Below are 115,343 nucleotides of genomic sequence, written 5' to 3' on the forward strand. Positions count from 1 at the left end.
GAAGTGGAAATCCTTTTGCTTTTTTCTTTAAAAAGCAAAAGATTGGAACGGATAGCGGGATTAGCTCCTGATTAAAATCTAAAACCTAAATTTTAAACAATACCTTATCTAAATATTATAATAGAATTTCCTTCCTTAATATATATGTATAAAAAAACCCGATAGGTTTGGAAAACTGTCGGGTTGATGTTATAATAAGGAATACTATTTGTCTTTTGCCTCCTCAGTTTTAGCTTGTTTTGCTTTTGCTTCCCACTGATTCATTAAATCTCCATAATTTATTGGTTTAGCAGGTTTCTGATTTACCAATCGGCCGGATTCGAATGCTCGTTGAAGAATGGTTTCTATTAAATAGTCTTCATTGACTTCGTATGGATTGTATTCTTTCTTTAAACTAATATCAAATAAATTGGCAGTAGTATTAGAGACGAAAGCTTTGAAACCGCTTTTTAAGGTTCTGATTAATTCATAGGTTGTAATTCCGGTTTGCCTATGAACTAGCTTAACTAGAATTTGACCTTGTTTACGCGAAAGCTTTTTTAACCTTGCTTCGAATTCATTATTAAGGTAGTCTTCTACAATTTTAAAATACTTCTTTTTTTCACGATTGGTTTTTAGACGTGCCATTCCCTGATTTAAAGCTGTCAATCTATCAGCAGCTAATTTTGCATACGGATATACTTTATAAACTCTATTCTGAAGAATCATAAATTGCTTTTGTGCTTCGGGATCGAGCTTCTCTTTTGTAATGATAATCTCTGGCAATTCAATTGTATCGCCCAAAATAGAATCTTTTTCAGTCAATACATAACCCATTTGCTGGTTTTCTTTTGGTATAACCTGAGCCTGAGTTGCAAACGAAATCAATATAAAGAATAAAAGAATGTAGGTAAATTTCATTGAGTCATAATTTAAATGTAAAATTATATATTTATATACAACTCTAATACCAAATTTATAAATTAGCAAAAAAATATTTTTATGAGTACAGAATCTATCTTAAAAGATACCTCAATTGCTTTCCTGGAAAGCTACCTAAATAACGCCTCGCCTACCGGATATGAAAGTGAAGGACAAAAACTTTGGATGAATTATTTGAAACCATACGTTGATACATTTATTACGGATACTTATGGAACAGCCGTTGGAATTATTAATCCTGATGCGCCTTTTAAAGTTGTAATTGAAGGTCATGCCGATGAAATTTCGTGGTATGTAAACTATATTACAGATGATGGTCTATTATATGTAATACGTAACGGTGGTTCTGATCATCAGATTGCGCCATCAAAAAGAGTTCATATTCATACTAAAAAGGGAATTGTAAAAGGTGTTTTTGGATGGCCAGCGATTCATACTCGTTTGCGTGATAAAGAAGAGATTCCGAAATTAAGCAATATCTTTATTGATTTGGGCTGTGAAACCAAAGAACAAGTCCTGGAAATGGGTGTTCATGTAGGATGCGTTATTACTTATCCTGATGAATTCATGATTTTGAACGAAAATAAATTCGTTTGTCGTGCTATCGACAACAGAATGGGCGGTTTTATGATTGCCGAAGTAGCTCGTTTATTGCACGAAAATAAAAAAACACTTCCGTTTGGATTGTACATTGTAAATTCGGTTCAGGAAGAAATTGGTTTACGTGGTGCTGAAATGATCGCACAAACTATTAAACCAAATGTTGCCATTATCACTGATGTTTGCCACGATACCACTACTCCAATGATTGATAAAAAAGTAGAAGGTGATCTTAAAATGGGTAAAGGTCCCGTAATTGCATATGCTCCGGCAGTTCAAAACAAATTGCGTGATTTAATTGTAGATACAGCTGAAGAAAATAAAATTCCGTTTCAACGTAGTGCAATTTCAAGAGCTACAGGAACAGATACTGATGCTTTTGCTTATAGCAACGGCGGAGTAGCATCAGCGTTGATTTCATTACCTTTACGTTATATGCATACCACTGTAGAAATGGTTCACAGAGAAGATGTTGAAAATGTGATTCAGTTAATTTATGAATCATTATTGAAAATTGAAAATAATGAGACTTTCTCTTATTTTAAATAAGAAGAAAATTTAAAACGTCAATTCGGTTAGTAATAACCGAATTGACTAATATAAAATAACATGAAAATACTACTACTCGAAGACGATTTTACTTTATCTAAAGAAATCTCAGCATTCTTTACTTCAAAAGAATTCGAGTGTGTACCTTATTATGATGGTTCTTTATTACTGAAGAAATACTTTCCGCAGGAATATGATTTGATCGTTCTTGATATTAATGTTCCGGGAACGAACGGAATCGACGTTTGTAAAGGCATTCGGGAAATTGATAAAAAAACACCTATCATTATGCTCACTGCTTTTAGTGAAATTGAAGATAAATTAGCTTCGTTTGATAATGGTGCCGATGATTATTTAGTTAAACCTTTTCATTTTGAGGAATTGTATGCGCGTATTTCATCACTTTTAAGACGAAAAGATATTCCGCAGCAAAGTGAAAATAAAATTATTATTGAAGATTTAGAAATTTTGGAAGATGATATGAAAGTATTTCGTTCAGGCGAAGAAATCAAATTAACTCCTAAAGAATTTAAGTTGATTCTTATTTTGGCTCATGCTAAAGGAAAAGTCCTATCTAAACAATTTATTGCCGAGAAACTTTGGGATTATCATATTGAAACCAATCAAAATACAATTGAAGTTTATATCAATTTTTTAAGAAAGAAAATCGATAAAGATCACGAAACAAAACTGATTCGTACCAAAATTGGTTACGGATATTATTTAAGCAATCAGGAATGACATTAAAAAACCGGATATCGCTTTTAGTAAGTTTGCTTTTTACAATCCTGTTTGGGTTGGCATCTACTGTGATATTTGTTTTGTATTCTAATTTCAGAAAAGAAGAATTTCGCGATCGACTTGAAATAAAAGCGCTTTCAAACATCAAGCTTTTAGTGAATGTTAAGGAAGTTGACGATCAGCTTCTGAAAATGATTGATCAAAATTCAATCAATAAATTGTATGACGAAAAAACATTGGTATTTGATTCTCATTATAAATTAATCTACAGTAGTATTGACGATGCCAAAATAAACTGGTCTATTGAAGATTTAAAATACCTTAAAAAACATAAAACTTTTTTTAAACAGCAAGGCGATTATGAAGTTTACGGTGTTTTTTATGATACAAAAGACAAGGATTTTTATGCTTTAATATCAGCAACTGATGATTATGGTAAACGAAAACTGCTTTTTCTTAGATACACTTTAATTGTTTCTTATATATTCTTTACTTGTATTTGCTGGGTTCTGACTTCATTTATGGTAAAAAAAGCTATGAGTCCGTTGAGTATTTTTCATCAAAAAATAAAAAATATAAACGAAAACAATCTTGACACTCGTATAGCATCAAAAAGTAATAAAAATGAAATCGATTTGATTGCCAATGAATTTAATTTCATGATGGATCGAATTGAGATTTCTTATCAAAAACAAAAAGAATTTACGGCGCACGCCTCACATGAGCTCAGAACTCCGTTGTCACGAATAACTTCGCAAATTGAAAATACCATTACCAATTCTGCAACTTCTGATAAAGGAAAATCTTTCTTAAAAACTATTTTATCTGATGTCAATCAATTAACCGAACTGATTAATTCATTATTGATTCTTTCTAAAATAGACAATAAGAATCAGGAGAATTATGAAGAACATCGAATGGATGAAATTCTGTTTTCAGCAATTGAAAATTTAAACAAGAGCTATCCTGATTTTGTTATTCTTTTTGAAATGGAAGAAGATGACAATTTAGGCACCGCTTTAGAAATTAAAGGAAACAAAAACTTACTCGAAATAGCTTTAGGCAATGTTTTGAAAAATGCTTGTGTTTACTCCGATAATAAACAAGCCAAAGTAAAAATTAGTACTCAAAACCATCATCTTGTTATTTCGATTTCAAATAGTGGAAATACATTAAGTGAAAACGAACAAAAGAATCTTTTTCAACCTTTTATGCGTGGCGAAAACTCTAAAGGCACTACTGGGTTTGGACTCGGATTGCGTATTGTCAATCGTATTTTAACGCTTCATAGAGCTACAATCAAGTACAGTATTCCTGAAAAAAATACCAATCTTTTTCAATTGATTTTTCATTAAAATCTTTTTCACTTCAATCTAAATCATTTTTAAGGTCTTTTTAAGGTTCTTATTAAGGTCTCTTAAAGTCTCGTGATAGCATCTTTGTATCAAATAAAACCGATACAATGAAAAAGTTAATTGCATTCCTGTTTTTGATTTTAGCAAGTCAGGCAGGCTTGGCTCAAAAAACAGTCACTCTGGAAGATTGTGAAAGCCAATTTTTAAAAAACAATCTTTTTTTACTGGCATCTCAATACAATATTGATGCTTCGAAGGCGCTGACTATTCAAGCACGAATTTGGGATAATCCAACAATTACGGCAGAACTAAATGCCTATAATCCTGAAAAAAATCAATATTTCGATATTGGAAAAGAAGGCCAGAAAGCATTTGGAATTGAACAGCTTATTTATTTAGGTGGAAAAAAACGCAACGAAGTAAAACTGGCGCAAACTAATGAGCAATTGGCCGAATTACAATTTAATGATTTACTAAGAACCTTAAAATTGCAATTACGTAAGAGTTTTTATACTGTTTACTACAATACAAAAAGTCTTGAAACTACTGATAAACAGCTTGCTCACATTGAAGATTTAATTAACTCCTACTCTGTTCAGGCACAAAAAGGAAATATTCCTTTGAAAGATGTTGTTCGTTTGCAGTCGCTTTACCTGAACTTCAAAAATGAAAGAATGGAAGTTGTAAATAATAACATTGAAGAACAAGCCAATTTGAAATTGTTGTTAAACTCAACTGAAACTTTAGTTCCGATTGTTTCTGATTCAGAATTCAATAAATATCTAAAAACTATCAATTTTGATTTAAAATCTTTTGAAGATCAGGCTATCGCTAATCGTCCTGATTATTTAGCCAAACAAAAAGAAATTGATGCCAACGAAATTAATGTAAAATGGCAAAAATCACTTTCAGTTCCTGATATTACGGTCGGTGCGAACTACGATCAACGAAGCGGTGCTTTTAATAAGGAAGCTAATTTAACGCTTGGTATTCCTCTTCCTCTTTGGAATAAAAATAAAGGAAACATAAAATATGCTCAAACCATTTTAGATCAGTCTAAAGTTGAAAAACAGAATTTCGATTTGCAATTGCAAACCGAAATCACATCAGCCTGGAATAAATGGGATGAATCACGCAAAAACTACGCAGTTATAAAACCAACTGTTAATGCCGATTTTGATGCCGTTTACAACGGTATGTTAACCAATTTTCAAAAACGAAACGTGAGCTTATTAGAATTTACAGATTTTATGGAAAGTTACAATCAGGCCACCGTTCAGGTTAATGAATTAAAGAAAAAACTAGCACTTTCAGGAGAAGAATTGAACAGCACAATTAATAAAGACTTATTTTAAAACTAATTAAAGATGAAACATAAACTAATAATAGGAATTGCAATTGTGAGTCTGGCATTCACAAGCTGTAAAAAAGAAGTTGAAAATCCGCAGACCAATACTTCTTTTGCATTAAGTGATTCAATGCTAAAAACAACTACAACAGCTATCGCACAAACGCAACCTGTAAAAAATGAATTAAGTTTTTACGGAAAAATTACAGCTGACAATAATAAAATGATTGATGTTTATCCGCTTGTTGGTGGAAATGTGATCAAAGTAAATGTTGAACTTGGAGATTATGTACATAAAGGACAAGTTTTGGCAACCATAAAAAGTACTGATATTGCTGATTTTGAAAAACAATCTCTTGATGCAAAAAGTGATTTATTGGTAGCGAAAAACAATTTGAAAGTAGCTCAGGAATTATTTGACGGAAAATTAAATTCAGAAAGTGATGTGCTACAAGCAAAATCTGAAGTAACTAAAGCACAATCTCAATTAGGAAAAATTCAGGAAACTTATAAAATTTATAATATCAAAGCGGGGTCTATCTATGAAGTAACGGCTCCAATTAGTGGTTTTATTATTCAGAAAAGCATTAATCAGGATATGCTTTTAAGAAGTGATCGTTCTGAAAACATTTTTGATATTGCCGAAATCAGTGAAGTGTGGGCAATGGCAAACATTAATGAGACTGATATCGATAAAGTAAAACTTGGAATTGATGCTGATGTAACCACTTTAAGTTATCCTGATAAAGTTTTTAAAGGAAAAGTTGATAAAATTTTCAACGTAATTGATCCCGAAACCAAAGCAATGCAGGCACGTATAAAACTGCAAAATCCAGGTTATTTGTTGAAACCTGATATGAATGCCAATATCAAATTATCTTTTAAGGAAGATAAATCTTTGATTGCGATTCCGAGCAATGCGATTGTTTTTGATAAAAGTAAAAATTTCGTCATGGTTTTTAAAGATCGTCACAATATTGAAACCAGACAAGTTGAAGTTTATAGCGTTGTTGGTGACACAACCTACATTTCAAGTGGCTTAAAAGAAAACGAAAAAGTCATTACAAACAATCAGTTATTTATTTACCGCGCCTTAAACGAATAAGTCATGAACAAATTCATCAGAAATATTATTGCTTTTTCGCTTAAGAATAAAGCATTCACCTTTTTTTGGGTGGGATTATTGGCGGTTGCCGGATTTATTTCCTTCAAAAATATGCCAATTGATGCCTTTCCGGATGTAACGAATACGCAAATTATCATCATTACACAGTGGAATGGAAAAAGTGCTGAGGAAGTAGAACGTTTTGTAACTTCTCCTATTGAAATCTCCATGAACTCTGTTCAGAAAAAGACCAGCGTTCGTAGTATTACCATGTTTGGATTATCTGTAATCAAAATTATTTTTGATGACGGAGTCGACGATACTTTTGCGCGTCAGCAAGTCAATAATTTATTAAAAAATGTTTCCCTTCCCGAAGATGTTGAACCTGATGTTCAGCCTCCGTACGGACCAACTGGAGAAATATTTAGATATATTGTAAAAAGCAACAGCAGAGACAGTAGAGAATTATTGACCTACCAAAACTGGGTTATTGACAAACAACTTCGTTCCGTTCCTGGTGTTGCCGATTTAAATGTTTTTGGAGGACAAACTAAAACTTATGAAGTTGGTGTTGATCCTATCAAATTAGCGAAATACAACATTACACCATTACAAGTCTACAATGCTGTAAATGCAGGAAACCTAAATGTTGGTGGAGATATTATAGAAAAAAATGGGCAGGCATTTGTAGTTCGTGGTGTTGGGCTCTTAAAATCGATTCCGGATATTGAAAATATTATTGTTGATGATGCCGGAGGGAATCCCATTTTGGTAAAAAATGTGGCTTCGGTTTATGAAAGCTCCATGCCTAGAGTTGGGCAAACCGGAATTGGCAAAAACGATGATGCAGTTGAAGGAATTGTCGTGATGCGAAAAGGTGAAAATGCTCAGGAAACTTTAGCATTAATCAAAGATAAAATTAAAGATTTAAATGATAATGTTCTTCCAAAAGACATAAAAATAGAAACCTTTTACGATCGCGATAATTTGATGAATTTCACGACCGAAACCGTAATGCACAATTTATTTGAAGGGATCATTCTGGTTACGTGTGTAGTATTCCTTTTCATGGCCGACTGGAGAACTACTTTTACGGTTTCAATTGTTATTCCGTTATCCTTATTGTTTGCTTTTTTATGTCTTAAAATGATGGGAATGAGCGCAAACTTACTGAGTTTAGGTGCAGTCGACTTCGGAATTATTATTGATGGCGCGGTGGTGATGGTCGAGGGATTGTTTGTGGTATTGGACCACCGAGCGCATCAATTGGGAATGACGGCTTACAATAAAATAGCCAAAGGAAGCCTGATTAAAAAAACAGGAACTGAAATGGGTAAAGCTATTTTCTTTTCTAAATTAATCATCATTACTGCTTTATTGCCAATATTCTCCTTCCAAAAAGTAGAAGGGAAAATGTTCTCGCCCCTAGCCTACACTTTAGGTTTCGCGTTAATGGGAGCTTTACTTTTTACACTGACATTAGTTCCGGTTTTATCTCATATTCTTTTAAATAAAAATGTAAAAGAGAAAAATAATCCGTTTGTGAATTTTTGGGATAGAATTGTCGGGAAAGGTTTTGCCTGGACATTTAAACACAAAGTAAAAACGTTGATCGCATCAATAACTATTTTGGTTGCTGTCTTTTTCTCTGCTACTTTTTTAGGAACTGAATTCCTGCCACAATTAAATGAAGGAGCTTTGTGGGTAACAGCAGAATTGCCAATGAGTACTTCTCTTCCTGAAAGCGTGCAAACTGCTTCAATGATTCGAAAAGATCTTGAAAGTTTTCCGGAAGTAAAAAAGGTTTTGTCCCAAACGGGTCGAAGCAACGACGGAACAGATCCAAACGGATTTGGATTTATTCAGCTTCAGGTTGATTTGAAACCAAAATCAGAATGGAAAAGAAACATCAATATGGATGAACTGATTAATGAAATGGACAATAAACTGAAAGTTCATCAGGGAATTACCTATAATTATTCTCAACCCGTTATTGACAATGTAGCCGAATCTGTAGCTGGTTTCAAAGCTTCAAATGCAGTAAAAATTTATGGCGATGATTTAGATAAATTAGATGAATTATCAAATGAAGTTCTGGCAAAAATAAAAGATATTCCGGGTATAAAAGATGCCGGAATTCTGAGAAACGTTGGCCAGCCAGAAATCAGTGTAATTCTGGACAGAGAAAAAATGGCCGCTTACGGAGTAACATTAAATGATGCTCAGGCGGTTTTAGAGTTGGCTTTTGGAGGAAAAACCGCCACTCAAAAATATGAAGATGAGAAAAAATTTGATGTGAGAGTTCGTTTTTCTAAAGAATATCGTAAAGATGAAGAAGATCTGGCCGAACTAAAAGTTCCGACCATTAGCGGAGTTAAAATTCCGCTGAAAGAAATCTGCGATATTAAAACGGTAACAGGTCCGGCTTTCATTTACAGAGATAATACAAAACGTTTTATTGGAGTAAAATTCTCTGTTCGTGATCGCGATTTAGGAAGTACCATTGCAGAAGCACAGAAAAAAGTAGCCGAATTGAAAATGCCTTCCGGTTATACAACAGGCTGGACAGGAGAATTTGAAAATCAGGTCCGTGCTAGTGCGCGTTTGGCACAAGTTGTACCAATCAGTTTAATTGGAATATTTGTCTTGCTGTTTATTTTATTCGGAAATATAAAAGATTCATTGCTTGTTTTAGCGAATGTTCCGTTTGCCATTATTGGTGGAATTATGGCCTTACATATTACCGGAATGAATTTCGGAATCTCGGCCGGTGTTGGTTTTATTGCTTTACTTGGAATTTGTATTCAAAATGGTGTTATTCTGATATCTGAATTTCATCATAATCTGAAGGCTAAATTTACACTCGAAGAATCTATTTTTATGGGAGTAAAAGCCAGAACCAGAGCAGTAGTTATGACAGCATTAATGGCATCAATAGGTTTAATGCCTGCCGCGATTTCAACGGGAATTGGTTCTGAATCCCAAAAACCATTGGCTATTGTAATTATTGGAGGTTTAATAACGGCGACAATTTTAACGCTATTGGTTTTCCCAATTATATTTTGGGTCTTCAACCGCAAAAAACATGTTCCTATTGAATAATAAATTAACTAAACGGTTAAATTAATTTGATTCGGTTAAAAGAAAAAGCATCATTATTTTAATGATGCTTTTTTGATTCCGTTACATTTTAGTTTAATATCTTGCGTTACATCAATTAAACTATTTATGAAATATATTTACTTTTTAATCACGCTGTTTTCAATTTCATTATTAGCCTCAATTATAAATCCAAAAGAGGGATTTACTTGTTTTCTTGAAGTTATTCCGGCGATTATTGGCTTTCTGATTTTAGCTTTCACTTTTAAAAAATTTCGTTTTACAAATTTCACTTATACCTTGATATTAATACATTGTATTATTCTATTCATCGGCGGCCATTATACCTATGCCGAAGTTCCTTTTTTTGATTATATAAAAGAAATTTTTCATCAAAGCAGAAATAATTATGATAAAGTGGGACATTTTGCCCAGGGATTTGTTCCGGCGATGATTATCAGAGAATTGTTTATCCGAAAAGAAGTAATTAACAATAAAAGCTTTTTTAACTTTATTATCGTTAGTATTTGTTTAGCAATTAGTGCCGCTTACGAATTTATTGAATGGTTTGTATCTCTTGCAACGGGCGAAGGCGGAGATTCATTTTTAGGAACTCAGGGGTATATTTGGGATACCCAGTCTGATATGTTATATGCAACTATTGGAGCAATTATAGCTTTGATTTTATTTTCAAAAATTCAGGACAAACAAATTCAAAAAATAGATTTTTAATTTGTGCCTAGCAATTACATATATAATAAAAAATGGTCTCCCGCTCAAAGAAGACCATTTCTATACTAACTCAAACTAGCTTTAAACTGTTATTTTAAATCTTTCAAAATTGCAATAGCTTCTGTTGCATTTGACAATTGTGCATATTTTAATGCAGTGAAACCTTGTTCGTTTTTATCATAAGCGCGCGCACCATTTTCTAATAAAACTTTAATTATTTCAACTTTGTTATAACGTGCTGCGATCATTAAAGGTGTCATGTCTTCTGATTTTTCATTTACATCGGCACCATAAGCGATAAATTTTTTCACTACTTCTACATCTCCTTTACTAACTGCTACGTGTAATGGTGCTGAGAAATTGTGTGAAATTTCAATTTTTGGATTCACTACTGATGATGTGTGATTCGCTGCCATTGAAACATTGGCAAAAGCTACTAAAGCTACTCCTAAAATAATTACTGAATTTTTCATGTTGATTGATTGTTAAATTGATTGATTATTGATGATTTTTAAATTCTATGTAAATGTAATTCTTTTTTTGTATTATGTATTACCAAGTACCTTGTTTTAACTAATTCTTAACATTCATTTAATAAAAACCTAATAAACTCTTTTGAATGTTAAATTACCGTTTCATATATAGACGCTCATTTATTCAATATGTTACAGTTTAAATCAAAAAAATATAAAAAATCTTATATTTTTTTTAGAATGCCGTAAAATCATTATTTAACTTTTTTAACTTTACTATAATGAATACCAACAAAATAAACTAATACTAACTTAAAACCATAAACTATGCTCATCCTTAAAAGAATTTTATTGATTCTGATCTTAATTGTATCAGTAGTTTTAATTGCAGCTTATTTTATGCCTAAAGATTATGCTGTACAAAGAGAAATCACCATCAATAAACCTGTAGACAGTGTATTTAATTATGTACGATATTTAAAGAATCAAAATGAATTTAGCGTTTGGGCTAATATAGATCCTAAAATGAAATCGACTTATAAAGGAACAGACGGAACTGTTGGCGCTATTTCGGCTTGGGAAAGTGATGTAAAAGATGTTGGAGTTGGAGAACAGGAAATTACCAAAATAACCGAAGGGAAACGTATTGACTTTGCATTACGTTTTAAAGAACCAATGAATGATACCGCAGTTGGTTTTATGTCTACCGAAGCTATTTCTGGAAATCAGACAAAAGTCAAATGGGGAATCAACGGTGTTTTTCCATATCCAATGAATGTTATGATGCCAATGATGAAAATGGATCAGATGATTGGCAAAGATTTACAAAAAGGACTTGAAAATTTAAAAGCCAAAATGGAGGAATAAAAAAATAGCCCAGATTAAATACCTTATTTAATCTGGGCTAAAATAAATTTAAATGTAGAATTATGCTTTAGAAGCAAGATATTCTAATACATTTTTCTCAATACGTTGGTCAATATTAGCAATATCAGCTTTAACGAATTTTTCTCCTAAAATATTCTCGTATAATTCAATATATCTTTCAGATACAGATTCTATATAAGCATCAGTCATATCCGGGATTTGTTGTCCTTCCTGCCCTTGAAATCCATTCTCGATCAACCAGCGACGCACAAACTCTTTTGATAATTGTTTTTGCTCCTCGCCTTTTTCTTGTCTTTCATAATATCCATCAGCATAAAAATAACGTGAAGAGTCCGGAGTATGAATTTCATCAATCAAAACAATAACACCTTCTTTTGTTTTTCCGAATTCGTATTTTGTATCTACTAAAATCAAACCACGACTTGCAGCGATTTCAGTTCCTCTTTGAAATAAATCTCGGGTATATTTTTCTAAAACAATATAATCTTCTTCTGTAACAATTCCTTTTGCTAATATATCTTCTCGAGAAATATCTTCATCATGAGAACCGTTATCAGCTTTTGTAGTTGGGGTAATAATAGGTTCCGGAAATTTATCGTTTTCTTTCAAACCTTCCACCATTGTTACACCGCAAATTTGTCTTTTTCCTGCAGCATATTCACGAGCAGCATGTCCTGAAACATAACCACGAATTACCATTTCTACTTTAAATGGCTCACATAAATGTCCAACAGCAACGTTTGGATCTGGTGTAGCAATCAACCAATTTGGAACAATATCTTCTGTTAATTCCATAAATCTGGTTGCAATCTGATTTAGAATTTGACCTTTATATGGAATCCCTTTTGGTAAAACTACATCAAAAGCAGAAAGTCTGTCAGTTGCTACCATTACTAAAAGTTCATCATTGATATTGTAAACCTCTCTAACTTTTCCGCGGTAAACTGATTTCTGATTCGGGAAATTAAAATTTGTTGTTGTAATTGTATTGCTCATTATATGTAGTTGTGTTTTTGTTTTCTTTGAATGCAAATTTAAAACTAATTAAAAGAGCAAGCAAATGTTTATGGTTGATAGTTTGGATTGCAATACAGTTCATCTAAAAACTATCAACCATAAACTATCAACTAAAAACTTATTTTTTCAAAAGTGTTGAATTAAATAAGTTTAAAATTCTGCCGTATTCATCAATCCATGAATACGTTTCTTTGAAACCATGAGATTCAACAGGAAAAGAAGCTAAACTCCAATTCTTTTTCTCCAATTCTATAAAACGTTGAGACAAACGTACAATATCTTTATATTCTACATTATCATCAACCATTCCGTGAAGCATAACTAAATTTCCTTTTAAGTTATCTGCAAAATAAATCGGAGAACTTTTTTTGTAAGCTTCCGGATCAGTTTCCGGAAAATTTAGAATGTTTCCTGTGTATCCGTGATTGTAGTGTGCCCAATCTGTAACAGAACGCAAAGCCGCTCCCGAAGTAAATTCACCCGGAGTTGTCAACATCCCCATTAAAGTGATAAAACCACCATAAGAACCTCCATAAATACCTACTCTGTTGGCGTCAATACCATATTTTTGAACTAATAATTTCTTTCCGTCCAAATGGTCAGACAAATCTTTTCCTCCCATAAAACGATAAATTCCGGTTCTAAAGTCTCTACCATAACCGTCACTTCCTCTGTAGTCAATGTCCAAAACAGTATAACCTAAATCAGTCAACAAATTATGAAACATATATTCTCTGTAATAATTACTCCAAAAATTATGAGCATTTTGAAGATACCCTGCGCCATGAACAAAAATTACAGCCGCTTTGTTGGCCGCTTCTGCTTTAGGCGTATAAATTCTTGCGTTAACCGGAGTTCCATCTTGCGCTTTGAATGTGATTACTTCAGGAGTTCTCCATTGATATTTTTTGAAAGCTTCTGTTCTTGAAGAAGAAATTTGCTGCAAAGTTGAATTCTTTTTATTGTCTGCAACATAAAAATCCCAAGGAATGTTTTTATACGAATAACGAACTAAAAGCGATTTTTCGTCTGGTGAAAGTACAACTTCATGTGCCCCGTCTTTGGTTAAAATCGGTTGTAAAACACCATCAGCAACAGCTAATTTATAGAAATTTCTATTTCCAGGATGTGTTGTGTTTGTGGTTAAATAAAACACTTTTTTATCTTTAGATAAAGTAACATCACGAACTTCCCAATTCCCTTGTGTTACTTGTGTTTTCTTTTTTGTCTTTACATTATAAGTGTACAAATGAGAGTATCCTGTAACTTCAGATTGAAAATAAATCGTTTCGTTATCAGCAAGGAAATCTAAATTTCCAGAAGAAAATGAATATCCCGGAATTCCAGGTCCGCCAATCCAGGCTTCATCGTGTTGGTATTCAATTTCTTCAAAAGTTCCTTTATCTAAATTTAAATTTATCAGCCATCTGTCTTTGTTATCCTGACTTCTGATTTCAACAATTGCCAACGATCCGTCTTCATTGTAAATTGGTGCCTGAGGAACAATAAGTTTATCTTCTTTTGCCTTATTTTTCAAGTTATCATACTGTTCATAATACTTTGGTGTATCCTGAATATGACTTAAAGTCGAAAAATTCACATAATAAACAGAGTCTTTTGCTACAGAGTAAATTCCGAATTTTGTTTTTACAAAATTAGCTGTAGAAACTTTTTCCTTTGTATCCGGAGTTTGGTTATACCCGTCAGCAGTTATAAAAACTTCCATCTTTTCTTTTTTGATTTCTGTATCTTCTATTAATCTAAAAGTGGCAAAATTTCCGTTTGGATTTACTTTTAAATTATTGAAATCATCTTTACCATAAAAATATTCTTTCGCAAAATCAGATTTAACCTCTTTGCTTTTCGCAAGATTCCATTTTTTTCTGGCTTCCTTATCTTTTATAAACTGAAATAATTCCTTTTGTTGGGTATTTAGAAAAGTTTCTTTTTCAGGTTTTGTTTCTTTTTTAACTCCTTTGCTAAAATTAGTAATCTGTAAAATTGTACCTTCTTTGGTATTGTATTTAAAGATATTATCGTTTTGTGCAAAAAATAAAACTCCGGCTTGAGATCCTAATTGTAAATTAGAAATTGGAGTTGATTCCTGAATCAGTTTTTTTGAAACTTTAGATTGAATTGAATACGAATACAAACTTCCTTTATCCAGATAATAAACAACGTCAGATCCGGGCTTTGCTTTAAAATCCATTTGAGAAAAAACGGCTTCTTTTGGCAATACAATTTCTGGTTTTGTCATTCCTTTTTGCCAAAAATAAGTGCTTGCCCCTACTTCATCTTTCGGATTCCATTCAAAATAAACTTTTTTTCCGTCTAAAGACCAGCGTCCGTTTGTGGGTTGATTTCCAATAAAAGATTCGCCCTTCATTATTTCTTCTAACTTCAAATTTTGGCTATTTCCAGTAACACAGAAAAATAAAAAGGCAAGGATAAAAATGTTTTTTGTCATTGTGGTAGTTTTTGAGAAAACAAAAATACACTTTGAAAATTATTAAAAAAATCTTTTTGTCAATTGCCTGCGAAATCCTTTATGAATTGTTCATTTAAAATAAAAAATCCCTGAAGAATTACCTTCAGGGATTGTATTTTTATTAAAAATTTAAAAAATCTAATTAACCTACTGCAAATTCTTTATTTAGAATTTTAGAAGAAATATATTTGGCTACACCATCTTCTGCATTGGTTTTAATCACTTCTAAATCAGGTAAGGTTTCCTTCAATAAAGCTGGTGCATTTCCCATAATCAGGCCTTTTCCAGATGCAGATAACATTTGAACATCATTGAATCCATCTCCAAAAGAAACTGATTCTTCTAAAGTAAATCCTTCTTTTTCTAAAACTCTCTCGATTGCAACTGCTTTATCTATAGCTTTATCCATAAACTCTAAACATGTTGGCAAACTAAAAGCATGATGCAAATGTTCTGAAGAATTAGCTAAAATAGCATCTTTTAGTTTCACTAATTTTTCATGATCATCACAGGAGAAGAAAATTTTGATTGCTCCAAAATCTTCCAAAGTTTTATAATCTACCAGTTCCGGGCGATATTTTAATTCAGATTGAAAAGCATTTAATTTTTCATTAATTCTGTTAGTCGTCCAAACATTTTCTTTGAATAAAACTACTGTGATTTCAGGGTCAATATCAACATTCAAAGCATTTTTCACAACTTCACTGTCTAAATTGAATGAAAAAAGTTCTTCTTTATTAGGGGAATGAATTCTCGCTCCGTTTGAACTCACTAAATAAACAGGAACTTCAAGTGTCTCAATAATAGCCATAGCATCAAGATGATGACGACCTGTAGCTACAACGATAAGATAATTTTGATTGTGGAGTTCCTGAAAAATTGATTTGGTATAATCTGAAATTTTGTGTTGAGGATTAAGTAAAGTTCCGTCAAGGTCGCTTACTACAACTTTTATATTTTTAAGTTTAGTCATATTAAAGATCAAGTATTTATAAAATGCAAATTTACTGCTTTACACTCAGAAGAACAAAGATTATAAGTCTTAAAACCCCGAAATGAGAGAAGTTTATTATTTATTTAACTATTTCGTTAAATATTGAATTTTAGATAATTTAAATTTTTATAATTCCGGATTTGTATAAATTTATTGCTTTTTGAATAACCTTTTCAATTTGTTCCAAAGGTAAATCTTCATCAGCATCAAACAACATAATCTTCATTCTGGAACGCGCTTCCTGCAGTAAAAAAGGTTCGTCAAAATGTTTTCCTTCCACAATTCCGATATAAGGTTGTTTGTGTTTTTTATGAATCCATAAATAGCAAAACATTTTTCCTTTGTAGCAAAAAAAGGGCATTCCGTATTTCAAAACATGCGCAATGTCTTTGTCTTGTTTTAGAATAATTTCTTTTAAAGCAAGAAATACACCTTTTACAGGTTCTTCTTGTTTTAAATAGAAATCATCTAGTTGTTTCATTTTCTGAAATGCTTGTTGTTTTGTTTTTTGCCGCAGATTAAACTGATTTATTAATCCTCTATTTTTTTGCCACGAATTTCACAAATTTCCGCGAATTAATTTGTGCTAATTTATGTGATTAGTCGCAAAAAAATATTCGTTTTCCACATTCTAAAAAGATGATGTAGAAAACGAATATTAATAAATGTCAAAACACATTTCACGATTTACATTTGACATTTTATAAAATTAATCGTGATTTTCTATTTGTTTATAAGCGTCAATTACCTTTTTCACTAATCTGTGACGCACGATATCTTTATCATCCAGATAAATAATTCCGATTCCGTCAACGTCTTTCAGAACCAAAATGGCTTCTTTCAGACCTGAAATAGTTCTGCGTGGTAAATCGACCTGTCCAGGATCTCCCGTAATCATAAACTTGGCGTTTTTTCCCATACGCGTCAAAAACATTTTCATCTGTGAGTGGGTTGTATTCTGTGCTTCATCGAGAATTACAAAGGCGTTATCAAGTGTGCGCCCACGCATAAATGCCAGTGGCGCAATCTGAATAATACCTTTTAAAATATAATCTTCGAGTTTTTCGTTTGGGAGCATGTCGCGCAAAGCGTCATAAAGAGGCTGCATATACGGATCTAGTTTTTCTTTCATATCGCCGGGTAAAAAACCAAGATTTTCTCCTGCTTCAACCGCTGGTCGCGTTAGTATGATCCTTTTAACTTCTTTGTCTTTAAGCGCTTTAACCGCCATTGCTACACCGGTATAAGTTTTACCGGTTCCGGCAGGGCCAACAGCAAATACCATATCATTTTTTTTGATGGTATCTACCAGTAATTGCTGGTTAGGCGTCATGGCCTTAATTATTTTACCGCCAACACCATGAACTAATATTTTGTCATGATCGTATGATTTTCTTTCATCCTGACCATCACTCATAATTACGCGTTCAATTACATTATCATCAATGTTGTTGTATCGGGTAAAATGGAGCATCAACCTTTGAAATCTTTTTTCGAATTCATCTAAAACTTCTTTTTCGCCAAATGCTTTTAAAGTCGTCCCTCTTGCTACTATTTTAAGCTTTGGGTAGTACTTTTTAATTATTTCAAGATGAGTGTCTTGAGCGCCCCAAAAGTCTTTTGGAGCGATGTCTATTAGCTCGATAATTCTTTCGTTCAAATGAGGTAGTTTTAAATTAAAAATAAATTTGTTTTGTAAATCTATTGTTGTCGGGTATGTTCATATCTTTAAATGCAAATTGTCTTTTCTTCTTTCAATTTGTATTTAGTATTATTAGATTTGCATTTCTCAAATTTAATGAAAATTAGATTTAAATACTACCAATAGTTATAAACAAAATTATGTCAATAATTACCCTTACTACTGATTACGGCTTAAAAGACCACTTTGTGGGCTCGCTGAAGGGTAAAATTATTTCTGAATATCCAGAGGTTCAAATCATTGACATTTCGCACGATATTGATCCGTTTAATACAGCCGAAGCAAGTTATGTTATTGGCGCCTCTTATTTGAGTTTTCCTAAAGGCACGGTGCATCTTATTGGTGTTGATATTGAACGTAATAAAGAAAATCAGCATATTGCAATGCAATGGAATGATCATTATTTTATTTGTGCTGATAATGGAATTCTTAGCATGCTTACGCAGAAAATCGTTCCGCAGAAAATTGTCGAAATCAACATTCACGATCGTTTTCCGATTGAATTCAGCGATTTGGATATTTTTATACAAGTGGCCTGTCATATTGCAAAAGGTGGCTTATTGAATGTTATTGGTAAAGAAATTCAGGAAATTAAACAAATAACTGAATTACAAGCGGTGGTTGCCAACGATGGAAATTCACTAAAAGGTTATGTAATTTACATTGATCATTTTGGAAATATTGTAACTAATATTTCTAAAAAACAATTTGTAGAAGTTGCCAAAGGTCGCCCGTACGAAATCGTAATGAAACCGAAAAGCATCAAAACAATTCTACCGAATTATTCTGCAATTGCAACTTCTGAGAAGTATCCAATTAAAACTTACGAAGGCGAAAAATTAGCCATTTTTAATGAGGCCGGTTTTCTCGAAATTGCCATTTTTAGAAGTAATCCTTCAAAAGTAGGTTCTGCCAACAGCTTGTTGGGATTGAATTATCGGGATGTGATTACGATTCAGTTCCTTTAACAATTTTAGATTTCTGAGTTTAGATTTTAGATTTGAAAACACTGGAAATGTGGAATTTAAAATTACAGAATTGGAATTTAAAAATTTTATATAAAAGAACAATCTATTTTGGTATTTTTGCCCGCATATTGGAGCTTTAGTCATTCAAAATCTAAAATCAACAATCTAAAATCTAAAATTGCAAATATGTTTGTCAGAATAGTAAAAATGAGTTTTCATGAAGAAAAAATCCCGGATTTTCTGGATAATTTCGAAACTGTGAAAGACAAAATACGAAATGCAGAAGGAAACCGTTTTTTAGAATTGTATCAGGATAAAAATGACAAATGTATCTTTTTTACTTACAGTTATTGGGAAACCGAAGCTGATTTAGAAAATTACAGACAATCAGAACTTTTTAATACCGTTTGGGATTTTACAAAGAAGTTATTCAATGCTAAGCCTGAAGCCTGGAGCGTTGATAAATTAGTAAGCTTAAATTAGTTTCAAAATTCAGGTTAACTTAACCGCAAAGTCCGCAAAGATTTACGCAAAGTTGGCAACCTGAAACCTGAAACTTGAAACAAATAAAAAAAAAAACAAGAATGAAATCAATCATTTTACGAGAAATAAAATCTTTTTTTGGATCTCCTATTGGCTATTTGGTCATTGCTATTTTCTTAATTAGTAACGGACTATTTTTATGGGTTTTTGAAGGAGATTACAATATCTTAAATACTGGTTACGCCGATTTGACTCCGTTTTTCACTTTAGCACCTTGGATTCTGATTTTCCTGATTCCGGCTGTAACGATGAGAAGTTTCTCTGACGAAAAAAAACAAGGCACATTAGAACTGCTTTTAACTAAACCATTATCGATTTGGGAAATTGTAAACGGAAAATTTTTAGGTTCTTTATTCCTAATTGTTTTAGCAATTATTCCAACATTTATTTATGTAAAAGTGATTTCAAATTTGGGTTTACCTGAAGGAAATATCGATATGGGAAGCACAATTGGTTCCTATTTCGGACTGTTGTTTTTGATTGCTTCATATTCTGCTATCGGAATTTTTACTTCTACTCTATCAGAAAATCAAATCGTCGCTTTTATCATTGCGGTTTTTCTATGTTTTTTCTTCTATTTTGGTTTTCAGGGTTTAGCTACGTTAATTCCGGGAGATTCTAATATTGTTTCGGCATTTGGTATGCAGGATCACTTTAAAAGTATGAGTCGCGGCGTTATCGATACACGTGATGTTATTTATTTTTTAAGCATTACAGTATTGTTTCTGTCTTTTACAGTTTATCAATTAAAATCTTTTAAAGCGTAATGAAAGCATCTACTCAACAAAATATCAAAACGTTAGGTATTACTATTTTCGTTTTAATCGTTTTAAATGTATTGGGAACTTTGTTTTTCCAGCGATTTGATTTAACCAAAGACAAACGTTATACCTTATCTGAAACTTCTTTACAAATTGTAAAACAAGTTAAAAATCCGCTTTCGATTAAAATTTATATGCATGGCGATCTTCCTGCAGATTTCAGACGTTTGCAACAGGAAACCAAACAATTATTAGAAGAATTTCAGGCTTATAACAGCAATATTGTTTTCGAATTTGTAAATCCGATGGAAAACGAAGACGAAAGCATGGAAATGGTAAAATCACTTTACCAAAAAGGATTAACGCCAATAAATATAACTGTTGACGATAAAGGAAAACAATCTCAGGCAATGGTTTTTCCGTGGGCCATTGCAGTTTATGATAACAAAGAAGTTAATATTCCATTGTTGAAAAACATTATGGGTGCTTCGACCACGCAGAAAGTAATTGGATCGATTCAGCATTTAGAATATTCGATTGCTGATGCTATTAATAAAATTACCAAAGCCAAACAAAAGAAAGTTGCTTTTATAAAAGGAAATGGCGAAATGAACGAGGTTCATGTTGCTAAAATGTTGAGACAAATTAAGGAAAGTTATTATATAGGCCCTTTCACGCTGGATTCTGTTAGTAAAAATCCAACCGGAACTTTAGATGCACTTAAAAAATATGATTTAGCCATTATATCAAAACCAACTGAAACTTTCTCTGATGAAGAAAAACAGGTTTTAGATCAGTTTATTATGAATGGCGGAAAAACATTGTGGTTAATTGATCAGGTTTCTGCTGATATGGACAGTTTGTACAATCAATCTGGCGCTACTCTGGCCTATCCGAGAGATTTGAATTTGAACGATATGTTCTTTAAATACGGATTCCGAATTAATCCTGATTTAATAAAAGACGAATACGGAAGCCCAATAAAACTAGCAACCGGAGAACAAGGAAGTGCAACTCAATATCAGGAATTTAAATGGAAATACGCTCCTGTTGTAATTCCTTCAAGCAAACATCCAATCGTTAAAAATTTAGGCGAAATAAAATTTGATTTTGCAAGTCCGATCGATACTTTAAAAAATGGAATAAAGAAAACGGTTTTATTGCAATCGTCTCAATATTCTAAGAAAATTGGAACTCCAACCGAAATCAATTTGAATATTGTAACTGAACAAACAACTCCACAGGAATATTTAAATAAAGGAAACTCAGCCTTAGCTGTTTTATTAGAAGGAGAATTTCATTCGGCTTTTGAAAATCGCGTTTTACCTTTCAAAGAAAGTGCATTTCAGGCAAAAGGAAAACCAAACAAAATGATTGTTATTGCCGATGGAGATTTGGCCCGAAATCAATTAGATAAAAACTTGATGCCGGTAGAATTAGGTTATGACCAACGTACCGGAAATTTATACGACAACAAAGATTTTATGATGAATTGCATCAATTATCTTTTAGACGATACCGGACTTATTAACATTAGAAGCAAAGATGTCGATTTGCCATTATTAGATAAGGATAAAGTTTATGAAAACTACACGATGACGCAATTCATAACTATCGGACTTCCAATTCTAATTTTATTGGTTTTCGGACTTGCATTTACTTACATGAGAAAAAGAAAATACAGCAAATAGATGTTAATAAAAAAATTGCGAAAGTAAGATTGTTTACGATATATTTGTAATCCGTATATTTAGCCTCCAAATTGCTAAAAAACACATCAAAAAATAAAACAAAACAGATGAAATTTATAGTATCGAGTTCGTACTTACTAAAACAATTACAAGTTTTAGGTAGTGTAATTAACAGTAACAACACGTTGCCTATTTTAGACAACTTTTTATTTGAACTAGACAATGATGCGTTGACAGTTTCGGCTTCAGATCTTGAAACTACAATGTCAGCTACATTATCAATCGATTCTAAAAGTAAAGGAAGTGTAGCTGTGCCTGCAAAACTTTTGCTTGAAATTTTAAAAACATTTCCAGAACAACCTTTAACTTTTACAGTTGAAGATAACAATACAGTAGAGATCAGCTCTAATTCAGGAAAATATGCATTGGCATATGCTGCAGGAGAAGAATTTCCAAAATCAGTAAGTCTTGAAGATCCATCTGTAACTTTGGTTCCTGCTGATGTTTTGGCAACTGCTGTTAGTAAAACTATTTTTGCTGCTGGAAATGATGATTTACGTCCGGTAATGTCTGGAGTTTTCTTCCAGTTTTCACCAGAAGGTTTGACTTTTGTTGCTACTGACGCTCATAAATTGGTAAAATATGCACGTACAGATGTGAAAGCGTCTCAGGTAGCTGATTTTATTATGCCTAAGAAACCTTTGAATATCTTAAAAAGTATTTTAGGAAGTTCTGATGCTGAAGTTAAAATTGAATACAACGATTCAAATGCGACTTTCTCATTTGACAATTATATCTTGATGTGTCGTTTGATTGATGGTAAATACCCAAATTACGAAGCGGTAATTCCAAAAGAAAATCCAAACAAATTAATGATTGACCGTTCTTTATTTTTAAGTTCAGTTAAGCGTGTGGCCATTTTCTCAAACAAAACAACACACCAAATTCGTCTAAAAATTGCCGGAGCTGAATTAAATGTTTCTGCAGAAGATATTGATTACTCAAACAAAGCAGAAGAAAGATTGACTTGTGATTATCAAGGAGATGATCTTCAAATTGGTTTCAATTCTCGTTTTTTAACTGAAATGTTGACAAACTTACAATCAGACATGATCATGTTAGAAATGTCATTGCCTAACAGAGCCGGGATCCTTACACCAGTTGATGGTTTAGAAGAAGGAGAAACTGTTACTATGTTGGTAATGCCTGTAATGTTAAATAGTTAACATCAAAACTTCTTTTTGTTACAGGGATTTTTTTTAGTTTCGAATTAAAGACATATCATTGTAAAAAAAAATATCGCTATTAACCAACCATTTTTTATACCTAGAAACCGCAATTCTTTCAAACGAATTGCGGTTTTTTATTTTGGTGAGTTTTTGTTTCAGGTTTCAGGTTTCAGGTTTCAAGTTTCAGGTTTCAAGTTCACTTTGAAATTTAACCACAGAGCACGCAAAGTTTTTTTGGAGATAGATTGAGTTCAAAAACACAGAGTCCACAAAGCTTTGTGAACTCTGTGTTTTTAAAAATCCTGATAATAGAAAAAACTTTGCGTGCTCTGTGGTTAAACTCTACTCAAGCCATTCAACTTGAAACCTGAAACTTGAAACCTGAAACTTGAAACCTGAAACAATTTTTCTTTAACTTTGTACTTATGAAAATAGAAATTTGGTCGGACATCATGTGTCCGTTTTGTTATATCGGAAAAAGACAATTGGAAACCGCTCTGGAAGCGTTTCCTGAAAATGATTTTGAAATTGAGTGGAAAAGCTTTCAACTTGACCCGACAATCACACCTCAATCTGGAAAAGACGTTTATACGTTCTTAGCCGAACGAAAAGGTATTTCAGTTGAACAATCTATAGAAATGCATAAAGGTGTGACAGAACGCGCAAAAAGCGTTGGTTTGGATTATCATTTTGATAAAGCGATTATTTCCAATTCCTTAACATCTCATCGTATTATTCATTTAGCAAAAACTAAAAAGCTAGGCGATGAAATGGAAGAGATTTTCTTTAAAGCTTATTTTACAGAAGGAAAAGATTTAAATGATGCTCAAACTTTAATCGAATTAGGAATCCAGGCTGGATTAGATGCTTCTGAAGTAAAAGAAGTTGTAGAAAATGAAAGCCTTTATTTAAACGATGTAAAGCACGATATTACCGAAGCTCATGAAATTGGAGTACAAGGAGTTCCGTTTTTTGTTTTTGATCGAAAATATGCAGTTTCTGGTGCTCAACCGGTAGAAGCTTTTGTGAATACGATTAAGGAAATGCAGAAGTAATTTTAGATTTTAGATGAACCGCAAAGTCCGCAAAGATTTACGCAGAGTTCGCAAAGTTTAGATAAAGCTTTGCGAACTTTTCGGTTTTATTAAAACGTGTTAATCAGAATCTTTGCGTGCTTTGCGGTTAATTCCATATTGTAGATCAAAATCTGAATTCTAAAATTCCTAAATAACCCCCATTTTCTGCATCAAAAATGTAGCGCTTTTATTTTTACAGATTCCGTTGCGGAGTTTGTAATCGAAATGAAGTTCGTTATTTTTGATTTCGACTTCAAAACATTGATTCGTTAAAGTATCCGGATAATCATTTGTTGTGAGGCAAACTTCTATATCGTGAGTGGCTATTGCTCCTATTGCATTTTTGGCTATGATCTTTTTTACTACTTCAATTGTCCCATTTCGTTTATCGTCAGAATTAGTTCCTCTTAAAATTTCATCTAATAAAACAAAGGCAGGCTTCTGTTCTAAAGCATCCATAATTTGTTTCAAACGCTTGATTTATGCAAAGAAATACGATTCACTATCCGCTAAAGAATCGGATAATCGCATTGAAACTAAAACTGGAAGTGGATGAATATTAGCTTCTGAAGCACAAACAACTGATCCTATTCCAGCTAACACCATATTCACACCCAAACTTCTTAAAAAAGTACTTTTACCGGACATATTAGAGCCCGTTAAAATCATAAAAGTTTCGGGATAAAAATGAGTATCATTCCCTACTCTGCTTGTCGGATTCAATAATGGATGACTTAAATTTTTAAATCCGATTTTATATTCTGAATTGATTTCAGGAAAAACAAAATCAGGATTATTATAGGCCAAATTTGCCAAACTATTTAAAGCTTCAAATTCTCCAATAATAGCAATCCATTTCTCAAATTCTGCAGAATAATTTTCTTTCCATTTCAATAACGCTTTTAAAACGTGAAGGTTAAATAAAAATGTTCCGTTAAAAACCGTTGCTGTTACAAAATTATTAATAGTATCCATTCTCGAAAACAACTCTGACAATTGTTTTAGATGAACACTTGCAGTTGCCTTCTTAAAAATGAGCTGTTGTTGTAAATCAAGCAGCTTTTTGGATTTAAAACTTTCTGATTCAATTTTCTGAAGCAGCAAACTATATTGTTTTATAATTTTATCAACGTTATCTGCTTTTGCTATCTCCGATTGAATTCGTTTAACTGACTTACCTAAAATCATCAAATTAGCAATAAAAATATACGTCAGATAAGATAATAAAATGGTTTTCGAAGTAATAAAATAAGTTATTAAAACTCCAAAAAACAAAATTGGACCTGCAAAAGAAAGTGCAACTAAAACTTTAGGTAAAGTATTATTTTTAAATGAATTCCAATGCAATAAAGAATCAAAAGAGGCTTTTGAATCATTACTGATTGTTGCCAATGCCAGGAAATCGTGTCTCCAATCCATTTTCGTTTTCAGTTCCTTTACTGCTTCCTGATTTTCAAGAATTACTTCATTTGGAAGTTGGGTCAATAATTGATTCGCCAATGTTTTTTTTCCAATATAAGTAGCAGTTCTGTTTAGATTTTGAAACAAAGAATGTTCACCAAAAATATCTAAATCGTAAGCATAAGGGTGATGGAAATCGTTGAATTCAATTCCATTTTCAAAAGGAATCTTTTCTCTTTTTAGATAGGAGATCTCATTTTGATTGATTCGTAGAAGAGCTGTTGTCAGCTGTTTTTGAAAAGATAATTTGGAGTGGATTCGCATTAAAAAAATAAAACCAACAAAAGACAGAAAAGCAAGTATTACGTAAAGAGTTTCATTGGTCTTGACGTAATAAAACGACAAAAACAAACACAGAAAAACACTTAATAAACGTAGTAAACTTATGCTATTATATCTTTTATTGATTTTATTAAAAAGCTCTGAATAATGTGTGACCTTATTTTGATATGAATTCATTTTATTGATTTGAGGAAATACAAATATAAGTTTTGCATCATAAAATCAATCTTAAAAAAACGATTTTTAAGTTTCATGCATTACTAAAACCGGAACCGAAACTTCTTTGGCAATTTTTTTAGTAAAACTGGATTCAAAGATACTTTCAAAGAAAGATCTTTTATGTGTTATAGTGGTCAGAATATCAATGTCTTTATAAAGAATAAAATCAAGAATAGTTTCTTTAACTTCATCGCTTGGCAATACTAAAAACTCCACATTATCATTGGCAAATTCTTTTTCCCATTCTTTTACAGTGGTTTCCGGCACATCTGAATTCGATGTTTTAACATAAAGACTTTTTACCTTTGCATTGGTTTTTCTGGCAATTTCAAGCACTTTACGAAGTTCTGTTTTGTCTTTTTCACGATAACGGGTAGTAAAGCCAATAATTTTGATTTTATGAAATTTGGCTGTAACAGGAATACATAAAACCGGTACATTAACTTCAGAAATTACGGAGCTTGTATTTGATCCTGTAAAAAATTTAGTCCAATCTGAGACACCTGAAGTTCCCATAATAACAAAATCAATATTATCCTCTTTAACAGCATTTTTCAAATTATAAATTAAATCACCATCCATCAGACGATGTTTTATCACTATATCCTCTAAGTTTCGTTCGATAGCAATCGTTCTAAGTTTCGGAATTTCATCTTTAAACATCTCAAATTTAGCCAACTCGATTGAGCTGTAAATCGAAGCGTAATTTTCCGGAAAAAACTGACTGTCATAAACCGGAATTTCAAAAGTATGCAACAAAACCAGTTCGGCATTGACAATTTTTGCAAATTCTAAAGCATGAACAAATGCGTTAGTAGCTGCTTCAGAAAAATCGGTGGGAAATAATATCTTTTTCATTTTGCTTAAGATTAGAGTATTGTTTTCTCAAATTTAATCATTCTAAAAACAAAACAACCTGATAATTATCAGTAATTTAACATTTAATAAATTCTTAAAATATTACTTTTAAAAAGTAAAAACAAGATATACTCCCTGACTTCCTCTTCGGAACTTTATGCCTTTTTTTTATACCTTTGCACCATGATAAATCAAGATTCTATAGTTGCATTGGCTACTCCGTCCGGAGCAGGTGCTATTGCTATCATTCGTATTTCAGGTTCCGAGGCAATCACTATCGGAAATTCGGTTTTTAAATCCATCAAAAACAAAGATTTGACCAAGCAAAAAACGCATACTTTGCACTTGGGGCATATTATAGATGATTCAAAAACACTGGATGAAGTACTAGTTTCTGTTTTCAAAGGACCAAACTCTTATACAGGTGAAGATACAATTGAAATTTCATGCCACGGATCAACCTATATTCAACAGCAAATTATTCAGTTATTATTGAGAAAAGGCTGTAGAATGGCTGATGCAGGAGAATTTACATTGAGAGCTTTCCTGAATGGCAAACTAGATTTATCGCAAGCAGAAGCAGTTGCCGATTTAATTTCGTCAGATAATGAAGCTTCGCACCAAATTGCAATGCAGCAAATGCGTGGTGGTTTTAGTAATGAAATTGCCAAACTACGAGAAGAGCTTTTGAATTTTGCTTCACTAATTGAACTAGAACTAGACTTTGCTGAAGAAGATGTTGAGTTTGCAGACAGAACGCAATTTCATGAATTATTAAATCGAATTGAATTTGTTTTAAAACGTTTAATTGATTCATTTGCTGTTGGAAACGTAATTAAAAACGGAATTCCGGTTGCGATTGTTGGAGAGCCAAACGTTGGTAAATCGACTTTGTTAAACGCTTTATTAAACGAAGAACGTGCAATTGTTTCAGACATTGCAGGAACAACCCGAGATACAATTGAAGATGAATTGGTCATTGGCGGAATCGGTTTTAGATTTATTGATACTGCAGGAATCCGTGAAACGAAAGATGTTGTGGAAAGCATCGGAATTAAAAAAACTTTCGAAAAAATAGAACAGGCACAAGTTGTAATTTATTTGTTTGATGGTTTAAAATTTCAGGTTTCAAGTTCTGAGTTTGTTTCTGAGATTGAACAAATAAAAAATAAATATCCGCTAAAACCTTTATTAATTGTAGTAAATAAAAAAGATATATTGTCAGCTGATGAAGTTTCAAACATCACATCAAAGCTTGAAAACCTCAATGCAAAGCTTTTATTAATTTCTGCCAAAGAAAAAATTGGTGTTGATGATTTAAAGAATGAATTACTTTCTTTTGTCAATACAGGAGCTTTAAGAAATAACGAAACAATTGTAACTAATACAAGACATTACGATTCATTATTAAAAGCTTTAGATGAAATACAAAAAGTAAAATTTGGATTAGAAACGAATCTTTCAAGTGACTTGATTGCACTTGATATTCGTGAAGCTTTATATCAATTCGGACTTATTACTGGTCAAGTCTCAAATGACGAATTGTTAGGGAATATTTTTGCTAATTTCTGCATCGGAAAATAGCAAGACAAAATAACACAAAACAACTACAAACAAACGGGTTAAAGTATTGATAAATAATATTTTAACTCGTTTTTTTTCAATTCCTTTTTCGCTAGGATAGTAAGTGATGTTTTGCTTAAATTTGTACCGCCATCGATGGATACTTATAATGATTAAACAAATTGAATGAGATAAAGTTTATTTTGTTCCATTAGCGTTAAGCAAAGGTATTATATTAGATATATGAGTTTATTTGTTGTAATTTTCAATGTTTTCTAAAATAATATATACTGAATTATAACATAAAACCTCTTAAAAAATGAAAATTATAAATGTAAAAAATCACCTGTCTATTTTATTAATTGTACTTCTTTTCATTTTCTCACCTTCATATTCTCAAACCAATAATGATTTTAACGGAAGCACAGCAGATCGTGATTCTTTGATAAACACTGGTAATGCTATAAGATTAGCATTTGCAAGTGGAGATGTTGACAGAATACTTTTATATCATCATCCTGATGTAATTAAAACCCTAAATTACAATAGTATAGAAAAAGGAAGAGAATCACTGAAACCTGGATTAAAAGGAACACTTGATAGTTTTCATTTAGAATTTATTGAAAATAAAATTGAAAATATTTTCATCAATGGCGGAACTGCTGTTGAGCAAACCCTCTTTACTATTAAAGGAACACCCAAAAAAGGAAATGGAAACCCTTTTATATTTAAAGGCCGTTCTATGATTGTTTATGTCAGATATAAACAAAGCCCAACTGGTTGGGCTACAATTCGTGAAATAATTCAACCAGCAACAGATAAATAATTCATAAGTATATTATTTGAATGCCACAAATGGCAAGATAACATGTCTGAATCTATTTTAACTTTCTAAAAAAGCAATCTGCCAACAACATTAAATTTTATTTAAGTCCAATTACTTCGAATTTGATAAAGTGAAGTTCATACGTAAAGTAAACACAGGACAAAAGTTTTAGCCCAAAATGGAAAAGAAAGGCAATCTTTTAAAATATTTTACTAATTACATCTCCAGAAAATAATTTTGCATTATTTAGTAATACTAAATGAATGTGAGGTACAAATAAGATACAATTCATAACTGTTCACTGAAATCAAATAACTACTTTGAGCTTTGTGGCAGAATCGTGGCACATGGTGTTTTTGAAAACAAGAAATGTAGCAAAATCAAGGTCTAAGAAGTTTAGTCTCGAATATATTATATTAATTCTTATGAGAAATATTTTTTTCAGAAACAAAAAATATATTTTTAACCGGATTAATTAAAGCTTTTGTCCAATGGAGAATGAATACTTTTTTAAGGATGAGAATAAAGCCGGTAAAAGAGCTTGGTTTTTGTACATAGAGGTTAGCTCCTTTATTAAAAGTCTCTTCAATATCTTTTGGGTGATTGGAAGTGGAAAGCATAACCGCAGGAATCTCCTTAAGTTCTTTATCGCTTTTTATTTCTTCTAGTGCTTCCTTACCTCCTTTAATAGGCATATTTATATCAATAAAAACAATATCAGGCTTTGGTTCAGCCGGATCTTTCATGGTATTAACTAATTCTTCACCATTTTCTACCGTAATAACTTCAGAAGGTACTTTTGTTGCACTCAGAGCTTCCATAAATAATTCCTGATCATCTTTATCATCCTCAGCCAATATAATTTTTAGTGGCTCTTTTTCTTCTAAATCATTAGAAGTTACGGTTGAATTTTTAGGACTTGTCATATTGGAGGGGATTTACAATTTACAAAAGTACTATATAAATGCTTAATAAATTTCGACAAGGCAATAATCTTAAAATATATGGTATTTTTAAAGATTACCGACCATAATCCATTATGGCTGAGTTAAATTGGAGTTGTGCAATCATTAGTATAAATTCTATAACATAACTTTTTAGGTAGTACACTACTTTAGCATAAACCATAAAGCTAACAAATGTGCAGAATAATTTAATTTTTCTACAAGATATAATACTACAAACGCCTGTGCCCACTGCAGTTTATTGTACTGATGATTTAGTAATTTCATTTGCTAATCCCGCCATGCGCAATTTATGGAATAAAGGCGAGCAGGTTATAGGAAAAAAATTCGCTGATATCACTGCTGAGTTTGAGAAAGATTCGATTAGCGAAGAAATTCTAAGAGTAATGAAAACAGGAATGCCTTTTCAGGCCTACGATCAAAAACTTAATATCCTGCCAAAGGGAATAGTGACGCCTCTTTTTTTTAATTATAATTTTACACCTCTTCTCAATGAAACAGGAGTTGTCTATGGCGTGTTACATACCTGTACAGAAGTAACTAAATTACATGAAGCAAAAAGTCAAATAGTAAACTCCGATGAAATGCTGACTATGGCAATCGAGGCCTGTGGCATGGGAACATATGAAATAGACGTTACAACAAATAGGATCAAAACATCCGATAATTTTAAAAAGCTTTGGTCTATCGACTCTGAAATTACTGTAGAGGCATTGATAGAGAAACTCCATCCAGATGATCGCCACCTTCGGGAAAAAGCTCATAAAGATGCAATACTCAACGGAGTAGTTTGTTACGAAGCCAGAATTTTACAGAAAAATAAGTCCCAGAAGTGGATTAAAGTTTTTGGAAAAATCATAAAAAATGAAAAAGGTGCCCCCTTAACAATCTTAGGAGTTGTACAGGATATACATAAGCAAAAGGAATTTGAAGTAGAACTGAAAAGAAAGATCGAAGAAAGTACACTGGAACTCCGTCGTTCTAATGATGATCTGCTGCATTTTGCCAATGTGGTGAGCCATGACCTTCAGGAACCGGTCAGGAAAATTAAGATTTTCAATGCTTTCTTAAAAAATGAGATTGCAAAGCAACTGCCGGACCGTTCGATTATGCACCTAAACAAAATTGCCCATTCTGCAAACCGCATGCAAGGCATAATTGAAGGGCTCCTTGCCTATTCCACTATGGACAAAAGCACTCAGCCAGTTGAAGAGATTTCCCTAAACGAACTCTTGGAAAACATCAAAACAGACCTGGAGCTTATAATAAAAGAAAAAGGTGCCATTCTAATCATAGAGGATCTTCCTGAAATCCAGGGAGCCCCTATTCTTATTCATCAGCTATTCTATAATCTTATCCAAAATGCACTAAAATTCACAAAAGCCAACCAGCCTCCGAGAATTATTATTACATCCGCTATAAAGAATATCAACTCGATTGAATCAATTGAAATTTCTTTCAAAGATAATGGTATTGGCCTGGATCCTCTTTATGCAAAAAAAATATTTGCTGCTTTTGAAAGGCTTCATTCAAAAAATGAATACGAAGGAAACGGGATTGGACTGGCACTTTGCCAAAAAATAATTAACAGGCACAATGGAACTATTATAGCTCATGGAGAAAAAGAAAATGGCGCTGAATTTATAGTTACCCTTCCACTTAAACAAATTAAAAAAAATATCTAGAAACTAGTGTTATAAAAGTGCACCTGTAGGTACACTTTATTAGAGAATTACAATAGTACATCGATTGATCTTAAAACAAGGTTTCCGGATCATACTTCACATGAAATACGTCCAAAGTATTTTTCGAATTTACATGAATACCAAATCAATGCTTAATGATTATAAAAATATTTTTTTATTAAACTTGTAACCTTTGCATTTGCTTTTTGGATCGCAAGTTCAATTGCTTCCGGACCATATCCTTCTCCATCAACAGTAATTTCATGAATATCTGTTATTCCAATAATTTTGAAGACCATTTTTAGATAGGGAGTTTGAAAATTCATATGCTCATTATACTCACCTTTTTCATACCCTTGAGCTCCTCTTGAGGTTAACAGAAATAAAGTTTTATTTTTTAATAGACCGATGTAAGGATTCAAAAGATCTTCGGTATTAAGTTTCCATGTCTCGTTTACTCTTAAAACCTGGTCAATATAAGCCTTAAGAGAGCTGGTAATTGTCCAATTATGCATTGGGGCTGCAAGAACAATTACATCAGCCTCTTTCAATTCAATAATAAGTTCTTTACTTAATTTTAATGCTTCAGTTTCAGCTGCTGTTCTATCGGCCTCAGGCTTAAATGCTGCAGCAATCCACGTTTCACTCACATGTGGAACATTGGTTGATGCTAAATCTCGAAAGGTTATTGGTGCAGCGGGTACTTGTTCTTTCCAGGATTTAATAAATGTGTTAGCAAGTCTTCTGCTGCGTGATCTGTCATCACGAGGACTTGAATTAATTACTAATATTTTTTTCATGTGTTTAATTTTCTGCAAAGCTAACCTGCGCCATACATCTAAAAGTTAATGTAGTTCAAGAAATCAGCAAGTGCTTCTTTTTTTTATATGTACCATTATGCTTCAATAAATTTTGTGAAATGATGACAGGCCAGAAAATAAACCTTGTGATAAATATAATCTGTGAGCTGGGTGTAAAGAAAATCCACTATCTAAGTGAATTGATTTTATGATCTGCTCTTTTACCTTTTTCACTACAAATTTGAATAATCTCCCTGCATAACCCCGACGTTTATATCCGGGCAACTTAAAAAGATCATCTATATAGATTATTTGTCCGGTTCTGAGAATGTGCATTCGTTGGAATTCATACCTAAAAATGGACAAAAAATCTACATTCTTTTTAAAAAGCTAACAGTGTTAATCATGCAACTCTTAGTGAGAATTGTATAATGTTTAAGCATCATTCGACATCACCTTTACCAGTGGAAATAATCCAATTCTTAAAAGAAAATAAAATGAAAATTAAAAATTTACTATTCACTTTTGCTATAATATGTATCGCATTAATTACCGGATGCGAAAACGATGATTTTGAAGAAGTCGATGGAGTTTGTCCTATTGTGGAGTCGACGACCCCATTAAGTAATGCCTTAAATATACCTGTGAGTCAAGTCATTACTGCTACATTCAATGAAGAGATGGATCCAGGTTCTATCACGTCGTCTACCTTTATTGTAGCGGGGACAACTCCTATTGCAGGAACAGTGAGTTACTCGGGAAAAACAGCGTCATTTACACCAGGAGGTTTGCTTGCAGAGAACACTACTTATACGGCAAGAATCACTACAAAGGCCAAAGATGTAATGGGAAACTTTTTACAGCTAGAATATGTATGGGTATTTTCAACAGGTACACTTTTAAGGCCTGTAGTCATTACTGCAGATCCTATTAATAATGCACTTGCCGTGCCGTTAAACAAAACAATTTCGGCAACATTCAATATGGTGATGAATGCGTCTACATTAAACAACACAACTTTCAAAGTAAATCAGGGACTTACTGCCGTTGCGGGAACAATTTCGTATACAGGATCAACAGTCTATTTTGTTCCTGTAACTCCTTTACTGGCCAATAAAATCTATACTGTCACGATAACAACCGGAGCAAAAAACTCGCTTGATACTGCAATGGCAGCGCCTTATACATGGAATTTCACTACAGATAATGTGCCCGTAGTAACTGCAACTGACCCGCTTAACAATGCTTTGAATGTGGCTTTAAATCAAACTGTAACGGCTGATTTTAGTAGTATTATGGATGTGGCTTCAATCAATACAACAACATTTACGCTGAAACAGGGAACAACAACGATTCCGGGTACAGTTTCTTATTCCGGAACTACAGCTTCGTTTAAACCAACAAACCTGCTGACAATAGGAACTGTTTATACAGCAACTATTACAAATGGGGCAAAAAGTGCTTCGGGAACTGCCTTGGCAAATGATTATGTTTGGAAATTTACCACTATGCTCGTACCTCCCGTACAAGTAAATATAGACCTAGGTACTGCTTCTATATTTGGTGCTTTTGGTGGAAACGCCGGAGTAACAAATCAGGGATTAAATACAGTAATAAACAACGGAAGCATTGGAACAACTGCCGCTTCGACACTGATTACAGGATTTCATGACGGTCTTATCGTGTATACCGAAACTCCACTAAATGTTGGAAATGTAACAGGTGATATCTTTACGGCACCACCGGCTCCGGGAACAGCAACATCATTGCTAATTGCACAAAAAGCATTATTGGATGCAAATGCAGCTTATTTAAGTATTTCACCGGCTGCTAAACCAGGAGGATCAGATCCAAATGCAGGAGAATTAGGTGGGTTAACATTAGCACCGGGCGTTTATAAATCAGCAAGCGGTACTTTCAAAATCAGCAATGGCAATCTAACTCTTGATGCGCAGGGAGATCCAAATGCAACCTGGATTTTTCAAACTGCTTCGGGACTTACTGTTGGAATTGCAGGACCTACAGGTGCAAAAAGTGTTATAATGATCAACGGAGGATTACCTAAAAATGTTTTTTGGTATGTAGGAAGCGCCGCTACAATCAACAGTGCCGGAGGCGGTACGATGGTAGGAACTATAATTGCCAGTTCAGGCGTTACGTTTTCTACTGCCGGAAATGCCAATCAAACCGTACTTAATGGAAGGGCAATCTCTTTAGTTGCTTCTGTAACCATGGTCAATACAACCATAAATGTTCCTTAAATAACAGTATTACATAATCAATCCCGTTTTCGGACGGGATTTTTCTCCATAAAAAAATAACAACTAAATAAACGTAAATGAAAACTAAAATTAGTTTTAAAACAAAATTACATACAAGGTTGGTTTCAGACAGAACACTCTTAAACAAGTTTTTACTGTTGACTTTGTTATACATAGGTGCCCAGACTACACTTCAGGCACAAGAAGTGTATTACTCAAAACCTTCCTGGTATTTTGGTGTTGCAGGTGCCACCAACTATAGTTTCTATCGTGGTTCAACACATCAGCTGAATGCAAGTCTGACTCCTCCGGTTACTTTTCATAATGGCGAAGGTGCAGGTTTATATTTAGCGCCGCTCGTCGAATTTTACAAACCGGATACCAGATTAGGATTTATGTTTCAGGCAGGTTACGACAGTAGAAAAGGTTCTTTTGACCAGAAAATTACACCTTGTAACTGTCCTGCAGATTTATCTGTAAACTTAAGTTACATTACTATAGAGCCAAGCATTCGTTTTGCACCTTTCAAATCTAATTTTTATCTGTATGGAGGGCCTCGTTTGGCTTTCAATGTTGATAAATCATTTAAATATTCAATAGGAACTAATCCTAATGTTCCCAACCAAGAGGCACAGCCAGCGGTAAGAGGAGATTTTGATGCAGTAAGCAAGACACTTATTTCAATGCAGATTGGTGCTGGTTATGATATTCCGCTATCGTCGCAAAATCATAAAACACAATTTATTCTATCTCCTTTTGTGAATTTTCAGCCGTATTTCGGACAGCATCCACGCACAACCGAAACCTGGAACATAACAGCTCTTCGAGTAGGAATGGCGCTTAAATTTGGACAAGGAACTGCAGTTTCGACTCCAGAAGCACCGGAATCACAAGTACAGTTTTCTGTAAATGCACCTAAAAATATTCCGGGAGAACGTAATGTTCGTGAAGTTTTTCCTTTGCGTAATTATGTTTTTTTCGATTTGGGATCAGATAAAATTCCAAGCCGCTACAAATTATTGAAAAAAGAAAATGTAAAAGATTTCAATGAAGAGCAAATCGGAATTACGGCAAGTGTAAATCCATCAGGTCGTTCTGCCAGACAAATGGCAGTTTATTACAATATAATTAATATTCTTGGAAACAGAATGGTTAAAAATCCTTCAACAAATATTACACTTACCGGTTCTTCAGAAAAAGGAACTGACGATGGAATGGCAATGGCTATGGCTGTCAAAACCTATTTAGTTGATGTTTTTGAAATAAATGTGGCCCGAATCACAACAAAGGGACAGTTAAAACCTAATATTCCATCTGAACAGCCTGGAGCAACAAAAGAATTAATGCTGCTTCGCGAGGGAGATCGAAGAGTTTCTATCGAAAGTAATTCACCTGAATTATTGATGGAATTTCAAGCGGGTCCTGATGCACCATTAAAACCATTAGAGTTTGTTACCGTACAGGAAGCTCCTATCGATAGTTATGTTACTGTTGATGCATCCGGTGCACGTGAGGCATATTCTTCATGGTCTCTTGAAACTACTGATCCGGATGGAAAAGTAAAAGTTTTTGGCCCTTACACACAAGAAAAAGTAAGTATTTCTGGTAAAGATATAATGGGAACCCGTTCTGAAGGCGATTATAAAATAAAAATGATCGGAAAAACCAAAAACGGTTCAATCGTACAAAAGGCAACTACTACACATATGGTGCTTTGGACACCATCTAAAACAGATGAAGGACTTAGATACAGCATCATTTTTGAATTTAACCAATCAAAAGCAATTGCCATGTATGAGAAATACCTAATCGAAGTTGTAGCACCCAAAATACCTAAAAATGGTGTTGTAATTATTCATGGTCATACCGATATCATTGGCGAAGAATCTCATAATTTGACTTTATCACTGGATAGAGCCAATGAAGTGAAAGGGATTATCGAAAAAGCATTATCCGCTTCAGGCAGAAAAGATGTGAAATTCGAAGTACAGGGTTTTGGAGAAGATGAAAGTATGGCTGTTTTTGAAAACAAACTTCCTGAAGAACGTTTTTACAACCGTACCGTAATAATTGATATTATTCCGACCGGAAAGTAAAAAAGAATATATTTATTTTTTTTCCTTTATAGGAAGATAAACATTAATACTTACCTAATATCCTTAATGCATTTTTAATTTGGAATGTACTTTCATCTGTTCCTGTTTTTATAGTAGTATGCAAATTACATAATCACCAGGATTAAAAATAAAGTTTGGAGCATTTTTCCTTCTAAAAGCACCTCAATGAGGTGCTTTTTACATTTACTTCTTTACCCAATTTTCAAACTAGTTTTTGCTTTTAAGTTATTGCTTCAAAACCTTAAAAACTATTAAAGTATTTTAGTATATCTCACCTATTTCAAAAACACCTTTCTTTTAGTATTATCTTTTTCATATTTTTACAAATACTGTTCCTGAAAATGTTCTTCCATCTGAAGGCCAAACACCTGGTCCTGGATAAAATTGTGGACGTTTCGTAAAATAATGTTCGTCTAAAACATTGCTGACATTAAATTGAAATTTTATGTTTTCTGTCAATCGGATTGCAAAATTTAAATCAAGTAACTGATAAGCGGGAACCAAACCTACCGCACCGCTAGCAGAAGGAGTTACAGTATTTAGTGCATCGGCAAAACTCTCAGAATTATAACTATAAAGTACAGAGCAGCTGGCGATTGAATACTTAAATGTAATTCCGTTTCTGGAAATCCATGCCGGAACACTTTCAACCTTATTACCACTAACATTTACATTACTGTTACTTGACCTGATCACGGCATCCTGATAACGCGCATCCATATATGAGGTAGACGTAAACAAAGATAAACCAGCTTTTTTACTCAAAGAAAAATCTCCCTGCAAAAAGAATTCAAGCCCTGCCGTATGTGAGTCGCCAATATTGGTTCTGAAAATAATCAGATTGTTTGCTATGTCTGTTTGTGCCAGCGTACCCAAACGGTTGTTGTATTGCAGATAAAAACCAGTTGCATCCCATTTTAGAAATTTCCATTTGCCTCTAAAACCAATTTCTGCATTATATCCGTAAGCATCTTTCAGATTTTTATCGCTTACTTCGTAAACAGATTGAGGAATAATGTCTTTAAAAATAACAGGTCGATAAGCTTGCGACCATCCTCCATAAATATTGATATCTTTTGTTACATCATATTGCGTGCTTACACCAAACAACGGAAAATTGTGTTTTATTTTGTTAGGCAATTCCGCGTCAGAATAATAAGTTGTAACACCCGTCATATTAGTTTCACCAATTTCCATTCTAACTCCTGTATTTACTGAAAATCGATTTGTAAACATCCATCGGTTCTCTGCAAATAATGCTATGTTGTTTGTTTTATAATGAAGATCTCTGCCCCAGCTTGGTGTTACAAGCGATAAATCATAATCGGTTCCTGTTGTACCTTTTCCTTGCTGTTGGCGGTGCAGATCGTTATTCATATACTGAATACCTGCTGCAAGTGAATTTGTTTGTTTGAGAAATTTATACGATTGAAGCATTCGCAACTCTGTTGTATAACTATTAAAATGATCAATATCGACCTGACGATTGTTATACTGAAGTGTCGCAGGCACAATCGTGTCGGCAATATTGGCGGGTCTGTCAAACATAACACTATTTCTCGCCCCAATAAGAGCTGAAGTTGTCAATCGCAATTTTGTTGAAGAAGTGACATTCCAATCTGCTGTTAAGGATGGAATGTGAATATTTGGCTGATAATAATTTCGCGATCGTGTTGACATTTTAGGGTCTTCATGAAACATACTATCCGTTAAAGGTCCGGGTATATGGGTAATATAATTAGAATGTGTCCATTCCAGTTTAAAATTTAAATTTTTTGAAGCATCATAATAAAAAGAAACTCCTTCAGCATCAAAACTTGAGTCACTGTTTTCCCGATAACCGGTTATCCATTTTCCATTTACCCAGGCAGAGTAGCGGAATTTGCCTATTTTGCCGGACAAACTGTTATAAGTACTCACCAAACCGTATGACCCAAGCGTATTAATGGTTTCAAAAGTAACTGGCTTAATCGTATCGGGTTGTTTAGCAATATAATTTAACATACCGCCAAACTGTGCACCATATTGCAGAGAACCTGTTCCCCTAACTAACTCGATTCGTTCAACGGCTTCCATAGGAATATTATAGTGACTGGCAGGATAACCGTACATATCAGAGTTGGTTATAATACCGTCTTTCCGCATATTAAATTCCCAGCCACGATGCGGGTCAAGTCCGCGGGTAGAAATGTTTACCTGATTGCCAGTGCCATCCATATCATAAACAAATACACCAGGTATTTTTGCAAAAATTTGTCTGCCGTATTTCTCTGTAATAGCAGCATTCTTTTGTGTCATCTCAATAACTTCTGTCTTTTTACCCGAAAAAATATAGGTTCCCTGTATGGGTTCAAGACGCTGAATATCTAGTGAAATACGACTTCCTTCAACTGTTACAGGAGAAAGCTTGTGCGTTTTTATACTGTCAGTTGCTGTTTGTGCAAAAACATTATTTATGTTGATTAGAACAACTACAATAAATAAAAATCTGTTCATATTAAATTGATTATTCTCTTTTTCGTTAAGTTATTATTTTTCTTTTGCCAGCTCGTTTACAGCATTCACCAGAAAAACATACCATGCGCCGCCATCTATAATACATTCATTTTCTCCCCAAAAAAATGGCCAGTCATCTTTATTCTCTAAATAATCTGGTTTAAGAAAAATAAGTCCCGGAACTACTCCTCCCGCGATTGTGGTAAAGTCTGCACGATTGCCACCATAGGCTACTTTTTTAGATCTGTTTCCGACCGCATTTACAAAAGATAAATTAGAATAAGGATGACAGCCCAAGATATAATTCAGTCCCTGATAAACACTTTCTTTGTCCATGATATCAGGATAAATTTTATGGATATAATAATTTGTACTTGCCCAGTTAATAACCTGTGAACTACCACCCCATCCTCTCTTTGCAACAGGTACACCATATGGATTTTCAGCATTTTCTTTGTCCATTTTTTCTTTATACTTAATCACATAGACACGTAATTTTTGCTTATAATTATCATCCATAGAAGGCACTGCTAATAGTGCTGAGTTAATATTAAATTCTACATTTTCATCCAGTAATTTCCATATTTTATCTTCAAAACTTTTTTTATACTGCTCGTCTTTTGTGCTTAAGTAAAGTTGCAAGATCGCAATCATATCACTTCCTTTACCCCATCTCGACATTGGGTTATTATCTGGTTTTGCTTTTTTATCCAATTCAGTTGCTTCGTTGTTCAACTTTATAGCAAGTGACAAACATTTAGCAGAAAGCTCGTCATTATATCCTTTTAAAGCTCTGCTTGCTGATGCTAAAGCACCTGCTGTTCTGAAATCAAGAAATGAAGTTCGGTTTGTAAAGGCCCATCTGTCATCAAGTGTACCGCTGGAAACTCCATTCGATTCATAAGGTTTAAGGGATGGATTATAAGGTAGATTATCTGTTTCTGTCGAAGCATCTCCCAAATGATGGTATTGATGAAGATTAGGAACCACGATCCCTCTTACAGGATGCCCAATATTTTCAACTTGTGCAACAAGATTCAATACTCCGTGCTCAATTTGCTGTAATAAATCAGGCTGACCATCAGGACGGTGAATGTCTACAAACTGTGTTTTTTGATCAATATACGTTTCATCTCTATTGACTTTGAATGCTTCCCATGATTCAACAAAACTGTTGATTACGCTAACATGCGAAAAAGTCTGGATATCAAAATCACCGGCATCAAACCATCCGCCTACTGACATTCCGGGGATACGTTCTAAAGGTTTGTATTTTGTCTCTGTAGTTGGGCCTTGCTTATAACCATCAAAATGTTCGTGATTAACGGGCGCCTGAAGACAATCATCTAAAAACGGTTTTCCGTGCCAGACTCTGTACGCCTCGTTTACTTCCATATGATCCATCTGAACAGGAAACCAAACGTCCATTGTTGGATGCCAAATGTTTTTATAAATATCATCTTCTATCTGAAAAGTATTTGTTTTCTGATCTCCGTATTGAATATAATAAAGTCCTTTTTCCTGAACAGCACTAAAATCAAATTGGGCATAATTATATCTAAGATAATTTCCCCAAACCTTGACGTCGGTTTTTAGTTTCTCCACAAATTTTCCGTCGTCACCAAGTTTAAAAACCGATGCGGTATTTAATGCCTGATCGTTTTTGTCAAGTTCGATAACAGCTACTTTCTTTTGGCCTGGCATGTAACCAACCTGAGAAAATCCTATTACAGGTTCTCTTTTCCAATTCGGTATCGCATTGGGTTCTACATACCAGCTCAGTACTTTTCCTTTTTTATTTATGGGAAGAATACTTCGCGCGATAAACCAACCGTTTTGCCCCAGATTTCTTCCATCAAAAAGCATGATTTGCTGATCTTCGGATTGAATTTTTACCGTGCGTTCCGGATTTTCGGGCGCAAGAATTAAAGTCTTACCCGATTCTAAAGGAAGAGTTGCTATAAATTCATTTCTTCCACGATCATCAAATGTGGTATGTCCGGCAAATTGTGGGATTTTTTGAGATAACGGTCGAATTTCAGTATTACTTGCAGGATATCTGGGAAAAGTTCCCGCTTTTCCGTCTACTAAATAATTGCTTTCAAAATAGGAAGTGGGTATAAATTCCAGGTTAAATCCTGCTCTTCCTTCTAAAGCTTTCGGAACTGGTTTATCCAATACAACATTAATGACAAAACCTTTTCCTTTTGGTGTAACTATGATTTTAGAATCAAAATCAAACTCCTCATATCTTAGTGTAACTTCAATGGTATTACTTGCCTTGTCGACTTTTCGACTGATCATTTTCGGAATTAAATCCCATTGTTCCGGTGTGTTTTGAAGTCTGATTGCTCCGCCTGTTACTGTTCTTACACCATGATGGATAAACTCTATTCCGGCCGTTTTTTCATCAAAAAACATTCCGTTGTATTCGTTATTAAAAACCCAGACATTCAAGCCTGGAGTTTCGAAATATTCTTTTTCGTTTAGTACCAAATTCTGTGAAAAGGAACTATGTGACAGAATAAACAATAAAATACCAACTGTATATTGTTTCATAATTTTATTTTTTAAGTTTAAAATTTATTTAACTGCCAGATTTATAATTTGATAATTACCACTTAAATGCATTAAACTAAAGAGATACATTAACCCATCATAATACGGATCAAAATAACCGTCGTCATACGGTTCAAGCTTCGCTTTCCAAACTGCATGAACAAAATCCATACTTGCTTTATCGGGATTGACTAAAGATGCAGTAGCCGAAGTGGCCACTAATCCAATAGAGTGTCTGAGTTTTTTGACTGTACCAGCCTGCAGAATAAAATCAGGAGTAGAACCATCCAGATTAAATTGATCTTCGAAAGTGTCTAAACCTTTAGATCTAAGAAAATTTTGAAATTTCTGAGCATACTCTTCTTGCCATTTTTTATCTTTTCCGTACCAGGTATAATCCATTGCGATGTTCATGGGAACGCGCCAGGAATCATAACGAAATCCTGGAGGCATCCACGGTGTAGGATGAGGTTCTCCTGTAAATTCGGTGTAATCTGAATTTAAACCCGTTACAGGATGAGTAGCTTTATGAAGAAAATTACGGGAAACATCGGCACATGCTGCATAAAATTGCTCGTGGCCATCTTTGGCATACAATGCCCATATTTCATAAAATGCAGGAACATGATAAGAAGGATCTGTCCAGTTATACCCTCCTCCTTCCGGCACGAAAGATATTTGTTTATGCTCTGTATTTATAATATTATGAACATTACCGGTGCCGTCTTTTTTCCACATAGCATCCAATATTCTTCTGGCTTCTTTGTAATAATCTATTCCTGTATGATTTCCCCATTTATTAGAAGCAAAAAGTAAGCTCGTGATATAGTACAATTCTCCGTCTGAAGCAGAACCAGCTGAATTTTGCTTTTTAGTTTCGGGATTTACGCTCCATGCAAAATAGCCTTCTCTTGGGCCGTCCTGATGTTGCATGTATTTTACAGACCATCTCCAGATTCGGTCAAAAACTTCCTTTTTATTGAGCTGAACGGCAACCATCATTCCATATGACATTCCTTCGGTACGGGCATCTTTATTTTTGACATCCGATACATATCCTAACGAATCACCTTCTTCAAAATATACTTTATTAGGTCCCTCAAAAACATCGTAATACGCTTTGGCTAATTTTTTGTCTATTTCAGTTTGACTATAACCTGCTTCTTTAAATAGATTGCGGTATTGAGGTGTTTTGGATTCTGATTTTTCTATTTTCTTTTTATTTTGACTAACGACCAAAACTGGTAAAATCAATCCAAAAAGCAGTACTAAAAAGTGAATTCTAACCAGAGATTCGCTTATAAAATTTTTATCTATTATCATTTTTGTCTTTTTAATAATTAATTCTAAACCAATCAAAATCAACATATCCTTCAGTATTTTTTGTTGCATAATTGAACAAGCCAAAACGATAGCCCATAAAATGTGGAAGCGTATATTTCATTTTTAATGTTTCGCCTATCGAATTCCAGACTTTTCCATCTAAACTGTAGAAGAAATTAGCTTCATCCTTTTTATTCGTAAAATCACAATCAATTTTGAAATAAACCTGATTTTGAAACAGAGGAATTCGCTGTATTTCAACAGCTTTATCCTTATCAGTTTTTATCATTACTATTGATTTTGTAATTCCTTCAACTTTCACCCCTACCAATCCGTACTCTTTTTGTAAAGCACTTAATCCTGCAAAATCTCCTTCTTTCATTGTAGAAACATCCAGAGAAACAGACGCTGAACTTGTTGGACCAATCGTGCGTTGTGTAAGTGTATTTCTTGCCTGAAGAAAATCAGTATCAAGTCTTCCCGTTTTAAGTCGTAAAAATCCCTTTCTCTCTTTTAAAGACCAAAGCGCATTATCTGGATTATGATTCCATTGCCAAACTAATGGAAATGTCTCTTGCTCTTTCTTGCGATTGAATTCATCAGAAGCAACCAAATTCGGAATTAAACTTTTAGTGGCTGGCAGATTTAATTTTTCGGGAACTTTACCATTCTCTCCCAATACCGGCCAATCCTTTTCCCATTTTACAGGAACGAGATAAGGAATTCTGCCCACAGCATCAAAATCACGAAAAAGATAGGAAAACCAGCTTCCATCCGGAGTGTCGATCAATCCGCCCTGCGCAACGCCTAAATCCTGCAAGGCTATTTTTCCTTCCCATGGACCATTAATACTGTCTGCTTTATGAATAATTACGGTACGCATTCCGCCCTGAGGCCAACAAATATTAAAGAGATAATATTTTCCTTTTATTTTGAATAATTGAGAACCTTCAGCACCCAACATGATATTATTTCCAGCGGGTTCACTGGCGTTTTCTATAATAACTTTCTCAGGTACATTTTGTTTAATTCCCGTTAAATCATCATTTAATTCCACCAATTTGATTTTGCCGGAACCATAAATTAAATAGGCCTTACCATCGTCATCGAAAAATAAAGAATGATCGTGATAAGAAGGTTTAAACGAGATTTTTTGCCAATTTCCTTTTTCTATATCTTTCGTTTTAAAAATATAGGTTTCACCAGTAGTTTGTGCAAAAGTGGTCACGTAATACATCCCATTATGGAAACGCAGGCTGCTCGCCCAAGAACCTCTCCCGTAGGTACTTTTTCCTTCTGTCAAATTTAACTCCGGCATATCTGCCAAAGTATCATAGGCATAATTAATCAGTTTCCAATTCACAAGATCTGTAGATTTCATAATAGGTAAACCCGGACTCATGTGCATGGTAGTACTGCTCATATAATAATTTTTACCAACTCTAATGATAGACAAATCAGGCACATCAGCAAAAATTAATGGATTTTGGGCTTGCGCCAAAGCCATAGCCTGTATGAGCAAAGCAAAGAAGACGAAAATGAAGTCAATTCTTTTTTTCATGGGACAAAAAATTAAAATTGAAAATAAGTCGTTACTTGATTTTGCTGACACCTTCAGTGGTTTGTATTATTTTTTTAATGGTTCCGTCCTCATTATAATACATATAGTCTACACAAACAGAGCGTCTGTAACTGCCGCCTGTAGGCAAACTTCCGTTGTGATAAAAAAAGTATGACTTGCCTTTATAATCAATAATTCCGGGATGTGTGGTAAAACTATTGGGTACATTTTCCTGAATAATTCCCTGATATGTCCATGGTCCGGTTGGATTTTTGGCGGTACAATATTCAATCATTTCGGGTTTTGTACCTGCACTGGCGTATACTAAATAATAAATTCCTTTTCTCTTATACACCCATGGCCCTTCAATATAATTTTTAGGTTTCAAAGTCGTAATTGGACCATCGACTTCAGTCATATTCTTTTTTAGTTTTACCCATTTACAGCTACCATTACCCCAAAACATATAAGCTTGTCCGTCATCATCAACAAATACTGTCGGGTCAATATCATCCCAGGCATATGTCATATCTGTTGTCATTTCATTAATGATAAGTGCTTTGCCAATTGCATCCTTAAAAGGACCAGTCGGACTATCGGAAACGGCTACTCCTATTGCAGCACCGCCTCCGCTTACATCATCTTTTTTGTGAAATGTAGAAACAAACCAGTAAAACTTTCCTTTTCTCTCAATACATTGCGCTGCGTAAGCATCGCCGGTCGCCCATGAAAATGTGCTTGGTGAAAGTGGTGCTCCATGATCTTTCCATGTTGCCATATCTGTTGTCGAATACACACGCCAATCGGCCATTTTGTAATTCGTATCCTGCTCCGTTGCCACGTCGTGTCCCGTGTACAGATACAACGTTCCTTTATGCACAATAGGCGCCGGATCTGCAGTGAAAATATTTTTGATTATAGGATTTTGTGCTGTTATTTTAATTACTGACAGGCAACATAATAGTGCAAATAAAATTTTGGTTTGATTTTTCATTTTAATATTTTTTGGTTTGGTTTTATAGTTATTGCGTCATTGTTTATTCATTTAAAGCTATTTATCCATTGGGGTTAATGAAATTGCAAAGCCTCCTCTGCGCAGTAATTTTATTTCAATAGTTGAATTTTTATCCACTACTAAAACTTGCGAATCAAAAGCTTTATCATGTTTGCCATCAGCAATTAAAACTGCACGGTAATTAACTCCTTCTTTTAAAAATTCCAGCTTGATATTTTTTGTTGCCTCTTTACTTTCAGAAGCACTAATTCCGCCCACATACCAAACATTTCCTTTTCGACGTGCCATAACTACCTCCTGCCCTGGATAGCCATCAATTAAGTTTGTATCATCCCAGGTTGTAGGTACTTCTTTTAAAAATGTTTTAGCCTCTTCAGGCAATTCATAATATCCTTCTGGCCTGTCAGCTAAATGTTGCAAAGGAGATTCAAAAATTACAGAAAGCGCCAGTTCATGCCCATAAGAAGTATGATGCGGATACTGCGAATTCGTAAAAGTAACAGGCGTATAATCCATTGCTCCGATTATGTTTCTTGTGAAAGGCAAAATCGTATTATGTTGTGGTGCTGTAATTGAAAATTCCGGACCATTATTATACCATTCTGCTCCCCGGACTGCCTCATAAGTCATTAAATTAGGATACGTGCGTGACCAGCCACGTGGTACAATACAGCCATGAAAATAGACCATCATTTCAAACTGAGCAGCATCTTCTAAAATATCAAGATAATATTTGATCATATCTTGTTTTTCACTTTCAAAAAAATCAACTTTAATCCCTGCTACACCGAGTTTTTTTAGTTTTATAAATTCTTCAACCCTGTTTTTATGCGTAAGCATTCTGTCTTTTGGAGTAGACGGTACCCAGGTGTGGTCTCCACCTGAGTTATACCACATTAATGGTGTTATTCCTTTTGAATGTATGTATTTTAAGGCATCTTCGAGATTTCCACCATTGGTCATATTATCCCATTCCCAGTCTAAAAGCGTATAGGGCCAATTCATTTTTACGGCTAAATCAGCAAACTCACATACGGTTTTATAATCTTTGGTTCCATGGTTACTTGACCAGTAATTCCATGATACTTTTCCCGGTTTTATCCATTGCGTTGTTTTAAAACGAGTTGGAGTCGATATATCTTCAATTAGAGTACTTTCTACAATATCATTCAAACTGCCAATAGTAATTACTCGCCACGGAGATTGCCATGGAAGTGAAATTTTTGGTTTTGATTCACCAGTTCCTCTGGCATCTTGTTGATCGGGAAATGTAAGTTTGTAACTATCTATATCTTTTGTATTACTCAATTTGGTTCCGCAATAACTGCGATCTAAATCGGCCTCATGCAGCAAAAACCAACATGATTTATTTGATGAATTAAATAATGCAGGATAACACCATTCTTGTTGAATTATAGTGCTATCACTAGAAACAGCATACAAACCCTCATTTGCCGGATTCCATTTTTCAAGCCATCTTTTATTTTTCTTTGGTATTTGATAAGCCGTAAATTCATCATTAATGATATAAGAACCTTGCTTTTCCGGGAATTCATATCGAAATGCAATTCCATCATTATAAGCTCTTATAATTAGATTTAATTTTGCTTTTTTAGGATTCTCAAAAGAAACAATTATTTCATTCGCCGTATTTTCGCGTATTGCTTTTTTACCAAAAGGAAGTTCATAATGCTCCTTTATGATTCGTGGATTAGATGCTTTTAAAAAATGAAGTTTATCTGAAAAATCCTGATCACTTCTTGAAAGTCCTAAGCTCACTTTTGAAATTATTTCAGATAAATTATTATTGGTCTGATAGTAAATTTTTAAATACCATTTCACTTGATTTTCATTATCCATAGCATGCAAACTCATTGCAATTTTTCTATTAGGTGATTGCAATTGTATTTGTTGCGACCAGGAATAACAGGAACTCAGTAAGACAAAAAACAATAAAACAATTTTTAATTTCATGATTTTAAATTCATTGTTAATACTTTTTAACCTGATCGAATTATAAATTGTATAATTTCTAACGGAATGAAAAAGCCGAAAGTAATTAAGCTTTCGGCTTTAATTTAAAAACTAACACTTACACTTAGTTACAAACCAATTTTGTAGAATAACACTTATAACCAATATTAATTTTTAAATCTAAACTCAAAGTCTTTATTATTTAATTATATCGTACCTAAATTAATAAGTGTACTTACTACAAATATAAACAAAAACACATAATACACAACCGGTTGCTTAAATATTTTATTCAATAATTGCCAAAAAAAAGCATTATAAAAACATTCTATTTATTTTTCAGGATAAAAAATTGAATTAAACATATTTTGAAGATAGTTTTAAAACAAAACACTGACAATTATAAAGACTTAATTCAATTCCATTAAATAACCTACAAAAATTGATAAACTAAAAATTACATCAAATAACTGAAAATCAACAACTGATGAGAATAGATTCTATAAACTATTTTTTATTTTACTCACTGCTATAGTCACATCTCTTTCTGGCATTTTACAGGCTTTGTTAATGCAGACATAAATGTAGGTTTCATTGTCTGTGAAACGATTTTCTAAAATTGGAAGTTTACTTTCTTTGGTAGCTCCTGCAATAAGAATATTAGGCAAATAATAATTTTGAAGCTGGCTTGTTTTACTAATGGCATCTTTTCCGGAAATGGCAACCTCAAAATAATTACCGGTATAATTGAGCATTAAATTCAGCCAATTGTAATATTCAGTTGGAGACTGTAAAGCATCTTCTTTTACATTATTCAGCATCTGTTGCGCAATTTTGGCGTAAGTATCATTAGAATAATAATGTCCCAATAAAAATAAATTGTGTGCAAGAATAGAATTAGAACCTGGAATTACGTTGTCTGCAATTTCCATTTTTCTGGTAATTAATTCTGTTGAAGCATTAGAAGTAAAATAAAACAGATTTGATTTTTTATCCCTGAAATGAGTTATGGTATAATCTGTTAATTGCTTTGCTTTGTTGAGCCATTTTTCATCAAGTGTTATCTGATATACAGAAATAAATGCATCTATAACGGTAGCATAGTCTTCTGAAAAACCAGCAATACTACTTTTGCCGTCTTTATAATTATGATTTAAACTTCCGTCTTTTTGAAGCTGATTCTTCACAATAAAATCGGCATTTTTTAAAGCGATTTCTTTATAATGCGGGTTTTTAAATGCGCGATAAGCACTAACATAACCCTTTATCATTAAAGCATTCCATGAAGTTAAGGTTTTGTCATCTAAATGAGGTTTTGATCTTTTGTTTCTCTCTACCAAAAGTATCTGTTTCCAATTTTTTATTTTAGAATTTAATTCTGTTAAGGTTAGTTTATTTTTGATTGCAAAGTCTTTATCTGATTGCGTCTTGTACAAAACATAGTTTCCATTTTCCCAGAAACCATTTTCATTAATATTGTAATACTCCTGAAAAAGTTTGAAATCTGATTTTAATAAAGCTTGTAATTCTTCTTTTTTCCAGACATAATACCCGCCTTCTTCCAGTTTTTTTACTTTGTTTTTACTATCAGCATCTAAAGAAGAATAAAAAGCGCCGTTGGATGCCATGAGTTCTTTTTCGACAAAATTTAGTGTTTCAACTACCGTTTTTTTATACAATTCATTTGGGTTAGCCAGATATGCATCAGCATATAAACTTGCCAATTGTGCATTGTCATAGAGCATTTTTTCAAAATGAGGAACATGCCATTTTGAATCTACTGAATATCTGCAAAAACCACCACCAATTGGATCGTAAATTCCGCCATTAGCCATTTTTGTGAGTGTTGTTTCCACATATTTTTGAATTATTTTATCCTTATTTTGAATACTATAACGGAGCAGAAAGCTCAACGCGTTTGGCATAGGAAATTTGATGTCGCCAACTATCCCACCTTCTTTATAATCGAATTGTTTTTGCCATAATTTTATAGCTTGAGAAAGCTCCGAATTTGTAAAATCAGGTTTACTATTATTAACCGCAATTAATTGTGATTTCTGAATTCCTGCCACTAATTTATCTGCATATTCGCTCGCTTTTTTGGGATTATTTTTATACAAATCAGAGAGTTCTGTTAAGGCTTTTGTCCATTCTTCTCTGGTAAAATAAGTACCGCCAAAAATAGGACGACCATCAGGAAGTGCAATGCAATTTAAAGGCCACCCGCCTTTGCCAGTCATTAATTGAACGGCATTCATATAAATTTGGTCAATATCAGGTCGCTCTTCCCTATCTACTTTTATGCTGATAAAATTATCATTCATTAATTTGGCGACAGCTTCATTTTCAAAACTTTCTTGCTCCATAACATGGCACCAATGGCAAGCAGAATAACCTACAGAAATAATAATAAGTTTATTTTCTGCTTTCGCTTTGTTCAGCGTTTCCTTATTCCACGCATTCCAGTTAACAGGATTGTGCGCGTGCTGCAAAAGATACGGACTTGTTTCATTAATTAAATCGTTGGTATATTTGTGATATTCTTCCGTATTCTGTTTTTTATTACAAGCAATAAAACAGAAAAAGATCAATATAAAATAGAAAATACGCATATAAATAAAAATGAAAAAAGTGTGAATAATGATGTTGATTATCAGTTGTTTTTTTTAATCAGAAGCTAAAATAGCAATTTAAATTTAATAGATTTGCGATAACTAAAGAATGCTTCAAATGTGCTATTAAAGGCTTCAAAATTGACAATCTTATTTCAACTTTCAAGCTATTTTTACGTTTAACATTTTATTAAAATGAAATGAAAACGAAGTGTGATTTTTATAATAAAATAGCGCTCTAAAAAATTTTCAATCAACACGATGGGGATAAACAAAAAAAAAGCGACCAGTATATTGAATAACAATGCGTCTCAAAAACTTTCTGTACTGGAAAAAATAGGTTACGGTTTAGGAGATTTTGCAGCAAATTTGATTTTTCAGACCCTGCTGACCTTTTTAGCTTTCTTTTATACAGATGTTTATAAAATCCCGGCTGGAACAGCAAGTATTATTATTTTCATTGGAGGATTTATTGGTGCTTTTTTTAATATCATTATGGGCGTTATCGCTGATCGAACCCAAACCCGATGGGGAAAATTCAGACCCTGGATATTATGGACTGCCTTGCCATTTGGAATTGGCGCCGTTCTTTCATTTTTAACTCCCAATTTTGGAGAAAACGGCAAAATAATTTACACTTTACTGACTTATTTTTTTCTGGTAATAATCTATTCAGCAAATAATTTACCGTATGTTGCCTTAAGTGGTGTTTTAACCGGCGACATGAAAGAACGAAACAGTCTTTCCTCTTATCGTTTTGTTGCGGTAATGATAGCTCAATTTATAATTCAGTCCCTTTTATTGCCATTGGTTTTAATTCTGGGACATGGCGATAAAGCAGTTGGCTTTAAAAATACGATGATTCTATTTGCCATTACGGGAGTAATTTGTTTACTGATTACTTTTTTTACTACCAAAGAAAGAATTATACCCGCTAAAAACCAAAAATCCTCTGTCAAGCAGGATTATATCGATTTATCTAAAAACGGTCCCTGGCTGGTTATGGTGCTGGTTACCATCTTGGTATTTATCACTTTGTCTTTAAAAGGCGGAATGTATGTTTTCTATTTTAAATACTATTTAGATCCCGTTGCCCAAACTGTATTTTTGAATGATATTGGTTTTACAGCATTTATTCATGATCTGAATAATTCATTGACAGCAATGGGATTAGTAGATTTTCAGTGGCCACGAGACGTTCCCACTTCTGCCTTTAGTCTTTTTAATGCGGGAGGAATTCTTTTTATGATTTTTGGAATTTTGTTTTCAAAATCACTTGCCGATTCATTTGGCAAAAGAAACATTTACATCACTTTTATTTTTTTATCCGCTATAAGTTTATTGCTTTTTAATTTTTACAGCAGAACCGCTATTACAATGGTTTTTCTGACCCAATTAGCGCATGGATTTATTTACGGAGTAACCATTCCGTTATTATGGGCCATGATCGCTGATGTGGCCGATTACAGCGAATGGAAAAACAATCGAAGAGCAACTGCTACCGTTTTTTCTGCCATGATTTTCGGACTAAAAATAGGGATAAGTATTGGCGGTGCTTTGGGTGCAGCTTTTCTATCTAAATACGGCTATGTAGCCGAAGAGGTCAATCAGGTGCCGGCAGCAGTAGAAGGAATCAAATTATGTGTGAGTATCTATCCTGGTTTTATATTTATTATAAGCGCCGTTCTGTTATGCTTTTATGCAATAGACAGAAATATGGAAATTGGAATTGAAAAAGATTTAAAGGAAAGAAGAGGACATTAGCCCGTTTTGATATGTAGCTATGTCTTAAAGCTGTGTAATTGAATACCACAGAGTAAACCAAGTTTTCGCAGAGATCCACAAAGGCTTTATTTAATCTCGCAGAGCCACAAGGGCGCAAAGTTTTTTCACGCAGATTTCAAAAAGATTTAAGCAGATATGCGCAGATAACTCATAAGAAATAAATCTGTAAAATTTACTGAAATCTGTAGGATCTGGGTGAAACAAAAAACCTTTAATTAATCCCATTCTTGGCAGAGCCACTCCGTTTTGGTTTGGTTTTTAATCTCACAAAGACGCAAATTTAATGTTCTCCGTGCAACTCTGTGAAAAATCTTTGTGTATCTCTGTGGTAAAAAATTTAACGCAAAGTACATGCTAAAAAAAAACAGTAATACAGTTCGAAGAAAGAACTATATTACTGTAAAAAAAACTATATTATTATCTTATTGCACTGTAATAGCAAGCGTACTCACAATGTTTTCAGCTGATGTAGCCGTATAAAGTACAAATTCGCCTGGCTCAACTTTCCAGTCAGAAGTTTTCTCATCGTAAAAAGCCAAATCTTTTACTGTCACTTTTAAATTTACTGTTTTTTCTTCTCCGGGTTTAAGGAATATTTTATCAAATGCTTTTAATTCCTTTTTAGGTCTTAAAACTGATGAAGTTGTTTGACCAGCGTACAATTGAATTACTTCTGCACCATCTGTTTTACCTGTATTTTTAATATTAACCTTTACTATTATTTCATCATTAACGCCGTATATTTTTTTGTCAGCAACAACATTGGAAATTTCAAAAGAAGTATAAGACAGACCATAACCAAAAGGATATTGAGATACAATTCCTTTAGTGTCAAACCAGCGATATCCTACCAAAATATCTTCCTCATAATTCACTTTTAAATCATGTCCCGGATAGGCTCCTAAAGCATGTGCTGGCGATTGGCTTAAAGTAACCGGAATCGTAAATGGTAATTTTCCCGAAGGAAATTCTTTTCCGCTCAAAACATCAACCACAGCATTACCGGCTTCCATTCCGCCATACCAACCCCAGACTAAGGCCGGTACGCGAGATTCAATACCCGCCAGTTCAAGCGGAGAACCTGCAATAATTACGACAATTGTTTTAGGGTTTGCTTTGGCCACTTCCTGAATTAAAGTTTCCTGCCCGTACGGTAAACGCATATGCAATCTGTCAAATGATTCTGAATCGAAATCATGGTTTAGACCGGCAAAAACAATCGCCACATCCGATTTTTTGGCCTGAGCAACGGCTTCTTCTATTAATTTCCAATCAACTTTATCTGTGTTTAATTGACCATCGCTGCTTCTTTCCACAACGTGAGATTGCTTTTCATAACCTTGTGCAAAATTTATTTGCATTGACTTTCCGTATTTATTGGTCATAGCCTGAAGTGGCGTTATCTCATATAAAGTTTTGATTTCTGAACTAAATCCACCACCACAATGCGTGCGGGTTGCATTATCACCAATAATTGCTACTGATTTTATAGAGTTCATATTTAATGGCAAAATTTGCTTTTCGTTTTTCAGTAAAACCACCGCTTCTACAGCAGAACGATAAGCTGCCTGTTGATGCTCTTTGGTATTTATGGAACCAATTATACGTGTTTTAGGATCTAAAACTTTCGTTTTAATCATAACTCTCAGAATGTTGGCCACTTTTTCATTCACTATGCTTTCTTTTATGCTTCCCTGCTTTACGGCTTTAATCAAAGGATCTGCGAAATACCAGTCGTTATAGTTTTCTTTTTCGGTTCCCATTTCTAAGTCCAAACCAGCCAAAGCCGCTTTTTCAGTACTATGAACAGCATCCCAATCAGACATATAAACGCCTTTAAATTTAAATTCTTCACGCAAAAGAGTTCGCCCCAAGTAATCATTTTCGGTACAATAGGAACCTCTGAATTTATTGTAAGCGCCCATAACGCCCAATACTCCTGCATCAACAATTGAAGCCTTAAAACCCGGCAAATAAATTTCACGCAAAGCGCGTTCGCTCATATTTACATCCACAACAAAACGATTTTCTTCCTGATTATTAGCAACAAAGTGCTTTACACAAGCAGCGACATCCTGAGTTTGTAAAGCCTTGATATAATTTATAGAAACTTGCGAAATAAGAAACGGGTCTTCACTCAAATACTCAAAATTTCTCCCACAAAGCGGAGAACGAATAATGTTAATGCCCGGTCCAAGCAAAACGTCTTTTTTACGAAAACGTGCTTCTTCGCCCAAAACAATACCGCGTTGTCTGGCCAGTTCCAGATTCCAACTTGCAGCCATAGCCGTTCCCGGAGGAAAACAAGTTGAAGCATCATCTGTTTGTCCTGCATATTGCCAATTATGTCGATTCATTTCTGCCCTTACTCCATGCGGACCATCAGAGAGAGCCCATTCCGGAATGCCGAGATGCTTTATTTCTTCAGTATAAAATTTAGAGTTTCCGTGCAGCATGCCGACTTTTTCTTTTAAAGTCATTTTTTTAATTAACTGTTGAATCCTTTTTTCGGTTGAAGCATTTGTCTGTGAAAAAGAACTTTGAAAAAATACTGAAAACAAAGCAGCAGCTATAAATCGTAATCTCATTTTATATGTTTTAGAAAACCTTTTGGTTAAATTAAATAATTTGATGTTGAATACTAACTGGAAAAATAATCCAATTAAAAAGCTTCAAAAATAGCCGAATACGAAATATCGAAACCCTACAAATCGAGCATTTTATAGCATAAATGAAGCAAACTTGCATGAAAAAACACATCAGGATCTAATCCTTATAAAAATTACATTAAATACAAAATGATGTCTAAAAATTTTACGCAATTTCAAATGATCAGTAAATAAAAAAACCTGGCAGGTTTTGCGACGTGGCAGGCTTAAAATAGATATTAAAATTTATTTATTCTACTATTGAGCACCGTCAGTTGCTGCCCTCGCAACAGCAAAAGCAGCTACTTTTTTACCTAAATCCAATCCTTTTTCACAATCACTTCTGTAATGTATGGCTCCATACATTCTTGAGTTTGATGCTTCTAAAGCCATTGCCTCATATTCTGTTTTTTTAGATGGAATAAAATGTGATAAAACAGTACAGGCAGCAGCACTAAAAGTAGAATGCCCCGAAACATATGCCGGAAAATTAGGAACTCCCGTGGTTGTTTTAATCGAAGGATCCATTTGACACGGGCGTGGATTGAAATAAGTATATTTAGCATCCCAGCAACTAATTGCAGCATCCATCATTGCGACATTTAACAAAGCTAAATTTCTCGCCCAGCGAACTTCACTGTACGATTGTTCTACAAATGCTTCTGAAGCAATAGCATTCCAATGTCCGGGAGGTGTATAGGTATCTACGCCATCAGCCCAAAAACTTACAATTTCTAAGTGTTCGCGAGACTTATCCTGGCTGTATTTTTTAATCTCGGCTAATTCTTTTGCAAAAGCATCAGATTTTGTTGAAGGAGGTGCAGGTGGACGATTTGCTACAACATCTGCTTCTGTCATCAAAAATGATTTTACTTTTCCGAATAAAGGCAACATTGGTGGTCTTGCCGGTATTTCTAATGATTTCCATGGAACTTCTCCTGTTGCTGCAGTTTGAGATTCTAATGCAGCCCAAATTGCCGGTGTACCAATAGCTGCTCCAGCTCCGTCAGTTGAAGCGCGAGCTATAAATTTTGCAGCTACTTTTCTACCTAAAATTATTCCGGCATCAACATCAGAACGAACATTTCCACCGCTGATGATTCGGTACAATTTTTCTTCTTCGGCTTTTACATCTATATACGCGATTTCAGTTGGAAATAGTAACTTTAAAAGCTCAACAGTAACTCCCGCCACGACAGCGTCCTCAGAAGGATATGCTGGCAATGTGCTTTTAGGAACCAATACCTGCAAGGTTGGATCAACAGTATAAGGTGCAGCTCTGTTGTACAGTTTTTTATAATGCCAGGCAGCAATCAGTGCGTCGTATTGAGCGGCACATACATAGGCATATGCTCTCGCAGCATAAGGAGGATTAGAAAATGGAAATTGAGGATAAGCAAATGGATTTGCAGCTGAAGGTGCGGGATAAGTTCCGTCTTCATTTTGGTACGGCGGGCGATTATGTCTCGCTACCAGGGTTCGCAGAATTTCATTCCAACGCAACACGCTGCCGGCACTCCAATACTCGATTATATTTTTTTGTTCATTAGTAATATTTACCTGAAAACTCTTTATTTCATTAATTTCTCTTGTATAAGCAGGTGTGGTAGTCGCAACAGGTACATCTATCGAAAATTCATCAGGTGCAGTTAAAAGATAAGGTTTCCATGTACCAGCTTCCGCATCTGAATTCTTAGGATTTAATTGTGGAAACTCCTCATTTCGCTGCGAAATATCATCATCGCAGGAATACATTAATCCAACTGCCAGAAATACAAGAGTCAGACTTTTAAAGACAATTTTTTGAATACTATTTTTCATCTTACTTGTTTTTTTTATTAAAATTAATCAGATAGAAAATACCTCCGTAGAATGAAGTTGCTTCTCCTACATTTCTACCTTCTGTCACTACATTATATCCGCCTACAATTGCCAATTCAGGAACTTTTATTAGAGTATATTTTCCATTTAAGCCCAATTTAAAGGCATTCATGGTATTGCTTGGAAAAGGCATGTTATTTTTTGTGATGTCAAAACCTCCAGATTGGGTAACCGAATTATCAATCACAGCTTCTGCAATTAATCTTGAAGAACGGTATCCAAATCTAAAATTAACGTTTATAACATCTGGCATATTCACTTCATTGGTATAATGAATTTCATCATCCAAATAGGAATTTCGATCAATGGTAATATTTCCCCTTTTCATATACGCGGCTGAGAAAGTGGTGAAAAAAGTACGATATTGTACATCACCCATTAGTCGAAAAGTTCCGGTTTTACTGCGCAAACCAATGCTTAATGGCAAATAATCAGCCACGTAGTCTGAGGTAGGCATTGAATAACTTGCCAAAGCCAATAAAGAATAAGTAACTGCACCAACTTTCTTTTTAATTGGCATATATTTCAAGGTCAAGGATAAATCCTGCATTCCTTTTTGGCCTTTCATAGTCCCTGCAGTTGCCTTGGTTTCAATATAGGGAATAGTCACAAGAAAATTCAACTTGTCGGTTATTCCATAATCGCCCATAAATGCAGGGCCTTGAGCAGATACCGTTCCAAGATTAAGATTCTCTCTTTTAAAAGTGCCTTCCCAGTATTCATTCCAACTGCTATATTGATAAACCGCCCCGAAACAAAAATTATTTTTATTCATCATAAGTGCATCGATATCGGTTTGTGCACTCATCATAACCGGAATCATGAAGAGAAAGCACAAGTATAATTTTCTCATTTTTAATGTTTTTGGTTAATTGTTATTTGAGTATGTCTTAGCCTGTTAGGTTAAGACATACTGCAAAAAATTCAAACAAAGAAGTTAATTGATTCTGACACTTTGTAAAAACGAATTGTTTTTAGTGACCAACAGATATGTTTTTCCATGTACGTTAATTTTTTCCATGTTTTTAACATCACCCGGAGTAAAAAATCCGCTATCAACTGCTGAAATTGATTTGAATTTTCCTTTGCCATCTCCTTTTAAAAACAATCCATGACCAGCGTCGTTTCTAGGAGTTTCTACTTCGGAATTATACATATTACCACTTATTAAAACATCGAGTTTACCATCTTTATCATAATCATCTACCATTATTTGATTGATGCAGGTAAGCTGCGCTTCAACTGGTAATTCGTGAATGATAAACTTGCCATTTTTATTCTCTAAATAAATACTGGCGAATGATTTTACCTTATAATGCAAAGCTTCCTTAAGTGATTTCTCTGTATAAACATCGACAAGCGTAGCTTCTGAAAAGCTTTCGTAGTCTTTGAATTTCTTCTTGATATTTGGAATTTGCTGAGACGAACAACCACGACCGCGTACGGGATATTGTTTTCCATCATTGTAATAGCTTAAAACAATATCCTTGTGTTTATTGTTGTCAAAATCTTTTACATAAATATCAAATGTCTCATTTGGAGTTGCTTTGTATTTGTAATTCAAACCATTGTTTCCAACAATATAATCCATATCGCCATCATGGTCAAAATCGCCTTGCTGAATGCTCCACCACCAGCCGGTTGTATCATCATTAAGTCCCATGTTTTTTGTAACTTCCTTGAAACCTGCCGATGTATTCTGAAAAATACGGATTGGCATCCATTCGCCAACTACAATGATATCGGCTAATTTATCGTTATTAATATCGGTAATTACAGCACTTGTTGCCATTCCTAAATTGGTAAATTCTTTTGGTGATTTTTTAGAAATTTCAAATTTTGGCTGTGTTGGCGTACTTATATTATGCAGTAAATAAGTCGTTGCCGGTGAAGGATATTGCCCCGGAACCTGTCTTCCTAAAACTAAAAGATCTTTTTTGCCATCTTTATCATAATCAATAGGATATACTTTTGAACCACTCGTTAACATCGTTGGCAACACTCCTTTTGGTGCTTTTGTAAAATCGCCTTTTCCATTATTGAGGTATAATCTGTCTTGTAATTTTGGGTCATTAACTAAAAATTCATAACCGCCGCTTACTACATATAAGTCATTATCGCCGTCATTATCGGCATCAAAAATTAGTGCTCCAGTATCTTCACTGTCTTTGTCTGCTTCAAGTGCTGGAACATTTTTTTCTGTAAAACCATTTTTAGTCTGCATAAATATTTTTCCTGAGTAGGTTGCAGAACCTCCAATAAAATAATCATCAAGACCGTCTTTATTTAAATCCCCAACAGCAATTGCAGGACCAAAAGTGGACATTTTATGAGGCAATAAAACCTGATCTTTAAAATCATCGTACTTATTTTCTTCGTGTTTAAAAACAGGAAAAATTGCGTTTTCAGTTGCAAACAAATGGGTTTTAGGAGCTGTTTTTACAACCGCTTCTTCTTTAGCATCCTGCTCTTTAAAGCTTAAAGTTTGATTCGCCTTAACATTCGATAATTTTTGCACCTTACCGTTTGTCCATACAACTTTTACCTCATCGATAGTTTTGTCTTTGCCCACACCAAAATGCAATTCGGGCGCAACAGACGACTGAAATCCTCTTGTTAAAGTAAGTTCCTGCATTTGGGTTCCTTTTTTCGTTTTTATATAAACACGATTCCCCAGACCATAAGTATTTTTTGTATTTCCTTTGAAATTGACTTTGATGTAATTATTAAGTTTAGAACTTGAATTTTCAAAAACAGACGCATAATCATCGATATTATTTACTACCAAATCTAAATCGCCGTCATTATCTAAATCGGCATAAGCAACGCCATTTGAAAACCCTTTAAATTCAATTCCCCATTTTTTATTGGCTTCTTCAAAATTTAAATTTCCTTTATTTTGAAACATAAAATTGTCAATTTTCTCCGAAGGAATTTCCTGAGATTTCTTCAACAAATCTTTTGGCTGTAAATTGAGTGCTTCCAGACTATGAAAGAAATCATTATTATTAATTTCTCTTCGGGTTCCATTCGTTACAAAAAGGTCTTTATTTCCGTCATTGTCAAAATCGGCAAACAAAGGTCCCCAACTCCAATCTGTAGATGAGGTTCCGGTAATACGGGATACATTACCAAAATGCGGAATACCATTTTCATTAACTCCTGTGTTTAACTGCATGCAATTGTGCATGTATTGATAGTTAAAACCAGCATCAACGACATCCCAAAATAGTTTTGGATTCATGCTCGACATGTTTGCTTTTTTACGACGATTGTCTTTTGCGTCCATATCAACCTGAAAAATATCTAAATTTCCATCGTTGTTAAAATCGGATACATCGACTCCCATTCCGTAGAAAGAATTATGTGCCATGGCTTCTTTTACTACTTCTTTAAAAGTACCATCCTGATTGTTGATGTACATAAAATCAGGTGAATTGAAGTCGTTAGAAACATAGATATCAGGCCAGCTGTCATTGTTTAAGTCGCCTACTGTTGCACTTAATGATAATCCATAATTTTTTACACCAGCTTGTTCCGTTACATTAGCAAAATGATTGCCGTCATTTCGGTATAAATGTCCTGATTCATTGTCTTTAACATGGAGCATCATTTGCACATAATCACCCGTTGCCGAATTAAATTTCGTTGGCGGATAATTCGCTACAAATAAATCCAGGTCACCATCTTTATCGTAATCAAAAAAAGTTCCCTGAACACTGTTTCCTATATCATCAATACCATATTCTTTGGCTTTTTCTGTAAAAGTTCCGTTATGATTATTGATATATAACTCATTATTTTTAGGTCCGAATTTCCCTCCTACACTACAATAAATATCTAAAAATCCGTCGCCGTTTACATCTGCCATAGTGACTCCGGTATACCAGCGGGAATCACCGCCAACACCGGCTTTTTTTGTAATATCTTCAAATTTCAGATTTCCTTTATTTAAGTACAATTTATTCGATACCTGATTTCCTGTAAAGAAGATATCTACCAAGCCATCATTGTTAATATCTCCTGTAGCTACTCCTCCTCCCAAATAAATATAATTGTAGGTGAAGTAATTCAGTGAATCATTTTCTTTCAGATTATTGCTAAAATCAATTCCAGTATCGGAACGGTCTAAAGTGGTAAATATCTTCTCATCTGATTCTTTAGTAGAACAGCTGACAAGTAATAATAAGCTTACAAGGCCAAAAAAAACTGCTTTCTTATTTATATTTTTCATTTTTATATTTCTAATGTTTTCTAATAAATACCTTAATTTAATGACTGGATATAAGTTGTTCTCTTTATTCCAGTTGCTTTATTACATACAAATAGGAGATCTTGCTCCAGCTGTTGGAAAGGCAAGTTTTTTAAGATTTACTTTTGAAAAGTTTTTTTCTCCTTCAATAATTTTAATGAATTGATTGGGCTGTATGTTTTTAAATATTTGTTTTTTCTGACTTTTGGGCCAGGTAATTTCAATTTGGTCAATGATTGCTGCTTGCCCAATTCCAATCTCCATTCGTAAAGCCGACGATCCAAAACTTCCGCCTGAATTGACTATCCTGTATACAGATCTTGAAATTCCATTTTCTTTGAAACTAACCTTTACTTTTGTTCCAATGGCAGAGTGATTACTGTCTGTACCTTCTAATTTCAACTTTATCCAGCGATTGTTGTTTTGGCCTGGGTTTAGGTATAAAGAATTGTTGAAAGCATCTCCAAAATAAGCCCCTCCAACTTCTATAAAAACATCATTATCCCCATCGTTATCAAGATCATTAAAAGCAACTCCGTGTCCTTTTTGTAAATTTCCCATACGACTGGAAACCGTAACGTCAGCAAATTTTCCGTTACCCATATTTCTAAATAACTTATTAGGTGACAATGATTTGTAATCTGGATTTCCTGTTCCGAGGTACATATCTAAAAAGCCATCATTATCAATGTCTCCAAAATTAGAACCCATCGCAAAGACAGTCTTACTTAATCCGGATATTGTAGACATATCCGAAAAAGTACCATCATGATTATTATGATACAAATACATTTTGCTACTTCCATTTGGAATATTTAATGCTTCCATTGCAATTTCTCCGGCAATCGAACCATTAAATTGATAGCCACAAACAAAAATATCCTGCCAGCCATCATTATCATAATCCCAAAACCAGGTTGGAAAAGTCATGACATTAATTCCTGCTAAACCAGCTTCGTCTGTAACGTCTTTAAATTGTGGAATGCCCTTTTTAAGTCCTGTATTTTTTAATAATGTTTTTCTCTTATTCATTCCGGAGAGAAACAAATCTACATCGCCATCATTATCATAATCAGCTGCTGTTGCCCCTTTTATATAGGCGACAACATCACATTTAGCATCTTTGGCAACATTAGTAAATGTTCCGTCCTGATTATTAAGATATAATTCAGAAGGATATGATTCATTATCTGATGATTCGTTGCCAATAAATAAGTCTAAGTAACCGTCATTATTAAAATCATTCCAGACTCCGGCCTGAGTAGGAAATTCAGAATACAAACCGCTTTTTATGGTAACATCCGTAAAAGTACCGTCGCCATTGTTACGCAAAAGTGAATTTGGCTGTCTTCCGTATTTACGCATCCAGGCGCCTCTCAAAACAAAAATATCAGTATCGCCATCGTTGTCATAGTCGGCTTGTATTATATTCAAACCTCCCTTGAAACGCCCTATTTCTGAAGTTTTGGAAAGATCCAGAAATTTTCCTTTTTTATCGTTCTGATAATAGTGCATAACACCTTCCAGGCTCCAGTCAGAAGTTACAATATCTAAATAATCATCATTATTGAAATCATCAACAATAACGCCTCCTGACATATTTCTGCTTTTTATACCTACGTTTGGAGCAACATCCAAAAAGGGTTTTATAGGGTATCCTGAATTGTCTTTGTTCAAATTAGGGATTAGCCATTTTTGAGGAACTTTTGAAGGATATTCGCCCAAAGTCATATAAGCTATATTAATTAGCCATCTCGACTCATAATCATTAGGATTTAAATCTAATAATTTCTTATAAATTTCAATTGCACTCTGAGAACCCTGACGTACAGTATGAATACCATTTTTTTGAATGGGCATAATACACGATTCCGGATTGTGGTAGTTGACGCAATTTTGTTTTTCGCCCAGTCTCATATAAGCAATTGCCAAACATTTTAATGATTGAAGATCGTCTTTTCCATCTATTGCTTTTTTTCTTTTGATAGCACTTTCTATGATTGATACAGACTCAGCTTCTTTTCCGGATTTCAATAAGGCATTTCCTTTATTTAATTCGTTGAATAATTTGAAAAAACCTTCGTCTGAACTGTTGATTATCGAATCATAATAAGCGACTTCTGCCTGTGCTGCAAATGGATTGTCTTTTACTTTATACATCCTGTTTCTAGCGTCCAAAATCTTAATCATCTTATCATTTGGGTTCGAAAAATGATCGCATGAAACTGCCAATATAACTACTGAAAATAAAAATAATAGCGGCTTAATTTTCATAATTAAAACATTTTTAGAATAGATTAATCCCTTTTGAATATTGGAGAACTTATTCAATTGCTGTAATTTTATCAACCGTTTTATTTCCGATATGAAAATTATAGAACTTCCAAACCTCATGAGCCACGTTTCTGCCCAGTTTAAGTCCTTCAACATTATCTGCCTGAATGTGATAACCGCCCATTACTCTTGAAATTCCGGCCATATTTGCTGTTTCTGTAAACGTTGGAAATTTTAGTACAACAGGTTTTCCTATATTGTTTGGTTCTGTCATTGAACCTGGCGCACTCACTGTTGCAGACTCTCCAAAAGTATCGCTGCCTGTCCATAATTTTAATGCTTCACCACAGCCTCCACTAATTGTACTATGTCCGGAAACATAACCCGGAAAAGCAGGACATAAAAAAACATCTGGCGAATAAGGTCTCCAGTCTTGTCCTTTCATTTCTATGTTTCCAAAACCAGGTCCGCCCCATGCATTTATAGTTTTATCTTTATAGTAATAATGCACTAAAGCATAAGGACGAGCAAAATCGTAAAACATTTTGGTATCCCAACATGCTATAAAACAATCCATAGCAGTAACCTGATTATAAAAAAACATTTTAACGTCCTGATCCAGCGTGTGCTTATCACGTCTGGAAACATCCTGAGCAAATTTTAACCAATGCCCGGCTTGTTGTACCGACTTTGGGCCATCACGCATAAATTCTACTAGCGCTTTTTGTTCATTAGTTAGATTATATTGCAAATCAATCAGTTCTTTAACTTCATTTTTGAGTTGTTGTGAATCTAAAGAAGGAGGAGGCATTGCGCGAAACTGCTCTCCCGATTTTAACCCAACTGGCTTAACTTTGCCCCAAAATGGCGTCATACAACCCGGTGCAAACTTGCCACCTTTTCCATCTGAAAAATATTTTGGCTGCCAGTGGTATACATCAGTCATTTCGTCTGGAGTATTTACCGGCTTATAATTTACATAGTTAAAATATGGAGTTCCATTTGATCCGTCTTCTTCTCCATATTGATTTGAACCGTCATGTTTTCTCGCTTCAATTACTGCTTTAGCCGCTAAATTCCCTATTCCTTCCGGCGTTTTGGGATCAAGAGATTTATTATCAGGATCCAGTCCTAATTCGACCATATAAGCTTTAAACAATTCTTTATCTGAAAAATAATATTCACTTAAGGCATTATAGGCAGCATAGCTAATCGCAATTTCTTTGTTTTTGAGTGTTTGTTCTTTAAGTGGTCTTCTTTCTGTATCTTTTAAGTATACAGGGATAGCCTTTTGATCGTAACGACTCCAGGCATCAAAAACAGCAACAAATGTCAATCCTAAAAAACGGGAAGTCACTGTTGGTCTTGGCTTAAATCTGTCCGTATCATTTGCTGTTGCACGTATGGCTACTTCGCTCCATTTATAGGCCATATTGTCTATTCCGATTGGTTCGGTAATTTGATTTTTGTTGTTTTTAGTTTGTGCAAACGCATTTACGCTTAAAGCACTAAAAAGAAGTACTTTAAACAGAAATTTATAAGTTTTCATTTTTGGTTGGTTTTTATGGTTGTTAGATAGCTTTCTTTTCAATTAGGATTAATTGAATGTTGTATATTAAATTGTAAATAAGCAGATATAACCCTTAGCATAAAACTAAAGCTTTAATGCCGGGGTTAAGAATAATTGCTATTTACATTTTAACATCAAAAGGAAATGCTAAACCATATCTGGAGGAGGATCATTCGTAGTAAAATATCCGGAAAGAAGACTTCTTTCTGGATTGAATGAATTTAAAGCAACAGGGAAAGTTAATTTTATGGCAACAGGTATTAAATTTATTGTGTCGCCCGGAATGTAATCCTGAATAAAGGATTTCATTAATTTTTTACTAGGATTTTCTTTATTTGAATCTGAATCAAATAATTGACTGTCCACAATTCTTTTTAAATCTTTATTTAAAGCTTCGTTATGCGAATTTTTTAGACAATATAATTTTAAAACATTGTTTTGAATTCTTTTTTTAAAGACGTGATAGGTTTTATTGTTGATCACGAAATCTTCATTGGCATCTTCTTCACCAGAATCAACAACATAGGCATAAGGGCTGATTTTGACTTCAATTATTTCAAAATTTGAATTGTCAGTTTTCTCCATAGAATTTACCCACACTTGCTCTTGTTGTTCAGCAAACATGATATAAAATCCTAAAACATTGTAAAACAACGTTACGATTAAAAAAAGTGAAGCAATTCTTTTCATATTGAATAAAATTCAGTCTGCCTTAAATGTTGAAATATTCAAATCAAAAGTCTTTAGAAATAGCATTTTGTTTTTACAAGATTTGCAACATTCATTTTTGTTTGCTGCCTCGGAATTAGATAAAAACTATACTTCTAATATCCAAAAGCATAATGTATTGATAAACAGCGCACGTCGGTGCGCTGTTTGCCAAATACTAACTTAACTAACTCAAACTAACAATCTTCAATCACCTAGTATCCAGGATTATTATTACTAGGTTTTATATTCGGATTAGAAGATGTTTCTCTATTTGGGATAGGCCATAATTCGCTTCTACCAGCTTTAAAACCAGTTCCTGCCAATTCGGTACTAGCAATACCCCATCTAATTATATCATCAAAACGAACTTGCTCACCAGCTAATTCTACTTTGCGTTCGTGAATAAGAGCTGTAAAAACCTGATCTTTTGAAAGTGTTGTTGCTAATAGTGGTACACCTGCTCTAAAACGAACCTGATTGATATAACCAATAGCTGTTGCCTGTACACCACCACCTCTCATACTTTCACATTCTGCCATCATAAGCAATACATCTGAATAACGCATTACTTTAAAGTTGATACTTGAATCCAGATTTTCATCAGTACGTTTATAATAATTTTGATATTTTTTCCAACCTGCTCTTCTAAGACCTTCAGACGAAGAGAAGTTAGCAGCTGTCATTGTATTCGCTCCGTTATTGTATTTAGATCCCGGCACGTAAAAAGTATCTCCAAAACGTTTATCACCCGGCTCATATGAATCTAACAGATTATCTGAAGGATAAACATTATACCAACCTAAGTTACCATACTCCTGGCCTCTAAGTGTTGATTCAGCTACACCATCTCCGGCAGTATCGCTACCCCATTTATCGGCTACTCCTAATTTTTCATCATATTCAATCTCAAAAATTGATTCCGGACCATGCTCGGTTTCATCCATAAAATTGTTATAAAAATTAGATTCTAAGCTAAATCCTGTAACTTTATTAAAAGCAGTTAAAGCTTCGTCATATTTCTTTTGATACAATAATGCTTTTCCTAAATAAGCAAAAGCAGCTTCTTTGGTTGCTCTTCCTTTATCTTCTACATTTTTGCTTAATAGATTTTTAGAAGCAAAATCAAAATCATCTGTAATTAATTTATAGATATCCGCTTTAGGACTTCTTGGTGCACCTACAATAGTTTGTTTTGTATAAAGAGGTAAATCACCAAAACGAGGTACTAGCAAAAAGTAATAGTAAGCTCTTAAAAAATGGGCTTCTCCTAAAAATTTATTCTTTTTCTCTTGTGTTAAAACTGAATTGGGTAAAGCCTGAATTTTAGCTTCATTATCTAACACAAAATTAGCTTTGGATATTCCTAAAAAGCAGGTTTCCCAATAAAACTGAATAATATCACTACTCGCATCAAAAGAAAAATCAAGGAAAGGTTTTTTGTTTCCCTCTAATTGTGGATTCCCTTTATTTTCCTGAGCCATATTGTCTAAAGCAAAGAAAATATGTCTGGCATAAAGTCCTCTTGTCTGCAGGTTTGCATATGCTGCATTTACGGCAGATTGTACCTGTGCTTCTGATTTAAAGAAAGTTTCAGGGGATAATTCGTTTGGATTAGTTAATTCTAAATCATTATCGTTACATGAATTTATTGCAAAAATCCCTAACAATACTACAGCTATATATTTTATTTTTCTCATCATTTTTTATAAATTAAAATGTAACATCAAGTCCAAAAATTACTGATTTCGGTTGCGGATATCTACCAATATCAATTCCGGCAGAATTCGCATTAGCATCTACACGTGCAACTTCAGGATCTAAACCAGAATAATCTGTAATTGTAACAAGATTTTGTGCACTTACATAGAATCTTATGTGTGAAAAATAGCTTTTGAAAGTGTCTCCTGAAAAGGTATATCCTATCGTAACATTTTTTAATCTTGTATAAGAACCATCTTCAACATATCGCTGACTTGCCGAAGACCAGTTTTGTCCTGCACCAAGAGCTCTTGGTAATGTAGCAGATGGATTAGTAACCACTCCGTTTTGAACAATTGATCTGTCCTGAACATCTGTACTTGCGTTAAACAAACGTGACATAGCTTCTAAATCAAATTTATTTGCGTTAAAAACATCATTGCCCTGAACTCCTGTTATAAAGCAGTTAAAATCGAATTTTTTATATGCGGCTGTAAGGTTTAAACCGTATGTAAAATCAGGATATGGATTTCCGATATTTGTTTTATCATCAGAGTTAATTATTTTATCTCCATTACGATCAACAAATCTAATATCACCCGGCTGAACAACAGTTTGACCTGTTCCTAAAACAGCATTTACTTCTGCCTGGTTTTGATAAATTCCGTTGGTTTGATATCCATAGAAATAGAACAATGGCTGACCTACTTCTAATCTTGAGAAGTTTTCTAAACCTGCTCTTACTGCAGGACCACCCAGTACACTAGTTACACCCGGAGCCAAAGCCGTTACTTCGTTTTTGCTTGTACCTAAATTTGCAATAGCAGACCATGTAAAATCACCTTTTCTGTCGTTGTATCCAAGTGAAACTTCAAATCCGCTTACTTTGACATCGGCAATATTTTGAATTTGAGTTCCTCCACCGGCTGAACCTACAGAAGCAGGAAGCGGTACTGCGAAAAGAATATCGCTACTTTTATTATTAAAATATTCGAAAGATCCTGTGAATTTTTCATCAAATAAACCAAAATCCAAACCTATGTTTCTGTCATTTTTAGACTCCCATTTCAAATCCGGATTTGCAGCTCTACCTGCAGTAACACCTGCTCCTGCAGCTCCATTGAACGGGTACGTATAGTTTGCTGCTAAAGATGAACTGTATTGATAATCGTCTATTCTGTCATTACCTGTTGTTCCGGTACTTACTCTAAGTTTTAATGTGCTAAAAACAGAATCTGTCATAAAACTTTCTTTTGCAATATTCCAACCTAAAGCAACAGAGTAGAAATTACCATAACGATTATTAGATCCAAAACGAGAAGAAGCATCTCTACGTCCAGAAACAGCAAGCAGGTATTTCTCATCATAATCATAGTTAATACGAGCTATATAACCCAAGTTATTAGCCTCAATATTGCTAGAGCTTAAATTGGCATCTTGTAATCGCAACTGGTCTATATCATTTGAAATATAGTAACGGCTGCTCGCTATTAGATTCTCGCTCTTATTCTCAATTTTAGTTATAACTCCTAATACTTCTAAATTGTGTTTATCAGCTATAGTCGTTTTGTATGTTAAACTATTATCAAAAACGATAGTTTGTCCTTTAGAATTTGTTTCAGCTGTTGACGAATAAGCTTGTTTGTGAGCAGAACCATCTTCATATCCGGGAATAAAAGTATGGTCTTCACTTGTATAATAGTCTAAGGAAACCTGTGATCTAAATTTTAAACCTTTAAGAATTTGAAATTCACCATAAATGTTTCCTATTATAGATAATCCATTGATTTTTTGATATCCCAAATTGGCTACACGAACCGGATTTTCTGCATCTTGCCCATCAGCTGTTGATGGACCTTGATAACCACCTACGTTATCTGCATTATAAACAGGTAAATACGGTGCCATTTTAATAGCGTGTTCCAATAATGTTCTACCTCCCGAGGCACGCTCTGGATTGGTTTCACTAAAAGACAATCCGATATTACTTCCTATAGTTAATTTTCCAATGTTTTGTGTATTGTTTGCTCTGAATGAATAACGTTCAAAACCAGTACTAATAACAGCTCCTTCTTGTTTTAGATATTCAGCAGAATAACGGCTTGTAGAATTCTCAGTACCACTAGAGAAACTTAAATTATAATCCTGCATTACTCCGTCCTGGAAGATTTTGTCTTGCCAATTTGTATTAATATTTCCAAATTGAGCAGCTCTTGCTGTTAAATCACTTCCCAACGCTTTAGCATACTGCAAATATTGTTGTGTATCTAAAACATCATATCTTTTTGTAATGGTTTGAAAACCTGCGTAAGTACTAAAATTTATTTGACCAGGACCTTTTTTTCCTTTTTTAGTAGTTACCATAATTACCCCATTAAATGCTTTAGAACCATATAAAGCCGTTGTTGAAGCATCTTTTAAAACCGACATTGATTCAATATCATTTGGGCTTAATCCAGATAAATTACCTGTTAAAACTCCATCGATAACATATAAAGGAGCACTATTTCCCATTGTTGCTAAACCACGAATACTAACTGTCGGGCTTGAACCGGGTGCACCATTTACAACAGTAACACCGGCTGCTCTACCTTGTAAAGCTGACTCGGCATTGGTAATAGGCACTGCTGTAATATCTTTTGAACTTACTGTCGAAATTGCTCCGGTTACCTTAGATCTCTTTTGAGCACCATAGGCTACAACAACTTCCTGTAAGTTTTGTGCAGATTCTACTAATGTGACATTAATTACACTGCTGGTACCTACAGTAATAGTTTGTGTAACTAATCCAACATATGAAAATGTTATTCTGTCTGTAGGATTAACTCCTTTTAAAGAGTATTTACCATCAAAGTCTGTTGATGCACTATTTTTTGAACCTTCTACATAAATAGTGGCACCAGGCAAAGGAAACCCTGACGGATCGATAACCACACCCTGTATGGTCTTTGATTGTGCCATCACATTCTGATAGCTTATCATTAGCAATGCGATTATTGCAAATTTTAATTTTAACATCATATTAATTGGTTTTTTGTTTAGTTTAAATAATTGTTGGTTGTAAAGTTTTTTGTTATTTATGCATTGAGATAATTTAATTTTTACATTAATTTTCTACCCTTTAAAATTTTCAAAAATCACGAATGTGATGTCTTCTTAATTTTCTGTTTTCTTTAATCATAAATTCTTGGTTTTTAATTTTTGATGATAAAAAAAAGAGGATTTCAATACACAAATGTGGTTTCATTTCATGTTCTAAATTGGTTTAAAATTGTTAATAATGGTTTCGTGGTTATTTGATATTAGTTACTTCAAAAATATAATGTTAACATAAATTTCACATACTACAAATGATGCAAAAACTATCACATTTGTAGCATGAGAGTTAAAAAAACGAGCAAAATCAGTATTTTAGGATTATTTAATACAGAAAATAGAAATAAGATATTAATAATAATGTGCATTATTTTTTCTGCTATTCAGAAATTAAAAGACAATTAATATTAATTTAATAATTACCAAAAAAGCATAATAAACTCTTATCTGAGTTTTATTTTGATAATTAAAAAGCAGTACTATTGATTTATAAATATGAAAATTCTAAAAATAACCATCGATTTGTTATTTATTAAAACAAAAAAAAGACGGCCAGGCCGTCTTTAGATACATTCATAAAAAATACTATCTCTTGTTATTCTGAGTAGGCAGATATCCGTATTTATCTTTATAACATTTCGTAAAATACGAAGGAGAGCTAAAACCTACTTTATAACTAATTTCCGTTATATTGTCATTGCCTAATTCTATTAATTCTTTGGCTTTTTCTAAACGAACATTACGAATAAATTCATTTACCGATACGCCTGTAAGCGTTTTAACTTTACGATACAATTGGCTTCTGCTCAAAAATACTTTCGAGGCCAAATCTTCAACACTTAACTCAGACTCGCTAATGTTTTCATTAATGTAATTCAATACATTTTTGATAAATTCATTATCTAAGGTTGTTGTTTTTTCTTTCGCTTTTGGCGTAATTCCGTTATAGAATTTATTAAACATTATTTGTCTGCTGTTAATCAATTGTACTAAGCTGGATCTTAAAATATCCATATCAAAAGGTTTACTTAAGTACATATCTGCGCCCGAATCAATTCCTTCTAATCTATCTTTAACTAATGCCTTTGCAGACAACATCATTAACGGAATATGACTGGTTTTTAAATCGGATTTAATGCTTTTACACAATTCTAAACCACTCATAACTGGCATAATTACATCTGTTAGAATCAAATCAGGTAGTTTTTGCAAAGCTAATTCTAAACCAACCTGACCATTTTCGGCTACTAAAACCTTATATTCTTTTTTGAGTTCATTTTTTAAATAATTACGTAATTCTACATTGTCTTCAACAATCAGGATGGTATAAATTCGGTCTTGTTTTTCCTGATTATCTTCTGACTGAATTTCCTCTTTATCGACAATTGGGGTAAAACTCATTTTTTTCTCCCTTTTATATTCCTCAAGCAGTATTTCGCTTTCATTAAAGAACTCTTTTCCAACAGGAAATAATAATTTAAAAGTTGTACCAATCCCCAATTCACTTTCTACTTCAATTATTCCTTTATGTAATTCTACAAATCCGCGTACTACTTCCAGTCCTATTCCTGTACTTCCGTAATAGGCTTTATTTAAATTATTTACCTGATAGAAACGGTCAAAAATTCTCTTTATATCTTTTTTATCTAATCCTGACCCGGTGTCTTCAACAATAATTTCAAATGAAGGATAAGCAGTGTCTGAATCTATTAAAGGAAAATGGATAAATTCGCTGTTAACTACTATTTTTATTGTTATTCTGCCATTATCGGGAGTAACCTTGAAAGCATTTGAAATTACATTAAAAATAATTTTTTCGAACATTTTTGGATCTATCCAATCTTTTAAAGTTGTTTTATTCGATTCAAAATGCAATTGAATACCGCGGCTAAGTGCTTCTTCGTCAAAATAACTAACTATTTCTTTTGTAAAACTAACTATTTCAATTAATTGTAATTGCAATGTCATTTTATTAAACTGCAATTGGTTAAAATCCATTAACTCATTAATTAATCTTGAAAGTCTGTCAGAACTTTTTTGAATTGTCTGTAATTTTTTCAATACACTTTCTGGTAAATCTGAACTATAATTTCTGATAATATCACCTAATGGATTTAAAATTAAAGTCAGCGGTGTTCTAAACTCATGCGAGATATTGGTAAAGAATTGTAATTTTTTATTATTTAATTTTTCAATTTGAATCGCTTTTGTTTTCTCAAATTCTATCATTTGCTTTTGCTTAAAACGATTCTGATAATATTGATTGGCAAAATAAATAGCTGCTAATAACAATAATGTATAGAATAAATAGGCAAAAGAGGTTTTCCACCAGGGCGGTAAAATTTCAATTTTTAATTCTAATGGTTTTTGACTCCAAACTCCATTTTTTTCAGCTGCCATAACCTTAAAAACATAATTGCCCGGCGCCAGGTTCGTATAGGTTGCAGAGCGTTTGTTACCAACGTAATTCCACGAATCCTCAAAGCCTTCTAAATAATATGCAAATTCATTTCTGGCAGGAAAAGAATAATTAATGGCAATAAAATCAATAGTAAATACAGACTGATCATGTCTAAGAATTATTTTTTTTGTTTGGGAAATAACTTTGATTAAAGGTGAGTTTTTTTCAAGCGGTCCTATTGATTTATTAAAGAGTTTTAGATCTGTAAAATAAACGGAAAGCTGTTTTTTACTTTTAACTAAATTCGTAGGATTAAAATAATTCAGGCCTTCATAACTTCCAAAATACAATACTCCGTTTTCATCTTTGAGCACCGAATTGTTATTAAAATCATTTCCCAACAAACCATCATAAATAGAATAATTAAAAGTGGTTTGTTTTTTTAAATCCAGTCTCGTAATTCCTTTTTTTCCACTTAACCAAATTCCTCCATCATTAGATTCTACAATAGATGAAATTGATTTTTCATTAAGCCCTTTAAAATTGATGTACCATTTTAGAACATCTGTTTTTTTATTGTAACTGAATAAACCTGCGCCATCTGTACCAATCCAAATTTCTTTGTTTTTAGCCTCATACAAAGTATTAATGGTGTGTGTGCTTTTATGATTTTTAAGCTTTTCAGACATTTTATCTCGAAAAGAAACAACTGAAAAAGTAATAAAATCTTTTGTAGTAACCTTGTATAAACCTGTTGTAGATCCAACCCAAACAGCATCATCTGAATCGACGATCACATTTCTGATGTCTAAATTCATTACATTATAAAAAGGCTTAGAATTGCAATGGTGAAATTGTCCGTCAGAAGGAGTATAATAATGTAAACCCTTTGCAAAAGTACCTATCCAAATTACGCCTCTTGAATCTTCAGTAATACTCATAATATTATCTGAGGCCAGATTAGGAGTGTTTTTTGTATTGTAATTAATAAAGTTTCTGCTTCCCTTCTTTAAAAGAAAAATTCCTTCGTTCCAACTGGACAACCAAATATTCTGATTTTTATCAATAAATACTTTTGTGATGTTATCATTGGTTAATCCGGACAAAAAACTTGCGTCAGATTTGGTAATATGCTTAATTTTTTTAGTTGTAGGATTGTATACATCGACTCCTCCGCCTTCCATTGAAATCCACAACTGCCCTTCCTTATCTTTTGCAATACCCGTAACACAATTAGTTTGTAAAGATTGTGGGTTTCCGGGCAAACTTTCGATAATATTCACCTTGCTGTTTATTTTATCAAAAACCCCCAGGCCTTTGTTATAATAACCCAGCCAAATTCTGCGCTCTTTATCCAGAAATAAAGACCAAACAGAATTTGAACTTAAACTGCGTATATTGAATTTGCTGTTTATATATTTTTTTTGAATTTCACCCTGATCGTTTACAATGATTAAACCGTCATTTTCAGTTGCACAAAGTATTGTTTTAGAATCTCTTGCTAAAATGGACATGATTCTTTTTTTCGTAATAGGATAGAAAAAAGCCTGTTTGACTTTAGAATGTAAATCCACCTTTATCAAACCTTTAAATCCATCGCCAATCCATAAATTTTGATTATTGTCTAAACACATAGACACGATGCTTGCCGAGAGTATCTGGTTGTCATTGCCAATGTTAACGTTTTTAGTCTCATTCTTTTTAGGGTCGAATATTTTCAATCCTAAGTTTGTTCCCAGATAGATGGTCCCTTTTTTATCTTTTGCAAGGCTATTGATAAGATAATTTGAGTTATTTACTACATCAGAATTAACTTTAGTAATTTCCCGCGTCGTAGTATTTAATTTTAGTAAACCATTATTAACTGTTCCTAACATTAGATTTCCATTATTATCTTCAATAATGCTTTTAATAGAAATTACGGTTTCTTTTTTAATTTTCTTCTGAATATCTATACTCTCAAAATTATCTAAATTTCTATTATATAGACACAATCCTTCATCAGTTCCTATCCACAACCGGTTGCGAGTATCTACGTAAATAACATAAATCAAATTGCTATTAATAGAATTACTTAGCTTGGAGTTTTGCTCATAGGCAACATAATTAACTCCATCGTATTTAAATAAACCAGCGCCATTTGTTCCCATCCACATAAATCCAGACTGATCCTGTGCTATGGCATAAATGCCACTTTTTGAAGACTCTTTATTTACTAAACGAAATTGATAGTTTTCAAATGTATTTTGAGAAAACAAGTTATTTGCTATAAAAAATAAAATGACAATGACTCTAAAACAATTTTTTTTGAACATTATAAAATGATTAGTAATTTGAATTAAATATATACTATTTAATTGAAAACCAATTATTTGTTTTTCCAATTAAATACAACGAAAAAGAAATTTTTAATTTAATAACAGTATTCCTCCGTTACAAGGAATTTTTATTTCAATCTCGCTATTATTTTTAAGTGTTAGTGTTTTTACCTTTCCGTTTAAATCCTCATCATCAAAATAATACTTTAAAGCTGTACCTGAATTTATCATTGGTAGTTTTAGCTTAATTTTCAGGGATTCTTTTTGAGCATTAATTCCTGCTATATACCATTTGGTTCCTTTTCGGCGTGCAAGTACAACATATTTACCGGGATATCCATCTAAAAAGCGAACTTCATCCCAGGTTGTGGGAACTTCTTTCATGAAATCTATTGCCCAAACCGGAGCATCTGTTAAATTATTGGGTGCCAATGCAAAATGCTGAACGCCGCTTTGAAAAAGTACGGCAGTTGCTAAAGCAAATACATCAGAAGTCATTCTTTTAGAACCTTTATTGGGAATGTTTTCACTATTATAAAACTTATTTAAGGCACTTCCTCCAAAATCCATACTTCCTACTGCATTTCGAACAAAAGTATGTATCGAGGCATTAGTGGCTTCATTATCACAACTACCTTGTCCAAAATGCAGATTTTCACTCGCTAAAACTGCTTCGCTGGCTGCATAATTTGGATACATACGCTCCCAGCCTCTTGGCAATGTACAACCATGAAAAATTACCATTAGTCCAAAATCATTGGCATCTGTCAGTATATCTTCATATAATTTCATGGTGACTTGTTTGTCTCCTCCAAAAAAATCAACTTTAATTCCTTTTACACCAATACTTTTCATCCAGGCCATTTCTTTACGGCGAATTGTAGAATTGTCCATCTTTCCTCTTGGTCCCTGAGGTGCATCATTCCAATAACCATTCGAGTTGTACCATAAATACAAACCAACTCCTTTTCCTGATCCATATTCTACCAATTCAGCAATTTTATTTTTTCCTATCTGAGTATCCCAAAGTGCATCAATTAAAATCGTTTCATATCCCATTGCTGCACTAAAATCTATATATTGTTTTTGAACCGGAAAAGTAGTATTGCCATCCATTTTTATAATCCAGCTCCAGGAACCTTTTGTATATTGGTATGTTCTGGAAGCTTCGTATTTTGGTTTAACCAAATCAAAAGGAATAGTAGTTTGTACAATTGGAGCAAGTGTTTCGCCAATGGTAATCGTTCGCCAGGGAGTTTCGCCAGTAAGAGATATTCCCGGAGCTGTGGTTCCGTTTCCGTTATTTTCACCTGCCATTGGAAATCCAATAGTGTATAATCCTTTATCATGTCCAATTAATCGGCTGCCGCAATAACCGCCGTCAACGCCTGTCTCAGAGATTAAAACCCATCCATTGTCTTTTACTTTAAAAAGACAGGGAAACGTATAACCTTCACCCAAACCATTTTTTCCCATTGGAGAATCTAAACTGTACGATGTTTCATAACTAGGGGCACTTCTGGCATAACCTGTCATGGGTTTACTTTGCGGACAAAGAAATGTCGTGGTTTGTTCAGGTAGTACAAAACCGGAAGCTTCTTCTTGTACCACACAAGAAAGGGCTTTATTTTGTGGATATATTTTATATTTAAAAGCCACATTATTATTGCTCACCCTAAATAGCACATCAATAGCAGGTTTGTCTTCTTTAGTGAAAGAAAATACAGTTTCATTTGCCTCATAATGCACACTACTTTGTTTTATATTAGATAACTCATATTTTTCATCGATTTTATTTTGAGTTGCATCAGTTTTTAAAACTAATCCTGTTGTAAAATCACCAACGCTGGTTTTCAATCCCAACGGAGAATTTTCTAAGAACGTTTTCTCATTGTATAAAACACTATACGAGGGAATTCCATTAGAAACATGAAGAGAAACTTTAAGTTTTCCGTCAGGACTTTTTACAATAGATTGTGCATTTAATTTAAAAAAACCAAATAGACATAAACATAAAATATATTTAAAACTCATAACGCACTTTTGATTAATTACTTTTTTTATTTGTAATAGAATAGCTAATGTATTGAATTAAAACTTAAATCATTTTTAGACTCAAAAACAGATTCTTAAATGATTTTTTTGTGATATTATTGAATTGAAAAGTTATAAATTTTGCCTTTTTCAGTCTCTATATCATATAAATAAGTTGCAGCAATATTCAAAGGTTTTATATTTGATGCTGCAGCTATAAGAGGCTTTTTTACCTCTTCTGTCTGATAAAAAACATTTGAATTAACTCCAGAAGCTTTCTTGAAATTGGAGTTGCCTTTTAAAATAATTTCATTTGGAGTTCTCAGCCTCAGATTTCCACCAAGATTTGACTGAATACTTACGGCAATTAATTTTCCTTCTTTCCATTTCATCTCTTTAATTTCAAAACCTCCATGTGCTTTTAAGCCATTTATCTCGCCGTATTCTTTTAGCGCATCAGGCAAAGCTGGAAGTAAATGAAGGGCATCATCTGAACTTTGCATTAGCATTTCGGTAATACCTGATGTACACCCAAAATTTCCATCAATTTGAAAGGGCGGATGAGCATCAAAAAGATTATTGTAAGTACCACCTCCATCTTTGTTTACACCAAGCGGCGTTAATTGATTTTGAATTAAGCTGTAAGCATGGTTTCCATCCTGCATTTTTGCCCACCAGTTTACTTTCCATCCCATACTCCATCCTGTCGATATATCACCTCTTTGTAATAAGGTATTTCTTGCCGCTGCAAAAAGCTCCGGAGTTCTGTATGCCGAAATTTGATTTGAAGGATACAACCCATATAAATGTGAAATATGACGATGATTATCTTTAGGATCATCCACATCATCCAGCCATTCCTGAAGCTGATTGTATTTTCCTATTTGCATGGGAGGCAGCATATTTCGTAATATTCTTAAGCTATCTGTATACTGTTTATTTTTGCCTAATACTTCTGATGCTTTTATAACTGAGCTAAAAACATCAAATACAATTTGATTGTCCATCGTTGATCCAGCGGTAACTGCTGATCCTTGGTGTGCAGCCGGAGCATTTTCAGGGGAATTTCCTGGTACTACGACCAACCATCCGTTTACAGGATCTTTTACTAAAAAATCAGCATAAAAATCAGCTGCTCCTTTGAGCGTTTCATATACAGATTCAAGATACACTTTATCTCCCGTATACAGATAATGCTCCCACAAATGCTGGCTCAACCAGCCACCGCCTGCATTCCATACTCCCCAGGTGGCACCGTCAACAGCACCATTAATTCTCCAAATATCTGTATTATGATGTGCCATCCAGCCTCGGGCATCGTACATTACTTTTGCTGTTTCTTTTCCTGTTTGGGCTAATTCCTGAATCATTTTTAAGAGAGGCTCGTGCATTTCTGATAAGTTTGTTTTCTCAGCCGGCCAATAATTCATCTCTGTATTTATATTGATGGTGTACTTGCTATCCCAAGGCGGTGTCATACTAGTATTCCAAATTCCCTGAAGATTTGCAGGCTGACCACCTTGTTGTGAAGAAGATATCAATAAATAACGTCCGTATTGATAATACAAAGCAACAAAAGAAGGATCTAAAACATTTCTAAAATTTGCCAACCTTTCATCTGTTGGTAATTTTGATGCGGTTGCTGTTCCAAAATCAAGTTTTACCCTTTTAAAATACTTTTGATAATAAGCAATATGAACCTGCTTCATTTTATCATAATTCTTATCAAATGCCTTGTCTAAAAAAGATTTTGCCAGTTCTTTTTCTTTTCCGCTGATATCCTGATAATTAATAAAGTTTGTCGCAATAGAAACATAAATTAAAACGGAATCTGCACCTTCAATTTTTATTGAATTGCCAGTTGCATTTATATGTCCGCCCTTTACTTTAAATTTTGCAAGTGCATTAAATTTTACCTTGCCTTCTACTCCTTCATGATCACTTGTTATTCCGGAAAGTGATAGTTCATTATTGCCGTTAACGGACATTTCCTGTTTTTTATGTTCCGAGGTAAAAGCAGCTGTAAATGACAATTTTCCGGGTTTATCGGCAGAAAGTTTTATAACTAAAACACGATCCGGAAAAGACGTAAATGCTTCCCGCGTGTAAGTCACACCATTTGCTTTATAAGATGTTTTGGCAATGGCTTTTTCAATATCAAGTTCCCTATAATAATTGGTAAAGTCGTGCTGCTCTAAAAAGCTCAATTCTAAATTTCCCACAGGCTGAAACATTTGCCCATGGGATTTTTTAGTAATTATATTTTCATTTATCAGCTTTTCAGCTTTTTTATATTCCCCTTGAAAAATAAGTTTTCGTATTTCTCCCAAGGCTTGTTTTGCATTCGGATTATCGTTCCTGTTCGGACTTCCGCTCCAAACCGTGGCTTCATTTAACTGAAAAATTTCTTTTTCGACATTCCCATACACCATGGCGCCCTCAAAACCATTTCCTATTGGTAAGGCATTTTCCCAAACGGCACCGGCAGGCTTTTTATACCAAAGTTTTAAATCATCTGTCTGCTGCGCAGATAATGAAATTCCAAAAAACAATACTATGGCAACTAAATATATTTTCATAACTTTTTTTGTCTTCCGGGATTCATAAACTTTTGAATTAATTAAATAACAAAGGAGCAAACATAAATAAATCGTGTCTCCATACCGGCCAGGTATGACCTCCAGAGTATTCGCTATACTGATATTTAATACCCATTTCGTCAAACTTGCTCATCATTATTTTACAATTTTCAAAAGCAATATCTTCCTTGCCACCCATTGAAATCCAAAAGTTTTTAATATTTGAATTAATAGTTGCGGCATTGTTTTTCATGAATTCATATTGAGGTGCTGACAAAGCTGAATTATTAGCCCACCATCCTGAGCTAAAAACTCCTATGCTGGAAAACATATCCGAATTTTTAACCCCGGCATAAAGTGTTTGCAATCCACCCATTGATAATCCTGCTAAAGCTCTGTTTTTAGGATCAGTTGCTACTTTAAAATTACTTTCAACAAAAGGGATTGTTCCCATTTTTAATTCATTCTCAAAAGCTTTTAATGCATTTTCATTAAAACCGGCAACTCCTCCTGTATTTCCCATATTGCCATCTAACATGGCAATTACCATTGGCTTTGCTTTTTTTTCGGCTATTAAGTTGTCTAAAATTAAATTAGCCTTGCCTTGAGTCGCCCATCCGGTTTGATCTTCGCCACCTCCATGCAATAAATATAAAACGGGATATTTTTCGGTAGCATTTTCATAACCCGGTGGTGTATAAACATACATTTCGCGCCATGAATTAGTTGCTTTTGAAAAGTATTTTTTTATTCTGACATCACCATGCGGAACCATTTTTAAAGCATAAAAATCACCTTCTTTATTCGGAATTTCAATACCGCTGGCCATACGTCCCATACCATAAAAGGTTTCGCTTGACGGATCGGCAACAGCCACACCATCAATAAGTAAAGAGTAATAATTAAATCCTTTATTGATCACATCAGTAGTTACAGTCCATAATCCATCCGAATCCCTTACCATATCATACTTTCTGCCTAAATCAATTTGTACTTTTGAAGCTTGTGGAGCATTAACTTTAAAAACTACTCTATTATCCGGTAATATTTGCGGATATTTTGCATTACGAATATTAGTCTTTGCCGGATCTCCTAAAATAGTATACGATGTAAAAACAGACTGATCGACAGGCTTAAATAAAAACTGCGAAAACATATACAAGCCGTTTTTCCATACTTTAAAATCATGAACTCCCGGTTCAATGTAATAAATGTGCGGAACATTATTTTTATACAAATAATCATGGGTTCTTCTGCTATTTTCGATAAGCCAGTCATTATCTCCGCAGGAAATCCAAAGCAGTTTCAATTTCTTTTTTGCTTCTTCAGGATTCGGAAGTAATTCTTCCGGCATTTTTGTATTAGGAGCGGCTGAGAATGCTCCTACCCAGGCAAATTTATCGAGATTTCCTAAACCAAAATTCAGCGATTGTCCTCCTCCCATAGACAAACCGGCGATAGCACGATGTTCTCTGTCTTTGTAAGTCGGATATTTTTTTTCGATGTAAGGAATTAAATCGTTTAATAAATCTTTTTCAAAAACTGCAAATGCCTGTACTTTATCCGGAGCCATTATATTTCCGGTGGCACTGTCCTCTTGCATTGCTCTGCCGTTTGGCATTACAACAATCATCGGTTCTAATTTTCCTTCGGCATAAAGGTTATCCAATATAACCTGCGGATTTCCTCCGTTAAGCCATTCTTTTTCATCGCCGCCAATTCCGTGTAAAAGATACAAAACAGTATATTTTTTCTTTTTATTGAATCCCGGAGGTGTATAAACTGTTGCTTTCCTAATAGTACCAACTGTCTTAGATTCATAACTAATACTTTCTATTTTTCCTGATGGAATATTTGAGTTTAACTGATCAAAACCAACAGGCGCCTGCACTCTTAAAGGAGATTTTCCTTCTGAGAATTTATAACCTAAGAGAGAAAGCATTTTATCAGCATAACGTCTTCCCAATTCCCTGTAGCCTGCCGCATTAAAATGCAAAAAGTCAGGCTCGGCAGTGCAGCCTTTTGATGAAATTATATAAGAATTAGATATTGTTTTTGGAAGTGTAGCAATAATTTTATTCATGCTCGCACATTTACCATTCTGATCTTCATTTACGGTTTCTCCTGAAAGCAAAGGCACTTTTTTGGGATCAAGATTCAGATCTTTTATCAAATTATCATAGACAATTTTTACCTTTTGTGGCCAAAGTGTATCACCGGTATTCGATTCTCCCTGATGCAGTAAAATACCTTTAATAACTCCTTTTTTCTGTGCCAATTTCGCCATTTCCAAAAGTCGCGCATACGGATTATCGTTATATTCCTTAAGAATTCCTTTCATCCAGTCGGGTGCGGTTGCAATATATTCTGTAGTTTTATCTTTATCAAAAAGTTCGATTTTACATCCGCCAACAGCAACATTTATAATACCTACTTTAATATTTTTAGGAAGATTGGCAACCATGTTTCTTCCAAAATAATCAACTGGTGTCAATCCGGTATTACATCGGCACAAGGGTGGAATTGCAGTATACCAATTTCCTTTTGTACGCTTAATTTCAGGACAATTTACAGTTTGTAAAACCTGAAACCGATCGTCAATACCTACAATATCCTGTGGTTCTATTTTAGCATAGCCTTCCATATTTGATTGGCCAAAACTCAAATAAACGTGAAAATCCTGATCCTGAGAATATCCTTTTTGTGTTATTAAAAAAAGAACCGTAAATGCGAAAAATCTAATTATTGATTTCATTCTGTATGTTTTAATTTCAATATTTATTTTATCTGAGCATCATTTGAAGCCGTAGCATACAATCCTACTAATGCTCCTGTAAAACCACCTGCCACATTTGTTGAAAGAATATCTCCTGAAACGCTTCCTCCTAAATTTTCAAAATCGGTACCATTAAGAGCATAACTAAATTCATAACTGTCTCCTTTTGCTTTTGCCTGCAAACGGATATTTTTCTTGATTTCGATTTTAGCGCTTGCAACAATTTTTGATGTTCCTTTCTCTGTTCTTTCTAACAAAACATAAGTATCCTTTCCTTTCTTTGTTATACCAAAGACGTAATTGAAACGCTCGTTTTGAAGACAAACAATTCCTGCCAGATCTTTTTCAGATGCAGGTTTATAATCGATTGTTGTTGTAAAAGAAAAAGTATTGTGTTGTTGTCTGTAAAAAAGTGTTGACGTTGGTTTTACTTCTTTAATATTTACAGCAAAAGGTTTAATCTCAAGTCCTTTTTTGGTAACAGAAATAAAATTTTCACGAGGACCTCTAAGTCCTATCCATCTGTAATCTAGCTTTTCGGAAGTAAAATTTTCAGTAAACGTAAAATTTCCATTAGGAAAAAATCCGTCTTTTCCAGTTTTGTTTTCAGTCCCTTTCGGCATTTTTATTTTTGGCTCCAGCGGAACTAATCCGTTTTCAAAAACAGGAAAAACTCCCGACCAGTCTATAGGCAACATAAAAGTTTCACGACCTGTATTTACCCTGTCTTTATCGTTTGGACGCACTCCCAGAAAAACACCGTAATATTTATTATCAGGACCTAAAACTATATCTGCATGACCGGTCCAGTCTACTTTATCTGGTCTATTTTGTGGAAAGTATCTTTGCGTAAGAATTGGGTTGTTTGATGCTGGTTTAAAAGGTCCTTTAGGATTATCACTAATAAAAACAACTTCACTATGATTTCCTCCTGTTCCACCTTCAGCACACATTAAATAATAATGGCCGTCTTTTTTATATAAATGAGGAGCTTCAATCCATATTGGGTTTTTAGACAGATCTACACCACCGTCTACTATAATTTTATCTGTGCCTGGAATTACTTTATCATTTGTTACATCATATTCCCATACTTTAATTACACGATGCCCTTCATACAATTCTTTTCCTTTATCAGGAGCGTCATTATGAACGATATAACCTTTTCCGTTATCATCAAAGAAAATACAAGGATCTATTCCGTTAAAATCTAGTTTTATAGGACTTCCCCAACCTTTCATGGGATCTTTTGTTTTTACTATGATATTACCCATATTACCTGTAAAGGCTGTTACAATCATATAAAAAGTATCATTATGAGGGTTATACGTGATACCCGGAGCATATACGCCCTGACTGATGCCTGTATCATGTGGATTAAATTCGGAAACATTATTTAATACACCTCCCAGATCTGTCCAATTCACTAAATCTTTAGAATGAAAAATTGGTACTCCGGGAAACATCGCAAATGAAGAACAAGCCATATAATAATCATCTCCCTTTCTGGTAATCGCAGGATCAGGATAACATCCTTGTAAAATTGGCGAGTAAAACTCATCTGATTTCAATGGATTATTTTTATAAATAATATCATCTCCTTCATAAATAACGTTAGAAAAGATTGGTCCTTTTTCAATTTGTTTTTTTAGAAGGCTATCTTTTATTGTTACTCCATTAAAAGAAAAAAGAAATAATACTGAAAATGATAATAAGGAAAAGATTTGTCTCTGTTTCATTTGAATTGGTCGATTATTATTTAACATCTAAAAATGTAAGGTTATATTAAAAACATTCAATTTAAAATCTACTTATATAATAAGTGTATTTATTACAAATATAAAAAAACATTTCAAAGAACAACCGGTTGCTTATATAATTTTTTAATAAATACATAAAAAAAACTATGATAAAAAACAGTCTACGTAATAAATTTTATAAAAAACACGTATTTTATCAATTTCATTCAGCCTTAATTTTAGCAAAATTATCGTTTTATAGATTTTTTTGTAAAAAAGTATAAAGAATGAGCAAGGGGAATTAACCTGGATGAGGGCCAGAAAATAACTATAAAGGTATTTTGAGTTGTCTTTAGATAAAACAACCGAATTATCATTCAATAGTTATCAACAAAACACAAGACTAAAACGTCCCTGAACCTTGTTTAAGAATGGAAAGTGAGAAGAAGCTAAACTAGATTTTATTTAAGAACGTGGCTTAGGCAAGTTCCTGTCGTACATAATAATAGTTCCTGCCACAGCTACATTTAAGCTTTTTATTGATTTAAATTTTACTAAGGAATGACATTTATCCATTACTTTTTTAGATAAGCCATGATCTTCTGCTCCTAATAAATAAACGCAACGTCTTGGATGTTCAAATGTTTCTAAATCAGAAGCTTTATCATCTAATTCAACACCAACCAATCGCGCTCCTTTAGGTAGGTTTTCAAAAAATGCCTCAAAAGTATCGTAATGAAAATAAGGAATTGCTTTTACTGCATCATGTGTATCACAGGCTTGTTTAGCATATCGATTACCTATTGTAAATATAAAAGTTGCGCCTAAATTTTGAGCCGATCGCCACAAAACACCTAAATTCTCAGGCGTTTTACCATTTTGTATTCCTATCCCAAAATACTCATTTATAAAATTGTCATTCATAAATGCAAAAATACAAACTGTAAATACATAAATCAATTTTTTATTTAGATGAAATGAAGTGGAGTTCCTATCTAAAAGTAGATACAGAATACAAAAACTTAAAAGATTAAAGAAGGAAGTTACAGCGATTCGAAAAGATATTAATTTCTTTTAATCGCAAATTCCTTATAGCCTATTTTGTATTCTTTGCCTTTTCGTTTTATAAGATGAGTACTTAACGATATCATTTTTCAAATAAAATAACTCATTTGATAAACTTTTTTATTTCATCATATAATCTAAACAAACAAAAAAGCTTTTTTCCATTAAAACAAAACCATCAAAAGGCTAAAAAACAGGAAAAAAATTACAATAAACAATATACCAACAACTTACAAAAAACAAAACAAATAAAATTAAAATTTAAACACCATCGTATGGTAAAAAAATTAAAACATAATTAATTAATTATCAAACACTTAGCTACAATAATCCAATAATTTAATTATAAGAAAAAACCACCACTAAATGGTTATAAAAAAACAAAACACAAATATCTCATTATTAGTATTTTAAGGAAAAACCTTATAGAAAAATAATATAATTCTAAAAAAAATGAAAAAAAATACGAAAATCAATTTAAAGAGAAAAGAATTCAAAATCTTTTTAAAAATATATTTGTAATGTCAACATACAGTTGAAAAACAAATTAACAAACCATTTAATATACCAAAATTATGTCAGACTTTTTAAAACAATTCGGAGAAGACTTAGAAAAAAATGTACCTGGTTTCATTGCAGTATCAATTGCAGAAATTCAAAGTGGAATGTCCTACTTTTCACTTTCTGTAGTTTCAGATTTTGATCCTGAATTAGCATCTGCTTTTAACCTTGAAGTTGTAAAAGCAAAAATGAATGCAATCAGTGCCTTAGGATTAAAAAACCAGATCGTTTCAGATATCATGATTACTTTATCTTCTCAAATTCATATTATTGATATTTCTGAGAATAATTTGTATATGATCTATCTCGCGGTTGACTCAACGAAAGCAAACTTAGGAATGACCAAATCAATTCTTAACAAGTATAAGAAAGAAATTGCTGCTAAATTATAATTGATTTGAAAGTGTGAAATGGCTGGCTGTAATCGTCAGCCTTTTTTTTAAAAATAAATTTAAAAAAAAGAAGTTATGAAAAAGAAATTACTGTTACTTGTATTTTTTACTTTCACGATACTGATTAAAGCACAAAACACTAAAGGTATAGATGGTGATAGTAATTGGTTGAATATGTGGACAAATTTCAATCCCAAAATTACCAATTACAATGAAGCCTCCATAATAATAACTGGTGAGATTACGGCAAACATGACATTAAAAAAAGAAAATGTTTATCTATTAGTCGGTACCGTTTATGTTGCTCCAAATGCAACTTTAACAATTCAGCCAGGCACGCTTATAAGATGTGATACTCATACTTTGACTACATTAGTAATTACAAAAGGTGCCAAAATCATTGCTGAAGGCACCGAAACCGACCCTATTGTTTTTACCTCTGACAAAAATTCAGGAGACAGAAATCCTGGTGATTGGGGAGGTATTATTATTTTAGGGGATGCACCTATAAATAAAAGCGGAGGAATTGGTACTTTGGATTTTGATCTTGACCCACATAAGGCACTGTATGGCGGAGATAACAAGGACAGTGATTCTGGTATTTTAAAATATGTCAGAATTGAATTTTCCGGAAAAAAAACAAGTGCCAATAAGCCAATAAATGGGTTATCGTTAGCGGGAGTTGGAGGGAAAACAAAATTAGAATATATCCAGGTTACTTCATCAGATGAGGATTCTTTTCAGTTTTATGGAGGATATGTGAATACCAACAATTTAATTTCTTTACGATCTGCCGATGACGATTTTGATTTTACTCAGGGTGTTCAATGTAACATTGTTAACAGTATTGCAATTAGAAGTCCTTTTTTATCTGATAGTTACGGATCCCGCTGTTTTGAAATGGAAACTGTCGACACAAGAAAAGGAGAAGTTTTAGACAGCAAAAAAGAGATGACCAGAGTAAATGCTGTGAATATGACAATGATGCATACCGAGGATATTGGTAGTGAAACTGAAGGACTTAAGCACGAAGCAATATTGATTCGGGAAAATACTTTTTTAACATTAACCAATTCCGTAATATCAGGATTTAGCCACCTCATTATATTCTCAGATACAGTTACAATTTCCAACGAATATTTAGAGAAAATAACATTAAGAGATCTGCTTATAAATGATACGAAGGTTATTGGAACAACTCAAAATACGGACTACAATTCCTTTATCAGCAATTGGTATCAAGAAAAACAATTCGGAATCGAGTTTATAAAACTTAAAAACGATGAATTATTTGCCAGTTCCTCTATGAGAAAAAAACCTGATTTTAGAATTAAAGCTAAAATTTAAATTGACTAAAAGTCAATAAAAAAACCAGTAATCTATAACGATTACTGGTTTTTTTATTGCTCCACTTCTTCTTTAAAAAATACTTAGAAAACTCATTCTGAATGTCTGGAATTATCAATTAAAATGTTAAAATAAAGCTTCAAAATCACTTCTTTTTACCCTATTTAAGAATCATTATTAGAAAGATCTCTTTACTGAATATTCTTTGCTCTTTTTGCAGAATCGGCAATATAAGAAAGCAGCCAGGCCATTTGTCCTTGTTTTGTGAAATAGATCTTTTTAGATTTAACATCAGGAATTTTCTCTAATAAAGTCAGCAATATTGAATTTGCGGCAATTAAGTATTTTTGAGAATAGGTTTTCAATACCTTCTCAACATCCTTGTTTTGCAATGCTAATGCTTCAAATTTCGCATAATCGGTTTTTATCATATTATTATAATCGGCAACTTCTTTAATTTCAAATGGGCTAAAATTTTCTATTGCACCTTTTCCTTTATAGAGTGTGTAGAATGCCCAAACTGCACCTCCGGACATGTATATGTTTTCTTTATTAAAAATCTTTGGACTTTGTTGATACAAGTGATCTGTCTGTTCTTTTAATTCGGGCAATGCATTAAATAGCAACTCATTAAATTCATCAATCGAATTATTTTTTGCCTTCTTGTTTATTTTCTCTGTAAAGGTTACTGTCCCTAAATCTAATGTCAGAGGATAAAACACCAAAATATCATTATCGGTATTGAATTCCTCTACATATCCTCCTTTAGTATTTCCTCCGCCAATATCAAGAATCAAAGAATCAGAATACTCTTTTGGCGGAATACATCCTTTTAATAATAATTTTGCCTCGGTTTCAGAAGTAATTATGGCTACATTAATATTAGTAAAGACATATAACCTTTGCAGCAGTATATCTACATTTTTGGCCATTCCTACACCAGATGATACAACTATAAAGATCTTTTTTTCTTCGATTTTATATTCTTTAAGTAGTTTGTCATAATTTTTTGCCACTACATTAAAGGCAGTTTCAATATCATTTGTTGCTAATTTTCCATCTACGGCTATCCCTTTCGCAATTGCCACATTTTCTGTCCAAAAATCGACTACTTCATATTTTCCTTTTTTAATATTCTGGACATTTATTACCGACATTTTTACACCCTTACTTCCTATTTCGATTCCGGCATAAAGTTCTTGTGAAATTAAAAACGAGGGAATTAAAAAAATAAAAATAATTATGGCTTTTACTGCAATATTTTTTTTCATCTTAAATGGGTGTTTTTTAATACTATGAATAGCTCATTTTACCTCGAAGCAGATTATTGTTTCTTATTCTTCTCAACAAAAATAGATTGCACTATTTTTATTTTAGTTTCTATTGTTTCTTTCTCAACCGTTTTTACCAACCAATAACAAAGCGAAATAGCCAATAAACCAATTAAGCTCATAAAAATGAAATCTGCTCTGTAACTCGCATACGCAACAATTTCTAAGCCTGTCTTGGCACTTAGGATATGTGCAAGACTAAAACTCATAGTAAAAACAGACATGTATCTGCCCTCTTGATTATTGTGGGATCTGGTCATCGCAAATGAATTTGCAAAAGGAAAAGTTAACATTACACCAAGAGTCATAAAGAACATCATTATATACAATATTCCGTACCATTTGTCATTCAATAGCAGAAGGATATAACTAAGCACCATAAAGGATAAACCAAGCATTATAACGCTCAGCTTATTAATTCTGTTTCTTTCTACATAATTAACAATTGGCAATTCAAACAGCAACGTTAATATACCGCTAAAGCTTAAAATCAAGCCGCTGTTTACTTCTGATAAATTAAATTGTTCTCTGTGATATAATGTCAATGTAGTAAATACCTGAAAATACATGATCCCGGTTATCAGCGAAATGAACATATGCGTTAAAAAAGCTTTATCTTTTAATATCGCATATTTGTCTACTCCTATATTGTTTTTTTTGAGTTTAAAAGGTAATTTTCTTTCTTTAACTAAAATAAGAAAAACTAAAACCGCCAATATACAAGTAGCCGAATCTACATAAAAGAGATATTTATAACCGATTAGCATAATTATTACACCACCTAAAGGAGGACCAAATAGAAAGCCAAGGCTTGTCGCTGCTCTTACCAATGCCAGTGCTCTGGTTTTGTTTTCTTTTCTGGTATATGTATTTAAGGATACGAGCATTGCCGGCCTGAACATATCTGCAATAGTAGTTAAAAGCAGAATTGAAATACAAAACCCTTCAAATGATGTTGTATACTGCAGCATAAAAAAGATTAATCCGCTTCCTACGAGACTTCCTATCATTACTTTATAAAATCCAATTTTATCAGATAATATACCACTTAGCCAGGTACCTATAAAAGAACCGACACCAAAACAAACCATAACCCAGCCTATCTGATTATATTCAAAATGCAGGTTCTCTCGCATATATTTTGAGAGAAACGGAATTACCATTGTCCCTGTTCTGTTTATGAAGGTTATTAATGCCAAAATCCAAATTTCTTTTGGGAAACCACTATAATTTTCTATGTATTTTTTTCTTAAGTCGCTGATCATTTTTTTTTATTTTTTTGATGATTTTTTTATTTTTTTGGATACCACTTTTTAATAAATCAAAAAGGAAAACTTTTTTAAATTACTGTTCAGGTTTTATATCTTTTTGTCTTTAATAACAAAAAAATAATAATCAGTAATTGCTGCAAATGGATATAATTTGTTTTTTAAGACAAATTGCTTTCTCTCTAAATAGTGGATTATTTTTATAGGTTTATGATATTTTAGAGTGTATTATTTATTCAAAATATATCTCCAAAATATCATAATCTATAATCTTAATTAGATGAATCCTTATTAAAAATAATGGTATTAACCACTACTTCTTTCATCCACTTAATAGTTTCGATTACGCCAGTTTCCTTACAAATCATATTACAGTTTTGGTGTCCCCACGCCAAATTATAAGGTGAATGATTAAATTCTCCTATTTTTAACTGATTAATATAAAAAAGGTTTATCTGGCTGATATCTTTATCGACATCTGATTTCTCTGCAGATTCAAAGAAGTTAATTAGAAAAGCCTCTGCACTTAACTTTTTTAAACAAAGAGGGCAAATCGTGTTTTTAACATTATCAATAATGCGAGTTTTGTAAAGTCGGTCCGTATTAGATAATTTTTGATTATCACAAGCTGTAGTTATTGCTGACATTCGATTTTCGATCTCACTCTCTGTCATACCGGCGCCAAGTGCTATTTCTTTAGAATCATAGCAGAGCCAGAACAAATATTCTAATTGTAAGTGACAAGATTTTATCGTTAAAAGAGAAGCATATTCTGCTACTCTGATTCCGGCACCTTTGCAACTGCTGGTATTAAAGCCAAGAATAATTTTCTCTTCGTCTTTTGAAGCTGACGATACTATTCTTGCAACAAAATGGCCATCTATAGGAGACGCTCTCTTTTCTGCTACAGTTAGCTTATTTTTGTAAGGATTAAATTCATTCCATTGTGCCCTTGTCTCGTAAAACAAAATGGCATTAACGCCAAGTTTCAACTTCCTGTCCTTCATTATAATTAATGTCTCAGGATTTGTGTAATACTCTTCAGGGCTTAGGACAACTATAAATCCGCTTTCAAATTTGTAAGAAGTGAAAATGGAAATATCGAATAAATGAATTGACTCAAAAGGTATCAAAACGGTGCCATTTCTATTGGCTCTGTTTTGAAAAATCACATCATCATTCGCACTTCTGGTTTGTCCGGTTTTGTAAATTTTACTTTGCAGTAAAGGAGGTAGCTTGGGTAGTCTTTTAGCCATAGGTTGTTAGTAGGTTGATTAATAGGTTTATTATAAATTTGGCAACAAGCCAATATAATGCCGGTAAAAGATGTCACAAGTACATATTTCGCACTTGCAATCTCTGGACAATTAAATATTTAAATCATTCTACAAACTATAATTAGACTATTCAAAAAAGTGAATAAGAAGTATCTAATTTTAAATATTTACAATAAAAATGTTGAACGTTTTTTGATTAACTTTTAAAGAATCTATTTTTTTATTTATAGTTCTTTTTAAAAACCTGACACGACGCTTTTATATCTTGCTAAAATTTTAAACATTAAAGGATTAATGCTAAATCATTTTATAAAAAAGAATTAATTTGAATTAAATATTTAAGCTTTTTAGAATTTTAAAAACTTAAACATTTGTTAAAATAAAACAAATCTATTTTATTCAATTCTTAAAATAAATGGACTATATTATTATTATGATGGACTATATTACTATTTTTTTCTTTACTTTAAAAAAAACACTTTTATTTGTTTATTAAATTATTAGAGAGACTTTCTTCAATTATTCTTATTATTTGTTAAAAACAAAAAAGAAATCTTCAAATATTTGTGTAAAATTGATTAAAATTTTACACAAAAAATTCATCTATTTCTTACTTAATTATCGCATAATCCTATTAATTGCTTATGAAATTACTTGATTTACTGTAGGATTAATAGTAAATACTTTCAAAATTTTTACAGCGTCTAAAAATCAGTTTAAAATTAGAACAGAAGAAAAATAAAATTGTAACTTAGCAATAAATGCTTTTTTTGTTCACAATAAATTATCATGAAAAGTTTTAAACAGCGCGATGGATTTAGGGGAGAAAAACTAATATCACTACCCAATAATATTTGGCAAAAAGCAATTGAAGAAAATCCTGTATTAAGCCATTTATATATTACCAATATGGGTTATTTCCCTAACGCTACTTATCATTACAGAGAGCGAAAAAAAGGATGCACCGATAATATTTTAATTTACTGTATTCGCGGAAAAGGCTGGCATAGTATAAATGACAGACATTTTGAGGTTAGACCTAACCAGTTTTTCATAATTCCTGCAACTAATGAACATATAATTTACGGCTCAGATGAAAATGATCCCTGGACAATATATTGGATTCATTTTAGCGGTCGGGATATAGATATTTTTAATAAAAATTTCAATATAGGCTTATTTGATGGCCCTCAACAAATCGCCTATAACGAAAAAGGGATAGAACTCTGGCACTCAATGTATCAAAATCTTGAAATGGGTTATAGTAAAGAAAACATTACCAAGGCAAATTTATGTTTGTATCATTTCGTTTCTTCTTTTTTATATCCTGATGTAAATGTTAATGAAAAAAAACAGGACGAAAAAGACTCGATAAACAACACTATTGTTTATATGAGAAACAACCTTGGCGGAAAAACAACTTTAGAAGATTTGGCTCTACTCAGCAATCTGTCGCCATCACATTTTTCACTTCTTTTCAAAAAAAGCATCGGTATGGCTCCATTGGACTATTATATTCATTTAAAATTACAACAGGCCTGTTTGCTATTAATAACCTCCGATGTTAAAGTAAAAATTATAGCTGCTGATTTGGGATATGATGATCCTTATTATTTTTCCCGTCTTTTTAAAAAACACATGAAAATATCGCCATTACAATATCGTTTTTCTCCTCAATCAAAGTTGTCATAATATTGTATAGGCTATTTCAAACAAAACTTGAGATAAGAGTTCTGTATCGAAAAACAACACTTATTTCTTCAATGAAAATTCATATTCAATAAGTCTGAATTTTTCTCTATCAAGTGGTTTATTAAGAAATCGAAATATAGAAGGGTCACTTTCTGCCCGTTTAAAATCATCTGGATGTATTGAAGTTGTAATCATTAAAATAATGCAATTACTTTTTATCGTTTCAGAAAGTTTTGCGTATTCTTCAAGAAATTCATATCCGTTCATGCCAGGCATATTGATGTCTAAAAATATCAATTGCGGAAGCAAATCTGGTGTACTCTCTAATGATTGGATATAATCAAGAGCTTCAAGGGCTGATTCCTGCAAAACAATTTCTTCTGCAAAATGATATTTTTCGGCCATTCGTTTTGCAATATAACGATCTGTTGGATTGTCATCTATTACCAGAATTTTTTTGAAAGATGGTTGTGTTGTTTCCTGATTCATTAAGTAAGATTGATTTATTTATTTGGAATTTTAATTGAGAAAGTAGTTCCTACGCCTATTTCTGATTGTATTTTTATTTCACCATTGAGTTTATTGACTGCCTCTTTTACTATGTAGAGTCCTAACCCAGAGCCCACTGATTCATTTGATACACGATAGAACATGTCAAATATTTTTGAATGTACTTCTTCAGAAATACCTATACCATTGTCCTGAATTGTTATTCTTGTTTCAATTTGAGATGTTTCTATATTAATACGAACAAAAGGATTTGATATTTGTAAATTTTGATAACGAATAGCGTTTGAAATAAGATTTCCAAAAATGGTAATAAAACGATTTTTATCTGAGTAAATAGAAGTTTCACCAGAAATGTCAATTATAAATTCAATTGTTCTGTTATTATCCCCTATAAATTTTAAATTTTCAGTAACATCAGTAAGAAGCTCGCTGAAATTAATTTGCTCCATCTTTACTTCCATACGAGAATTTCGGGAATAATCGAGAATGTCATAGATAAAACCATCTAGTTTTTTTGCATTTCTTTCCAGCATTTCAAGATGATCAAGTGTTTGTTTTTCTACAGTGTCATCTTTGGCGATTTCAATCAACCCAAGCATTGAATTCAGAGGGGCGCGTAAATCATGAGATGTACTGTAAACAAAACGATCGAGTTCATAGTTAGCCGTTTTTAATTCCTGATTTTCTATTTCTCTTTTATTAAAAATTAAATCGATATGTGCTTCACTATATTTTTTAAACTGATAGGCCCATAAACCACAAATCGAAAAAATAACTCCTGCAAGTATCATATGAATAATAAATGTTTGCAGCGACATATAATCTAATTGAGAGAAATAAATTTGATCAAAACCATTATATTGATAATAACCAAATAATCCATGATGAATACCTACAACCAGCATAAGCGGTATTTGAAGTTTCCAATTTTGATACGTAATAAGTATTGCACTGGCAATGAATGCAATAAAATGCATTTCGAACATACCGTGCATTTGATAAATAAATTGAGCCATGAAAATTCCCAATATAACACTGAGAACATACTGATATAAATTTGATTTTGGTAAAGCAATTTTGGTAGAATAATAAGCAATAAGTAATAAACCACCCACTCCTATCGCAATTTGCCATGTATCATAATAAAAGGCCAAAATTAGCCCGACAACAAAAAAACTGAAAAGGAAATAATTAATTAAGTGATCCGATTTTTTTTTTATTATATAAAGAAAATCCTGAATATGCATGGATTGTTCTAAATCATTAATTTGTTGTTTCATGTTTGGTTATTAGAATTTGGGATCTTACCAAATTATATAAAAAAACTGTAACTCCAAATTTTAATTAAACATATCATAGAAATATTCATAATTTTTCTTGTATTAAGCAACAATTTTAAAAATAATATAAAGTATCCAAAAAATGATGCTTTTTCCTGCATTGCGTTACTGAATTATTAAAAATCAGAACAAATTAACAATTGTCCTCTATTCAATTTAAAACGAAAAGAGTAATGTTCGCTTTTGTTTTTTTGTTCCAATTTTATCTCAAAACTGATAAAGTGCTTAAATTCTGAATTAGCGCGTATTATACAGATTTTGTAAAGCTGAATACTCTGTCCAATTCAATAGTAGACATTCCCTGAGGTAATATTTTAGGAGCTTCTGCTAATTTCTTTGCCAATAAAGCAGTTGGCAATGGCTTAAATTTTTTAAACAAACCTATCGAATTAAATGCCTTTAAAATAGGCACCATCATCTTTTCTCCAAAACGATCTGAGCCTTCTCTTAAAAGTAATCCTGGCTTGAAAATAATATATTGTCTGAAATTAAGCGCTGCAATCTCATCTTCGAGTTTTCCTTTTATTTGAGAATAAAAAACTTTGCTATCCGCAGAGGCTCCGTAAGCAGATAACAAAACAAAAGACGGAATTCCGTTTTCTTTTCCTAATCTGGCAAATGTTGCCGGAATATCAAAGTCTATTTTCTTTTGATTTTCCTTTGAACCAGCTGCTTTCAAGGTTGTTCCCAAACAAGAAAAAAGAACATCACCAACTATCAATTCTTTATAAGAATCAATATTGGAAAAATCGATAATTTGTTCAATTAGTTTAGGATGTTGTTTTCCGATTGGTCTTCTGACAAAAACCGTAACTGATGTATAAGCTGCATCTGCTAAAAGTTCGTCAACCAGAAATTCTCCTGTTGAACCTGTCGCGCCAATAATTAATGCTTTCATAATATAAATTTATAAATTAAAATCAACAGTGTAAAGCTTCATAGGTTTTGCTTTACCTCTTAAAAGAATTTCATCCTGATACGTATATGTTATTGGTAAATCTTTCCGAAATACCTCTTTTATTTCTTCTGAAACTACAAAATCATGATTAAAATCGTTGCATTTACATTGAATTCTGGAAGTTGTATTAAGAAGGTCGCCATGATAAACAATTTCCTTTTTAACTTTTCCAACCCATGTTGTTACTGCAGTACCAATGTGCATTCCGGCTTTAAACTTTGGAACTATATTGTATTTTTCTAAATAATATTCTTCTTTATTTTTAATACACTTCTTAAGAAGATAAAAGCAATATAAACAGCGCTCTTCTTTTAAACCTATTGCCGTTTTCCAGGTCAGGATAATTTCGTCTCCGGCATATTGATAAACTTCTGCACGAGAAGCCAAAATTGCAGCTGTAAAATCATTAAATAAATCCTGCAATAATTTACTATAAAGTATATCTCCAAGTTGCTCAGCCATTGTAGTTGATGATTTTACATCGACAAACATGAAAATTCGCTCTTCCTGTATTGGATGATGATATCGACCTGTAAAATAATTAGAAAAAAATCTACTACTTAAAAGACTGCTTACTTCTAAAAACAGAATTAAAAAGATGGATGCACCAAGTGAAAACATGAAATCTTCAAGCAATCGATCATTCACATATTTAACTACAACTTCCTGATAGGAAAGATGACCCAACAATTCTTCGAAAATAATGACAAAAAGAAGCAAAAAAAGCAATATTGTGAAACTATAAATAAGAGCTTTAAAGATCATAGTGCTAACAAAGGAATATTTGTCAAGATTCACAGACTTTTCAAAAGTTATGATAATAAGACTGATAAAAATTCCAATCATTGTGCCGGGTAAAAGCCTTAAATAAGCATAACCAGAACCTGCATCTGTAATTGCAGCATAAAGTAAACCTAATATTCCGCCAGCGACGATTGCTTTAAAAATTAAGCTGTGTTTTTTATAAAAAGAGATCTTTGGCAATTCCATACTACATATTGATGAATTCAAGACACTTCGTCCCTAATCAAAAGTAATACAGAATGTTAAACACAACAAATTAATTACAACAATATACAAATGAATTTATCTGTACTAAAAAAACGGTAACAGAACATTGCTGTTACCGCTTGCAAAAAATGTTATTTTCTTAGTGTTAAGCCGTTACAAACTGATTATAGGTTTCCCAGTCTGTGTATCCATGCGAACCCAATCCATAATGCAAATCACGATTAGGCTGGGTTAATTCCCAATTGTTTTGTAAGCGTTCTACCAAATCCGGATTGGATATAAAAGGTTCTCCAAATCCTGCAATATCAATTGTTCCCGCATTGATCAGCTCTTCTGATTTCTCTCTGGTCATACCACCCGCCAAAATGATTACACCATCATACCAAGAGCGGAAACGTTCTATAAAACCATCAGGCAAAGCATGGCTGCCTTTTGAAAACTGATCCATTAAATGGATATACACTATATTTCTTTTCTTTAATTCTTTTGCCAGATATTGATAAGTGGCTTCTATTTCATCATAATGAGGCAAATCTCCCAAACCCCCGTATGGCGTTAATCTGATCCCTACTTTTTCATTACCAACAGCTTTAATCGCTGCATCAACAATTTCTAATAAAAATCTTGAACGGTTTTCGATACTTCCGCCATATTCATCTGTACGATTGTTTACAAAAGGATTTAAAAACTGTTCTACCAAATAACCATTTGCTCCATGTATTTCTACGCCATCAAAACCTGCTTCAATTGCATTTTTAGCAGTATTTGCAAAATCATTTACAACCTCTTTTACTTCACTTGAAGAAAGCGCTTTAGGCTTCGATGCCGCTACAAAACCCTCAACACCGTTTTCATCATAACCCCATGCCGAAGTATTTTTTGCCTGTATATCTGACGGACCAACTGGCGCAATTCCGTTTGGTTGGTTTGATGTGTGAGACACTCTTCCTACATGCCATAATTGCGAAAATATAATGCTGTCTTTTTTGTGTACTGCATTCGTTACTTGTTTCCAGCCTTCAACTTGTTCTTTTGTATACAATCCCGGAATATAAAGTACTCCTTTTGCTGTTGGAGAAATTGCTGTTCCTTCAGTAATAATTAAACCTGCTCCCGCACGTTGTGCATAATATAATGCATTGTTTTCGTTTGGAATACCGTTTTCATTTCTTGCCCGCGTCATTGGAGCCATCGAAATGCGGTTTTTTAATTGTAAAAAACCAATCTGTGCCGGCTTAAAAATATCTGTTTTCATAATTATTCATTCTAAAAATTTATTGTTGTCTTTTGATGATTTGATAGTGGAGAAAATGAGCAACTCCACTATCAAGTCTTTTTAAATTATTTTTTAACTAACCAATTTTCAACCGCTCTTGAAAAATCGGCTACATCGATTGGGTGTCTGCTGGTTACTATATTTCCATCAGTCACAACAGGTTGTTCCAATACAGTCGCACCTGCATTTTTCAAATCAGACTGAATGTTCCAGTAGCCTGTTAATTTTCTTCCTTTCAAAATATCTGCTGATGCTAATACAACCGGAGCGTGACAGATAGCTGCTATCAATTTTCCTGATTTATTAAAATCCTGAATAAATTTGATCACGTCCTTATCATAACGAAGGTTATCTGGATTCCAGGCACCACCAGGAATAAATACAGCATCATAATCACTCACTTTAATCTGATCCGCAGTTCGATCAAATTTTATCCAACCAACTGGTTGTAAGTACTGAATTGCCATTACATGTGTTTTTGACATTTCAGGAAACGCAAGTCCGTATCTTTCCGGAGCCGGATTGTATTTAGGAGCAACTATTTCTACTTCAGCTCCTAATTCTCTAAAATACCATACTGGTCCGGTCAATTCAATTTCCTCAAAACCGTCTGCTACAATAACAGCTATTTTTTTTCCTTTAAGAATTGTTTTGTCTTTTACAGGAGTAAAGAAGAAATCTTTTAAAGCTTCATTTCCTGGTGCGTTTAACAATTTTGATACCGGCATAGTTACAACCGCTGTTTGAGTAGCCAATTGATTCACAACTTCTAACTCATGAGAATAATTTGTTTTCATTTCTTTCGTTTTTACTGTTAACTGAGCTTCTACATTTGCCATAGCAAGTACACTTAATATACCTGCAGCGACGATTTGTTTAATTGTTTTCATTTTCTTTAGATTTAAATGTTAATAATTCTGCTTACATTGAATTGTTATTCTATTCACGAATAAGCGGTGCAAATTCGATCAGATTGTGAATTCCATCCTGAAAAGGTTGTTTTTTTATACTTGTATTTAAGTAATCAATTACAGGCTGAATGGGCGGGAAATTCAAATGATATTGAAACGCATCATTGCTTCGGAATTTTTCAAAAGTGACAAATTGAGTTTTGTCATCCTTTAGTTGGGATAATTGATACGTTACTACACCTGGCTCACTTCGAAATTGAGGCATTGCTGTGTGATAAACGTCTTTGAAATTTTCTTCTGTACCTGCCTTCGCATCTACAAAAAGCATGATCGTTAATTGCTTATCTTCTGTTTTACTGGCTCTTCGCCATTCTTGCTTAGAAATTGGTTCTAAGTCTTTTACATAGATTATTTTTTCAGGTTTAACTAAGGCTGATTTTTCTAAGGCGGTTACAGCTTTGGATTTTGAATTGTTTTTGAATTGATTCAATTCTTTTTGATTGATCCAACGCTCAAACAGCCAAATTACATTCTGATTATCTTGTTCGAAATAAGCTTCCGACATAATATTGCTATCATTTTTTAATGATTCTAAAACATAATCATTTACTGCTTTTTGAAATTTCTCCTGAAATTCCTTTTTTACATCATAACGGGTGATTTTAGCTGTCATTTCTTCATTTTTAAGTTCTTCAGATGTCACTTTCCCTTTAGATACATTTTGTGCTGTTGCAAATGTGCTGCACAATACAAATAGCGTTGTAAAAATTGCTAATGCCATTTGAAAAATTGAGAGATGTGTTTTTGCTTTCATAACTTTTAATTTTTAAGAATTATCTTTTTCGACAAACATTTGTAATGCTTTTAATGTTTACCAAAATTACTACCACATGCATCCTGAAGACAAGGAAGTAAATCACTAAAAATGTGTGATTCAAATCACTTTTGATCCTTAAGAATTTATTTATTCCGTCTTCAGAGGCTAGATTTTATGGTTATTTCCCAATCTTAATCAACAAATCTGAAACAGCTTTTGGTTGAGATAAAAAAGGTGAATGGCTCGTATTTACCGAAAACACTGTTTTGATTTCGGCACCTGCAATCATTTGATCCTGAAGTTTTGGTGAAATCACTTTGTCCTGAAGCGTTTTGATGTACACTTTTTCAACACTACCAAAATTCTGACTTGTCAATGTAACCTGGTTAGAAAAAGGAATAGCTGGTTCAGAGCGATAATTATCAATCACCTTTTGCTTTGCGGCTGCATCACCGTCAGGGATAAAAAGATTCGTCAAGTCCTTTGCATTTACATCAAGCGTTAAATGATCTGCAGACTCCATAAGTGAAAGCCCTAACATCGAATTTGGGTCAGTCATGGCAAGCTCGCCAATTGATTGTCCTGATTTTGGCAAGAAAGAACCAATGTAAACCAACTTACTAATTTTTGAAGGAATGCTTTCGGCAACGGCAGTTACTACCATTCCGCCCATACTATGACCTACCAATATCACTTTGCCTTCTACTTTTGAAATGTCCTCAATAACCTTATCACGATACGCATTGATCGATAAGTTATATGGAGGTGTTTTATCCGTTCCATGTCCCGGAAGCTCAACAACAATCACCTGATTTCCGTTTTTAATCAGGTTTGTTTTTACTTCATCCCAAACATAAGGCGCCTGCCATGCTCCGTGCACCAGAACATAAGTCCTTCGGTTAGCGTTACTTTCTACTTCATTATTAGAACAAGATGCAAATAATGAAAATGACGCAAATGCTAATACTGCTGTTAGCAGCTTCGAAATTGTTTTTTTCATTTTATTAAATTTTAATATTTATGCCTACTTTTTTTGACGGTGTTCAGCGTTTTTCCGTGTTCTTTTAAATTGTTTACAATATTGATTCTAGTATCTTTTAAAGAATATTCTACGGGGCTGGTATATCAAATCCATTCAAAATCATTGCGATCAGACTATAACCTCCAATTAGAAAATATAACTCTGCGACACCACCTTGACCAAGAAGATTTACAGCATGCTTATAAGTTGAATCTGGAATAATTTTACCGTTAACCAAGGCATGCGCGATATCATGTGCCATTTTTTCCTTTTCATCTAATCCATCAGGATGTCCACCAGAGGCAAGTGTTGCGATTGTATTTTGCGGAATTCCAAATGTTTCTGCCATAATCTCGTGAGCGTACAATTCAAAACGGGCACCATAAAATCCGCCTACTGTCAGAATTGCTATTTCACGCAAAGCTTTTGGAAGCGTTGCCTGAGTATCCAGTGTTCTTAAAAAACTTAAAGCCGGAACTCCAAACTGAGGATAATGTAACATTGGAATAAAAGGCCCCAGCAATGCGCCATTTTCATCGACCATATTTACCTGACTCTGACTATTTCCAACAAGATTTGCAATCTCATCGTGAACATATCGTATTTCAGTACTCAATTTTTCAGGTTGTAAAGGATTAATTCTCATGATTTCTATTCTTTAATTATTTAAAATTGTCCCGTAAATTGTCCATCAATAAGTATAAAAGCAATTCGACAATTCTTATCAGATCGGTTTGCCCAGGCATGATTGGTTCCTGACTGAATTACAATATCTCCGGCTTTAATCACTATTTCTTCACGATCAAGAATCATTGTAATTTCTCCTTCTAATACAATTCCGTAATCGAGAGTTTCTGTTCTGTGCATTAAGGGATGTCGGTCACTTTTATGAGCGGTAGAAGCACTTTCTCCTCCCATAGCTTTAAATTTATCTGAAGCATCAGCATCTGATAATTTTCGGATTTCTTCACCTTCAGGCGGAAAATCAATAACTCTTATGCGGGTCCCGTTTTTTGGAGGAGCTAGTACCAAACTTTTTTCATCGGTTTCATCGGGTTGTGGATGAATCAAAGCAGGTGTTTCCAAAGTATGCCAAACTTCAAAAAATGTTGGTCCACCTGGTCCGCCAACTAATTGAGATAATGTTGGCGGTGCATCAGAAATAATTATTGCTTTTCCTTCTCTGTCATGTCCGGTTACGATGCGTCTAAATGTTTTTTGTTGTGTGTCCATGATTAATAGTTTTAAATGTTGCTTCTATTTTTGAAAACAAAAACTCCTAAATAATGAAACAGTAAACCTGTTCCCCATGCTACAGTCTGCCACACTGGCCATAAATAATTTCTGTCAGTAAAAAACCATATTAGCCAAAGGGCAGGAATAGTTAATGCAAATACTAATAAGTGAATTCTGAAACCTTTTTTTGGGTTGATTTGAGCAACTGTGTGCTCGTTTGCTAAATGTCTCATGATATTTGATTTTAATAATTAATAGTTTTTATTTAAGTTGTTTTCCTAATTGTTCTACTTTCTTTAACCACTTATTTCGTTGGCTTTCTGTTGATTTTCTCATGAAACCAAAAGTGGAAAATCGGATAGGGTCAAATCCTACATAACCGAAAACAATGTTTTTTAGAATTTGATATTGTGAAGCACGATAAATAAGATAAAACCACCATTTTGGCGTATCCATCGTAACCAGAAGTCTTAAGCTTTTTCCTTTTAAAAGTTTTTCAGGGAATATTTTTCCTGAATGATGTTTGAAAGCGAAGTCCGGCATCAGAATTCTATCTATAAATCCTTTAGTTATGGCAGGCATAAAACCCCACCAATTTGGATAAGATAAAACAACATGATCTGCCCATAAGATAAGTTCCTGCGAACGGATTAAATCTTCTTCAAGTTGTAGATTTTCACCGTTTTTATATCCATCAGAAAGATTTACATTAAAATCTAATTGGGATATATAGATCGTTTTGCAGTTTACTCCTGCAGCTTCTGCTCCTTTTCTGTAAGCGTCTAATAATGCATTACAAAAAGAATTTTCAGAAGGATGTCCAAGTATTAGTAGGATGTTCGTTTTCATTGCAGTTCATTTAATTTGACACTGCAAAGATTTTAAATAATGAAGAGGGGCACCTGACACAAAAGTGTCAAAAACTATTTATGTGCTAATTTTTGACGAATTCTAGTAAGTGATTGTCTCTCAATGCCAAGAAAGCTGCAAAGATGAGAAACGGATATTCTGTTAAATAGGTCTGAATTATGTTTAATGAAATCAATATAACGCTCTTCGGCGGTTTGAAATATGAAACTTTCAATGCGAGACTGTTGGCGTTTTAAAATTTCTTCGGCAACTAATCTTCCATATTTTTCAAAACCAGGCAAATTTTCATATATCCATTGTAAATTTTCATAGGAAAGACATGCCATAACAGTTGGCTCGAGGCATTGAATAGAATATTTGCTTGGTTGCTGTGTTATAAAAGCAGGATAATGGGTGGCATAATCACCTTCGGTATAAAAACCAACCGTGATTTCATCTCCATCATTGTCTACAAAAGAAGAGCGTACTAATCCGTTTACAATAAAACCTAGCTCTTTTTGTACTTTACCAGATTGCAGAAAAAAATCTTTTTTATGTAATTCTTCAAATGTAAATTTTGAAGCAAAAATCAAAAGCTCGTCATCAGTCACAGTTGGACAAATTTTTCCAACCGATTGTAAAAGTATGACTGCTGCTGACTCCATCTTATTTTGATTTATTAATGTTGATAAAACCGGCTTAGCGTTTCACGGCTTACTCCTAAATATTCAGCAATTAATTTTTTGGGGATTTTTTGTAACAGACTTGGATATGATTTTGCAAACTCTTCGTAGCGTTGTTGCGGGCTGCTGGAAAGAAGTAGTTTTATTCGTTGTTGCAAAGCAATATATCCGTTTGTGAGTTTTATTCTGAAGAAGTGTTCCATCTTATGAAGTTCGGCGGCCAATTTTTCTCTTGATTGGAAAGATAAACAGATAACTTCTCCTTCTTCAAGACATTCAATAAAGACTTCAGAAGATTGTTGTTTAAAAAAGGCTTGATAATCAGACATCCACCAGTTTTCCTGTGCAAACTGAACAATATATTCTTTTCCCTGACCATCTAAATAAAAAACTTTATATATGCCCGATACAACTAAATATTCATATTGCACTTCATCTCCCTGATGAAGGAGATATTGATGTTTACGCACTTTTTTTACAGAAAAAAAGGATTTGATATACTCAAATTCTTCATCATTAATAGATGTTATTCCTTCTATGTGTTTGCGTAATTGGTCCATAATTTTGAAAACTCTTTAACAAAAATATGAAAAATAGATTATAGTATTCAGATTGGTTTTAAGGACATTAAAAAATATCGGGAAACTTTATTTTAGTAAAAGTAAAGCCATTTTGAAAAAATAAGCTTCATTTGTTTGTGTATGTATTACAATATTTTACCAGTCAGCCAGAAGAATACGTCTGTTTTCTAAGAATTCGTATAAAAAAACGAAAGACAGTTCAAAGTAAACTGTCTTTCGTTTTTTATATACTTATTTTCATTTTTCAACAAAAAAATTAGCTCCCCAAATCGTATATCGCTTTTTCATGGTTTCGATTTTGGTTTGAAACTCCGGCCAGTTTTTGTTCTCTTTTGAAGACCATAAAACTTCACTCAAAGCACTCAAACGAGGAAATATCATATACTCTACTTTCGCTGGATTGGCCATATATTCTGTCCAGACATTTGCTTGTGCTCCTAAAACGTATTTTGCTTGTTGTTCGTTTAATTCTTTTGGAATTGGCTCATAGTTATACACTCTTTCTATTGGTAAATAACCGCCAATGGTAACCTCTTTTTCATTTTTGGTTTGTGAGTGATCTAAATAAACATGACTTCCCGGTGTCATAATGACCTGATGATTTTCTTTTGCGGCCGCAATTCCGCCTTCTTCACCTCTCCAGCTCATTACTACAGCATTTGGAGAAAGACCACCTTCTAATATTTCATCCCAGCCAATTAAAGTTCTTCCTTTTCCATTAATATATTTTTCCATGCGCTGAATAAAATAACTCTGAAGACCGTGCTCATCCTTCAACTCTTTTTCTTTTATTAATTGCTGACAAAATTCGCTTCTTTTCCAGGCATCTTTAGGAGATTCATCTCCTCCAACATGAATGTATTTTGAAGGAAATAAGGCCACTACTTCATCAATTACATCTTGTAAAAACTTAAAAGTATATTCACTTGGCACATAAACATCCGAATGAACTCCCCAGGTTTCCTGAACAATTTTATTTCTTCCGTTAGCCATTTCTTCTTTGCTTTTAGCAGAAATCATATTGTCAGGAAGTTGCGTTTTTTCGTTAGGAAAACAGCTCAATTCCGGGTAAGCAGCAATAGCAGCACTACCATGACCCGGCATTTCAATTTCCGGAATTACCGTAATAAATCGATCTGAAGCATATTTTACAATATCTTTTACTTCTTCCTGAGTATAAAAGCCTTGCTCCGGTGTGTTATCGCTTCCATTACCAGGATAGCTTCCTATAATACTTCCGTTTCTCTTAGATCCAATTTCAGTAAGTTTAGGATATTTTTTTATTTCGATTCTCCATCCCTGATCTTCAGTTAAATGCCAATGAAAATAATTCATTTTATGCAACGCCAGATAATCAATATATTTTTTTACAAATGCAACCGGGAAATAATGACGTCCAACATCTAACATTGCGCCTCTGTAAGCAAAACGAGGCTCATCTTCTACCTCTACTGCTGCAATTGCAAGATTTTTGCTTTTTTCAACAGGCAATAATTGAATCAGTGTCTGCATTCCGTAGAAAGTGCCTATAGGAGCATTTCCTGTAATTTGAACACCATTTTTATCTGAAATTAAACTATAGCTTTCACTTTTAAGTCCACTACTATTCTTTTGGCTTGATAGCTTAATGCAATTTTTAGTTGCTTTTTTTGCAATTGGCAATACAAAACCATAATAATTAGATAAATAACTATTTAGAAAAGCAGCCGTAGAATTGTCTTCCTTGCTCGTAACAACCAGATTGGTTTGCGAAGTAATCATAAAATTGCCCGTATTTTTTACGATTTTTACTGGCTGCGGAATGATATTCACTTCTTGTGCAAACGACAATGTACTGCATAAAAGAAGCGAAAAGAAGAATGACTTAACCATATTTTCTATTTATTAATTATTACGAAATCTTATTATTTAGTATAGGCAACGGCCGTTTGTTTGCTGCTTCCTAGACCTTCAATTCCCAATTCTACAACATCGCCCGCTTTAAGGTAAATAGGATCTGGCTTAATTCCCAAACCAACTCCGGGAGGCGTTCCTGTACTAATGATATCGCCCGGAAGCAAAGTCATAAACTGGCTCAAATAATGTAACAAAAACGGAATCTTGAAAACCAGATTTAAGGTGTTGCTGTCCTGGTATTTTTTACCATTTACAGTCAGCCACATCGATAAATTATCAACATCTTTTACTTCCTCTTTAGTAGCCAAAAACGGTCCAAGCGGCGCAAATGTGTCGCTTCCTTTTCCTTTTGCCCATTGTCCTCCGCGCTCGATTTGAAAAGCTCTTTCACTGTAATCATTTAATAATGCATAACCTGCTACATAATCCAAAGCATCTGCTTCTTCAACATAACTTGCTTTTTTACCAACAACAAAAGCCAGTTCTACTTCCCAGTCTGTTTTTTCACTGTTTTTTGGGATGATCAAATTATCATTTGGTCCGCATAAAGAAGTTGTCGATTTAAAAAAGATAATTGGCTCTGTTGGAATCGGTGCGCCGGTTTCTTTGCAATGATCTACATAATTTAAACCGATACAGATTATTTTTGAAGGTCTGGCCACCGGAGAACCTAATCGGACATTTGCATCAACTTCTGGCAACGTTGGATTGCTATCTAATGCTTTTTGCAATTTCTCCAAACCATTTTCTTCAAAAAAACTTTCATTAAAATCTGTCACAATTGATGAAACATCATATCTTTTTTCACCAATTAAAACTCCTGGTTTTTCTTTTCCTATTTCTCCAAAACGTATTAATTTCATTTTTTTTTCTTTTTTAAGGTACTGAGGTTCTAAGGTTCTGAGGTACTAAGTTTTTTTTTAGCTTAGCATCTTAGTGCCTCAGAACCTTAGAACCTTTTTTATTTATTTTAAAGTTGTTCAGTTATATTTCAATTGCTATCGGAAATGAGGATCTAAGTCTGAAAAAACCTTAGAATCTTAGTACCTCAGAACCTTAGCCCCTTTTCTCAATTATTTAATTTGATAAATCCTCCGTCGATTGGGTAATCGCTGCCGGTAATAAATCCGGCTTCGTCGCTGCATAGGTATAATGCCAAGGCTGCGATTTCGTCCGGTTTTCCCATTCTTCCTATTGGTTGCGACTGTGATAATTTTTCGAACATTTCTTCTTCTTTTCCTGCGTAGTTTTTCGAAATAAATCCATCTACAAAAGGCGTGTGAACCCTTGCAGGGGAAATAGAATTACAGCGAATATTTTCTTTTATATAATCTTTTGCTACAGATAAAGTCATGGCCATAACGGCACCTTTTGCAGTCGAATATGCAAATCGATCCGGAATTCCAACCCAGGCAGCGATTGAAGCCATGTTGATAATGACACCACCATTTGAAAGTCTAAATTGCGGGATTGCGGCAAACAGACAGTTGTAAACTCCTTTTACATTCACATCCATAACGCGATCAAAATCAGCTGCTGGAGTAGTGTCCACTTTTCCAACATGCGCGATTCCGGCGTTGTTGATCAGGATATTAATATTGCCGATTTTTTTGAATGTCGAAATTACTTCTTCCTGATTGGCCACATTACAGGCATGCGAAAAAACTTTACCGCCATTTGCTTTTATTTCCTCGACAGCTGTTTTAGCACTTTCTTCTGTTAATTCAATAATGTGAACTTCAGCTCCTTGTTTTGCAAATAAAACCGAAATGGCTTTCCCAATTCCGCTACCACCACCGGTAACAACTGCTTTTTTATTTTGTAATGAAAACATGTGTTTTGTTTTAAATTTTAAAATTATAGAGAAACTCCTCGTTTCCACGGAATAAAATCATCCTGGTTTAATAAAACTGCTTTTGGGATAATTTCACCACTTGCTGCTTTAATACAATATTCCAAAATATCTTCACCCATTTCTTCAATAGACTTTTCTCCGCTAATAATAGGACCACAATCGATATCAATAATATCGCTCATTTTTTTGGCCAGAATAGAATTCGTAGCCACCTTAATAACCGGACAAACCGGATTCCCAGTAGGAGTTCCTAATCCTGTGGTAAACAATATTAAGGTTGCTCCGGATGCCGCTTTACCGGTTGTTGCCTCCACGTCATTTCCTGGTGTACAAACTAAACTTAAACCTGCTTTTGTGGCCGGTTCTGTATAATCTAAAACATCAACTACTGGTGCTGTTCCTCCTTTTTTAGCTGCTCCCGCACTTTTTATCGCATCTGTTATTAATCCGTCTTTAATATTTCCCGGGGACGGATTCATATGAAATCCTGAACCAACTTTATGCGCCAAAGCATCGTAAGACTGCATTAAATCAATGAATTTTTTAGCGACTGGTTCTGATATACAACGATCAATTAAATTCTGTTCTACTCCACATAATTCAGGAAATTCAGCCAATAAGACTTTACCACCCAAAGCCACCAGTAAATCTGATGTATAACCCACAGCAGGATTAGCAGAAACGCCACTAAAACCATCACTTCCTCCGCATTTAACTCCTAAACATAATTCGCTTAAAGGTGCAGGAACTCTTTCTTGTTTGTTTATTTCAATTAATCCTTCAAATGTCCTTTTAATAGCATCGGCAATCAATTGTTCTTCACTTTTTGACTGTTGCTGTTCAAAAATAAAGATCGGTTTATCAAAAGAAGGATTTTGCTTTTTTACATCATTAGTAAAATCCTGTACCTGCAAATGCTGGCATCCCAAACTCAGTACTGTAATTCCTGCCACGTTTGGATGGTTTGCATATGAAGCCAATAAGGCACTCAATGTCGAAGCATCCTGACGCGTACCTCCGCAACCTCCCTGATGATTTAAGAATTTTATTCCATCAACATTTTTAAAAACCTTATTCTCATTATGATCTGGAGTTAGCTGTACATCAATTGCATCGAGGCTTTCTCCATTTTTATAAGCCTCAAGTAAGTGATGCGTATATTGAGTGTATTTATCACTTACTGAATATCCTAACTCATTATGCAAAGCTTCGCGTATTACATCCAGGTTTCGGTTTTCACAAAATACAGTTGGTACAAATAGCCAATAATTAGCTGTTCCAAAACGGCCATCATTTCTTTTATATCCTTTAAAAGTCCTGTCTTTATATTTTGAAACATCTGGCGCTTGCCACACAAAATCTACATCGCGATATTGATACGGTTCTGCTGCATGTTTAAGATTATCAGTAGTCATTAAACTGCCTTTCGCAACATCACTTTGCACCTTTCCAACCAAAACGCCATACATGATTATCTCGGCTCCCGCTTTTAAATCAGTAATATAAAATTTATGTTTTGCCTTAATTGTGTCCTGAAGAATATAATTTTCATTTTCAAAAGTGATACTTTCTCCTTTTGGTAAATCCGTTAAAGCTACCAGAACATTGTCTTCCGGATGCATTTTTATCACCAGTTTTTTAACTCCGTTTTCTAACATATTATATAAATAGAATTTATGCTTTATTTGTTTTATGTCCGTTAAATGCAAACAATAGTATTACTGAAAAACAGATCAACGGAACGATATAACCGTTCTGAATACTTCCTGTAACATCTGAAATAAATCCTAAAACTGGAGGAAGTAATGCGCCACCAACTATTGACATTACAATCAATGAAGATCCAATTTTAGTATTATGCCCGAGTCCGTCAATTCCCATTGAAAAAATAGTGGGAAACATGATACTCATAAAAAATGCAATTGCTATTAAAGTATAAATCACTAACATTCCGCTTCCCGTTATAGCAACTACAGATAATAGTATCGTAATGATCGAATAAATAATCAATAATTTTCTTGGCTGAATATATTGCATGAAGAAGGTTCCTGCAAAACGACCCAACATAAATGCCAGACCATAAAAACCTAAATATTTGGCCGCGATATCTTCATTTAAACCAGCCGAAGTGGTGGCCATTTTGATAAAAAAACTTCCAACACAAACCTGTGCTCCAACATAAAAGAATTGCGCTAAAATTCCCCATCGCAAACGCATGGATTTCAAGGCTCCGGCAAAACTAGCTCCTTCTGCTCCTTCTTTATCTTCGTCTTTTACATCGGGCATATTTGTAAAATAAAAAACTACAGCTACTGATAAAATAATCAATCCTAATATTAAATAAGGCATTTTTACACTTGCCGCTTCTTCTAAAATATGAGCTTGTAATGCTGTGGGTGTCATGGCATCTAATTCAGCCTGACTTACATTTTTTCCGGATAGGATCATTGGTCCAATATAAGCCGGAGCAATAAAGGCCGCCAATCCGTTAAACGATTGAGAAAAATTCAATCTTTTAGTTGCCGTTTCAGATGGGCCTAAGATTGTTACGTAAGGATTCGCTGCTGTTTCTAAAAATGTAAGTCCACAAGCTATAACAAACAAAGCACCTAAAAAATAGATGTATTGTAATGAATTGGCGGCAGGAACAAATAAAATGGAACCAATACCAAAGAGAACCAATCCTATCATAATACCCGATTTATAACCGTATTTCCTCATGATATAACCTGCAGGCAAAGCCATAACGAAATAAGCAATGAAAACAGAAGAATCAATTAAGGAAGATTCTAAATCTGTTAGATTAAATGCCTTTCTCAGATGCGGAATAAGTATCGGATCTAAATTGTGTACAAATCCCCAGAAAAAAAACAAACTGGTTACCAATATAAAAGGAAACAGCCATTTTTTATTTTCTTTTGATTCAACATTCTTTTCAACATCTAACGGAGTTATTAATGCCATATGTTTTTTATTAAATTCATACATTTTTAGGAATATAAAAATATAATACCCGAAGGATAATAATTAATTCAATATTACCCTTGTTTAATTAGTAATTATCTTTTCTCCTGAAAATTAGAACAAATGAAAAATGTGTTTATAAAAAAGTCCGGAAAAACATTTTTATTTTATATTTAATAAAAACATCTTTCCGGACTCTAACTCATTCAAAATATTTATTTTGCAGAATAAGGTCTGTCTTTAGCCGAAACTCCCCAGGTTTTAGAAGGTTTTTCTCCCATTGTAAAAATCAATTCTCCTCCCTTCATTATGTCAGCATGAAGCAGATAACTCTTTGTATATGGTTTTCCGTTCAAAGTTGCTTTTTGAATGTAGATATTTTTTGGATTGTTGTTTACCGCTTTAACCGTAAAGCTTTTTCCATCAGCCAACTTCAACACTGATTCATCCATACTTGGGCTGCCAATAACATAAACTCCATTGAATGGATTTACAGAATACATACCCAAAGAACTCCAAATATACCATGCCGACATTTGTCCAACATCTTCATTTCCACACAATCCATCTGGTTTGTCACTATATAAATTGTCAACGATGTAACGTACTTTCTCAGCTGTTTTCCAAGGTTGCCCTACGAAATTGTATAAATAAGTAATATGGTGACTTGGCTCGTTTCCGTGTGCGTATTGTCCAATCAAACCCGTAATATCATTTGAAGCTTCTTTACCCATATCACCGGAAATTGTAAACAAAGTATCCAGCTTTTTTGTAAATGGTTTTTCACCGCCCAGCATTGCAATAAGTCCTTCAACATCCTGAGGTACTAACCAGGTATATTGCCATGCATTTCCTTCAGAAAAATCACCTTTTTCATGTATCGATTTAAAAGGATCAAAAGGTGTTCTCCATTCTGTATCGCTTAACTTTGCGCGTACAAAAGTTACTGAAGGATCATAATATTTTTTATATGCTTTCGAACGGTTATCGAAGTAATTATAATCTTCTGTCTTTCCCATTTTTTTTGCCATCATCGCAATAGCGCCATCGGAGATTGCATATTCTAATCCATAAGATACTGATTCTCTCAAGCTATCGCCGGGAATATATCCTAACTTTTTTACGAAATTAACCCCGCGATCATCCTGCATGGCGGTAGCTTTTACTGCTTCAAAAGCCAATTCGCCATCGATTCCTTTTATGCCTTTTAAATAGGCATCAGCGACAATTTGAATAGCGCTGTTTCCAGGCATACAATAGGTTTCATTTCCCATTAAATGCCAAACCGGAAGATGGCCTGTTTCCTGATAAATCGCCAACATCGAATTAATTATATCTGAAACTTTTTCTGGTTGTGTTAAGGTAAGCAAAGGATTTGCTCCTCTATAAGTATCCCACAATGAAAAAGTAGTCAAATTTGTAAATCCTGCTGCTTTATGAACTTGTTTGTCTGAACCATAATAATCGCCATTGCTATCATTATAAGTTGAAGGCGCAATCATGGTGTGATACAAAGCCGTGTAGAAGATTTTCATTTTAGCAGCATCATTTGATTTTACTGTAATTTTACCTAACTCTTTATTCCATTTTTCATCTGCCTGAGTTACTACTTTTTCAAAATTCCAGTCTGCGATTTCTTTTTTAATGTTCATTAAAGCGTTCTCAGTACTCACTGCCGAGATTCCCACTTTAATTTTTATTACTTCATCTTTTGAAGTCGAAAATTGAAGTACCGCTTTTGCACTATCGCCTAAAACGACTTTATTGATCATCTCTTTTGTACTGTTGTACAATTGGATTTTTTTGGCTGGTTTTGATAAAATTGCTGCGAAATAAATTCGTTGATCATTTGCCCAACCTTTAGAAAAACGATAGCCTTCAATTAAAGTATCATTTTTTACACGGATGTAAGTGTCGACAGCTTTGTCCCAACCAATTCCTTCTACCAAATCTAAAATGATATGGGATTTATCTGAAGCTGGGAAAGTATATTTTTGAAAACCAACTCTTTCAGAAGCCGTCATTTCAGCCTTGATTCCATTTTTCTTCAAAATAACCGAATAATAGCCTGGTTTTGCTATTTCATCTTTATGATCAAAACCTGAAATATATCCGTTTTCCATGTCTTTGGCAGTTCCTTTTTTCAGGTTGATTTTACCAACTGCGGGCATAAAAAGAAAATCACCGAGATCACCAATTCCGGTTCCGCTTAAATGCGTGTGCGAAAATCCGATAATTGTGGGATCAGAATAATGATAACCCGAGCACCAATCCCAACCTTCTGAGATATTTACAGGTCCTAATTGAACAGCTCCGAAAGGAACATTTGCCCCCATAAAAACGTGTCCGTGAAATCCTGTCCCAATATAAGGATCTACATATTGCGTTAAATTCTGTTTCGAAGTCTGACTATGCAATTGCATCGTACAAATCCCTAAAATTGCAAAAAATGCTGCTTTAAATTTTCTATTCATTTTCGTCTATTATTTTATACAACAACAAGCATAAAATCTTGTTTCTTGCTTCTTTATTCTATTTTCTATATTCTAATTCCCTACTTCGCAATCTGAAAACTTGTTTCCAATGCAGCATCTCTCGAATTCGAACCTATTTTCACTTTGTACTCTCCTTCGTAAATTTTGAACTGCTTTTTTGTATCGTCCCATTTTTGAAGTTCTTCTAATGGAATTTCTAAAGTTAAGATCTGGGAATTTCCTTTTGAAATTGAAATACGTTTAAAAGCCTTCAATTCTTTTAACGGCATTCTCTCGACATTTGGATATTCAATATAAACCTGAGCCACTTCATCTGCATCGTATTGTCCTGTATTTTCAATTTTAATTTGCATTGAAATTTTATCTGAAGCCGATTTAATATTCTCCGGTTTTTGAACCCAATTATATCCAAAAGTCGTGTAGCTTAATCCGAAACCGAAAGGATATTGCACTTCTTTACTAAAATAACGGTAAGTTCTGTCTTTCATCGCATAACTGCTGTAATCTGGCAAATCGCTAAAAGATTTGTAAAAACTAATAGGTAAATGTCCCGATGGTGTTACTTTTCCAAAAAGAAGATTCGCCAAAGCCGTTCCGCCTTGTTCTCCAGGATACCAGGCAAAAACAATCGCATCTACATAAGGTTCAATTGCCGAAATGTCAACGGCACTACCGCCAGTTATAACTGCTACAAGAGGTGATTTAGTTCCTTTTCGAATCGCTTTGATATAGGCAATATGCGAAGCTGGTAAATCCATGTTTTTTCTGTCGCCTTTACCATCAGCAAGGAAAGCGTCGCCTTCTTCGCCTTCATAAACAGGTGTAAAACCAATTACTGCAATCGTTAAATCGGCCATCGAAGCCGCCCAAACACCACCAAAATTGGTTGTATCCGTAAAGTCGCAGCCCATATCATATTCTACCCGGGTATCAGGATCAACAGCACCCGCGATTCCTTCTACAAAATTTACAGCTTTATCTGTGATTCCGTGATAATTCCCCAATAAAGCATCTAATGAAGCTGCATTTGGACCAACAACCATAATCGATTTATAATCGTCTTTTTTTAATGGCAATAACTTTGTTTTGTTTTCTCCCACTTCAGCATTTTTTAGCAAAACCATACTTTGCTCTGCCATTTTTCTGCTAAGATTTCGATGATACGTATTTGCTATACTGTCGATACCATATTTTCGGTACGGATTATCTTCCGGTTTGTCGTAAAATCCTAATTTGAATTGCGTCCTCAAGGTTGGTGCCAACGCATTATCAATGTCTTTTGTAGTAATCAATTTTTGATTCAACGCGTTAATGGCATCTTTTTGCAACAAGCCGCTGCAATCCATATTTACACCGCGTTTAATTGCTTCGGCTGCAACAGTCACACT

Annotated in this window: 80 protein-coding genes and 1 pseudogene (1 of these 81 running past the window's edge); 23 read left to right on the forward strand and 58 right to left on the reverse strand. The window is 33.6% G+C overall.

Going from position 1 to position 115,343, the window contains the following annotated elements:
* Positions 1-204: 204 nt before the first annotated feature.
* Positions 205-900 carry a DUF4294 domain-containing protein gene (locus AC1RRN_RS13590; protein ID WP_492967800.1) on the reverse strand — a complete coding sequence of 232 codons (696 nt, stop codon included), beginning with the start codon at positions 898-900 and terminating at the stop codon, positions 205-207.
* 81 nt (positions 901-981) lie between these two features.
* Between AC1RRN_RS13590 and AC1RRN_RS13595 the strand changes: the two genes are divergently transcribed.
* The 7 genes from AC1RRN_RS13595 to AC1RRN_RS13625 all read left to right on the forward strand — a co-directional run bounded on the left by AC1RRN_RS13595 (position 982) and on the right by AC1RRN_RS13625 (position 10,450).
* A complete protein-coding gene (locus tag AC1RRN_RS13595) occupies positions 982-2,070 on the forward strand; it encodes a M42 family metallopeptidase (RefSeq protein WP_492967801.1) in 1,089 nt (362 codons plus the stop codon).
* Positions 2,071-2,130: 60 nt separating this feature from the next.
* Complete coding sequence (locus AC1RRN_RS13600; protein WP_492967802.1) at positions 2,131-2,811, forward strand: response regulator transcription factor; 681 nt, start codon at positions 2,131-2,133, stop codon at positions 2,809-2,811.
* Positions 2,808-4,166 carry a HAMP domain-containing sensor histidine kinase gene (locus tag AC1RRN_RS13605; protein WP_492967803.1) on the forward strand — a complete coding sequence of 453 codons (1,359 nt, stop codon included), beginning with the start codon at positions 2,808-2,810 and terminating at the stop codon, positions 4,164-4,166. Before AC1RRN_RS13600 ends, AC1RRN_RS13605 begins: the two co-directional genes overlap by 4 nt.
* Positions 4,167-4,273: 107 nt before the next feature.
* Positions 4,274-5,521, forward strand: coding sequence for a TolC family protein (locus AC1RRN_RS13610; RefSeq protein WP_492967804.1), 1,248 nt, complete (start codon positions 4,274-4,276; stop codon positions 5,519-5,521).
* 12 nt (positions 5,522-5,533) lie between these two features.
* On the forward strand, positions 5,534-6,619 hold the full coding sequence (locus AC1RRN_RS13615) for an efflux RND transporter periplasmic adaptor subunit (protein ID WP_492967805.1): 1,086 nt from the start codon (positions 5,534-5,536) through the stop codon (positions 6,617-6,619).
* 3 nt (positions 6,620-6,622) lie between these two features.
* Complete coding sequence (locus AC1RRN_RS13620) at positions 6,623-9,721, forward strand: efflux RND transporter permease subunit (protein ID WP_492967806.1); 3,099 nt, start codon at positions 6,623-6,625, stop codon at positions 9,719-9,721.
* A 126-nt stretch (positions 9,722-9,847) separates the two neighbouring features.
* Positions 9,848-10,450, forward strand: a complete 603-nt coding sequence (locus tag AC1RRN_RS13625; protein WP_492967807.1) for a DUF2238 domain-containing protein — start codon at positions 9,848-9,850, stop codon at positions 10,448-10,450.
* A gap of 89 nt (positions 10,451-10,539) precedes the next feature.
* Here the strand turns inward: AC1RRN_RS13625 and AC1RRN_RS13630 are convergent, their stop codons facing one another.
* Positions 10,540-10,923 carry an ankyrin repeat domain-containing protein gene (locus AC1RRN_RS13630; RefSeq protein ID WP_492967808.1) on the reverse strand — a complete coding sequence of 128 codons (384 nt, stop codon included), beginning with the start codon at positions 10,921-10,923 and terminating at the stop codon, positions 10,540-10,542.
* Between the two features lie 327 nt (positions 10,924-11,250).
* Between AC1RRN_RS13630 and AC1RRN_RS13635 the strand changes: the two genes are divergently transcribed.
* Positions 11,251-11,790 (forward strand): SRPBCC family protein, encoded by a 540-nt coding sequence (locus AC1RRN_RS13635; protein ID WP_492967809.1) that lies wholly within the window; start codon positions 11,251-11,253, stop codon positions 11,788-11,790.
* A gap of 60 nt (positions 11,791-11,850) precedes the next feature.
* On the opposite strand, the gene AC1RRN_RS13640 is transcribed toward AC1RRN_RS13635, so the two are convergent.
* The 5 genes from AC1RRN_RS13640 to AC1RRN_RS13660 all read right to left on the reverse strand — a co-directional run bounded on the left by AC1RRN_RS13640 (position 11,851) and on the right by AC1RRN_RS13660 (position 17,970).
* Positions 11,851-12,807, reverse strand: a complete 957-nt coding sequence (locus AC1RRN_RS13640) for a phosphoribosylaminoimidazolesuccinocarboxamide synthase (protein WP_492967810.1) — start codon at positions 12,805-12,807, stop codon at positions 11,851-11,853.
* A 139-nt stretch (positions 12,808-12,946) separates the two neighbouring features.
* The gene (locus AC1RRN_RS13645; RefSeq protein ID WP_492967811.1) at positions 12,947-15,295 is read right to left on the reverse strand and encodes a S9 family peptidase; all 2,349 of its coding nucleotides are present in this window, start codon (positions 15,293-15,295) and stop codon (positions 12,947-12,949) included.
* A gap of 163 nt (positions 15,296-15,458) precedes the next feature.
* Positions 15,459-16,289: a Cof-type HAD-IIB family hydrolase gene (locus AC1RRN_RS13650; RefSeq protein ID WP_492967812.1), complete on the reverse strand. Its 831-nt coding sequence runs from the start codon at positions 16,287-16,289 to the stop codon at positions 15,459-15,461.
* Between the two features lie 139 nt (positions 16,290-16,428).
* Positions 16,429-16,791 (reverse strand): DUF1801 domain-containing protein, encoded by a 363-nt coding sequence (locus AC1RRN_RS13655; protein ID WP_492967813.1) that lies wholly within the window; start codon positions 16,789-16,791, stop codon positions 16,429-16,431.
* A gap of 228 nt (positions 16,792-17,019) precedes the next feature.
* Positions 17,020-17,970: a PhoH family protein gene (locus AC1RRN_RS13660; RefSeq protein WP_056190794.1), complete on the reverse strand. Its 951-nt coding sequence runs from the start codon at positions 17,968-17,970 to the stop codon at positions 17,020-17,022.
* 182 nt (positions 17,971-18,152) lie between these two features.
* On the opposite strand from AC1RRN_RS13660, the gene AC1RRN_RS13665 reads away from it, so the two are divergent.
* From AC1RRN_RS13665 to AC1RRN_RS13690, 6 genes are all read left to right on the forward strand, one after another.
* Positions 18,153-18,980, forward strand: coding sequence for an SAM hydrolase/SAM-dependent halogenase family protein (locus tag AC1RRN_RS13665; protein ID WP_492967814.1), 828 nt, complete (start codon positions 18,153-18,155; stop codon positions 18,978-18,980).
* A 186-nt stretch (positions 18,981-19,166) separates the two neighbouring features.
* Positions 19,167-19,463 carry a putative quinol monooxygenase gene (locus tag AC1RRN_RS13670; RefSeq protein ID WP_492967815.1) on the forward strand — a complete coding sequence of 99 codons (297 nt, stop codon included), beginning with the start codon at positions 19,167-19,169 and terminating at the stop codon, positions 19,461-19,463.
* Positions 19,464-19,564: 101 nt separating this feature from the next.
* A complete protein-coding gene (gldF, locus tag AC1RRN_RS13675; protein WP_492967816.1) occupies positions 19,565-20,290 on the forward strand; it encodes a gliding motility-associated ABC transporter permease subunit GldF in 726 nt (241 codons plus the stop codon).
* Positions 20,290-21,975, forward strand: a complete 1,686-nt coding sequence (gldG, locus tag AC1RRN_RS13680; protein ID WP_492967817.1) for a gliding motility-associated ABC transporter substrate-binding protein GldG — start codon at positions 20,290-20,292, stop codon at positions 21,973-21,975. Before gldF ends, gldG begins: the two co-directional genes overlap by 1 nt.
* Before the next feature lie 107 nt (positions 21,976-22,082).
* On the forward strand, positions 22,083-23,201 hold the full coding sequence (gene dnaN / locus AC1RRN_RS13685; protein ID WP_492967818.1) for a DNA polymerase III subunit beta: 1,119 nt from the start codon (positions 22,083-22,085) through the stop codon (positions 23,199-23,201).
* Between the two features lie 428 nt (positions 23,202-23,629).
* A complete protein-coding gene (locus AC1RRN_RS13690) occupies positions 23,630-24,259 on the forward strand; it encodes a DsbA family oxidoreductase (RefSeq protein ID WP_492967819.1) in 630 nt (209 codons plus the stop codon).
* Positions 24,260-24,427: 168 nt separating this feature from the next.
* Here AC1RRN_RS13690 and AC1RRN_RS13695 read toward each other — a convergent pair.
* Positions 24,428-26,200 (reverse strand): annotated as a pseudogene (locus AC1RRN_RS13695) (MutS-related protein).
* A 66-nt stretch (positions 26,201-26,266) separates the two neighbouring features.
* A complete protein-coding gene (locus AC1RRN_RS13700; RefSeq protein WP_492967820.1) occupies positions 26,267-27,100 on the reverse strand; it encodes a universal stress protein in 834 nt (277 codons plus the stop codon).
* A 183-nt stretch (positions 27,101-27,283) separates the two neighbouring features.
* Between AC1RRN_RS13700 and mnmE the strand changes: the two genes are divergently transcribed.
* Together mnmE and AC1RRN_RS13710 are read left to right on the forward strand one after the other, a co-directional pair.
* A complete protein-coding gene (gene mnmE, locus AC1RRN_RS13705; protein WP_492967821.1) occupies positions 27,284-28,684 on the forward strand; it encodes a tRNA uridine-5-carboxymethylaminomethyl(34) synthesis GTPase MnmE in 1,401 nt (466 codons plus the stop codon).
* 298 nt (positions 28,685-28,982) lie between these two features.
* Positions 28,983-29,489 carry a YybH family protein gene (locus AC1RRN_RS13710; RefSeq protein ID WP_492967822.1) on the forward strand — a complete coding sequence of 169 codons (507 nt, stop codon included), beginning with the start codon at positions 28,983-28,985 and terminating at the stop codon, positions 29,487-29,489.
* Positions 29,490-29,905: 416 nt separating this feature from the next.
* Here AC1RRN_RS13710 and AC1RRN_RS13715 read toward each other — a convergent pair whose 3' ends face one another.
* Positions 29,906-30,415 carry a response regulator gene (locus AC1RRN_RS13715; RefSeq protein ID WP_492967823.1) on the reverse strand — a complete coding sequence of 170 codons (510 nt, stop codon included), beginning with the start codon at positions 30,413-30,415 and terminating at the stop codon, positions 29,906-29,908.
* A 215-nt stretch (positions 30,416-30,630) separates the two neighbouring features.
* Between AC1RRN_RS13715 and AC1RRN_RS13720 the strand changes: the two genes are divergently transcribed.
* Entirely contained in the window at positions 30,631-32,139 is a 1,509-nt protein-coding gene (locus tag AC1RRN_RS13720; RefSeq protein WP_492967824.1) for a PAS domain-containing sensor histidine kinase, read from the forward strand.
* 152 nt (positions 32,140-32,291) lie between these two features.
* Here the strand turns inward: AC1RRN_RS13720 and AC1RRN_RS13725 are convergent, their stop codons facing one another.
* Together AC1RRN_RS13725 and AC1RRN_RS13730 are read right to left on the reverse strand one after the other, a co-directional pair.
* Positions 32,292-32,939, reverse strand: coding sequence for an FMN-dependent NADH-azoreductase (locus tag AC1RRN_RS13725; RefSeq protein ID WP_492967825.1), 648 nt, complete (start codon positions 32,937-32,939; stop codon positions 32,292-32,294).
* 102 nt (positions 32,940-33,041) lie between these two features.
* On the reverse strand, positions 33,042-33,275 hold the full coding sequence (locus AC1RRN_RS13730) for a GNAT family N-acetyltransferase (RefSeq protein WP_492967826.1): 234 nt from the start codon (positions 33,273-33,275) through the stop codon (positions 33,042-33,044).
* A gap of 161 nt (positions 33,276-33,436) precedes the next feature.
* Here AC1RRN_RS13730 and AC1RRN_RS13735 point away from each other — a divergent pair, with 161 nt between their 5' ends.
* Both AC1RRN_RS13735 and AC1RRN_RS13740 read left to right on the forward strand, forming a co-directional pair.
* Complete coding sequence (locus AC1RRN_RS13735; protein ID WP_492967827.1) at positions 33,437-35,200, forward strand: Ig-like domain-containing protein; 1,764 nt, start codon at positions 33,437-33,439, stop codon at positions 35,198-35,200.
* A gap of 77 nt (positions 35,201-35,277) precedes the next feature.
* On the forward strand, positions 35,278-37,296 hold the full coding sequence (locus AC1RRN_RS13740) for an outer membrane beta-barrel protein (RefSeq protein WP_492967828.1): 2,019 nt from the start codon (positions 35,278-35,280) through the stop codon (positions 37,294-37,296).
* A gap of 333 nt (positions 37,297-37,629) precedes the next feature.
* Here the strand turns inward: AC1RRN_RS13740 and AC1RRN_RS13745 are convergent, their stop codons facing one another.
* The 7 genes from AC1RRN_RS13745 to AC1RRN_RS13775 form a co-directional block, all read right to left on the reverse strand.
* Entirely contained in the window at positions 37,630-39,813 is a 2,184-nt protein-coding gene (locus AC1RRN_RS13745) for a TonB-dependent receptor family protein (protein ID WP_492967829.1), read from the reverse strand.
* A 33-nt stretch (positions 39,814-39,846) separates the two neighbouring features.
* Positions 39,847-42,372: a glycoside hydrolase family 9 protein gene (locus AC1RRN_RS13750; protein WP_492967830.1), complete on the reverse strand. Its 2,526-nt coding sequence runs from the start codon at positions 42,370-42,372 to the stop codon at positions 39,847-39,849.
* Positions 42,373-42,396: 24 nt separating this feature from the next.
* Positions 42,397-43,695 carry a family 8 glycosyl hydrolase gene (locus AC1RRN_RS13755; RefSeq protein ID WP_492967831.1) on the reverse strand — a complete coding sequence of 433 codons (1,299 nt, stop codon included), beginning with the start codon at positions 43,693-43,695 and terminating at the stop codon, positions 42,397-42,399.
* A gap of 10 nt (positions 43,696-43,705) precedes the next feature.
* On the reverse strand, positions 43,706-45,256 hold the full coding sequence (locus tag AC1RRN_RS13760; protein WP_492967832.1) for a glycoside hydrolase family 43 protein: 1,551 nt from the start codon (positions 45,254-45,256) through the stop codon (positions 43,706-43,708).
* Between the two features lie 31 nt (positions 45,257-45,287).
* Positions 45,288-46,250, reverse strand: a complete 963-nt coding sequence (locus AC1RRN_RS13765; protein WP_492967833.1) for a glycoside hydrolase family 43 protein — start codon at positions 46,248-46,250, stop codon at positions 45,288-45,290.
* Between the two features lie 57 nt (positions 46,251-46,307).
* Positions 46,308-48,245, reverse strand: coding sequence for a glycoside hydrolase family 97 protein (locus AC1RRN_RS13770; RefSeq protein WP_492967834.1), 1,938 nt, complete (start codon positions 48,243-48,245; stop codon positions 46,308-46,310).
* Positions 48,246-48,745: 500 nt separating this feature from the next.
* Entirely contained in the window at positions 48,746-50,857 is a 2,112-nt protein-coding gene (locus tag AC1RRN_RS13775) for a thioredoxin domain-containing protein (protein ID WP_492967835.1), read from the reverse strand.
* Between the two features lie 261 nt (positions 50,858-51,118).
* Between AC1RRN_RS13775 and AC1RRN_RS13780 the strand changes: the two genes are divergently transcribed.
* Entirely contained in the window at positions 51,119-52,621 is a 1,503-nt protein-coding gene (locus tag AC1RRN_RS13780) for an MFS transporter (protein ID WP_492967836.1), read from the forward strand.
* A 443-nt stretch (positions 52,622-53,064) separates the two neighbouring features.
* Here the strand turns inward: AC1RRN_RS13780 and AC1RRN_RS13785 are convergent, their stop codons facing one another.
* The 15 genes from AC1RRN_RS13785 to AC1RRN_RS13855 all read right to left on the reverse strand — a co-directional run bounded on the left by AC1RRN_RS13785 (position 53,065) and on the right by AC1RRN_RS13855 (position 85,543).
* The gene (locus AC1RRN_RS13785; protein WP_492967837.1) at positions 53,065-55,230 is read right to left on the reverse strand and encodes a beta-glucosidase; all 2,166 of its coding nucleotides are present in this window, start codon (positions 55,228-55,230) and stop codon (positions 53,065-53,067) included.
* Positions 55,231-55,548: 318 nt separating this feature from the next.
* A complete protein-coding gene (locus tag AC1RRN_RS13790) occupies positions 55,549-57,111 on the reverse strand; it encodes a vanadium-dependent haloperoxidase (protein ID WP_492967838.1) in 1,563 nt (520 codons plus the stop codon).
* 1 nt (position 57,112) lies between these two features.
* Positions 57,113-58,024 carry a hypothetical protein gene (locus AC1RRN_RS13795; RefSeq protein ID WP_492967839.1) on the reverse strand — a complete coding sequence of 304 codons (912 nt, stop codon included), beginning with the start codon at positions 58,022-58,024 and terminating at the stop codon, positions 57,113-57,115.
* An 84-nt stretch (positions 58,025-58,108) separates the two neighbouring features.
* Positions 58,109-61,405, reverse strand: a complete 3,297-nt coding sequence (locus AC1RRN_RS13800; RefSeq protein ID WP_492967840.1) for a VCBS repeat-containing protein — start codon at positions 61,403-61,405, stop codon at positions 58,109-58,111.
* Between the two features lie 81 nt (positions 61,406-61,486).
* Positions 61,487-63,697: an FG-GAP-like repeat-containing protein gene (locus AC1RRN_RS13805; RefSeq protein ID WP_492967841.1), complete on the reverse strand. Its 2,211-nt coding sequence runs from the start codon at positions 63,695-63,697 to the stop codon at positions 61,487-61,489.
* Positions 63,698-63,746: 49 nt separating this feature from the next.
* Positions 63,747-65,246 carry a vanadium-dependent haloperoxidase gene (locus tag AC1RRN_RS13810; RefSeq protein ID WP_492967842.1) on the reverse strand — a complete coding sequence of 500 codons (1,500 nt, stop codon included), beginning with the start codon at positions 65,244-65,246 and terminating at the stop codon, positions 63,747-63,749.
* A gap of 168 nt (positions 65,247-65,414) precedes the next feature.
* Complete coding sequence (locus tag AC1RRN_RS13815; protein WP_492967843.1) at positions 65,415-65,957, reverse strand: hypothetical protein; 543 nt, start codon at positions 65,955-65,957, stop codon at positions 65,415-65,417.
* Positions 65,958-66,190: 233 nt separating this feature from the next.
* Positions 66,191-67,678 carry a RagB/SusD family nutrient uptake outer membrane protein gene (locus tag AC1RRN_RS13820; protein WP_492967844.1) on the reverse strand — a complete coding sequence of 496 codons (1,488 nt, stop codon included), beginning with the start codon at positions 67,676-67,678 and terminating at the stop codon, positions 66,191-66,193.
* A gap of 10 nt (positions 67,679-67,688) precedes the next feature.
* The gene (locus AC1RRN_RS13825) at positions 67,689-70,697 is read right to left on the reverse strand and encodes a SusC/RagA family TonB-linked outer membrane protein (protein ID WP_492967845.1); all 3,009 of its coding nucleotides are present in this window, start codon (positions 70,695-70,697) and stop codon (positions 67,689-67,691) included.
* 660 nt (positions 70,698-71,357) lie between these two features.
* Positions 71,358-75,488 carry a hybrid sensor histidine kinase/response regulator gene (locus AC1RRN_RS13830; RefSeq protein ID WP_492967846.1) on the reverse strand — a complete coding sequence of 1,377 codons (4,131 nt, stop codon included), beginning with the start codon at positions 75,486-75,488 and terminating at the stop codon, positions 71,358-71,360.
* Positions 75,489-75,581: 93 nt separating this feature from the next.
* Positions 75,582-77,525 (reverse strand): glycoside hydrolase family 97 protein, encoded by a 1,944-nt coding sequence (locus AC1RRN_RS13835; protein WP_492967847.1) that lies wholly within the window; start codon positions 77,523-77,525, stop codon positions 75,582-75,584.
* Between the two features lie 116 nt (positions 77,526-77,641).
* Entirely contained in the window at positions 77,642-80,104 is a 2,463-nt protein-coding gene (locus AC1RRN_RS13840) for a glycoside hydrolase family 95 protein (protein WP_492967848.1), read from the reverse strand.
* A gap of 37 nt (positions 80,105-80,141) precedes the next feature.
* Positions 80,142-82,859 (reverse strand): alpha/beta hydrolase-fold protein, encoded by a 2,718-nt coding sequence (locus tag AC1RRN_RS13845; RefSeq protein WP_492967849.1) that lies wholly within the window; start codon positions 82,857-82,859, stop codon positions 80,142-80,144.
* A 23-nt stretch (positions 82,860-82,882) separates the two neighbouring features.
* A complete protein-coding gene (locus AC1RRN_RS13850) occupies positions 82,883-84,619 on the reverse strand; it encodes a glycoside hydrolase family 43 protein (protein ID WP_492967850.1) in 1,737 nt (578 codons plus the stop codon).
* Between the two features lie 465 nt (positions 84,620-85,084).
* On the reverse strand, positions 85,085-85,543 hold the full coding sequence (locus tag AC1RRN_RS13855) for an RNA methyltransferase (RefSeq protein WP_492967851.1): 459 nt from the start codon (positions 85,541-85,543) through the stop codon (positions 85,085-85,087).
* Positions 85,544-86,259: 716 nt separating this feature from the next.
* Between AC1RRN_RS13855 and AC1RRN_RS13860 the strand changes: the two genes are divergently transcribed.
* Both AC1RRN_RS13860 and AC1RRN_RS13865 read left to right on the forward strand, forming a co-directional pair.
* The gene (locus AC1RRN_RS13860) at positions 86,260-86,637 is read left to right on the forward strand and encodes a hypothetical protein (protein WP_492967852.1); all 378 of its coding nucleotides are present in this window, start codon (positions 86,260-86,262) and stop codon (positions 86,635-86,637) included.
* Positions 86,638-86,712: 75 nt separating this feature from the next.
* Positions 86,713-87,984, forward strand: a complete 1,272-nt coding sequence (locus AC1RRN_RS13865; RefSeq protein WP_492967853.1) for a beta-helix domain-containing protein — start codon at positions 86,713-86,715, stop codon at positions 87,982-87,984.
* Between the two features lie 191 nt (positions 87,985-88,175).
* Here the strand turns inward: AC1RRN_RS13865 and AC1RRN_RS13870 are convergent, their stop codons facing one another.
* The 3 genes from AC1RRN_RS13870 to AC1RRN_RS13880 form a co-directional block, all read right to left on the reverse strand.
* Positions 88,176-89,255 (reverse strand): Ppx/GppA phosphatase family protein, encoded by a 1,080-nt coding sequence (locus AC1RRN_RS13870; protein WP_492967854.1) that lies wholly within the window; start codon positions 89,253-89,255, stop codon positions 88,176-88,178.
* 53 nt (positions 89,256-89,308) lie between these two features.
* Entirely contained in the window at positions 89,309-90,580 is a 1,272-nt protein-coding gene (locus AC1RRN_RS13875; RefSeq protein WP_492967855.1) for an MFS transporter, read from the reverse strand.
* A gap of 275 nt (positions 90,581-90,855) precedes the next feature.
* The gene (locus AC1RRN_RS13880; RefSeq protein ID WP_492967856.1) at positions 90,856-91,839 is read right to left on the reverse strand and encodes a BstXI family restriction endonuclease; all 984 of its coding nucleotides are present in this window, start codon (positions 91,837-91,839) and stop codon (positions 90,856-90,858) included.
* A gap of 810 nt (positions 91,840-92,649) precedes the next feature.
* On the opposite strand from AC1RRN_RS13880, the gene AC1RRN_RS13885 reads away from it, so the two are divergent.
* Positions 92,650-93,552, forward strand: coding sequence for an AraC family transcriptional regulator (locus AC1RRN_RS13885; protein WP_492967857.1), 903 nt, complete (start codon positions 92,650-92,652; stop codon positions 93,550-93,552).
* A 60-nt stretch (positions 93,553-93,612) separates the two neighbouring features.
* On the opposite strand, the gene AC1RRN_RS13890 is transcribed toward AC1RRN_RS13885, so the two are convergent.
* From AC1RRN_RS13890 to AC1RRN_RS13990, 21 genes are all read right to left on the reverse strand, one after another.
* Positions 93,613-94,041 (reverse strand): response regulator, encoded by a 429-nt coding sequence (locus AC1RRN_RS13890; protein WP_492967858.1) that lies wholly within the window; start codon positions 94,039-94,041, stop codon positions 93,613-93,615.
* 14 nt (positions 94,042-94,055) lie between these two features.
* Positions 94,056-95,342 (reverse strand): sensor histidine kinase, encoded by a 1,287-nt coding sequence (locus tag AC1RRN_RS13895; protein ID WP_492967859.1) that lies wholly within the window; start codon positions 95,340-95,342, stop codon positions 94,056-94,058.
* Between the two features lie 307 nt (positions 95,343-95,649).
* The gene (locus AC1RRN_RS13900) at positions 95,650-96,300 is read right to left on the reverse strand and encodes an NAD(P)H-binding protein (RefSeq protein ID WP_492967860.1); all 651 of its coding nucleotides are present in this window, start codon (positions 96,298-96,300) and stop codon (positions 95,650-95,652) included.
* Positions 96,301-96,309: 9 nt separating this feature from the next.
* On the reverse strand, positions 96,310-97,350 hold the full coding sequence (locus AC1RRN_RS13905) for an adenylate/guanylate cyclase domain-containing protein (protein WP_492967861.1): 1,041 nt from the start codon (positions 97,348-97,350) through the stop codon (positions 96,310-96,312).
* A 166-nt stretch (positions 97,351-97,516) separates the two neighbouring features.
* Positions 97,517-98,626 (reverse strand): alkene reductase, encoded by a 1,110-nt coding sequence (locus AC1RRN_RS13910; protein WP_492967862.1) that lies wholly within the window; start codon positions 98,624-98,626, stop codon positions 97,517-97,519.
* A gap of 86 nt (positions 98,627-98,712) precedes the next feature.
* Positions 98,713-99,537, reverse strand: coding sequence for a DJ-1/PfpI/YhbO family deglycase/protease (locus AC1RRN_RS13915; RefSeq protein ID WP_492967863.1), 825 nt, complete (start codon positions 99,535-99,537; stop codon positions 98,713-98,715).
* A gap of 49 nt (positions 99,538-99,586) precedes the next feature.
* Positions 99,587-100,372, reverse strand: a complete 786-nt coding sequence (locus AC1RRN_RS13920; RefSeq protein ID WP_492967864.1) for an antibiotic biosynthesis monooxygenase — start codon at positions 100,370-100,372, stop codon at positions 99,587-99,589.
* Between the two features lie 181 nt (positions 100,373-100,553).
* On the reverse strand, positions 100,554-101,375 hold the full coding sequence (locus AC1RRN_RS13925) for an alpha/beta fold hydrolase (protein WP_492967865.1): 822 nt from the start codon (positions 101,373-101,375) through the stop codon (positions 100,554-100,556).
* A 109-nt stretch (positions 101,376-101,484) separates the two neighbouring features.
* A complete protein-coding gene (locus tag AC1RRN_RS13930; protein ID WP_492967866.1) occupies positions 101,485-102,042 on the reverse strand; it encodes a carboxymuconolactone decarboxylase family protein in 558 nt (185 codons plus the stop codon).
* 20 nt (positions 102,043-102,062) lie between these two features.
* Positions 102,063-102,629, reverse strand: a complete 567-nt coding sequence (locus tag AC1RRN_RS13935) for a cupin domain-containing protein (RefSeq protein ID WP_492967867.1) — start codon at positions 102,627-102,629, stop codon at positions 102,063-102,065.
* An 11-nt stretch (positions 102,630-102,640) separates the two neighbouring features.
* Positions 102,641-102,865, reverse strand: coding sequence for a 2TM domain-containing protein (locus AC1RRN_RS13940; protein ID WP_492967868.1), 225 nt, complete (start codon positions 102,863-102,865; stop codon positions 102,641-102,643).
* A 28-nt stretch (positions 102,866-102,893) separates the two neighbouring features.
* Complete coding sequence (locus AC1RRN_RS13945; protein WP_492967869.1) at positions 102,894-103,481, reverse strand: NAD(P)H-dependent oxidoreductase; 588 nt, start codon at positions 103,479-103,481, stop codon at positions 102,894-102,896.
* Between the two features lie 74 nt (positions 103,482-103,555).
* Positions 103,556-104,146: a Crp/Fnr family transcriptional regulator gene (locus AC1RRN_RS13950; protein ID WP_492967870.1), complete on the reverse strand. Its 591-nt coding sequence runs from the start codon at positions 104,144-104,146 to the stop codon at positions 103,556-103,558.
* Positions 104,147-104,160: 14 nt separating this feature from the next.
* Positions 104,161-104,724 carry a Crp/Fnr family transcriptional regulator gene (locus tag AC1RRN_RS13955; protein ID WP_492967871.1) on the reverse strand — a complete coding sequence of 188 codons (564 nt, stop codon included), beginning with the start codon at positions 104,722-104,724 and terminating at the stop codon, positions 104,161-104,163.
* Positions 104,725-104,982: 258 nt separating this feature from the next.
* Complete coding sequence (locus tag AC1RRN_RS13960; RefSeq protein WP_492967872.1) at positions 104,983-106,617, reverse strand: beta-N-acetylhexosaminidase; 1,635 nt, start codon at positions 106,615-106,617, stop codon at positions 104,983-104,985.
* Positions 106,618-106,649: 32 nt separating this feature from the next.
* Entirely contained in the window at positions 106,650-107,504 is an 855-nt protein-coding gene (locus AC1RRN_RS13965) for a fumarylacetoacetate hydrolase family protein (RefSeq protein ID WP_492967873.1), read from the reverse strand.
* A gap of 206 nt (positions 107,505-107,710) precedes the next feature.
* A complete protein-coding gene (locus AC1RRN_RS13970; protein ID WP_492967874.1) occupies positions 107,711-108,475 on the reverse strand; it encodes an SDR family NAD(P)-dependent oxidoreductase in 765 nt (254 codons plus the stop codon).
* Between the two features lie 23 nt (positions 108,476-108,498).
* Positions 108,499-110,154 (reverse strand): UxaA family hydrolase, encoded by a 1,656-nt coding sequence (locus AC1RRN_RS13975; RefSeq protein WP_492967875.1) that lies wholly within the window; start codon positions 110,152-110,154, stop codon positions 108,499-108,501.
* Between the two features lie 16 nt (positions 110,155-110,170).
* A complete protein-coding gene (fucP, locus tag AC1RRN_RS13980) occupies positions 110,171-111,460 on the reverse strand; it encodes an L-fucose:H+ symporter permease (RefSeq protein ID WP_492967876.1) in 1,290 nt (429 codons plus the stop codon).
* A gap of 215 nt (positions 111,461-111,675) precedes the next feature.
* Complete coding sequence (locus AC1RRN_RS13985; RefSeq protein ID WP_492967877.1) at positions 111,676-113,934, reverse strand: GH92 family glycosyl hydrolase; 2,259 nt, start codon at positions 113,932-113,934, stop codon at positions 111,676-111,678.
* 80 nt (positions 113,935-114,014) lie between these two features.
* On the reverse strand, positions 114,015-115,343 hold the 3' portion of the coding sequence (locus AC1RRN_RS13990) for a glycoside hydrolase family 3 protein (RefSeq protein WP_492967878.1). 825 nt of this gene lie beyond the right edge of the window; the window shows 1,329 of its 2,154 coding nt (coding positions 826-2,154); its start codon lies beyond the right edge, outside the window; the stop codon is at positions 114,015-114,017.

Source organism: Flavobacterium sp. GW821-FHT11G01, assembly GCF_058808175.1.

Coding starts and splice junctions, on each gene's coding strand:
- AC1RRN_RS13590 (WP_492967800.1), bottom strand. CDS start 900: ATGAAATTTACCTACATTCTTTTATTCTTTATATTGATTTCGTTTGCA.
- AC1RRN_RS13595 (WP_492967801.1), top strand. CDS start 982: ATGAGTACAGAATCTATCTTAAAAGATACCTCAATTGCTTTCCTGGAA.
- AC1RRN_RS13600 (WP_492967802.1), top strand. CDS start 2,131: ATGAAAATACTACTACTCGAAGACGATTTTACTTTATCTAAAGAAATC.
- AC1RRN_RS13605 (WP_492967803.1), top strand. CDS start 2,808: ATGACATTAAAAAACCGGATATCGCTTTTAGTAAGTTTGCTTTTTACA.
- AC1RRN_RS13610 (WP_492967804.1), top strand. CDS start 4,274: ATGAAAAAGTTAATTGCATTCCTGTTTTTGATTTTAGCAAGTCAGGCA.
- AC1RRN_RS13615 (WP_492967805.1), top strand. CDS start 5,534: ATGAAACATAAACTAATAATAGGAATTGCAATTGTGAGTCTGGCATTC.
- AC1RRN_RS13620 (WP_492967806.1), top strand. CDS start 6,623: ATGAACAAATTCATCAGAAATATTATTGCTTTTTCGCTTAAGAATAAA.
- AC1RRN_RS13625 (WP_492967807.1), top strand. CDS start 9,848: ATGAAATATATTTACTTTTTAATCACGCTGTTTTCAATTTCATTATTA.
- AC1RRN_RS13630 (WP_492967808.1), bottom strand. CDS start 10,923: ATGAAAAATTCAGTAATTATTTTAGGAGTAGCTTTAGTAGCTTTTGCC.
- AC1RRN_RS13635 (WP_492967809.1), top strand. CDS start 11,251: ATGCTCATCCTTAAAAGAATTTTATTGATTCTGATCTTAATTGTATCA.
- AC1RRN_RS13640 (WP_492967810.1), bottom strand. CDS start 12,807: ATGAGCAATACAATTACAACAACAAATTTTAATTTCCCGAATCAGAAA.
- AC1RRN_RS13645 (WP_492967811.1), bottom strand. CDS start 15,295: ATGACAAAAAACATTTTTATCCTTGCCTTTTTATTTTTCTGTGTTACT.
- AC1RRN_RS13650 (WP_492967812.1), bottom strand. CDS start 16,289: ATGACTAAACTTAAAAATATAAAAGTTGTAGTAAGCGACCTTGACGGA.
- AC1RRN_RS13655 (WP_492967813.1), bottom strand. CDS start 16,791: ATGAAACAACTAGATGATTTCTATTTAAAACAAGAAGAACCTGTAAAA.
- AC1RRN_RS13665 (WP_492967814.1), top strand. CDS start 18,153: ATGTCAATAATTACCCTTACTACTGATTACGGCTTAAAAGACCACTTT.
- AC1RRN_RS13670 (WP_492967815.1), top strand. CDS start 19,167: ATGTTTGTCAGAATAGTAAAAATGAGTTTTCATGAAGAAAAAATCCCG.
- gldF (WP_492967816.1), top strand. CDS start 19,565: ATGAAATCAATCATTTTACGAGAAATAAAATCTTTTTTTGGATCTCCT.
- gldG (WP_492967817.1), top strand. CDS start 20,290: ATGAAAGCATCTACTCAACAAAATATCAAAACGTTAGGTATTACTATT.
- dnaN (WP_492967818.1), top strand. CDS start 22,083: ATGAAATTTATAGTATCGAGTTCGTACTTACTAAAACAATTACAAGTT.
- AC1RRN_RS13690 (WP_492967819.1), top strand. CDS start 23,630: ATGAAAATAGAAATTTGGTCGGACATCATGTGTCCGTTTTGTTATATC.
- AC1RRN_RS13700 (WP_492967820.1), bottom strand. CDS start 27,100: ATGAAAAAGATATTATTTCCCACCGATTTTTCTGAAGCAGCTACTAAC.
- mnmE (WP_492967821.1), top strand. CDS start 27,284: ATGATAAATCAAGATTCTATAGTTGCATTGGCTACTCCGTCCGGAGCA.
- AC1RRN_RS13710 (WP_492967822.1), top strand. CDS start 28,983: ATGAAAATTATAAATGTAAAAAATCACCTGTCTATTTTATTAATTGTA.
- AC1RRN_RS13715 (WP_492967823.1), bottom strand. CDS start 30,415: ATGACAAGTCCTAAAAATTCAACCGTAACTTCTAATGATTTAGAAGAA.
- AC1RRN_RS13725 (WP_492967825.1), bottom strand. CDS start 32,939: ATGAAAAAAATATTAGTAATTAATTCAAGTCCTCGTGATGACAGATCA.
- AC1RRN_RS13730 (WP_492967826.1), bottom strand. CDS start 33,275: ATGCACATTCTCAGAACCGGACAAATAATCTATATAGATGATCTTTTT.
- AC1RRN_RS13735 (WP_492967827.1), top strand. CDS start 33,437: ATGAAAATTAAAAATTTACTATTCACTTTTGCTATAATATGTATCGCA.
- AC1RRN_RS13740 (WP_492967828.1), top strand. CDS start 35,278: ATGAAAACTAAAATTAGTTTTAAAACAAAATTACATACAAGGTTGGTT.
- AC1RRN_RS13745 (WP_492967829.1), bottom strand. CDS start 39,813: ATGAACAGATTTTTATTTATTGTAGTTGTTCTAATCAACATAAATAAT.
- AC1RRN_RS13750 (WP_492967830.1), bottom strand. CDS start 42,372: ATGAAACAATATACAGTTGGTATTTTATTGTTTATTCTGTCACATAGT.
- AC1RRN_RS13755 (WP_492967831.1), bottom strand. CDS start 43,695: ATGATAATAGATAAAAATTTTATAAGCGAATCTCTGGTTAGAATTCAC.
- AC1RRN_RS13760 (WP_492967832.1), bottom strand. CDS start 45,256: ATGAAAAAAAGAATTGACTTCATTTTCGTCTTCTTTGCTTTGCTCATA.
- AC1RRN_RS13765 (WP_492967833.1), bottom strand. CDS start 46,250: ATGAAAAATCAAACCAAAATTTTATTTGCACTATTATGTTGCCTGTCA.
- AC1RRN_RS13770 (WP_492967834.1), bottom strand. CDS start 48,245: ATGAAATTAAAAATTGTTTTATTGTTTTTTGTCTTACTGAGTTCCTGT.
- AC1RRN_RS13775 (WP_492967835.1), bottom strand. CDS start 50,857: ATGCGTATTTTCTATTTTATATTGATCTTTTTCTGTTTTATTGCTTGT.
- AC1RRN_RS13780 (WP_492967836.1), top strand. CDS start 51,119: ATGGGGATAAACAAAAAAAAAGCGACCAGTATATTGAATAACAATGCG.
- AC1RRN_RS13785 (WP_492967837.1), bottom strand. CDS start 55,230: ATGAGATTACGATTTATAGCTGCTGCTTTGTTTTCAGTATTTTTTCAA.
- AC1RRN_RS13790 (WP_492967838.1), bottom strand. CDS start 57,111: ATGAAAAATAGTATTCAAAAAATTGTCTTTAAAAGTCTGACTCTTGTA.
- AC1RRN_RS13795 (WP_492967839.1), bottom strand. CDS start 58,024: ATGAGAAAATTATACTTGTGCTTTCTCTTCATGATTCCGGTTATGATG.
- AC1RRN_RS13800 (WP_492967840.1), bottom strand. CDS start 61,405: ATGAAAAATATAAATAAGAAAGCAGTTTTTTTTGGCCTTGTAAGCTTA.
- AC1RRN_RS13805 (WP_492967841.1), bottom strand. CDS start 63,697: ATGAAAATTAAGCCGCTATTATTTTTATTTTCAGTAGTTATATTGGCA.
- AC1RRN_RS13810 (WP_492967842.1), bottom strand. CDS start 65,246: ATGAAAACTTATAAATTTCTGTTTAAAGTACTTCTTTTTAGTGCTTTA.
- AC1RRN_RS13815 (WP_492967843.1), bottom strand. CDS start 65,957: ATGAAAAGAATTGCTTCACTTTTTTTAATCGTAACGTTGTTTTACAAT.
- AC1RRN_RS13820 (WP_492967844.1), bottom strand. CDS start 67,678: ATGATGAGAAAAATAAAATATATAGCTGTAGTATTGTTAGGGATTTTT.
- AC1RRN_RS13825 (WP_492967845.1), bottom strand. CDS start 70,697: ATGATGTTAAAATTAAAATTTGCAATAATCGCATTGCTAATGATAAGC.
- AC1RRN_RS13830 (WP_492967846.1), bottom strand. CDS start 75,488: ATGTTCAAAAAAAATTGTTTTAGAGTCATTGTCATTTTATTTTTTATA.
- AC1RRN_RS13835 (WP_492967847.1), bottom strand. CDS start 77,525: ATGAGTTTTAAATATATTTTATGTTTATGTCTATTTGGTTTTTTTAAA.
- AC1RRN_RS13840 (WP_492967848.1), bottom strand. CDS start 80,104: ATGAAAATATATTTAGTTGCCATAGTATTGTTTTTTGGAATTTCATTA.
- AC1RRN_RS13845 (WP_492967849.1), bottom strand. CDS start 82,859: ATGAAATCAATAATTAGATTTTTCGCATTTACGGTTCTTTTTTTAATA.
- AC1RRN_RS13850 (WP_492967850.1), bottom strand. CDS start 84,619: ATGAAACAGAGACAAATCTTTTCCTTATTATCATTTTCAGTATTATTT.
- AC1RRN_RS13855 (WP_492967851.1), bottom strand. CDS start 85,543: ATGAATGACAATTTTATAAATGAGTATTTTGGGATAGGAATACAAAAT.
- AC1RRN_RS13860 (WP_492967852.1), top strand. CDS start 86,260: ATGTCAGACTTTTTAAAACAATTCGGAGAAGACTTAGAAAAAAATGTA.
- AC1RRN_RS13865 (WP_492967853.1), top strand. CDS start 86,713: ATGAAAAAGAAATTACTGTTACTTGTATTTTTTACTTTCACGATACTG.
- AC1RRN_RS13870 (WP_492967854.1), bottom strand. CDS start 89,255: ATGAAAAAAAATATTGCAGTAAAAGCCATAATTATTTTTATTTTTTTA.
- AC1RRN_RS13875 (WP_492967855.1), bottom strand. CDS start 90,580: ATGATCAGCGACTTAAGAAAAAAATACATAGAAAATTATAGTGGTTTC.
- AC1RRN_RS13880 (WP_492967856.1), bottom strand. CDS start 91,839: ATGGCTAAAAGACTACCCAAGCTACCTCCTTTACTGCAAAGTAAAATT.
- AC1RRN_RS13885 (WP_492967857.1), top strand. CDS start 92,650: ATGAAAAGTTTTAAACAGCGCGATGGATTTAGGGGAGAAAAACTAATA.
- AC1RRN_RS13890 (WP_492967858.1), bottom strand. CDS start 94,041: ATGAATCAGGAAACAACACAACCATCTTTCAAAAAAATTCTGGTAATA.
- AC1RRN_RS13895 (WP_492967859.1), bottom strand. CDS start 95,342: ATGAAACAACAAATTAATGATTTAGAACAATCCATGCATATTCAGGAT.
- AC1RRN_RS13900 (WP_492967860.1), bottom strand. CDS start 96,300: ATGAAAGCATTAATTATTGGCGCGACAGGTTCAACAGGAGAATTTCTG.
- AC1RRN_RS13905 (WP_492967861.1), bottom strand. CDS start 97,350: ATGGAATTGCCAAAGATCTCTTTTTATAAAAAACACAGCTTAATTTTT.
- AC1RRN_RS13910 (WP_492967862.1), bottom strand. CDS start 98,626: ATGAAAACAGATATTTTTAAGCCGGCACAGATTGGTTTTTTACAATTA.
- AC1RRN_RS13915 (WP_492967863.1), bottom strand. CDS start 99,537: ATGAAAACAATTAAACAAATCGTCGCTGCAGGTATATTAAGTGTACTT.
- AC1RRN_RS13920 (WP_492967864.1), bottom strand. CDS start 100,372: ATGAAAGCAAAAACACATCTCTCAATTTTTCAAATGGCATTAGCAATT.
- AC1RRN_RS13925 (WP_492967865.1), bottom strand. CDS start 101,375: ATGAAAAAAACAATTTCGAAGCTGCTAACAGCAGTATTAGCATTTGCG.
- AC1RRN_RS13930 (WP_492967866.1), bottom strand. CDS start 102,042: ATGAGAATTAATCCTTTACAACCTGAAAAATTGAGTACTGAAATACGA.
- AC1RRN_RS13935 (WP_492967867.1), bottom strand. CDS start 102,629: ATGGACACACAACAAAAAACATTTAGACGCATCGTAACCGGACATGAC.
- AC1RRN_RS13940 (WP_492967868.1), bottom strand. CDS start 102,865: ATGAGACATTTAGCAAACGAGCACACAGTTGCTCAAATCAACCCAAAA.
- AC1RRN_RS13945 (WP_492967869.1), bottom strand. CDS start 103,481: ATGAAAACGAACATCCTACTAATACTTGGACATCCTTCTGAAAATTCT.
- AC1RRN_RS13950 (WP_492967870.1), bottom strand. CDS start 104,146: ATGGAGTCAGCAGCAGTCATACTTTTACAATCGGTTGGAAAAATTTGT.
- AC1RRN_RS13955 (WP_492967871.1), bottom strand. CDS start 104,724: ATGGACCAATTACGCAAACACATAGAAGGAATAACATCTATTAATGAT.
- AC1RRN_RS13960 (WP_492967872.1), bottom strand. CDS start 106,617: ATGGTTAAGTCATTCTTCTTTTCGCTTCTTTTATGCAGTACATTGTCG.
- AC1RRN_RS13965 (WP_492967873.1), bottom strand. CDS start 107,504: ATGAAATTAATACGTTTTGGAGAAATAGGAAAAGAAAAACCAGGAGTT.
- AC1RRN_RS13970 (WP_492967874.1), bottom strand. CDS start 108,475: ATGTTTTCATTACAAAATAAAAAAGCAGTTGTTACCGGTGGTGGTAGC.
- AC1RRN_RS13975 (WP_492967875.1), bottom strand. CDS start 110,154: ATGTTAGAAAACGGAGTTAAAAAACTGGTGATAAAAATGCATCCGGAA.
- fucP (WP_492967876.1), bottom strand. CDS start 111,460: ATGGCATTAATAACTCCGTTAGATGTTGAAAAGAATGTTGAATCAAAA.
- AC1RRN_RS13985 (WP_492967877.1), bottom strand. CDS start 113,934: ATGAATAGAAAATTTAAAGCAGCATTTTTTGCAATTTTAGGGATTTGT.